The following is a 115,343-nucleotide window of genomic DNA, read 5'->3' on the forward strand; positions in this document are numbered from 1 at the left end:
CTTTCTTTACACCTATTTATTTGTTCTTATGGTGATCCCATTAACTTTTTGACTTCAACCATGTCTTGATTTTATCTCTCTTCGATTCAAGTTTTATCTCCAAGCTATCGATTTTTTCTTTCGAGATCCCTACAACCTCGTATATTTCTCTAGCTCTTCCATATTCACTTTTATTTATTAAATTATTAGAACAATTATTTAATATTGTTTCGTAAATTATGAGTCTCCCTTGAGATGCAGACTCTACAAATTTTACATATTGCTCAGCGGTCATTGACTCACAAAACTTTATATTTAAGTCTAGAATGAAACTTATATCTATTCTGTCTAGGCCTTTCATTTTTCTCAAAAAAAAGTCAAACCCCTCTACATAATATGAATTTAGGATACTATTTTTTATATCCGTTCCTAATGATTTGTAGAGAAAATTTTTTTTATTCTTTTCAAAAAAACTTCTTGGAGTAGATCTTTCAACAAATGTTTTAAATTCAGTTATTGCTGTAATTTCATTTTCCAATAACTTTGTTAAATAACTTTTCATTTGCCGATTACTGTAAGGTAATAAAAGCTGAAATAAATGAGTATCTATATAAGCAACAGCCCACTCAAAGCAATCTAAGGAGTCAACTCTATCGAACTCTAATATATAACCTTTACTAAGTAATATTGTAATTTTTTTGTAAGCTTGAAGCTGACATAAACCTTGTGCATATGGTGTAGGCGTATTGTAATTTCCTTTAAGTTCATCATAAAGATCCAATACCTTGTTATTAAGCTCATTAGTATAAAGAAAATAATGGGCAATCAACGGTAAATTATCTATATAAAGCTCCGTAGCTTTCACCTTATCTTCTTTCGCTTGGGTTAATAAATCAATATAAATGATATCTTGAGCAGCCCCAAAAGTAGCATTACAATAAACCAACAAATTAATAAAAAGTACAAACTTTATCCTCCGCATCCAACAACCACCTTTTTACTAATTGAGCATGCCGCCGCCGCTCGGTAATACGTAAATGAAGCACTTACTATGGATGGCGCAAATCCATTTGATAGATACCAACCTGTTCCTTGTAACTTCATAGTTGGAAAATCTATTACAGTCATTTCATTTTTCAGAGTAAATCTAGGTTTTGGGCTAGATATACCAATTGGTGTCCACACTTTCTTAGCTGCTTCATCTAAACAAATTTGCATTGCTGAGCAATTTACTTTTTTCGCAGAATCTTCCCCCCAAAAGCTTATATCTGCTTGCCCACCTGAACTAGGATATCTAGTGTTTATATACCATCAGAATCCTTATCAGCGATTTGGCGACCTAAGTCTTCCATGATTTGTTTTTTAGGGTCTCACTAATAATTTTTTAATTCATTCGCTACAAATTTAATAGCACTTGTTACGGCTCCGTTAACAAATTTACCACCTGTTATTTTTGAGACAGTCCCTCCAGCAAGAGCTTGAAGAAAGACACGGCTCGGCGAATTATTAGTATTTACTTTTCCTTTCATTATACCAGCAGTAACAAACCCATGACCGAAATTACTATCTTGAACATCAGATATGATCCCACCAGCGGCTGCATGAACTGTCATTTGAGTACCTGTATTCTCAATACCATACTCTTTAAAGCTGCCGCCTATTGCGCCAAAAGCAGCCCCAGAAAAAACACCTGACAAAGCGCCTTTTAATGTACCAGATGCAATTGCACCAGCCATAGTAACGGAAGTAGTCATTCCTGCACTAATAACCCAGCTCGTTGCTCATCCGCTGGCAAGACCTGCGGAAAATAGGTTGTGGCAACGGCAATTATAGCCTTCCAATATTTCTTAACAAACTTTCCTAAAACTTTGGAAAATACCCGCTCGCCAGCAGGGTTAGGTCTTGCACCTTGCCTTCTACTATGAAAGTCAAAAAGAGAGACCTGACTCTACTATCTTCTTAACCAATTAAATAATGATTACCGTGAGTGCTTGTGGCTTGGATAAAAATGTGGGGTTCCCTCAGGATCTGATCCTATTTATTCCTTGGTTTAATCATCAGGTAAGGTAAGTAAATCATCAACTATTCCTAACTTACTAAGCAATGAAATGAATCTTGACTTTTTTTTATCTATCACATATTGCGCATCCATAACTACCGAAAAAACAACGTACTCAATCCCTTTTTCAAAATTCAATCTATCTCTTTTTATTAGCGTAGTGTAAGTTTTGACTTCAAGAGGTTTAAATATTACATCTTCCTCAAGTGGCGAAAACTCTACATTTTTAAACGATAATGGGTTGTCAAACGGGTTATTCGTTAAATACACATCTTTTGCTCTATAAAACTTAAAAGCATGCTCAGTAAAATGAGTTTCATCAAAATAATTTGAAATTACTTTAATTTCAAATGCCGTATTATTTCTTAAAACAACACTCGTATTGCAATATACCAAATCGCAAATAGTATATACTACGGCTTCAATAGCTTTAGGTGGTTTTTCAATCGTATTTGAAAAGCATAGCTGTGAATTAACCATTAAACATAATAGAGCTAAAAATCTATATTTTGACATTCTATTTCCTTATGACTGCAAAGTGACCATTCAAGCTTATACATGGATATAAAGCAACCTAGTTCATTAGCTGCAATAAGTGTTTTATAGTGTATGCGTTTAGTTGAAAGGCTTTATAGACAAACTACATTTAATCACTGCTAAGCAAACTAACTGATAATGAAATACCATGACTAACTTTAAATAAATTAGTTAGCAATTTATTTTTTACACTAGTTGATTAATAATCATGCTATCCCAATATCCATTGTTATTAAAAAGCAATCCTTCAAGGATCCCTATGAAAAACTTAAAAATTGATATCGTCTCAGATGTAATGTGCCCGTGGTGTATTATTGGGTATAAAAACTTAGAAACCGCATTGGCAGAATTAAAAGACGAAATGAGTGCGGATATTACATGGCAACCTTTTGAGCTTAATCCAGATATGCCACTTGAAGGACAAGACTTAAACGAGCACTTGCAGCAAAAATACAGTTTAACTGAAGAAGAAAGCGCGCGAAATCGTCAAAACATGGCGGATGCGGGTGAACAAGCTGGGTTTACCTTTAATTTTGACGGTAAACGCATCATGATCAACAGCTTTGATCTACACCGCTTGCTAATGTGGGCGCGTGAAGAAGGCAAACAAACTGAGCTGAAATTGGCGTTTTTTGAAGCACACTTCACCGATTTAAAATATTTAAATCAAGAAGATGCGTTACTGGATGTGGTAAAAAAAGTCGGCCTTAACAAAGACACAGCCAGAGAAATTTTACACTCAGATAAATACGTACAAGCGGTACGCCAAGAGCAAAATAACTTTAAACAAATGGGAATAACCTCAGTACCTACTTTCATTATAAATGATAAGTACGCGCTTACCGGTGGGCAACCGAGTGAATCGTTTATTCAAGCACTTAAGCAAATAAGTGAAGAAGAAGCCAAGCAGGAGCAATAATTTTTCGGGTTAGGCTACATTTTGCGGCCTAACCTTATTAATTTTTTAAGTTAAACACCCGTCTGTTATTTAAATTAAGCCCGTCCTCAACATCACGATAATAGTGCTCATAAAGCGCATTTAACTCGCCGCTATCTGCTAACTTTGTTAAGCCTTGCTCTAATAACTCAATGATTGCTTTGTTATTTTCGTTTGCGTAAAAATAATAGTAATTATCGTATTGCAGCATAATATGAGGCTCAATAACAAAGTTATACTGAGGATGTTTACATATTTCGGCTTTTATAGCAGTTACTGAACGCGGAAAATAATCGCCAAGTCCTTCATCTAACGCTTTTAACATGCTTTCATAACTCAAATCACCATTAACTGTTAAGCCATTGTTCTTTACTACATAATAATCAGACCAACTTTGCTTTTGTAAGGCTATGAACGGCTTTAGTTGTTCAAGGGTTTTTATATCTGAAAATTCGCCCAACCGGCTTTGTTTAACCATGAGCAAGCGCTTTGAATGCAGCCCATTATAAATAGGATAACTTGTGCGGATTAAATGTCTTTGCTCTGCAAGGGAGTTTGGCAAAGTTAACCAAGCTAAATTAACATCATCGTTACGTGTGAGCTCTTCTAAAATTCTTTTAGTATTCATTGGCTCAAGACTATAAGCAATATTGAGCTTTACATTAACCTTTGCAAAGCTCTTTTCTAATAATGTTAAAATATAGTGGTTTTTTGGTATGTCTTGGGTGCTTGGTTTGCCAAGCTTAAGGGCGATCGTTTGCTCAGTGCTACTGGCAAAAAATGACACTGCCATTAAAATTAAACTGCAGCATAAAATAATAAGCTTCATAGTTATTCCAAGTTGCTTTAGCAATGTAACAAACTAAACAAATGATAAGTATAGCGGCAACTTAAAATTGCGTTAGTTTATGTACGATAAAGCACCTTAATCACATGCCAACCAAATTTCGTTTTTACTAAATGCGGTTCTAAAATTGCACCACTAAAGGCCACCTTATCAAACTGTGGAACCATTTGGCCTCGTCTAAACTCACCTAAATCACCGCCTTTTTTACCCGATGGGCATGACGAATACTTTTTAGCTAAAGTTTGAAACTTTGCGCCTTTGCCTAATTGCTTGATGATGTCTTCTGCAATCTCTTTATGTTTTACTAAAATATGCAGTGCGTGCGCCGTATTTGCCATGTAAGTGCCTTTTTAATGCTTAAATTTAAACGCCGCGATTTTAGCACAGCCAATACATTCAGGCATCTATTAAAGCACTTATAAATAGTGGGCTTGGTCTTGCTTTGAAGGGATCCTGCAATAGTGATATTTACCAAATAAGGTATATCGATTTGATGCAATTTTATCATAAAGCCAATTGTTAAAACGATTTGGCAACACACTAAATATACCACTAAGTTTCCACGGATAGCCTAGCTGTTTAATCACCTCAAAAAATGCATGGCTTTGTATAAATGCTTGAGCGTTTTCAATGTAAACCATAGAGGCAAAATCAGTTGTCGAATAGCCAAAGTGCATTAATATTTGTTGTCCTTTTGGCGATTGTACACTGCACAGTTTAAACATGGCCTGAGGATCGTGAGCAATAATAAAATTACACCACGCACTACAAAGCTTGCACTGGGCGTCGAACAGTATAATTTTTTGGCTTTTTATTAGCGCGGCGGTATGAGTCATTAATTGCTTGCTCAAGTGAGGGCTTATTGCTGCACAGGTTTTTTTTGTAGCTTGCGCTGCAAAGTGCGTCTATGCATATTAAGCTGCCTTGCAGTCATTGATACATTACCGTTGTTACTGTGTAATACATGTTGAATATGCTCCCACTCTAAACGCTCGGGTGACATAACCTCTTCAGGAATTTCGGTTACTGTCGATACCGGCTCTACTTTTAGCGCTTTTAATAAGCTTGCCATATCGACAGGCTTAGTTAAATAGTCATTAGCGCCCAAGCGCATCGCCTCTACGGCTGTAGCTATACTTGCAAAGCCGGTAAGCAATACAATATGAGCATGTGTGAGTAAATGGCGCAGCGGTGCAATAAGCGCCAGCCCATTTTCATCTGCTAACTTCATATCTAATAAAATACAATCAGGTTGCTGCTGGCGAGCCCTAAGTAAAGCCTCTGTTTGGTTATGTGCAACCTCACAGTTAAAGCTGTGTTTTGTTAAGCGCCTTGCCAAAGTGGTAGCAAGGTTAATGTCATCTTCAATAATTAGCAGCTTCATAGCGCCGACTCGGTTATTAATAGTGGCATTTGTATCTTGGCCACCGCCCCACCATCGGGGTGATTATAAACAGTTAACGAACCATTTAAACGCTCAAACGTGACATTTGATAGCATAACCGCTATTCCCATGCCTTGCTCGCTGGGCATGAGCTGCCCGCCTAACTCCGCTAACTCTGAGGATAAAAAACCAGCGCCAAAATCCCGAATAATTAACGCAATACTTTGCGCATCTGGCTGTTGCCAACTCAACTCTAATTGCATTTGGCCTTTTTTTTCGTTAGCAAGCGCTGCATTTTGTAATAAGTTTAAAATAGCAGGTAGCAGCATGGCATCACTTTTTAATGTGGCTTTAGGCGCCTCATTAAGCCAGTTTATTTGTTGATTAGGGTATTGTAATAGCAACGTATCATGAATTTGATTTTGCAGCTGCTCTGCTTTTATAGATGTTTGCGTGTTTTTATCTCGTAGCTGCATAGAGAGCTTTCTAAAATCATTAAGCTGAGTGCGGCATTGCAGCAAGGGTGATTGCATTTGCTGAATAATTTCATTGTTGGGATACTCTTCTACAAGCTCTTCAAACAATAATTGTAAATTAGCAATAGGCGTTGCTAATTGATGAGTAATTTGCGCCGCTGCGCCATCGAGAGTAACCAGTTGTTCACTACGCAACTGTTTCTCTCTAACTTTGGCAATAGTGCGCTCACGTTGTTGTAAAGCACGGTTCATTGCACCAATAACCAACGCAATCACGCAGGCACTGATAACAAAATTAACCCACATGCCAATAAAGTGGCCACTCATGTTCATTTGGTGCATGCTATGCTCTGGCATTTTAATCAGTAGCATGCTGTAGGCAGCGATAGCCAGCACAGCAATATAGGCAAGCCCACGAGCGCTCAATGTAATTGCCGCTATCATAATAGGTAACAATAATAACGACACAAATGCGTTAGTTGCACCGCCACTTAAAGACAACAAAATAGTTAAAAAAAGTACGTCAGCGGTCAGTTGCATCAGCATGCCAACAGGCTTTGCTTGGCTAACATTTCTATAAGCAAAGATACTTGCTAACTGAAAAACCGCCTCAAGCGTAATAACGGCTAGCAACGGCATGAGCGCAATTTGATGCTCTAATAAAAAATAAACGCTTAACACCGCAATAAGCTGCACAGCAATGGCGCCACTGCGTAGCATTAATAACCGGCTAATAGCAGGATCGGTTTTAATTAACACAATAAGATTCACCTGACTGAATATACATTGCTTTGTTATCCATTATAAATAATGCTTTTTAAGTAATGATTTCATAATATGCGCCTCATATTAGCTGCTCACTCAGCCGCACTCAAGCATATATGGTCAACAAAGTATTCGTATTCTATTAAGCTTAGAAAGCCTATGAGCTATCGTGTAAAACACGCACAATCATTAAAAGCATTTAATTAACACAATAAAAACAAGCCACTTACCTTTAAACAAAAATGCAGCAAATAGTCCGTAAAATAGCAGTAATTACTAAGCAAACCATGCTATAAACTAGTGTTAACAGCTAATTTTTGATATAACGTCCTCATTAGACGAACACGTCAGACCACTTTTAAGAGAACACACTATGCCTTACGCACATATCACTGGTTGGGGTAAATGCATTCCACCAGCAAGCATCAGCAACGACGAAATAAGTGAAATTGTAGATACAACCGATGAGTGGATCACCACACGCACAGGTATCAAGGCACGAAGAGTTAGCCATGTAAGTACTGCTGAACTTGCTAGTGTGGCTGCAAAACATGCCATTGCTTGTGCTGGCGTAGATGCAAAAGATATCGATTTAGTTATTTTAGCAACGTGCACCCCCTCAACAGTAGTTGCAAACACCGCCTCATTAGTACAAAAAAATATTGGTGCCACAGGCGCTGCAGCCATGGACACCAACGCGGCATGTTCTGGTTTCTTATATGCTTTACAAGCTGCGACAGCTCAAATTCAAGCTGGCATGATCAAAAAAGCTGTCGTTATCGCGGCTGAGCGCATGACGTGGTATGTAAACTGGGCACGACGCGACAGCGCAGTATTATTTGGTGATGGTGCCGGTGCCGTTGTGCTTGAAGCAGCAGAAACACCTGCAGGCTTATTAGGGACTAAAACCGGTTGTGACAGCGAAGATCGTGATATTTTACACATTACTAATTTTGGCAGTGATTTAAATAAATATGAGCCAATTGGTCCATCAGACCTTTTATTTGAAGGCCGTGAAATATTTAAACGTGCCGTTAAAGGCATGAGTGAAGCCTGTGACGACGTGCTTGAACAAGCCAATCTTAAGTTAGACGATATCGATGTACTAGTTCCGCATCAAGCCAATCTACGCATTATTCAAGCTATTCAAAATCGCTTAAAAGTGGATGACGAAAAAGTAATGGTCAATATTGGTGAATATGGCAACACCTCTGCTGCCACCATTGCAATTGCATTGTGTGAAGCCGTTGAGCAAGGCTTAATTAAACCGCATGCAAACATTATGTCGGCGGCATTTGGGGCTGGCCTTACTTGGGCGGCAAGCTATATAAAATGGGGCGAGCGAGTAACGCCTATTGCTGTTAGTGATGCTGAGCTTCCACCGTGTGATAAAACGGGTTTAGAGCTTGTTGCACCGGCTGTAAAAGCGTGTAAAGACGCAGAGCCTAGCTAAAAGCTAATATATAAACATGCACATGTATTGATAAACAGCGCACTGCTTTTAGTGCGCTTTTTGCTTTTTAAGGAAAATATATGCAACTACTAGGCATTCATCATGTAGCCATCATTTGTAGCAACTACCCACGCTCTAAACATTTTTATAGTGAAATATTAAAACTCACGATTATTAATGAGCATTATCGTGCACAGCGTCAGTCTTACAAACTCGATTTAGCTTTACCTGATGGTAGTCAGTTAGAATTATTTTCGTTTAATGATGCGCCAAGTAGACCAAGCTACCCCGAAGCACAAGGACTTAGACATTTAGCATTTAAAGTTGGGTGTATTAATACTGCTAAACATTATTTAGAGTCACACAATGTCATCGTCGAAAATATTAGAGAAGATGAAATAACCGGCAAAAAATTCACCTTTTTTGCCGATCCAGATGGCTTACCCCTTGAGTTATATGCACTTTAACATCAAATAACTCAAGGTAAACCTTAATCCAAGTTCAGGTTAGTTAAATCGATTTTGTAGGTAAGTAAATACTGCACGAATACCCAGTGCTTCACCACCAGCTGGACGCCCGGGTAATGCACGTAAATTCCATGCCATTACGTCAAAGTGAACCCATGGTGTATTTGGCTCTATAAACTCTTTCAAATAAAGCGCAGCGGTTATTGCGCCACCAAATGGCGTACTTGCACAGTTAGCCATATCAGCCACATCGCTTTTCAAAAATGGTTTGTATTGTTCGAATAACGGCAATTGCCAAACAGGGTCGTTAACTTGCATTCCCGAGTCCATAATGGCATTTGCTACAGCGCGATCCGTTGAGAAAAACCCCGGTAACTCCGTACCTAACGCAATACGGCACGCACCAGTTAGTGTAGCAAAATCAATGATTAATTCAGGATCATCGTTTTGTGCTTCGCTTAGTGCATCACACAGCACTAGTCGCCCTTCTGCATCGGTATTGTCTATTTCGACCATAATACCTTTACGGGTTTTTACTACATCGCCAGGGCGAAATGCATTACGCGAAACAGCATTTTCAACCGCAGGCACTAAAACACGAAGGCGTATTGGTAAGTTAGCGGCCATAATTAGCTGAGCCAGGGCAATAACATGCGCGGCCCCACCCATGTCTTTTTTCATGTTGCGCATGCCTGAACTAGGTTTTAAATCCAGTCCACCGGAATCAAAACACACGCCTTTACCGACTAACGTAATTTGTGGCGCATCGACTGCCCCCCATTTCAAGTCAAGTAATCGTGGTTTATTTTCACTCGCGCGCCCTACCATGTGAATAGTTGGGTAATTTTGCTCTAATAACTCATCACCTATCCACTGCGAAAATTCACCGTCGAATGTATCTGCTAGGTCACTCATTACCTGCGATAAATGCTGCGGCATCATATCAGCAGCTGGGGTATTAACTAAATCGCGTGCTAAATTAATGGCGTCCGCTTGTTGTTTTACTTGTTCATATAATGTTTTATCAGCAATGCCAAGCTGAGCTTTTGCTGTGGCTTTTTGCTTGTACTCACTAAACTCATAACCACCTAACACAAAGCCTAAAGCAAGTTGAGCAACTAAAGACTCATCACCTTGAATTTGATAACAACCCGCAGGTAATTTACTGGCAAGCTCGCCAGCAGCCCAAAAATCATCAGTGCTTTGCATTACACAAAATACCTGACTTAGTTCACCCGTTTCTGGGTTTGGTACTAGTGCGAGTCCTGATTTTTCAAAATCTGTGTTTGCTAGCCAGCGCTGTACAAAACTCGGTTGCTGCGTAAGCCAATCGGTTAGTTCGTTTTTAACGATAAAAGATAGAGGAATTCCTGAAGAGGTATGACGAAGTAAAGCACTCATTAAATGACTCACATAATAGAAAATGATGCCTTAGCATAACAATAAGCACTATTAAAAGGTATAGCTAATTATGTTCTGCTAGCTTACTTCTTCTTTGAGGGCGTTGAGTCTTGCTCTTGGTTTTGTTGAGCAATTTCTTTATCAATTTCTTTAATCGGCTTATTCATACTAAAAGAACTCGGTAATACATCAACACCTACTAACTGCCCTAGTTTAACAACCAGTGGAATAGTTAATGGTGCAAACGGTAATAACGCAAAAACGCCTAGCCCTAGTCCTTTTAATATATCAACAAACTGCTCGTTGGCGCGTTTTAGTTCTGCTTTATTTGTTTGCCCTTGGGTATAACGCCTATAAATTATTAGCATTTCTTTGGTTTCTTGCCTTTCTTGGGCAAGCGCAATTTTAAGCGCGACCATAGCACGACGAAAGCGTAGTTGTTGCCGCTTTTTACTTATTTTAGCAACCCGCCAGGGTGCACGATGGATAACTTTATATAATCGCATAGCCTGTATTCTCACACAGCGCTTTCAGTTCACAAAGAATAATTTACACGCTTTATTCAATCATTTATTCTTAAAGTTCATTTTCCTCAGTTTTAATTAAAAACATGCAAAAAAACATACCCAACACTAAACCCGAAAGGCCAAAATCTGATGAGTGCTGCGGCGGCGGTAGTTGCTGTCCATGTGTATGGGATGAGTACAAAGAAAAACTTGCACAGTGGAAAAAACATCATGGTGAAAATATCAATAGCAAGTCAGTTTAATTCAATAATAGAAAGTAGCTAAAATAGCTTATTTAATTAATAACTATGTATCAATGCCTGCTTTTACCCCTTTTCCCTGCCCTACTTATGATTAACTCTGCGTTATTTTTAGATAAATCATTTGTTTCAACTTGTTAAATAGTGGTTAATTGCCCATTGCCCTCTTTAGTTTTTTTATCTATAGTCTATTTCGAGGACTCACAGGAGGTGCGCTTAGTTTATTAAGCTTTTAGGAGTGAGTTAGCAATATCTGCTCCCCATTGAATGTGAACCGTCCACAATAAAGTCATTAAATAGACTATACAAATCAATTCTAACTGGGGATATTTAGAATGAAATTAAAAAGCAATGCGCTTCAACAGGCCATCAAATTTGCTCTAGCAACAACAGCCGCAGGCTTATTTGTTTCTGGTTCAGCAATTGCTCAAGAAGAGCAAACCGAAGTTAAAGTTAACAAAAATGTAGAAAAAATTGCCGTAGTAGGTACGCGCTCTGCGCCTCGTTCTATTGGTGACTCTCCTGTACCTATCGATATTATTGGTGGTGAAGAGCTAAGTAAATCAGGTAACACTGATATGCTAGAGCTATTAAAAGGGGCTATTCCTTCTTTAAACGTACACTCAATGCCAATCAGTGATGCTGCTTCATTAGTGCGCCCTGCAAACTTACGCGGACTACCTTCAGATAGCACACTAATTTTACTTAACGGTAAACGTCGTCACCGTGCTTCAGTTATCGCCTTTTTAGGTGGTGGTATTAACGATGGTGCGCAAGGTGCTGATATTTCAGTAATTCCAAGTATTGCACTGAAACAAGTAGAAGTACTTCGTGATGGTGCCGCTGCACAATATGGTTCTGATGCGATTGCTGGGGTTTTAAACTTCCAACTTAAAGATGCCTCTGAAGGCGGATCTTTCGAAGTTCGCAAAGGCGAATATTATGAGGGCGACGGTGATACAACTCAAATTTCAGGTAATGTGGGCTTACCATTTACCGATAGCGGTTTTGCTAATTTAAGCTTTCAGTACAAAACAGCCGACGCAACCAGCCGCTCAGTACAAAGAGCTGATGCTACCGCACTTGATGCCGCTGGCGTACCAAACATTGCCCCGATCACCCAAGTATGGGGTGCACCTGAGGTCGATGACGACATCTCTATCTTTGGTAATGTTGGTTTAGAACTTACTAACGACTCACAATTTTACATGTTTGGTAACTACTCAGAGCGTGATGTACGCGGTGGTTTTTATTACCGTAACCCACATACTCGCCCTGGTGCATACTCAAATGATGGTGGCGAAACACTGCTTGTTGGTGATTTAACCGGTGATATGAGCGGTAACTGTCCAACAATCATGATCGATGACAACGTTCTTGATAACCCTGACTACATTAATGGTGTAGCAAATAAACCTGATTGTTTCGCATTTAACGAAATGCTTCCGGGCGGTTTTACACCAAACTTTGGTGGTAATATTACAGATACGTCACTTACTATCGGTACTAAAGGTGAGTTTACTGGCGGCTTTTTAGAAGGCGCTTATTATGATCTAAGTGGTACGGTAGGGTATAACGAATCTCGCTACTTTATATACGACACAATCAATGCTTCACTGGGTCCAGATAGCCCGCGTGATTTTAGCCCAGGTAAATATGAACAATTAGAGAAAAACTTTAATTTTGATATTTCAAAAGGGTTTGACTTTGATTTAGCTTACGATGTAAACATTGCCGGTGGTTTAGAATGGCATGAAGAAACCTTTACCGTAGTGGCAGGTGATGAGGCTTCGTTTATTGCAGGTCCATTAACTGATCAAGGTTTTGGTATAGGTTCTAACGGTTTCCCTGGATTTAAACCATCAGATGCAGGCGAATATGACCGTCGTAACTATGCAGCTTACATTGATATTGAAGCGCCATTTACTGAAGAGTTCTTAATGGGCTTAGCGCTTCGCTACGAAGATTACGATACCTTTGGTTCAACCACTAACTATAAGTTAATGGGTCAATACCACTTGACTGAAGATCTAAATATTCGTGGCTCTATCAGCACCGGTTTCCGTGCGCCTACCGTTGGCCAAGCGAATGTTAGTAACGTACAAACTAACTTAAGCAGTGGTGTACTAGTAGATTCGGCTTTGTTACCACCTACAAACCCAATTGCTATTCAACTAGGTGGTACTGAACTTGAGCCTGAAGAATCACAAAGCTACACCTTTGGTGCGGTGTATACTATTGGCGATTTATTCTTAACGGTTGATTACTACAACATCCAAGTAGATGACCGTATTAGCCAATCAGATAAAATTGAACTTAGCCAAGCAGATAAAGACACGCTTGAAGCTGCGGGCGTACCTAACGTACAAAACCTTGCGCAAGTTAGTTTCTTTACTAATGACTTTGACACCACTACACAAGGTGTTGATTTAGTTGCTAACTACTCAGCTGAATTGTTCAGTGGTAGCTCTACATTTAGCTTAGCGTACAACTGGAATGAAACAGAAGTAACCCGCTCAAGTGATATAACTGGTGCATTTAAAGTAAGCCGTCTTGAAAATGACTTACCTAATCACCGTGCAACACTGAGCTGGGCACAACAATGGGAAAGCTTTTCAGCATTTTCTCGCCTTAACTACTTTGGCGAATACCAAGGCGTTCATGTAGATTATGATGAAACAGCTAAAATGGCTGACGCAGCTGTGACGTTAGATGTTGAAGTCACTTACTTCATGAATGACTCAATTAGCTTCTCATTGGGTGCACAAAACTTACTGGATCAAGAAGCAGAAAAACTTGATTTCACAGTGGCACCAAATAACAACTGGGGTGGTAAGTACTACGAAACATCTCCATACGGAATTAATGGTGGCTTTTACTACGCTAAAGCAACCTATACTTTCTAACATGTGTTAATAATAATCAAAGGCGAAATGTGTAATGCATTTCGCCTTTTTATTGCCCTTTATAAACCCATTTAAAATGACTTTTACACTCGCATTTTTTGTGGCTTTGGGGTTATAGTAAATAAAAAGAATATTAGTTGTATTATGCTAGTAAAAAAAGCGGACCAGTTATTATCACAAAACAAGCTTAGAGAAGCTGAGTTTCATTACAAAATGCTATTACAAGCAGAGCCTGATAATGGTGACGCCCTGTTTGGCTTAGGTAAAGTAGCACTGCGTTTAGAACAATTTGATGCCGCTGTTTATATACTACAACGAGCGTGTCAGCATCTCCCTTATGCATTAGAACCTTTGTATGCACTAAGTGATGCATTTAATGCGGTCAACTCTCCTGAAGATGCGCAAAAAGTACTCGAATACGCAACAAGTATTGCCGCAGACAACCCAGACACTCATTATTATTTAGCCCAGCACTATTTAACCTTTGGCGAGCTTGATAAAGCGCATGCCACGTTTGAGGAAGCATTAAAGCTTGGAATAGCACCAGTTACGGCTTATGTTTTATTTGAATTGGTACAATTAGGGCGCTTTAATAAAGCAAATAATTACATCGATCAGTTACATCACTTTTTAACGCAAACAAATAACCTACGCTTAAAAATGGTCTGCTACTATGCTTTAGCTAAAAGTTACGACAAGTTAGACGATACTGATCAAGCATTTAACTATTTTGTGATTGCCAATCATCAGCAACACAAACTCAGTGAATTTAATACTGAAGATTTAATTGAGTTTTATGATCAACTTATTGAATATAACAATGAAAGTGTGCTCAATTTAGCAAACCTAAATAAGCAGTATCCTGTTACGCCCGTGTTTATTATTGGTATGCCACGAAGCGGCTCAACCTTACTGGAGCAAATGTTAGCAGGACACAGTCAATGGGCAACGCTTGGAGAAGACACCAGTATTAGTAATAAGGTAGTCGCTTTTTTAGAACATAAAACAGGGTTACGCTACCCTCAATGCTTAACTAAGCTAACAACGCCTTTAATTAACCAAGCCAGAGCTGTATATTTAGATACCTTAAGTTCTTCTGGGAGCAATTGCGCATTTGTGATCAATAAACTGCCTAGCAATTACCAAAACTTAGGGTTAATTTATATTCTATTCCCAGACGCTAAGTTTATTAACCTGACCCGCAACTTTAACGCAACCGCATTTTCAGTGTTTACTAATTACTTTGCTGAAAACGAACCCTATTTTTGTGATTTGAATGAATTTACTTTGTACCATCAGCTTTATGAAAAACTGATGAGCCATTGGCAGCAATTTAACCGCTTAGCTATTTATAATTTAAGTTATGAGCAGTTAATTGAAAACCCTAAAGATCAATTAACCGCACTATTGAGTTTTACTGGCTGTGAATTTGAACAGACTTGTTTAGACTTTTACAAAAATAAAAGCGCCGTTACAACGCTCAGTAAACATGCCATCAGGCAGCCTGTAAATAACAAAAGCCTTGATAAATGGCAGCGTTATGAAGCCCCTTTACTTAGTTTGCTTTCGCCGCCTCAAACCAATTAAGTACATCTATAAATTGTTCTTGGCGTGCCTGTGGGTGAGTAAGCATATTAATATGGTCGTAATCTACTTTGTGCCCAAAGCGGCGGCCATATATTTGCATTTTTTGCACCCCAGTACCTGACTCATCAATAAACTTTTGAATATCGATAGGCTGTGCCAATGCTTTATCTTTTACTGCCGCAATATGTAACGTCGGAGGAAGCGTGAGATTTGCTAATGTTTTAGCGTAATCAAAGCCGTCATCACTGTCTATCCATGGCTTTTGCTTAGCCCACTGCATACTTTGATAATGGGACTTTTGAGTTTCATCATCACTGCCCCACTTTAAGCGTTTTGCTGGTAAATAACCGTGTTTTTTCGCTAATATTGGCGCCATAAAATACCAAATTAAATTGGCCTGAAATAACTTTTTAGGGTGGTTATTAAATAGCGAACGCTTTGAACCAAAATAGGCACACGCTTTTATATCGTTAATCAGCTCAGGGAAGCGAGCAAACACGCTATTAAGCAACACCCCACCCCAAGAATGAGCAACTAAAAAGTCAGGTTTTTTACTCTCTAACTGTTCAATTTTCTCAATAAATGCCGGAATATCTTCAACAATCGCCTCAGTTTGTCCATACCGTGCTTGCTTACAAATAGCAGGTTTACTTTCACCACGCCCGCGTAAATCAGCGACATAACAACAATACCCGTGTTCAGCTAAAAAAGGCGCTAACCCTTTATTGCTATGAGTGTAAAATATTTTGCCATTTTCTACCGCACCATGAATTAATAACACCACAGGGCCGCTCGGCTGTTGATTGGCGATACGGCGCAAATGCAGTGTTTGATGGTCACCTAATTTAATAAAAACAGACTCTTGAGTAACTGCCAAAGCGAATTCCTTATAATTGCTAACAACTCATCCTACCAGTAATACCTGGTAAGCCAAAGGGAAAATTATGCACTTTTTCTGTCTGTATTTGTTACTATTGGCTTTTATTCCTGTTGTTAAAAAAGCCTCATGAAAGCAAAATCAACTCGTTCTAAATTACATCCGCGCAATAAACATAAAAATGGTTACGATTTTAATTTGCTTACCTCGCAAACCCCTTCGTTAACTGCTTTTTTAATTACGACTCCAGCAGGCAATCAAAGTATTGATTTTAGTAATAACTTAGCTGTAAAAACCTTGAATCAGGCGCTATTAAAAAGTCATTACAATATTAACTTTTGGGACATTCCTGAGCACAACTTATGCCCACCTATTCCAGGTAGAGTTGACTATATTCATTACTTAGCTGACTTACTCAGCGAAGATAATCAGCAAGTTATTCCCACTGGCCGACAAATTAAAGTGCTTGATATAGGCACTGGCGCTAACTTAGTTTACCCGCTAACGGGCAATAGCGAATACCAATGGCACTTTACTGGCAGCGACATCGATTTAGCAGCAATAAAAATAGCCAAGCAGCTCGCTCAGTTTAATGATTTAAAAATAACCCTTAAACAACAAAAAAATCCCGAGCATATTTATAAAGGGGTGGTTAATGCGAAAGATTTATATCACCTAACGATGTGCAACCCGCCATTTCATGCCAGCGCAGAAGAAGCCAATAAAGGCAGTGAGCGTAAATGGAAAAACTTAGGTAAAGCCCCCAGTAACGCCCTCAACTTTGGTGGCCAAAGTAATGAGTTATGGTGTGAAGGCGGCGAGCTGACCTTTATTTCTAACATGATCAAAGAAAGCGCTCAGTTCAGTGAGCAAGTGATCTGGTTCACCTCGTTGGTTTCTAAAAAAGAGACCCTTGCTGCTTTACAAACACAGCTAAAACAGCTCCCTATTTGCGACTATAAAATCGTTGAAATGGCACAAGGGCAAAAAGTCAGTCGCTTTATTGCGTGGAGTTATTTTGATAAAACGACCCGTGAACAAATTTGTGAAGAATTCATATAACAACCATAAGGACTACTCATGATAGATTTTCGCTCAGACACAGTGACCAAGCCTTGCAATAAAATGCGAGATATTATGTATCATGCCCCGGTTGGCGATGATGTATACGGCGATGATGAAAGCGTTAACCAATTGGAAGCCTATGCTAGATTGCGCTTTAATGTGCAAGATGCACTTTTTTGTAGCTCAGGCACGCAAACAAACTTATTGGCATTAATGGCGCATTGTGAGCGAGGTGATGAGTATATTTGTGGGCAAAGTGCTCATAACTACAAGTTTGAAGGCGGTGGCGCTGCCGTTTTAGGCTCTATTCAACCACAACCTATTGAAAATGAAGCCGATGGTAGCCTATGTTTTACTAAAATTGCTGCTGCAATAAAACCCGATGATAGCCACTTTGCGAAAACGCGATTACTGAGCCTTGAAAACACCATAGGTGGCAAAGTACTGGGTATTGATTATTTAATTAAAGCACGTGAATTTGTTGATCAACATAACTTAGCACTGCATTTAGATGGCGCGCGAGCATTTAATGCCGCAGCCGAGCTTAACCTTGATATTAAAGAAATCACCAAACATTTTGATTCAGTCTCTATTTGTTTATCGAAAGGGTTAGGTGCACCTGTTGGTTCATTATTATTAGGTTCTGAGCAGTTAATCGCTAAAGCAAGACGCTGGCGAAAAGTGCTTGGCGGCGGTATGCGCCAAGCCGGTATATTAGCTGCTGCGGGGCAATATGCGTTAGAAAATAACACGCAACGTTTAGTCGATGATCACGCTAATGCGCGTTATTTAGCACAGCAGTTATGTGAAATTTCAGGCTTTGAAGTAAATATGAGTAATACCACAAATATGGTTTACGCTACGTTTGATAACAGCATAAACATCACAAAGCTAGCAGCCGATTTAAAAGCACATGACATTGTGTTTAGCCCAAGTAAGCAACTTAGGCTAGTAACCCATTTAGGTATTACTAAAGCGGATATAGATACCTTTATTAAAGCCTTAACGGCCCATATTTAACGCCGCTTTGTAATGCTTGCGGCACACCGATTCATAACGGTCGTTGCCGCCAATTTCAACTTGATTACCATCGGCAATAGCCTCGCCATTTTCATCGGTACGTAATACGTGATTTGCTTTGCGCCCACAATGACACACCGTTTTAAGCTCAATTAGCTTATCAGCCCAAGCAAGTAAATACTGTGACCCTATAAACAGCTCCCCTCTAAAGTCGTTGCGCAATCCGTAACACAATACGGGTATTCCTAACTCATCAACCACATCGGTTAACTGCATAACTTGGTCTTTTGATAAAAACTGACATTCATCTACCAGCACACAATGGCGTTTTTTATCTGCATTAAGAGCTTGAATAAGCGCAAAAACATCTATATCTGCATCATAAATATGCGCATCTGCTTGCAAGCCAATACGTGAGGATACTTTACCTACTCCGGCTCTATCATCGATAGCCGCCGTGAGGATCACCGGCTCCATACCACGTTCTTTATAATTGAATGCAGATTGTAGTAAGGTAGTTGATTTACCTGCATTCATTGCAGAGTAGTAAAAGTATAATTGCGCCATTGTCGTGCCTTCAAATAAAAAGTGCGCTTATGCTACCTTAAAGTGCTCAGAATACAAATTTGGATACGTTATTTAGCTATTTATTTTGCTTCATGCTCTAGTAACCATTGCTTGCGCTCTAAACCACCTGCATAACCAGTTAGTTTTTTATTTGCACCAATAATACGATGACACGGCACAATAATACTGATTGGGTTTTTACCATTTGCAGCCCCTACCGCTCTCACAGCTTTAGGGTTGTTTAACTGCTCGGCAATATCTTTATAAGTCGCCACTTTTCCATAGAGTACGCTACACAATGCCTGCCATACGCTTTGCTGAAATGGCGTGCCGCCAGTATCAAGCTCTAAATCAAACTCAGTACGCGTATGAGCAAAGTACTCATTAAGCTGCGCCACACAAGATAAAACATGCGAATTATTTATCTCGTTTAAAGGCGTACTGATATAACTGGCCGGTGGATAAAACCCCACATAACTAATACCTTTTTCAGTTGCCTGAATAATAATGTCATCAATCGGGCTGGGTAAACTGGTTTGCACTATCATAATTGCTGCCAAAGTTGAAAAGTTAAGTAAGATCGAAATGGTGCACAGTTCGCAGATTCAAAAGAGCTTGCTGCCGCTTGTGCCTTTTTAACGCCTAAATCGCCATCGAGTAAAATATCGGGCTGGCTTTGGCCGCGTAACTTTGCATAATTAACCGTCCATGGGCCAATCCCTTTTAAACTAAGCCATTGGTCTAAATCATCACAATCGGGATTCACGGCACAAAATTCAGCGAGGTTATGCAGTGCATTTTTACGCGCCTGTGGCATTTTAAAGAATGCAAAATCACTGTGTGCTAACACTTCAGGCTCAGGAAAATAGACCTGTTGGTGTTGCTTTTCACCAAGCTGTGTTACTAAATTAGTCACTAGGTTGTGCGCCGCCGCTACACTGACTTGTTGCCCAAGTATAGCCCTAACTCCCGCCTCAAAACTTGACCAAATACCCGGTAACCTTAAGCCTTTAGTAAGTGGAAATGCATTATTAATGTGTTCGCTTAAATGCGCCTCAATTAAATAAGTATCTGCATCTAAATCAAGTACACGGCGAATGTTGTTAATAACTGGCTGTAAATATTGCGTATTATCTATATCAATTTGCACCCGAAAATGATGTTTATCTGCAACAAACTCAGCATCAAAACGCCCTCTACACGATTTATAAGTAAAAGTACGCCCATAACTGGTTGGCGTTAACCACTCTATTGGCTGAATTAATCGTTTTGCTAAAAACCCATGCAATGCCTGCCAGTTATACGGCGGACGAAAAGGCAAAATTAAGGTGAGCCCAATATCAGCTGGGTGCTTGGCGGTTCTGAGCGCTGAGGGCGCAATATTAAGTTGTTTTAAAAAAGCATCATTAAAACGCCTAACACTTTTAAAGCCTGAGGCAAACGCTATCTCGGTAAGCGGTAAGCTAGTTTCTTGAATCAATTTTTTTGCAAAATGACATTGGTTAAACAATCGATATTGCGTGATAGAAATGCCAAAATATTGAGAAAATAATCGCCTTAAATAACGGCTGCTTATTCCTAAACGCGTGGCGAGCTTTTCGCAGTCGTGCTGATTATCCTGATCAATTAATTGCTTGGCTCGTAGAGCCGTTGTTTTTGTTCCCTGCCAAGCCGCACTTCCTGGTGCACTATCGGGCCGACAACGAATACAAGGCCTGAAACCAGCCTGCGCGGCAGAGTGTGCAAACTGATAGTAGACTACATTTTTTTCGTGAGCTGTGGGCGCAGGGCAAATTGGCCTGCAATAAATACCGGTACTTTTAACGGCTACATAAAAAAGCCCATCGAAACGCGCATCACGACTTTGACGTGCTTTTTGCCAGTGCTGATCACCCATAAAATGCTCTTGTAAATTAGGTAGCGCTTAGCTTAGCAAAAACTAAGCGTATTACTGGCCATATTCGGCACTAATCTTTATTTGCAAAATCAATTAATGCCTGACCCGTTAAACGATATATAATCCATTCATTTTGTGGCTCAGCGCCCATACTATTATAAAAATCAATCGCGGGTTTATTCCAATCAAGTACCACCCATTCAAAGCGGCCACAGTCTTTATTGATTGCTCTGTTTGCTAGTTCTTTCATAATGGCTTTACCAGCCCCATTTCCGCGGCTATCAGGGCTCACGTATAAATCTTCTAGGTAAAGACCATTTTTACCTAACCAAGTCGAGTAATTGTAAAAATACACGGCAAAACCAATTGGCTCATCATCTTGTAAACATATTAAACTGTGCGCCGTTGCGCCTTCACAAAACAGGGTGTTTAAAATGGCTTGCTCATCGGTTTTAACTGCATCAGGTTCTTTTTCGTAAATAGCAAGCTCATTGATAAAGTGTAGAATTGTTTTTGCATCACTTGGCTTTGCATCGCGAATTTCTATTGCTGTGTTCATTGTTATTGACCCTTAAAAAACTACTTTTATGCCTGGTAAGCATCTAATTTAATATAAAAAGTGCTTAACTAATTATGATAATTTAAGCCATTAATACATTTATTTATACCCTAGCATATCGTTTTATATTCAATAAGTAACGTTCATGAGCTTATTTCAATTTATTCATTAGGGCATTAAAAAAACAAATTAAAACAACGCTTTTATATATGGCAAAAAGTTGTCATTATGAGTACACAGTAAAGCAATGAGGAAGTTTAACTAAAATGGGTCATGGTCATTCACACAGTCACGTTGATGATAACCAAAGTGATAAACAGCTCACTCTTGCCGTATTTATAAATGTTTTACTGACTGCAGTGCAAGTTGTTGGCGGCGTATTTTCCGGCAGTCTTTCATTAATTGCCGATGCATTACATAACCTAAGTGATGCGGCCTCAATTTTTATTGCCCTCGTTGCTCGAAAAATTGGCAATAAGCAAGCTGATACAACCCACCATTTTGGCTACAAACGTGCAGAAATTCTAGCAACTCTTTTTAATAGCACCACGTTAATAGTCATCGGTGGTTATTTAATTTTTGAGGCCATAAGTAGTTATTTAAACCCTCAACCTATCAATGGCTGGATCATTGTGTGGGTTGCTGCAGTAGCGCTATTCATTGATTTAGTCACTGCATTATTAACCTTTAAAGCCGGCGCTAAAAACAACATGAATATAAAGGCGGCGTTTATTCATAATGTGTCTGATGCCATGGCCTCTATTGTGGTTATTATTGCCGGTACTTTAATTATTTTATACCAGTGGTATGTAGTTGATTTAATAGCGACGATATTGATATCACTGTATGTTATTTATCACGGCGTATTATTACTTAAAGCCAGCTGCAGCATTTTAATGCAGGCAGCCCCCATTGGTTTTGACCAGCAACTTATCAGTAAAAAGTTACTGCAACAGTTTGCCATTACTCAAATAAAATCAATAAAAGCATGGCAACTCGACGATAACACCACACACTGTGAAATTGTGATGCAAACAGATACCCTTATTGAGCTTAACGCCATTAAACATTATTTACATGATGAATTTGCAATTGAGCACTGTGTAATCGAGTGTTACTAATCACTGTTTTCAATAACCAAAATGATTACATTAAAGCTCTAAGTAGGTTTACTTATATTAGATAGACTTCTCAGCGGTTTTTATTTAAACCGCTACAAAAATACGATAGATAAGTATTATCACAAATTAATTAAATTAAAGAGTACTGATAGTTGCTGCTGCAAGAGGCAGCATTAAGTTTTCAGCTTTATCTGCTTTTTTCACGGATATTTGTGTAAACAATAAATGTCCACTTCCCTGCTCCTTAGCCTTTCTTACTTCATTAATTACAGAGCCGTGAGCTGGGTGCAAAGACATCACCCCGCTACAATAGCAATAATTAGATTACGAGAGTGGCTACAAAATAAATTGAGTGAAAAAACTCAGTTGTGTAAATATTTCAGTTTTACTGTATTCATCCCAGAATTCGAAGTAATAAAGCGTAAAAGAACAACCTCAACACTTAGAATAGCTGCAATACTTTACTTAATAACCTTAGTAAGTATGCCTTTTTATGTTATAAAAAATGTAACTTGCTGATCTAAAATACAAATAACAACTTGTCCATTTGTCAGCCAGCAATGCAAACTTAAACAAGAATCAAACTCAATATTAACCATATGATTTATAAGTAAATTACTTGCAATTCTGTGCCTATATACTAGACTAGCCACAATTAGAATTTTTAGGATAAGCGCTATGAAAGGTAATCAAAAAGTAATCGACGCCTTCAATACATTGTTAGCTAACGAATTAGCTGCTATTGACCAGTATTTTATTCATTCTCGTATGTACGATGATTGGGGCTTAAACAAACTTTATGAGCGTCTTAACCATGAAATGGAAGAAGAAAAAGACCACGCTGACTGGCTAATCAAGCGTATTCTTTTTTTAGAAGGCGTACCAAACATGACCAAACGTCGTGATCTGTTAATTGGTGACGATGTAAAAAGCATGATGCAAAACGACTTAACCTTAGAACTTGAAGTGGTTGAGTGTGTTAAAGAAGTTATTGCCATCTGTGAACAACAGCAAGATTATCAATCACGTGAAATTCTAGAAAAGCTATTATTTGATACCGAAGAAGATCACGTCTACTGGTTAGAGCAACAATTGGGTCTGATTGACAAAATTGGCACTCAAAACTATCACCAAGCTCAAATGGGCGAATAAGGACTTATATTATGAAAGGCGATAAAGACGTTATTGCAGCACTAAATAAAGTACTTGCTAATGAGCTTGTGGGTATTAACCAATACTTTTTACATGCACGTATGTTTAAAGATTTTGGTTTTAGTAAACTAGACAAAGCTGATTACAAAGTATCGATACAAAAAATGAAAAACGCCGACCGTTTAATTGAGCGTATTTTATTTTTAGAAGGCTTACCTAATCTTCAAGATTTAGGACGTTTACGTATAGGCGAAAACAGCGAAGAAATGATTGCCGCTAACATGAGCTTTGAGCTTGATACCGTAGACGAACTGCGTACTGCCATTAAACTAGCTGAAAGTAAAAAAGATTACATTAGCCGTGAAGCGCTCGATAACATTTTAAATGAGCAAGAAGAGCAAATTGATTGGCTCGAAACACAGCAACTGCTGATCAAAAACACTGGGCTTGAAAACTACTTACAATCACAACTGTAAGTTAAAGTTATAAACATAAAAAAAGCAGCTAAGGCTGCTTTTTTTATGTTTAATTTTTAAGTGTTAAACCAATTCGTTTAGATAGGGACTATTATATAGACTACTATTAGGCCACTTGATCGGTTATATCTGCTATTTGAATCAGTTTACGATTGAGGATCTTTTTAGTACAGCCACAACACTTACCGCATTGGCTGCCCACTTTAAGCTCTTTAGTTAGCTCGCGCATGGTAGTAGCACCATCGTCGATGGTTTGCTCAATTTTTTTATCGGTCACACCGTGACAAAGACAAACATACATGAATACAAACAACTCTCAATTTCATTTAGTGGGTTTATATTAATCTAAACGAAAATAGTTATCAATTGGTTTTTTATAAAATTTGAATTTTTTGCATTTTTTTTGGTCAGCGCCACTTAAATTGAGAATTCGCGGCAGGTTGAGAATTGTTTGAATTTCATTCGAAGTGTGGCACTTAAATTGAGATTTATTAACTAAAGCCTCACCTTGAATTTAAATAGGTTTAGATTTAGGTAAATAGTTGAATGATTGAAATGAATTACATTAAGTCTGAAGAAACCTTAATGTATAAATATAGAATTAGTGCGTGGGCTATTTCCGGTTTGTGCCATGAGCGGTCATTCATGATTAACTCGTTTCTGTTTCTGCCCCAAAGTAAGTTAGCGGGTACCGTCTAGCAAACTATGGGAAGTCCAATTGGGTGTTTGCGAACGACTCGCCATAGCATGTGGTATCACCAGTAAAGGCCCTTGTAGAAGCTCAAAAACAAAGGGAATTAACATTGCGCTAGGCAATTACTACTTAGCGTCACAAGGTTTGGTGTCATTGAAAGATATTTGGATCAATATTCATTACGGGAGATGAACCGCCCATTGCGGGCCCGCATGATGGGTGGTGTGAGGGCTGGGGGTTAGAGATCTCCGGCTACCCGATTATACCTTTGATTTTATTAGCTCAGCAATTTCTAAAGCAATCTCTTCAATTGTATGAGTGGCTGTACTGCGAGCGACTTTGTCTGCAATTGAGGGACTAAAATCTACTACTTGCTGTTTTGTAATGTTGTGCCAAATGGGGAGAAGAACTTGTTCACCCGAAACAGTTCTCGTAACGATTCCATCAAGCTCATAGTTCGTCCAGCCTTTCTTTATAAACGAAGGTGATAGAACAACCAGCCCTACTTTACTATTGGCAAGTCCTTTGTCTATTTTTTGTCTCAGGCTATCACCAATTCTAAGCGTCATTTCGTCGTACCAAACATTCAGCCCTTGAGCTATAAGCGCATCTGCTAGAGGACGAACAAAATCATCTTTATCTTCGGACGCGTGTGAAATGAAAACGTCATAAGTATCTCCGCCAGATTCTGTCGAAGGTGGGATATTGTCACGAACTAAGCTTGGAACTTCCGCCAGTGGACGATCTTGAATTGCGGGAAGTGCACCCGGCAGTATTCGTACAGATGCTTTAGCACTCCCCCTCAACCCTTGCATATCAACAGCAACATGCCAGTGACCAGAATTAGGAATCTGAAGTCTTAAAGGCGATTTCTTTGCCAAGCCACCGATATAGCGGTGTCGCCTTCCGCTCTTATAATTATTGAAGTCAGAACTGTTCATTAGACGAACATTAGCGCCTCTGGTTAAAGTAACCTCAACAATCTCGCCCGCCTTCCTTTGACCTAAATCATTATGAATGAATTGCAAACCTGCTTACTCCTGATAGGGCATAACGCCTTGCTAAGCGGCGTGAAACAGTTGGCTAAACTTGCGAGGTACGAGCGTGAGCCAACTGTTATCACGTCCGTTTAAGCAACTTGTTAAGCTATTATTTTGCAATGAAGCTAAATGTAGTCGTAGGCACAACACCATCTTGTAAAATACTATCCTCCTTGACTATATATTTTACCTGTGTTTTTTCATCTCTTTCTAATGCAGTAACAGTAACAACCCCATTTTTAAAATTAATGTCTTTTATGCCACCGCAAGCATTTAAGGAAGGGCTAAAACTAACTTCATTTTTGTTAACTTTGACTATCGATATAACCTTTAGGCAGCCACTGCCACCAGTATAACCACTCACAGAAATATAATTAGTATTGTTATAATTTCCAAGTAACTTACCCTCAACACCTAGCCAAGAGCTTTTACCAACCACTTTGCCCTCTAATTTATAGGTTTGCTCTTTTTCATAGTAGTCATTTTCTTTTTCAGTGATTGAAAATATCCCTGAGCTTGTAGGTATATTTTCAGCGGAGTTTGCAAAAGAGGTTAAAAGTAGAGTAGATATCAGAATGCTTTTTCTAAACATTTTTATTTCCATATAGGTTGATTAATTATACAGGCTAGAAAAATAGCCTAACAACTTAATCAGAGGACGCTTTCTTTTTTTAGCGCGAAAACGTCCTTATTTTGTAAACTTACATTAATAGCAAATAGTTTAAGTCATTGCCAGCTATAAATATTATGCTTTGTGTTATTTATATAAGCATGTAAAAAAGAGGAAAGTGTCCTCTTATTTTTATTAAGTTAATAACAACTAACCTCAGTGACGGCTCATCGCTCCAAGCCGAACTTCGTCAATGTGCCAAAAGCGGTCGTTGGTAATACCTCAATAATAAGTTGTTAGTAAAGGTTGGCTAGAATGAGTTACGCCTTGCCAACCACAACTTATTTCTTTGCTATTTTTTTTCGCATACACCACACTTAATACAGTAGCCATGAGGGTCTTCATTTATATAATCAGCAGGATTTGGGATATTAAGGATGTATGAATTAACACAACTAGACTTTTTAAATGCCTTGATGCCAGACTTTTCAAGTAGAGAAGAAAACTCTAGCATCTTACGTGAAATATTAATTTCGTAAGATTCACCAGAAGTACAATCTAAAACCTGTTTATCACCACTAATCTCTATTTTCAAAGAGGCATCAGGCAACTTAAAAAGCTGAGCTTTAATTATTTCGTCAACGAATAGATCACCAACCACACAATGCTCTACGCCAAATTTATTAAAAACCTTAATAAAACTATTAATCTCAAGATCAGTAATACCTGATAAGAATGGTTTGACCATTACATTTGTTGATACTCCGTTATCTCTTAATTTTTTTATACTCTTGAGCCTTAATTCAGGCTTATCAGCATAAGGCTCAATTTCCCTGCTTCTACTAAGAGTGCTAACAGACGTTGAATAAAGTATTTGCCCAGCATAAGAATTACATTTCACAATACCCTCGACAACATCATCACTCAGCTCATATCGACTCATTATTTGTATTGGATTTTTTAGCTTTGCTAGCTCGCTTAGCCATTGCAACGTATGACTACACGAATGTTTACTATAACGAGGGAAAGGATCTCCCCATGCTCCAATCGATATGATTGAACCATTAACTCCTGTTTTAAACTTTTCATGAGAATGTAAGAAAATAATTGTCTCTTCTATACCAAATTCATTTCTGGAAACTTTAGTCTTATACCCTTTTGAATAAATATAACAAAATGAACACCTAGCATTGCACCCTAAGATAGGACTTATGAAAAAGCGCCCATTTTCATAATCCGGTTTTCTTAGCATTTACGAATTCCACTGAGTATTAAAGTAATTTACCCAGTACTTATAGCCCTCACCTAGTGTAAATTCATAAGAAATGGTTTGTTGACTAGATATTCCCTTAAGATAAGGACCAACATATACATGATCATCAATTCTGAAGTAAAAATCTAGCGGTAAACAATCATAAAATTTTATTTCAATACAAGGTTTTTTTATGGCTTTGTTTAAGTCTTCACACCACTTTACCAAATCTTGTATAGTTTTTTTTGTAGCACCTTTGAGTTGTCCTTCACGCTCATCAACTAATCCTAAGTTTTTTGATTCAGGGTTCAATGTTAAAATTTTAATTGTTACTTTTTTATTAATCAGCCTTTTAATTTCTTCCGTTTGTGTTTCACGAAATCCTTTTAAACCGAATGCAATAATTTCAATTTCATCCTTGCACTTTGACAATGCAACATTGGTCGATGAATTCATTTCAGCCCTAGTTTTATAAATAGCCTCAACACCCCACTTATCGATAATATCAGTTCGCCTTTTACTTCTTAGCATAAATTCAGATGTTAAATACATAATTAAATTACTGGCTAATATTGAACATGCCACACTAATTTGAATGTTCTTCCAATCATCATATTCTGCTGGAAAAAACATTGAACTGACTATCAAAACAACTGATACAAGAAATGTAATAGTCATTATTGTTTTGGTATTCCAACGTTCACGCGTTGTAGGACTGATCATGGGTATATTCCAATAAAATATTACGCCCAGATAATCGGCGTAAAATGTTGACTAAAATTAGTGGGGAATGAAACTTAGCTATTATTTGCACCACTTGAGTAGGTTGTATACCTAAACTACGCCGAATAAAACAGCGACCCAACTCGCACCAGCTAACAGTATAATAATGTATAACCAAAACTCAGATAAGTAGCGAAGGAAGAAAACTGGGCGATACCAAAATGGTGGTTGGTAATATTGAGACATATCTAGTTTAGTTCTCATAAAATCGACTTTGGTATGATTTTCATAACGACGAAGAATTTCATCGTATTCTTTATTTATATCTTTATATTCAGCATCTTCTGACGTTGAAGTTATTTTAGGATAAATACGTCTGGCTAACCCGTTAAGTTCCATTCCGCAGTTATGAATTCTTTCACCACGAACAGCAAAATTTGCAGTACTTAATATAATCGAAACAGCTAAAATAACGACCGTAAGAAGAATTTGAACAAAATCAATTAAAGTTTCATCTTGAGTGAGAGTCAGTCCAAAACCTTGCGCTAGAGGAGTTATTAACAAAAAAATTGAGGATAAAGTTATAGTCCACAAAACAGCTTTATTATGGTGTTCCAATCTTCTTTGAGCAGCAAATCTATTTTTTGTTGTTTTATTCACTCGATCGTAGAGCTCTAGATAAGGCTTACTTTCCGTCATAAAAACTTCCATTTAAATTATTATAATTAAAAACGAGCAACAGATTCGTTTTTTCTAACTCAAATCGTTTCCTCGTTCATAGTACACTTTTATCATTTATCTTAACTAATTGCTATTACTGTACATTACGTCAATTTAAAGAGTTTATCTTAAAAAAGCGAGAGCGAATCGCTCCAATAGCGAGAAGCTAGTAAATAGTTAGCTTAAACTCAACTTAGTGGGGCGTCCACTCATCGCTCTATGCCGAATTTGGGCTCAGTGCCATAAGCAGACATTGATAACGACAGCTCTGACTATCTTTGTTAAGCATGCCCAGATATAGAGGATAGATAGGATATTCCATTTTCTACCCTTGTTTTAATTGCCATTAGTTTATCGATACCAAATCGCCCTGACGAACCGTGGGTTCCATCATTGAATACTCGAAAAAGACTCAATACGTTTTTAACATCTTCGTCAACAAAATCCACTGCTACACCACTTATTATTCCAGATTTCTCTAAAAGAAACTTAACCTTCTCTCGCCTTGTAGGCAGTCCTTTATCCGTTTTATCACAGTCTGGACTTCGAGATAAAACAGACTCGTCAGGAGCATTTATATCTAGAATTTGAACAAATACTTCCCTTGCACTTGTGCAAAAGTGCCTAGCCGCGTCAGTAAGCCAATGGGGTCAAATCTTGACTTCAGACATTAAAATTCTTAACTGATCGCTTTTCGCTCTAAGCGGCAGGTAGAATATCAACAGAATTTGCTTGGCGTCTTGCAAACAATGGCAAACTTACCTACCCCCCTATCTGCAGTAACAATAATAAAGATTGATTGGATTATGCGAGTAAAAGCTTTTTGAAATGAGACTTGAGTTATTAACTTAAAGCGCAAGAATTATAAACCCTGAATAATTTTCATATAAAAATTCAGTAAAATTTTTTATCCATATTATACTTTTTTATTATTGCTGTAATTTTGGATAACTATGTTAAACAATTATTCTGTGCGTACCCGTTTAGCCGTGCTTGCATTGCTACCAATTATGATTTTTTTAATTACATCGTTTTTTTCAATAAACACAATGGGAAGGTTAGTAGCAGAAATTGATAGTTTATACGACGACCGTGTCGTACCACTGAAGCAAATTAAACATGTGTCTGATAATTACGCTGTAAATATTGTTGACTTACTTCACAAGTATCGTGCTGAGTCTATTACCAAATCAGCGCTTTTGGCGAATATTAATGATGCTAGAAATACGGCTGATAATGAATGGAAAGCCTACCTGAGCACACAGCTAACAGCTGAAGAAAAGCGCTTAGTAGATAACGTTGAAAGCAAACTAAAGCCCGTGCTTACGCACTTAAATAATTTGATTTTAAGCATTAATAGTGGTGAATTTTTATCACTACCACAAAAGCAATTTGTTTATGAGCTTTACCAACTCTTTGATCCGCTGAGTGCCAGCTACCAAGCTTTAATTGATTTACAACTTAAAGAAGCAAGTGATTTTAAAGTTAAAGCTGATGAGAATTATCAATTTATAAAATTGATAATGAGTGTGACAATCGCGATATTGATTTTACTGTTACTGATTGTTGCTTACTTTATTTATTCTTCGATACAAAATCCATTAATGTCATTACGCGATACCATAACGCACATTGCGACCAATGCTGATTTAACAGCTCGTGCTGAGGTTCAAGGTAAGGATGAGATTGCAGATACCGCATCTAACTTTAATGATATGCTACTTCGGATCCAAGGTTTAGTAAAAGATATGGCAGGCGCAACGCTGACACTTGCCTCTGCAGCTGAAGAAATGAACTCTATTAGTATTCAGGTTGCCAGTACAGCAACGCAGCAAGAGCAACAATCGGCTATGATTGCAACTGCAATTACTCAAATGAGCAGTGCAATAGAACAAGTTGCTCAAAACGCGCAAACAACCTCCGACAAGGCAACAAGTGCCGACATTAAGGCAGGCCAAGGGCAACAAGCTGTTGCTGATAATATAGAGTCAATAAATACGCTTTCAACTTTAGTTAATACTAATACGCAGCTCATTACAGATCTAAATACACAAACCAATGATATAAACCAAGTTGTTATGATGATTCAAAGCGTTGCTGAGCAAACTAACTTGTTAGCTCTAAATGCAGCTATTGAAGCAGCAAGAGCTGGCGATTCTGGTCGTGGTTTTGCCGTTGTAGCCGATGAGGTAAGGCAACTTGCCCACAATACTCAAAAGGCAACCGCTAGCATTAATGAAATGATCACTAAACTACAAGGCATGGCTCAGCAAGCTGTTAATGCCATGGGTAACGCTGAAAGCAGCGCTAAAGAGAGTGTTGAGCATGCTAATTATTCTTCGCAGGTGCTCAGCGAAATTAACCGTGAAGTTACTGAAATTGCAGATATGAATACTCAAATATCAACCGCAACTCAGGAGCAAAAAATGGTCGCAAATGAGCTAAGCAGTAATATTAATGAGTTTAGCGCGAGTATCACGTCGGTTAGCGAAAGCTCACAGCAAAATGCACAGGCATCGCAAGAACTCGCACAGCTTGCGGCAATGCTACAAGGGCAAGTTAATGTATTTAAAGTTTAGGTACTTTCATTTTGCCGCATGTTAGGAGTTATACCTTAAATGAAAGCCTTATTTGCCATCAATTAAAATTATTAATTGATGGCATGCTTGTTACTTTAAGCACTCGTTTGATTTGACAATATATTTATCCAATCACTGGGGTTTGAGAGTATAAACTGATACGAGCTGCCATCTTGCGTGAAAACCTCTATCGCATCAGCTGTTATTGGAACAAGGCCTGCGCCTTTGCCTTTACATTCAACCACTTTTAAAATTGTATCACGGGCAATTGTATATGGTTCTAACCCTAATTTTTCATTAAAAGGTTCAAAATTTAAGTCGGTTTGCGTAATCCAAAACTTTCCGTCCGCTTTCATAACTCCATTTTGAATGGTTGCCATTGTTGATTTAACGACAGTTGATTGCATATTTAAATTCCTTTACACGTGAATATAATTTCAAATTGTTCAACTTCCTTCTGTTTATTATTACAGCTAACTTGATAGCCAAAAGCAAGTTTATTTGTGCACTAACGACACAAAGCCACCTTTTAAATTTAAAAGTTACCCGTATATATTTACCTACTTTAAACTTTGTGGAATAATCGCTGCTCTCTTAGGGGAGTAGCCCGCTCAGTAATGAGTAAACTTATCAACATAATTGCACCTCATGTGCATGGTAAGTTTGTAATGTTGTAGCAAGCGTTATCGGCGAGACCTAGGTAGACACTATCCTCATGGCGGGAGATAGCTGTTTGCCTTGGTTTAGTCTTCCCGCCTGAAGATTATATTAATGGATATTTTTTTAACCTCTACCGTCACTGTTGCCCTTGCTGAAATAGGCGATAAAACCCAGCTTTTATCTTTACTATTAGCTGCTCGCTTTCATAATAAAATTGCACTTATTTTAGGCATTCTCGCTGCTACTATTATTAATCATGGTTTATCTGCATGGTTTGGTGATTGGCTAAGCGGAAACTTTGCCGTCGAATACTTACCTTGGATAGTCAATATAAGCTTTATTGTGGTAGGGCTGTGGCTACTTATTCCAGATAAAGATGAAGAAGTGAGCCATAAATACGACCGCTATGGTGCATTTTTAGTGGCCTTAATCTTATTTTTTATTGCTGAAATTGGGGACAAAACACAAATTGCAACCGTGTTGCTCGGTGCACAATATCAATCAGTACTTTGGGTTACGGTGGGTACTACAGTAGGCATGTTAATTGCCAATGTCCCTGTTATTTATGCCGGTAAGGCGTTACTAAAAAGAATTCCATTAAATACCGTAAGAGCGATAGCAGCCAGTGTTTTTGTACTGTTGGGTATTTATGGTTTAGTGACTATATAATGATTAAATAACGTTTAAATCACTCTTTAATCGTTAAACAATAAAAAGCGCTTACCTACTTTTATACAAGTTAGTTGTAAGCGCTTTTTATATAAGGGTATATGATTTAGGCGTTATTTACACAATAGCAGCCTTTTGTATCCGCTATTAATAATGATGAGTTAAATCCGGCCTGTAAATTACTAATAACGGTTTCCACAAAGCCACTACCTTGAGAGCATGCCAGCCCTTCAGATAAAGGCCCTGCATAAACAAACTCACCATTTTTATCAATTAAAACGGCGGCAGGTGTGGCAGGGATCACTGACTTTAACTCATTATTTAATACAAAATTTTGCACTTCAACCCCTTGGTTTGTAGCAAAGCGTTGCAGGGCTGATAAATGAGGCTGTGCTTGAATTGTACAGCCGCAATTTTCTTGCGTAATAATCACAAGTTGAGCACTGTCTTTGTTTTGCCACAGTACTTGGTTTTTAAATTGCGAAAACCAGTTTTGCTGTTTAAGCATATTACCCTCATCAAAGGGCTTTAGCTGCCCTAGCTGAAAGTAAACAAGTGCCGACACAACAAAAGCAAGCCATATACAAATTAAGCTAATGGTGAAATAACGAGACTTACTTAAATTTTGCAATACTTTGCTCTAATACATCAATACTTACGTCTATCAGCTGCACTTTAGCCGTTAACTGCTCAACTATTTTAGTCTCTTGATACTGATTTTGGCGCATTTGATCTGTACTCATTGCTATTTGCTCTGTATTTCCAGCCTGTTCGGCAACCACTTGAGCTACTGAGTTAGTGCTGGCAGATACCGCTTGAATTTGATCACTCATTGACGAAATATTCTCTTTCATCGTTGCGCTTATTTTTGTTAAATCAACCACAAATTCTACACATTGATTCATCGACTGAGTTGACGTGCGACTATTATTTACCAGATCTGTAAGCGTAGACGCTATTTTGGTTGTTGTTGCTTGGCTGCTATTTGCAAGCGAGCGTACTTCATCGGCAACAACAGCAAACCCTCGGCCATGCTCACCCGCTCGTGCGGCCTCTATTGCAGCATTAAGGGCTAATAAATTAGTTTGGTCGGCTATGCCTGAAATTTCATTGAGTAAACTAGTAATAACATCCCCAGCGGCCACTAAATGGCTTAACTGCTCTTCAGTGTTTGTTAACAAGGTGAGTAGCTCGGTGCTTTTTCTGTCGGTTTGTAATACTTCCTCCAGCGCAACATTGGCTGATTCAGTAATGCTATTAACTTGTTGTTTTAAAGTATCGCTTTCTTGTTCAACTAACTTAAAACCATGCGCAACTTGTGCGCCTGAATTAGCAATATCATCTGTTTGCGCGTTTCGTTGCTGCGCGCTATTGGCTAACTCATCATGAACATGAATAAGCTCTTTAGAGTTATTTTTTAAAGAGTCTGACTGAACTTGAACTTGCTTAATCACATCTGATAAGTACTCAAGCAAAGTATTAAAACCAACTACCGCTTTGCTTGTTGTGTCATCTGCTCGCATAGAAAGCTTAACTTGATTTGGATCTTGCATTATTTGCTCTGTGGCATAACTTAACGATAGACCCGCACGGCGTTCGCGATTTAATGTTACGGCAATAAAACCAGCTACAAGCGCTTCCACAATGGCATACGCTGCGTGAATAAGCACTGTTGAAAAGGCAAGTCGGTCTGGATCAAATACGTAAAAACCAGTATTTTGTGTTTGCAAATAGTAAAAAGATAAATGGTGTATAGCTACAAACACAATAGCGGTAATAAACACTCGCCACTCTATGAACATTATTAGCATGGCTAAGAAAATGAATATTTCGAAATGCACTTCGATAAGGCCATAGGCTTGTTGAATATGTAAAAATGAAAACATCATAATTGCAGCCGCAACAACATGCGGTGTCATTTTGCTATCGGGTTGGGTTTTTAAAAGCCAAATGGGGAGCAAACATAACGGTAAGCCGACAAGAAATGCTTCTGTCAGGGTGCCAAAATAAAGACCAATACCTATAGACTCAATAAACAAAAGACTAAAAATAATTGTGAATAACCGACTTACACTAGACATAAAAACCTTAAATTAATTGTGTTCTAATTTAAACACGTTCAGCTGATATTTAAACTCAAAACAGCTAGCTATTTATTATTTCAAATCAAACAAAGTACAAATTATTTGATTTAAAACCGTTTTTAATGCGCTACTTAACAATTGGTAGTATTTGTTTAAAGGTAGACGTCCCTGCTTTTGTTGTCCATTGAAATATGATGGTCTCTACACAAGAGACTATAGCACCGGCTTGACGAAGCTGTTCTAGTGCAATAGCTTTGTGCTCTGTGTTTCTTGATGCTACTGCATCAGCTGCCACAGTGACCGCATAACCCTGCTGTAATAAATCTAAGCATGTTTGTAACACACAAACGTGCGCTTCAGTGCCAATTACAACTATATGTGGGCGATTTAATTGCGCAAGAATATCTAAAAACCCCTCTTGTGCACAGGCACTAAAGTTAATTTTTTCAAAATAGCGTGTATTAGGTAACACAGATTTTATTTTCTCATCACTTTCACCTAGTCCTTTTTTATAATGTTCTGTAATTATTGAAGGAATTTGATGAATAGCACTTGCTTTTGCTAACTGCAGAGCACAATCTAGCGTGTCATTAAACGAAGCAATCGCTGGTGCTAACTTACTTTGTAAGTCGATAACTAAAAGTATACTGTGCTCTGCTTTAATATTTCCTGCGTAATTCATACTATGTCCTTACGTTATAACTAGATTAACCTTGTAACAAACAACAAAAACACAACAAACAGTTTACATTTAATGCTTTTTGTAATTTTTGAATTAAACTCATGTTATATTACGCCAATATTTAATACCAACCTTGTTCGTTGTAAGGGTAAGTGCTTTTGAGTAAGTTTTTCTTTATTGTTTATATGTTTTTATTTGTTTGCTCGCAGCATAGCTTTGCTTCACAAACTTATTCAGAACAATTACAACGTATCACTAACAACGAACAATTGTCGCAAAGCTTTATAGTGAAATCACTCCAAGATGACATGGGCTATGTATGGATTGCTACAACTGAAGGTTTATACCGATTCGACGGATACCAAGTCACGCCTTACGAGAGCGAATTGGGTTTAAAAAATAACTACATTAATAGTATTTATAAAGCAATTGACGGCCAAATTCTGGTTAATACTCAACTTGCAGGAAGTTATTTGATTAACCCTAATACCTTGCAAGCAGAGCTAATATATTCAGGGCACTTAAACCAAAATCAAGAAAAGTTCTCTCCTGTTCAGGCCGTTGCTGAACAACCGGCGCATTTTTATTTTTCTATTGATTCGCACATCTACCGATATGGTAAAACATCAAAAGACCTAACACTCATCTCATCTTTGCCCGATGAAAATATGTTTATTAGAGCATTATCATTATACCAAAACACATTGTATATTGGTGCCGATCAGGGGCTATATGTTTATAACTTTGCCAATAACGACCTACAACAAATAACACTTAACGACATTCAAGAAGTTACAAACGATAGCAACAATGTTAAATTTTTATCCATAGATGATGAGCTTGGTTTGCTAGTTGGTACGGTTGAAGGAATGTATCGGATTGCTTTTGATGAAATTAAAAATATAAACCCTTCAGCATTAACAACTTTGATAAGTGACTATAATATTTGGGATTATATAAACACACCGTATGGTGAGTTTATTGCCACAGAAAGTGGGTTATTTGAATTCGATAGAAAAAACACAAGTATTAGCCCTATTTTAAACTTCAAAGATAGTAACTACAACGTAACAGAGAACACGATAAACGATATTATGTTTGATGAGTCGGGCTTACTCTGGTTAGGCTCTAGAACACATGGAATATTTACTTGGGCAGCACAAACAAAAAAGTTTAAAAAAATAACCTTACCTGAAAATAATATTGTAAACACTATTTACCAAGATAATAGTAAATTACTGTGGATAGGCACTGACGATGGGCTTGTTCAGTATAACTTAGAAACCCAAAAGAGTGACTTATATCTACAATCTAAAGATAGCAAAGCGGTCTATGGCCTATCGGCTATAGGTGATATTTTCCCTGCATATGGCAAAGGCGATAACTACCTATGGCTAGCAACTTTTTCCGGGCTCGATCTCTTTAATAAAGAAACAACAACATTTGAAAAAAACAAATACATTACTCAGTACAAGTTAAATACCGACTATACGTTCGGCATTGCACAAGTTGCACCCGATACTTTTGCTTATATAAACAATGATAACTTTTATATATTTAATGGTAACACAGGCGAAAACCGAGTTATTAATGGACTAAAAGAGCAGGTATCGCCCATGCTTGCATATACGTTTCATACCCCCTCTGAGGCTTTCCCTGGCGAATTACTGTTAAGTACCTCTGACACGCTTTATCGATACAACGAAGAAACAGCGACTTTAATTACTATTTTTGAATCTAAAACAGCAAAAAAAAATCTTTACCATACAGTAGAGAATTATTATTACGATGCTAAGCGAGAGCTGCTGTGGTTAGCCACCACCCAAGAAGGCTTAATTGCAGTAAACGCTAAAACATATCAGCAAGTGCATGTATTTGATAAACACAACTCATTAAATACTAACTCTATTTTTAAACTTATTGCAGATAATAAAGACTTTTTATGGATAAGTACTGATAACGGTCTTTATCAACTTAATTTAGATACGCTTAACATCACCACGTACACAATAAAAGATGGCTTAAGTAACAATCACTTTACAGCTCTAGCAGCATTAAGATTACACAACAACGAGTTAGCGTTTGGTAACCGTAGCGGCGTGCTAATGTTTGACCCAGAGCAATTTGATAATGAACAGCGAAAAATCAATAATAACTTAGCAATTACTAATATTAGTTTGTTTTCACAAGCCCTTAATTACTCCCCTTCAAAATACAGCACTGATCCATTAATGCTTAAGCACGACGATATGGGCTTAACGGTTCGGTTTTCAAATTTTGATTATAAAAATATTAATAAAACCTACTATAAAGTTGAGCTTACAGGCCCTTCGTCTTTGAGCTACAACGATTTAAAATCTAACCAGGTGTTTTTTACTAAATTACAACCTGGTGATTATATTTTGTCTGTGTCTACTCAACAGCGAAATGGAGTGATCACAAGTGACCCCATACAGTTAAAATTTAGTGTAGCTTACGCCCCTTGGCAGTCTCCTATTGCATATACTTTATATTTTATTGCTATTGCTGTTATTTTGTTTTTATTTTTCTGGCAATACCGAAGCCGTAAAATTGCAATTGAACAAGCTCACCGCGCCGCTGTGCACTCTAAAACACAAACTGAGCTGGCACTAAAAAGTAATAAAAGCGGTGTATGGAACTATAGCTTTGCAGATAACTCAGTAAATACAGATAGAGGCGCAGAGCTTGGCTACGAGAATTTACCTGAACGCATCGATATAAGTAGTTTTTTTAATATTATGCATCCTGATGAGCGTCGCAGGCTACAAAGTAAATGGAATACTTTTACAAACCAAACTAAGCAAAAACATTGGCAAGCTACTTATCGTTTACGGCACAAAGATGGGCACTGGTTATGGTTTCATGATTTGGGGCAAACTATTTATAATGAAGACACTAAAGAGCCTCTTTATGTGTCGGGTATTTTTACTAATATTACCGAGCAGCTGGCAAACGAACAACAAGCCAAGATATTAGGCGAAGCATTTAGTCAAATAAATGACTTTTTACTTATTTTAGATGAAGACCTCGTGCCATTTTCAGCCAATAACAGCTTTATGGATGTGTTTTCTGATGAAGGCAGAGAGGGGATTGTTACCTCAAAATTATTTATTAATGCCATTGGTCAAGCTAAGTGTAGAGAGTTTGCAACAATTTTAAAAGCACTTAAACCAAAAGAAAACTGGCGAACAAATGCTTATGTAAAGACCACAAAAGCTGAAAAACACCCTATTCATTTAAGTGCCACAGCCGTTGCTAATGAAAAAGATAAAGTCAGTTATTATGTTATTGTTATTACCGATTTAACAGAGCAAAAACGCGCTGAAAATGAGTTACGCTACCTTGCTAATTACGATGCGTTAACGGGCTTACCTAATCGTAGTTTAATGAATCAAAAAATCGAAAATGCCATTACAAGCGCCGCTAAAGACGATTCGCAATGCGCTGTAATATTTATAGATTTAGATAAATTTAAACCCGTCAATGACTCCTTTGGCCATGCTGTGGGTGACAAACTATTGTGCAATATTACCGAGCGAGTGAGCCAATACTTAGGTGATGACGCTACATTTGGCCGCCAAAGTGGTGATGAATTTTTAGTGTTAGTTGAAAACGTTACCTCAATGGCTTCTTTACAACACACCCTCAACGAAATGAGCAAAGAGCTGGCTAACAAGGTTATTATTGAAGACTTCGCTATTAATATATCAGCCAGTATTGGTATTGCATTGTACCCATACGATGCAACATCGACCGATGCCCTCATACGTAACGCAGATATTGCCATGATGCATGCTAAACAAGCAGGCAGAAATGGATTTCAGTTTTTTAATGAAAAAATGAATGAGCAAATTAAACAAAAGCTTATTCTTGAAAACGACTTAAAAGATGCTGCTAGGGACAATCTGTTTTTTAATCACTATCAACCTATTGTTAATACACTAGATAAAACAATAAGTGGGGTTGAATTACTCATGCGCTGGGAAAACCAAGGCAAACCGGTTTCTCCCGCTTTATTTATACCTGTTGCTGAAGAGACTGGCTTAATTGATATGTTAACTGAGCAAGCATTACAGCGTGCAATTACTGAGCTTGCTCCACTTTTGAACATTAACCCGTTGTTTTACATATCGTTAAATTTGTCTCCAAAACATATTTTAAAGGCCAACATAACGCAGCAGCTCAGCTCCATACTAGAAAAAGCACAGATAAAACCACAACAACTTCGTTTAGAAATTACAGAAAACACGCTATTAGAAGATAAATACAAAGCGGCTAAGCAACTAAAAAGCTTACAGGCTGCTGGTTTCAAACTGTATCTTGATGATTTTGGCACTGGCTATTCATCGTTAACTTATTTGAGTCAATTTCCAATTAATGTGATAAAAATAGATCAAAGCTTTGTTAATAGTATTGGCATTGATAAAGGGGATGAATCTATTATTAAAACGATTTACTCACTCGCTGAAAACTTAGAGTTATATTGTATTGCCGAGGGTGTAGAAACGCGTGAGCAGCTAGACTTCTTGCGTAATATAGGCTGTTATCAGTTACAAGGGTATTACCTTGCTCGCCCTATGAGTGCTAACGATTTAATGAGCCCGGAGTGCTTCGAAAAAATTATTGATTTGATATGAAACTAAAAGCGACTTAGTTAAGTCGCTTTTAGGTTTAACGCATTAGTGTATGTGCTTGCATTCGTAGCTTTCTATTTGTAATACGCTGTTGCGCACATTAAATTTATCTGCAAGCAGTTTAATTACCTTTAAGCGGCACTCTTCATCATGTTTTTCTATAGTACAGTGTTGTTTTAGCACAACATGAGCACCAACAATAACCTTTTTGTTTTTACGAACAACAGTGACATTGTGCACATTTGCAACATGTTCCATGGTGGTTATTTCTGTTTCAATATCGGCCACTTTAGGTAACTTAGCTTTATTTGAACGCAACCCCTTGAGACAGCTAATAATGACCTTAATACCGGTAAACAAGACAAAAGACGCAATTAACATGCTCGATAAAATATCAATTACATTCCAGCCTGTTATGTATATAAGTACACCAGCAGCAAAAGTAGAAACCGTTGATATTAAATCAAAAAACGAGTGTAAAAACACGGCATACACATTAATGCTCGCCTTACGGCCTTTATAAAGCACCCATGCCGCTGCGCCATGAAATAAAAAACCAATAGCAGCAATTACCGACATTAAGTAACTATTAATAACCAGCTCATGTCCCCCTTTATGATGCATAAAGCGCTCAGTGCCCTCATATAAAATAAGTGAACTAATGGCTAGGTATAAAACGCCGTTGATCAACCCCCCTATTAGCTCTGCTTTTTGATGGCCATCGTTATAGGTTTTAGCTAAATGAATAGCAAAGCTAGACGCAATGAGAGCAATGAACAAAGAGCTATTATGAACAAACAAATGCCCTGCATCAGCAAGTACTGCAAGTGAGTTTGCGTAATACGCACCCACTAATTGAATCACCATAAATGAGCAGGTAATTGCAAGTGCAATTAACAAACGGCGACGAGAAGCGTGATGTGTGGTTATTTCTGTCATGAAATATAATAGACCTTCACTAAAAATAAAGTAAGCTTATGAAATAAAGCAAATTGGGAAATACGTAATGATATACAGTCACAATTATAATACGTAGGCCAAATAAACGCACTAAAAACTTAGTAAAATACAAAAAACTGTACTAAAAATAACTAAGCGGATACAAAAATAATAATTAATTCATAAATATGGGTAGTTTTCATATTTTAATGCGGAGAAACCAGTGAGCCATGACTCAAACAATACAATTTGGCAGATTTTTAATCTAATTAATTTAGCCGTGATTGCTTATGATAATAAAACGCATCACTACACGTTAAACCAACATGCTAAAACACTACTTAATATAAATAGTGATGACGCTGTTAGTAACGATGTTTTTAAGAGTATTACTCTTCGCGACTTTAATGATGATACGGTGATAACCATTGAGCAATTATTTTCATCAAATATCACAGCTGTTTTATTAGAGTGTGAATTTTCGCCGCAGCTTTTAAATGTTAATTATTCAATAGTTAATGACTCTGTATCTATGATCACTTTAGAGCAAGATCGTACAATTACAGAACAATATAACTTTGATCAAATTATCTCTAAAATTTCTACCAAACTTATTGATATACAAAATGACAATATAGACCAGCAAATTAACTTTGCCCTTAAAGCCATTGGCACTGTACTGAAGGCAGACCGCAGTTATTTATTTGAATTCAACACCGACAACGAAACTATCACCAATACTCACGAATGGGTCAATACGGGTATTATCGCTTGCAAAGACAGACTGCAAAATGTACCCAAAGTTGAACTACCCTACTTTTTTGAAATAATGAATGAGAGTCATCTATTTCAAGTGAATGATATTGAACAATTACCAGCAAAAGCCGACGCTGAAAAAGTTGAATTTAAAGAGCAAAATATTCAATCTGTTTTGTGCATAGGCCTACGTTTTGATGAAGAGCTAGTAGGCTTTATTGGTTGTGATTGTGTTAAAACAAAACGCCACTGGAGCAAAATAGATTTAATTAGAATAAAGCTCGTAGGCGAAATCATTAATAATGCACTTAAAAATATTAACTATAAAAAAAAGCTACAGTTAACCCAAGAACAATTAATTAACGCTAATACAAAATTAAATAAGTTAGCAAACACCGATGCACTTACTGATATTGCCAACCGCCGATTTTTTGATACTTCCCTAAAGAGCGAAATTAAACGCTCTGCAAGACAACACCAACCAATTAGTTTAATTATGTGTGATATCGACTTTTTTAAGCCCTATAACGACAATTATGGCCACCACAAAGGCGATGAAACGTTAAAACACGTTGCTCGTGCATTAAAAAATTTATGTAAACGTGAGGGTGACATAGCAGCTCGCTATGGCGGTGAAGAATTCGCAATCATTTTACCTGCTACGAATATAGAGCAATGCCATAAATTTGCTTTGTTAATTGAGCAAAAAATAAAAGCACTTAATATTACGCATGAGTTCTCTCCTATTGCCCCTTACATAACACTTAGCTTTGGTTGCTTTTGTAGTTATCCAAATGCAGATAGAATTGCTAATCAATCTGGGTTTTCATCGAGTGTTAGCTTTCGACAACAGTTTTTAGCCGCTTTCTCTATTTCACCTTCCGCTTACAGAAAGCAATTTAAAAGTAGCGAGCCGCAATAAAAAGTTACTCGCACATACGCAAATCACTTGTTAGCATGAGGTATTATCAAAGGATGGAAATGAGCATGACGAACAATAATCATACGTTAGTCGTTGAAGGTGGTGCAATGCGCGGTATTTTTGCTGCAGGTGTACTTGATGAGTTTTTAGAGCAAGGATATCAACCCTTTAATCGGTATTTTGGAGTATCAGCTGGTGCTACAAATGTGGCAGCCTATTTATGTAAGCAGCCAACACGCAACTACAAAGTGATCACCGATTACTCCTGCAGGCCAGAATTTATTAATCTCGCACGTTTTATCAAAGGCGGCCATCTATTTGATTTAGATTGGCTGTGGCAAGAGACAGTTCGTGAAATCCCCTTGAATACCGACGAATTCTCGCAATCTCCTTACGATTTTTATATTGTTGCAACGGCAATAGATTCAGGTAAAGCTCACTATTTGCAAGCAACGGGCAATGAAATGGTTGAGCAATTAAAAGCCTCTTGCGCCATCCCAATCGCTTATCGGGATTACCCAACAATAAACGGGATCGCAATGACCGATGGTGGCGTTGCCGATTCTATTCCGGTAAAAAAAGCCTATGAAATGGGTGCATCAGAAATAACAGTTATCCTTTCCCAACCTTTAGGCTATCGTAAAAAAGACAACAAAGTACCGTGGTTAACTAAACAACTCTATAAACAGAGCCCTGCGCTTGCAGAGGCCGCCATACAGCGTTCTAAAAATTATAATGACAGTATTGATTTTTTGCACAATGCTCCGTCAGATTGCAAAATAAATATTATTGCACCACCAACAGGGTTTAAAGTCGGCCGCACCACTAAAAATCGAGCTATACTCAATTCAGGCTATCAAATGGGCATAAGTGAAGCTAAAAGTTACTTGGATAACCCTAGATTTGGTAGCAATGGTTATGAGCGATAAAACCATTTCAAACAGATTGCCCGAAGTCAAAATTGCATTTACTCATACACCCAAAGCTATTGAAATTATAAAATATGTTTATGGTGAACGTTACTCAACGTGCTTGAGCATACACAGGTAATACAAGAAGGGTTATTAATAAACAGTATGGACTCAGAAGAAATATATAGTGATATAACCCTGAATTTACATCTAATTCAAGCTATTAATTTTTAAACCCGCGAGTTAATGTAGTAAGGAATTATGTGTTAATGGCTTATTGTCAAAAAATAGATTATGTTTAGGCATAGTGCTTGCTTGTGTTCTTGTGTACGTACTAAATAAATTAAGGTTTTTTGTGAATTTTCTTCGATGCTTTCATAATATAGTCTCTGATCAACAGCTTAGCTTTGATCAAAAAATTGCAGACTTACTTGCTTTTGGGCTCGATGTTTTTCAGCTCGATTTGGCTATTATCAGCCGCGTAAAAAATAATTCTTACACTGTTTTACATGCTATTACCCCTGACAATTCTCTTGCTATTGGTACTGAGTTTGAGTTAAACGGCACCTACTGTACACATACTTTGTTGGCCAACTCTGCACTGGCATTTCATAATGCGTCGCAAAGTAGTATTGCAAATCATCCTTGCTATATTAATTTCCAATTGGAGGCGTATATTGGAGCGCCTATACGAATAGGTACAGACGTATTTGGAACTGTTAACTTTTCATCAGCTCAGGAATGCGCCCCTTTTAGCGACGAAGCTTATGATTATATTGAATTATTGGCTCAGTGGTTGGGCTCAGAATTTGCGCGCAATCAGGATAAAGTTAATCTCACTAAAAATAGTGACACCTTATTGAAACTTGAAAGCGTTGCAAATATAGGCACATGGGAAGTCGACCTAATAGACAATAGCATTTTTTGGAGCCAGCAAACTCGACGTATTCATCAAGCCGAAGAAGGCTATACTCCAAACATGGAAACAGCCATTGAATTTTATAAAGCGGGTAAAAGTCGAGATAGCATTAATAAAGCGGTAGAAAATGCGGTATCTAAGGGTGAAAAATGGCATTTAGAGCTGGAAATAGTTACCGCAAAGCAGCAAAATATTTGGGTGTCGACTTTTGGAGAGGCCGAGTTTAACAACGGCAAATGTGTGCGATTATTTGGTACTTTTCAAGATATAACTGAAGCCGTTAAGTTACGCGAAGAGTTAAAACAAAAAAAAGCACTTGCAGAACAACTCCTCCAAGACCGTAGTATGCTGTTTGCCAAAATTAGTCATGAGCTTAGAACCCCGCTTAATGGTATTACGGGAATGTTAGCGACTCTCATTGATGAACACGATTATGACAAGCGGGCAGAAAAAATTAAAGTCGCCCTTCGAAGTGCTGACATTTTATTAAGTATTATTAATGAAGTACTCGATTTTTCAAAAATAAATCATGGTGAGTTAAAACTGGAGCCTCACCACTCTCTACTTAAAACGGTATTTACCGATTTGGTTTCTTTATATTCGGTATTGTTTAGTAATAAACACATTGAACTGCTAGCCACTAATCTCATTCCTAATGATGTTTGGGTATACTGCGACACCTCTCGATTAAGCCAAATTGTCTCTAATTTACTAAGTAACGCGTTAAAATTTACAGAGCATGGATCTGTTTCTCTCTATTCGCAATTAGCATTAGACACAAAACACCCTTTACTTACCATTAAAATAACCGACACGGGTCGCGGCATGAGTAAAGCGTATTTAAACTCATTATTTAAGCCTTTTACCCAAGAGGTTGATGCTAACAACAATAAAGGCGGCACCGGATTAGGTTTAGCAATTGTTAAAGAACTCGTTGGTTTTATGAATGGCAAAATTGAAGTAACGAGTGAGGTTAATGTGGGTACGTGTTTTACCTTAACTATCCCGATTGAACTTGGCAAACAACAAATACAGACACCGAGTCTTAAATTGATTAATAATCATGGTGCCAAATTATCAGTACTGGTGGTTGATGATAACGAAATAAACCGCCTTGTATTAGAAGCTGCGCTGGATAAGTTTAATATAAAATCAGACTTTGCCATAGACGGCCAAGACGCAATTTTAAAGTGCAAACAAAAGCATTACGATCTTATTTTTATGGATTGTATTATGCCAATACTTGATGGTTTTGAAGCTACCAAACAATTAAGATCTAATAACATTTGTAGCCCCAAAAGCACATATATCGTCGCTCTGACGGCTAATGCTTCTTCCCAAGATAAACTAAGCTGTAAACAAGCGGGCATGGATATGTTTATAGCCAAACCATTTAAGCTTCCAGCAATAGAAGAAGCAATTACAAATACATTAAAAAGGCTGAGCGTAGCCACATTATAATAACGAGTGTCGCTCAGATTAACTTGCACTAGAAAACAAAGGATCATTATGACAAATAAAATTATTGGTATTGTACTTATTGTTATTGGTATCGCACTGGCAATATGGGGCTATGACGTTTATGACTCAGCAGCCTCTCAGGTTACCCGCGCATTAAACGGCGAAACACCTATGGAAGCCTGGCTTGGCTTTATTGGTGGCGCAGTCTGTATTTTAGTGGGTATTACCCGACTTAAATAGCGCTCAAAAAAGCCGCCTTTGGAGAGGGCGGCTTGGGTGAACAAACAGCTATGGGTGAGAGCTGTTATATCAAGAGACTTTAAGCTAAAACACTATTAAGCAGCGCTTTGCTCTGCATCGGGCGTTTGACGAATTAAATAGTCAAACGCACCTAGGCTTGCTGTTGCGCCCGCCCCCATCGCAATAATAATTTGCTTAAATGGCGTAGTGGTTGCATCACCTGCAGCATAAACGCCTTGTAACGATGTTGCGCCTTTGGCATCAATGAGTATTTCACCAAATTGGCTCAGTTCAAGGTCGCTGTCTTTCAACCATTCGGTATTAGGTATTAAACCAATTTGTACAAATATACCGGCTAAGTTCAACTGTTTACTCTCGCCGCTAAGGCGGTCGGTATAACTTAACCCCGTTACTTTTTTGCCATCACCAAGTACTTCCGTGGTTTGGGCGTTTTTAATAATAGTGATGTTTTTTAAGCTATTAGCTTTACGAATAAGTACCTCATCGGCGCGTAACGTATCAGCAAATTCAAGCACAGTAACGTGTTCAACTATATTGGCTAAATCAATTGCCGCCTCAATACCTGAATTACCACCACCAATAACCGCAACCGGTTTACCTTTAAATAGAGGCCCATCACAGTGCGGGCAGTATGCAACGCCATGGCCTTTATACTGTTGCTCACCGGGTACATTCATTTCGCGCCAGCGTGCACCGGTTGCTAGTACGAGTGATTTTGCTTTTAATACAGCGCCATTTTCTAAAGTAATATCATACCCATTACTGCCTTTTTGCAGGTTTGCCGCGCGTTGGTTGTGCATAACATCAACATCGTATTCTTTAACGTGTTCTTCCAACTGAGCCACCATTTTTGGCCCTTGCGTTGCTTTAATTGAAATAAAATTTTCAATCGCTAATGTGTCAGCTACCTGGCCACCAAATCGTTCGGCAACCACCCCCGTATTTAGCCCTTTACGTGCAGAATAAATAGCTGCCGAAGCACCAGCTGGCCCACCACCAACGACAAGTACATCAAACACCGACTTTTCATTGAGTGATGCTGCTTGGCGCTGTGCACCTTTGCTATCCACTTTATTTAAAATATCAGTGAGGCTCATGGCCCCTTGGCTAAAAGGTTCACCATTTAAATAAACAGCAGGTACAGCCAGTATGTTTCTTTGCTCAACTTCCTCTTGAAATAATGCCCCATCAATCATGGTGGCTTTAATATTACTATTTGTTGCTGCCATAGTATTAAGTGCCTGCACAACTTGCGGGCAGGTTTGGCAACTCAAGCTAATATACACTTCAAAATTGAGTGTTTGCTCAAGTGTTTGTATTTGTTCAATGTCATCTTTACTTGCTTTACTAGGGTGACCACCCGTATGTAATAGCGCTAAAACTAAACTAGTAAATTCGTGCCCCATAGGTACACCTGCAAAGGTAATATGGGTGTTTTTTTCTGGTGAATGCACCACCATAGAAGGCCTGCGGGCGCTAGTATCGGGATTATTTATTACACTAAACTTATCGCTTAGTGACGCTAAATCGTTTGCAAGACTTTCTACTTCTGTTGATTTTTTGCTGTCGTCCAAGGCGATAAGCAGCTCAACAGGCTGAGTCAGCGATTCAAAATGGCTTTTTAGTTGGTTCTTTATGTTGTTATCTAACATGGCTTAGCCCCTTAAGGAAAATTAAAACAGCAAGGTTCCCATGCCATCAGTGCATGTGCGAAATTTTAGAAACGTGTGATGGCGTGGGAAAGTGCCCAGTGAACCTATACAGGCTCACTGGTATTAGAGTCATGTTCTACTCTAAATTTTTAGTTAGTGGTAAGGTTTAAATCTTACCAACTAGGTCTAGTGAAGGTGCTAATGTGTCTTCACCTGGCTGCCAAGATGCAGGACAAACTTCGCCATCATGTGTTGCAATGTATTGCGCTGCTTGTACTTTACGAACTAACTCTTTAGCACTACGACCAATGCCTAAATCATGTGTTTCAACAACTTTAATTTCGCCTTCAGGGTTCATTACAAATGTACCGCGAAGTGCTAAACCATCATCTTCAATCATGACACCAAAGTTACGTGTAATGCGTCCTGTTGGGTCACCAATCATTGGGTAAGTAATTTTACCGATGGTGTCTGACGTGTCATGCCATGCTTTGTGCGTAAAGTGTGTATCAGTTGATACTGAATAAACTTCAACGCCCATTTCTTGTAACTGTGCGTAATGATCTGCAAGGTCACCTAATTCAGTTGGGCATACAAATGTGAAATCTGCAGGGTAAAAGAAAAAGATAGACCACTTACCTAATACGTCTTTTTCAGTGAGTTCTACAAAGTCACCATTGTGGTAAGCTGTTGCATTGAAAGGTTGTAATTTTGTGTTAATCAATGAAGTGCTCATAGTATTCCTCATTTATGTTTAGTGTATTTAAAAAGTTAACGCCTTGTGCGTTGGCTTGATTAATACAATAAGGCCATTGAGAAATTAAATAAAATTGATTGTTTAGATTGAAACAATCGATTTTTAAGATTGAAAATCCAAGGAGTGATCTACTGCTTACTTTTAAGCGTTAAAGCAGTTATAACTCAACTACCACTCATAGTCAGTTGCGCTATATAGATTTTAATAAGATTACACTGCACATCCTTGCTACAATAACGTGGTTTACATTACACAACCTTCAAAGGCATTTCATTTATGGAAAAATTCGTCAATCACATTCAACTTGGCTATTTGGGCTTATTGCCATTTTTAGGCTGTGTGGGCTGGCCACTCATGGTTGGCAGTAACAGTGTAAATTTAGAGTTTTTTAGTTTTTACAGCATTGCTATTTTAGCGTTTATGGCGGGTAATTTATGGCATGCAGGCCAACAAAGCTTTGCCGATGCGATTAAAGCAGTGCTACCGGTCATTCCTATTCCGTTTTTATCATTCTTACCGATTGAGTGGATGCTTGCGTGGTTAGGCGCGAGTTTTTGGTTAGTACTGATTTTTGAAAAGGCCACAATACAGTGGCAGGGTCATCATAAAGATTATCAAAAAATGCGTTTTGTGCTCACATCAGTGGTATTTGTGTGTCATATCTTAATTATTGGTATGAGTATTTACCCTAAATAACACGCCATGGCTTAACCATTGGTCTGTAATAGGGTAACATCCGCGCACTGTATTGAGAGGACACACCATGATAGACCAATTACGCCAACAGCTTACTGACCTTGGTGAGAATTTTGTAGAAAAAAACGCGGCTTTTAAAATTAAAGTTATCCCGTTTTTTTGCGCTATTAGCATAAAAAAAGATCATAAAAGTGAGGGGCGTCTTTCTTTTTATTCAAATCAGCTCATTGAAATATTTATGGTGGTGTTGTTTGTTTTATTTGGCTTAGCCATTTACGACCCTCAAGCCGGTTTTACTCATGGCCCTATTCATATTGTGTTTGCTATTTTGATTACCTTTAACTTAATTCTTAAACAAGTTGCCATTGAAGGGTTAAAAACGCGTTTAGCTATGTATAGGTTGCATCAACAGCTGATTAATACACCGCATCCTGACACATCGCCTGTTACTAATAAAAACATATAATTTAATATGTATTTAAACCCAAATTGGAACATACTCACGGTAGGTGATGGCGACTTATCGTTTTCAAACGCGCTTTACAACCACATTAAACCGCAAAAGTTAGTTGCCTCAACCTATGATGCAGCTGCAACTCTTACAGAAAAATACCCCGATAACGCGCTTGCCTCACTTAAAGCACATAAAATTGATGTGCTTAATGAATTTGATGTCACCAACACACAATGTTGGCAACAACTAGCCGAGCACCTAAACAGCTTTGATGTAGTGATTTTTCAATTTCCACTTATTCCTGCGTTTATTGGTCGCGACGCATTTGAGAAAAATACACGTAATAACAGCATGAACGTGCTTAACCGTGCGTTACTGCATCAATTTATAAAATATGCCAATGAGTTTGCCTTGAACCCACAAGGCCCTGGGTTATGCTATATAACCTCAAAAGATGTTAAACCGTATCGTGAGTGGAATATTGAGGGGAGTTTAAATACCCATTTAAACGCACAATATCAAGGACAAATGCCATTCGATATCAGTCGCTTTGATGGCTATAAAATTCGCAATGTCGACCGTGACAAACACGTCAAAGATACCAGCGGTATTACCTATGTATTTAGTGAAAATACACCACCCGAATTAAGTGCTATGTTAGCAACTCCTAACTATCTAACTGATAATTATTGCCCGCTTTGTCGTGTGGGGCCGTTTTTAGCGGATGAAGATAAAAACAAACATTTTGCCGCTAAAAAACACCAGCAAATGGTCAAACTAGAGCAAGACTGGCAGCAATGGTTAACGGCGTTTTATAAGTCAAGTTAATCGTGCAGAGTGCTTAGGGTCTGTTGACCTTTCGGATTAAAATTTGTTCAAACTAGGGGCGATTAAATCGCGGCGCGAGGTTTGTAACCTAGTGGGCTAAGTAAAAACCGAGCAACAAAGAGTAAATCGCCCCTAGGCAGAACCCTTCGGGCAGCGCTTGTTTGGCATTGATGCTGCGTTATCGCCAATTTATGGGGAATAACCACACGACATAGGCTCTGCCTTGCCTAAATACCAAAAAGACTGCTGCAAATTCAACCTTGAAGGTCAACAGACCCTAATTAAGTCAGCTGCTTTTTCTGCAATTGCTATTACCCCAGCATTGGTATTTCCGGTAATAATACTGGGCATAATAGAGGCGTCTACCACCCGTAAATTTTGCACACCGTGAACACGTAATTCGCTATCAACCACAGCCATATCATCTTGGCCCATTTTGCAGGTTCCTACGGGGTGATATTCTGTATCGGCTGTTTGCCTAATAAACTCAATAAGCTGCGCATCATCATTAATATCAAGCGGATACACCATATCTGCACGAATAATATCAAACGCTTTGCTTTGCATTATGCTTAATGTTTTTTTAAGCCCAAGTAGCATAACCTGTAAATCATCGGGGTGGCTTAAATAATTAGGATCAATGAGTGGCGCATTTACAGGGTTGGCATCCGCTAAACGAATAGTGCCGCGGCTTTTAGGGTGCATTATGCTGCTATGAATACTGTATCCATGGCCATAATGCAGTTTACGGCTGTGATCGTCCACCAGCCCAATAACAAATTCAAGTTGCACATCGGGCACAATAGAATCTGTAAATAAGTTTACAAACGCATGCGACTCGGCAAAGTTACTGGTTAGCTTTCCTTCGCGTTTGGCAAACCAATCAACGCATCCTTTTGCAATATTAAACGCACCGCTGGCACTTATTCCAAATGTGCCTTGCGAATATTTTGCTTTGTATAATGGCACAACGGTTAAGTGATCGTGCAAATTACTGCCTACACCTTCTAATGGCGTTACAAGCTCAATGTTATGCTGCTTTAAATGATCTGCAGGCCCCACTCCCGATAACATTAAAAGTTGGGGGGAGTTAATCGCACCGGCACTTAAAATAACTTCTTTATGGGCATTTAGCACATAGCTTTTATTATTAACTGCAACTGTTACACCAGTTGCAGATTTCCCGCAAAAATTAATTTTATGCACCTGCGCATCAGTGAGCACGGTTAAGTTTTTACGAGCTAAATTAGGTGTTAAGTACGCTTTTGCCGCACTGCAACGCTCCCCTTTATGTTGAGTGACCTGCGATAACCGCGCACCTAGCTGTTGCTGCGCATTAATATCGTCATTAAGGGCTACGCCTTGCTCTTGGCATGCTTTTAAAAACAGCTGATTAACTGGGCTTGGTAAACTTAGCTCTTGCACATGTAAGGGGCCATTTACACCATGATATGGGCTGTTGATAAAGGTTTTGTTGTTTTCAGCTTTGATAAAATAAGGCAGCAAACTGGTATAATCCCAGCCGGTATTTCCCATAGCGGCCCAGTTGTCGTAGTCTTTTTTATTCCCTCTTATGTAAACCATGGCATTGATTGAACTTGAACCACCAAGCACTTTACCTCTGGGCATAAACCCACAGCGGTTATTAAGCTCTTTTTGTGGCACCGTATTGTAATGCCAGCTATTAATGCCATAAGGCACACTAGCTGCAACTCCCGCAGGCATTTGCACCATAGCACTTTGGTCACAGCCGCCGGCTTCAATTAAACACACACTCACATTTTTATTTTCAGATAATCGCGAGGCAACAACACAGCCAGCACTGCCTGCGCCAATCACAATGTAATCAAATGAGGTGGTATGCATAAAATATCTCCCATTAAAAAAACTACTTTGCATGGATTATCTACTAAAAACTTGATATTTTTAGACACCTCTTCACTAATGCAACTGTTATGAGCAGCCTAATTAAAGCCACTTCTTTACAGGGAATTGATACATTAATTACCGAACTAGGTGGTGATACAGCAAGCATTATGCGCCATTGCGCCATTGAGGTAACGTTAAACTCCCTTGAAACCCAAAGCTTAACATATCGCCATTATGCCGAACTTTTAGAATACTGCGCTCATAGCTTAAACTGCCCAAGTTTTGGTCTTAAACTCGCTAGCAAACAAAGTTTTGATATTTTAGGGCATATCGCTATCGCCGCTAAAAGTGGAACTGATTTAGGTGAAGCGCTTACATGGGTAATTAAATACCTGCACTTACATACACCCGCACTTAATTTAACCACGCATACACTTGAAGATGACCAAAATATATTTTTATCATTCGAAATAAAACTCAAGCCTTTACCTGTTATAAATCAAGTTATTGAATTAACAATTGCACTGGCGCTCGCTACCTTAAAAAAAGTGAGCCAAAATCAATGTAAACCCATTAAGGTATTTTTACCGCAAAAGCTTGATGCAAATCTGCGCGCTTACCATCAGCACTTTGGCTGTAACGTTATTGAACACAGAAATAGCGCCGGTATTTTAATCGCCAAAAACGATTTATTATTGCCACTTAATGTTTCTGATCAACACAAAGTACAAGCCGCATTAAACTTTTTAGCCGCTAATAATGCGCATACTCAGTCGTTACCTTCGCAAGTAAGTGCACTTATTCGACCCATGCTGCCCCTTTTTCAATGCTCAAATCAAACGATAGCAACGGCACTTAATCTGCATCCTCGCACCTTGCATCGTGAACTTAAAAAACATAACACCAGCTTTGTAAAACTAAAAGATGCCACTCGCCGCGTATTATGTGAACACTATTTAATGCAAAACCAATTTTCTATTTCACATATTTCCGAGCTGTTAGGTTATCAAGAACAAGCCACATTAAGTGCCAGTGTAAAACGCTGGTTTAACTGCTCTGCCCGCGCATTTAGAGCAAAATATTGTTAAACTGCAAAGCTGTGTAAAATACATAAAAAGGCTAAACATGAATTTTGTAATTGTAGGTACCAATTTTATTAGCGACACCCTACTTGATGCGGCAAGTACTCTGAGTAATTTTAATTTATACGGTGTGTGTTCTCGGGCAGAAAGTAGCGCTGAGCGATTTTTAGCTAATCACCCCACTCATTCTCAAGCAAAAATATTTACCTCCATTGACGCTGTTTGCCAAGACGAGCTTGTAGAGGCAGTATATATTGCCGCACCAAATAGCCTGCATAAAGACTATGCTGTGCAATGTTTAGCTGCGGGCAAACACGTACTTGGCGAAAAACCCTCAGCAGCAAATAGTCATGAGCTTACTGCTATTTTAACGGCTGCTCAAAAACATCAACGTTTGTACATGGAAGCGATGATGACAACGCATTTACCTAACTTTGCTGTTTTAAAAAACGCATTAAAAAGAATCGGTACACCGCGTAAATTTATTGGCCAATTTAGCCAATACTCGTCTCGTTACGATAAGCTCAAAAACGGCGAGCGCCCTAATACCTTTTTACCTGAATTTGCAAATGGCGCATTAGTAGACTTGGGTATTTACCCACTTTATTTACTTATAGCACTGTGGGGCGCACCAAACAGTGTGCACGCCAGTGGCGTATTACTAGAAACCGGTGTTGATGGTGCCGGCGATGTACTTTTAAATTATGCAGATAAACAAGCGGTAATTAGTTATTCAAAAATATCGCAAGGCGAGAACATCACCGAAATACAAGGTGAGTTAGGCCGTATTCGTATTGAAGCTGTATCGCAACTTAAAAAAGTGGAATTCATCGCTAATAATGGCCAAAAAGAAACAATAAGTGCAGATTTTGATGAGCATTTTATGAAGTATGAAGTGGCGCACTTTATTGAAATGATTGAGCAAAATGCATTAGAGTCACATATTAACAACCACCAGCTTTCACGCGATGTGATGACGGTACTCGATACCGCCCGCGCACAATTAGGCGTTATATACCCTGCAGATAGTAAAGCTAAACTATAAATTTTTACTCAATCAGTCAGCCCTCATTACCTGCCACCTCAATCTTAAAAAAGAGTAACGCTTATTTTTTATTTAGCCCAGTGATAGCCTCTCATCACTGGGGACTCCATGTAAAACGTTAATTTACATTTACCTGCGTAGGCAAAAGCAGGTAATATGCGCCGCAATTAAATGGCAATATTTAAGGACGACCATGCAAAAATCAACCAAAGAGCTATTACTGGCTATTTTATGCATATTGCTTGCAATGATCACTATTCAGTCTGGGGCTTCACTGGCTAAGCAGCTTTTCCCTATTGTTGGCCCTGAGGGCACAACGGCCTTACGTTTAGGTTTTTCTGCCGCTATTCTTTGTTTAATTTTTAAACCTTGGAGACACTTTCCGGTTGCAAGCCAGCGTTTACCCATCTTAATTTATGGTTTGAGCCTAGGCGGCATGAACATTCTATTTTATTACGCCATTGAACGTATTCCACTGGGTATTGGTGTTGCGCTTGAATTTACCGGGCCACTTGCCGTTGCGTTATTTTCATCAAGACGAAAGCGTGATTTATTTTGGGTTGCTTGCGCAATTACCGGAATATTATTACTGTTACCCGATATGAAAGGCCAAGAAAGTTTAGATCCAATTGGCGTGATTTTAGCGCTTGCAGCGGGTGCGTGTTGGGCAGGTTATATTTTATTTGGTAAAAAAACCGGCAGCCAAAGCTCTGGTGGCGCAACGGTAGCGATGGGCATGACCATTTCAGCTATTGTGCTTGTACCTTATGGTGGCATATCACAAAGTGCCGCATTTACTTGGGATATTATTCCGTTAGGTATTGCCATTGCGGTACTTTCAAGTGCCCTACCTTACACTTTAGAAATGATCACATTGCGGAATATGTCGCCGCAAGGGTTTAGCATTATGATGAGCCTTGAACCCGCTATTGCAGCACTCGCTGGCTTAGTTATTTTAGGTGAACTACTTAGCATTTGGCAGTGGCTCGCTATTTTATTAGTTATTATTGCCTCGGTTGGCAGCTCAACGTCAAACAGTAAAAAGCAGCCAGTTCCTGCTTAATATTTAATTAAATATTAAACTACCGAGACACACAAAACCCACGCTATTTGCTAGGGTTTTGTAGTTAAGTCATTCACTATTTTATAGGGGATGGCTGGCCATGTGGGCTTGAGCGCAAATATTGCTTTGGTGCTTGTACTTGCGCGCCCAACTCGGCCGCAGCATGCCAAGGCCAATGTGGGTTATATAAAATACCCCGCGCTAAAGCGACACCATCAGCACGTTCATCACTAATAATACTTTCAGCTTGCTGCGCCTCGGTAATTAAACCCACTGCTATCACTGGCATATTCACAACCTGTTTAATGGCGGTTGCAAACGGCACCTGAAAATTCTTAGCAACAGGTATATTTTGCTCAGGGCTTAAACCCGCAGTGCTTACATGAATAAAGTCACACCCTAACGCGTCAAGCGCTTTTGCCAGTTCAATTGATTGCGGTAAATCCCAACCATCATCAACCCAATCGGTTGCTGAAATACGTACACCCACCGCTTTATTGCTTGGAAATGCCGTTCTTACAGCTTTAAATACGTCGAGTAATAATCGCATTCTATTTTCTAGGCTACCACCGTATTGATCATCACGTTTGTTTGCCAGCGGCGATAAAAACTGGTGTAGCAAATAACCGTGCGCGCCATGTATTTCAATTAAATCAAGGCCCAACTCGTCAGCGCGCTTTGCCGCATTAACAAAGTCACTTATGAGCGAATCTATATCATCTTGGTTCATCGCTTTGGGAGTGGGGCTGTTTTCATCATAGGCAATGGCTGATGGCGCAACCGTTTGCCAACCATTGAGGTGATCGGGCATAAGTACCCCACCGCCATCCCATGGTTTATCGGTTGACGCTTTACGACCTGCATGGGCTAATTGAATACCAATAGGCATTGGGCTGTATTGTCTTACGGCCGTTAAACTTTTTGCTAATGCAGCTTGGGTTGTATCATCCCATAATCCTAAATCGGCGTAACTAATTCGCCCTTCGGGATTAACGGCCGTCGCTTCTAAAATAAGTAAACCCGCTCCACTTAAACTCAATTGCCCTAAATGAATGGTATGCCAGTCACTTGCAGCGCCATTGTTGGCCGAGTACTGGCACATGGGTGCAATAATAATTCTATTCTCTAGGCTTAATTTACCAAGTGACAATGGTGAAAACAGCTTTGACATTATAAATCCTCATATAACTGACTCACAGCCACAGCTAAACTGTGCTGTTGTTGTTATCAATAATTAAACATGTATTTATAAAGGTTATGGGGGGGAATATTCATTTTTATAGTGTTTATAAAAATATAAGTAATGACGTTTTAAACTATTCGTTATCCAGTTTTTATCTCTATTAAGCACAATTATTATTTTGGTTGATTTTAAAGCAACGCCTTTGTTTATTTAATATACAGCGCGAAACACCCAAACTCACTTTTATATTTTTATTCTAAAAAAGTGAATTAAAATTCATATTTTTATTTCCATCACTAAAACACCCTGATACTATTAGCGCTCATTTATAAACACATTTTATTGAACTAGGATCACTTTTTATGTTTAAACCAAGCCTGTTAACCTTGGCTGTATCAAGCGCACTGAGCGGTGTATTATTTAGCAGTAATGCAGTGGCTCAAGAGCAAGTTATTGAAAAGAACAAATCGCTTGAAGTTATTGAGGTTACAGCAACGCGCCGAAGTGGCTCAATTCAAGCTGCGCCTCTTAACATTACCGCGCTCGATGCTGATGTAATGAAAGATCAAAACATCAGTGAGCTGGCCGATGTAGCACGTTGGGTACCGGGCTTAACAATTACAGATCAAGGTGGCCGTGCCGGTTCACCTATTATAGTCCGTGGTTTAAATACTAATTCATCAGGGCCTTCATCAGATGGTGGCACTGTTGCCACTTATATTAATGAAATTCCAGTATCGGTAGATATGCGTCTTGTTGATGTAGAGCGAGTAGAAGTACTTATTGGGCCACAAGGCACATTGTATGGCGCAGGCACACTAGGCGGTGCTATTCGCTATATGCTTAAAGAGCCAGAGCTTGATTTCATATCAGGTGAAGTATTTGGTGATGTTTTTCAAACTCAAGAAAGTGATTCGGTCGGTGGTGAAGCGGGCTTTATCTTCAATTTACCTTTAATTGAAGACAAACTGGCGGTACGTAGCAGCTTAAATATTTATGAAGATCCTGGGTTTATTGACTACGCTTACACCGTTCGTGAACCTGGTGTGTCGATTACCGACCCTGATTGGACAAACCTTGATGCAGTCAACAGCAATCTTAAAAATGTAAAAGACGCCAACGGTGAAACCACCACAACTGGCCGTATTTCATTGCGTTACAAAGCAACTGAGTCATTCGAAGGCACATTAAACTACTTCTATCAAAAGCAAGATACTGAGGGTCGTTCCATTGTTCATCACAACAGCCTTAATGCTAACAATGGCTTAAATGATCGCATTGGCAAATACGAGTCAGCGTACCGTTATGAAGAGCCACGGATAAAAGAAGACCAATTACTAAGCCTTGAACTTAAAGCCGACTTAGGTTTTGCTGAGCTAGTATCAGCTACCGGTATTTCACACTTTGACGCCGATGGGCAACGCGACCAAACTGATCTTTTAATTCGCTTAGACTATGGCTACGAAGAGTTTCCTTCGTTTTCAGCCTTTACTCGTGAAATTGACGAAAAAGACACGTTTACCCAAGAACTGCGTTTAGTCTCACAAAGCGATAGCGATTTAAGCTGGATTGTTGGTGGTTTTTACAACAAAACTGACACCGATGCATCAAGCAGAGAGTACACACCAGGGTTTGATCAATTCGCAGTTGATAATTTTGGTGGCGCACAACTTAGACCAGACTCTTTAGAGTATTTAGAAATTACTGGCAGCAAAGTCACTGAATCAGCGCTTTTTGGTGAAGTGGGTTACCAAGTAACCGATAAACTCGACATTACCATTGGCGCGCGTTTTTACGAATACGATGTTGAATCAAAAGCGGCTTTTGACTTCCCATTAGCAAATACCTTGTATGAAGGTGCTGCACCTGATGCAATCTCAATTAATTTTGAAGAAAACAAAGCGGGTGACAACGGTAATCTATTTAAATTTAATGCTAAGTATCAGTTTACTGATACTGTAATGGGATACGCCACTGTTAGCGAAGGCTTTAGAATTGGCGGCTCAAATGGCCTAGTGCCTTGTCCTGTGCCCTTACCTGAGGATCAACAAACAGGCTGCGGTACACCTGATGAAATGCTGTATGAAGCAGATACCACAACTAACTATGAACTAGGCTTTAAAAGTACCTGGATGAGAAGCCAACTACACTTTAACGCCGCGCTATTCAATGTTGATTGGGATAACGCACAAATTGCAGGGGCAACCACCGTTGGCCAATTACCGTACCTGTCAAATGCAGGTAGCGCTAATGCTAAAGGGATTGAGGTTGCCACACGTGCAATCTTATCAGACTCGTTTACTGCCTATGCAACTTATGCCTATACAAAAGCAGAACTAACCTCAGACGCTCCGTATTTATTTAATGCCGATGGCACTGATGGCGCAAAAGATGGCGACCGTTTACCAGGCTCGCCAGAGCATCAGTTTTCCATGGGGATTAATTATCAAACAGACGTGTTAAATGATAAAACCTTAGATATTAACTACGGTTTAACTGCACAAAGTGATGTAATTTCAAAAGTAGGCCTACGTGATAATGGTGAAGCACTCCCAGGTTATAGCTTAAGTAATCTTTCAGCTAAATTAACCGCCGATGCATGGTCGACTACTTTATATGTAGATAACCTATTTAATAAATATGCGGTTACCTCTGTTCGTCGCTCAGATGCGGATATTACAACAGCGAATGGCGCAGACATACAACGTAACTATGGTTACTATATTAATCGCCCGCTTACTGTTGGCATTAAATTTAACTATAAGTTTGAAATATAACTAAGCGACAAGTTTGAAATATAATTAAACGATAAGTTTAAGTACAATAAAAAGGCTCAAATTAATTTTGAGCCTTTTTATTTGTAAGTACATTATTTATAAGAGTATTCATGCAGCCAAACTTAAAGCAACTACACCAAAGCGCTATAAACAACTTAAACCAAGGCAACATTCAGCAAGCGCATAAAGCACTGGTTGAGCTAGTGACACAGCAGCCTGACTTTGCTGATGGCTACTTTTTACTCGCCATGGTTAATTTACAGGTTGGCCAAATTTATAAAGCAATAAAGCTAATTGAAAAAGCATTAAGCTTTACTAAGTCTATTGAATATACAGCGCAACTTGCCAAGTGTTACGCCCTTACTGGCGATTTACAAAAAGCGAAAAGCACCGCACTCAGCGTTAAGCTTGAACATATTAGTAAAGCACTTGATGCCGATACATTAGGCGTCGCAATAACCCAAGCGGGTTTACATCAGCATGCTGCTGACTATTTTAAATACGCGTTAAGTTTGGCTGAAGCGAGTAATACTCGTCAGCCGCAGTTTTATTATAACTATGGGGTATGTGCTAAATTTTTAGGCCAGTTTGAAAAGGCGCAGCACGCGTTTGAAAATGCCATTGCACTGAATCCGCTTCATCATCAAAGTCATTTTGCTTTAGCTGATTTAACTAAAGTCACTGAGCAAAACAACCACATAGCGCGATTAAAAAACGTATTTACACAGGTCAATCATCCCGACGCTAAACTGCATATAGGTCATGCGCTCGCAAAAGAATATCAAGACCTAGGAGAGTTTTCAGCGGCCTTTAATGCATTACAACAAGGTAAAAAAGCAAAACACGCTAATAAGGCGTTTGATAATCAAGCGTCTGAGGCTTTATTTTCACATATAAAACAGCTCAGTGATAAATACAAAAACCAACAAACAGCTGGCAACCAAAGCAGTGAGCCAATTTTTGTATTAGGCATGCCGCGCTCTGGCACCACCTTAGTTGAGCGCATTTTATCAAGCCACAGCGACGTACAATCAGCGGGCGAGCTGCAAGACTTTGGCCTAAGTGTAAAAAAACTTAGCCAAACACCCACGCCTCAAGTACTCGACACAGATACCTTAAGCCAAGCTTACCAGCTTGATTTTGCAAAACTTGGCAGTACTTACCTTGAGGCGACCCGTGTAGTTACCGGTAGCCATAAACACTTTATTGATAAATTACCGTTTAACTTTTTTTATATTGATTTAATTACCAAAGCCCTGCCAAACGCCAAAATAATTTGCCTACTTCGCGACCCCATGGACACCTGTATTGGTAACTATCGTCAGCTATTTACTATTAATAACCCCTACTACGCGTACTCCTTAGACTTACTCGACACCGCTAAATTTTACAGCCGCTTTTATAAACTGATGCAGCACTTCAGCGCCCTGCACAGCAATATTAAACTAGTAAAATACGAAGAGCTCATCGCCGCACCGGAGCAAAAAATAAAAGAATTGGTGAGCTATTGCGACTTAGACTGGCAACCACAGTGCCTTGATTTTCATTTAAACACCGCACCGGTATCAACCGCTAGCAAAATGCAAGTGCGCCAACCGCTTAACAATAAAGCCATAGGCCGCTGGAAAAAGTTTAAACCCCATACAGATGAAGCGCAGGCTTATTTAGTTAATGAAGGAGTTATAGGTTTAATGAAATAACAACAAATGTTACGTGGACGGGTAGTTCATTGTGATTAATTTTAAAGTTACCGGATGGATTCACGAACTCTGATCAAGCGGGTTGATATAATAATTAACACACCACAAACTATACCCAAACCAATGGACTTACTTAATCCCAGTGATCCTAAAACAGGTTTTATCATAAAATAATTAAAAATAACCATAGGTAAAAGCGCAACGAAAAACACTTTTACATTAAAGGTTACTGCAAATGGTTTTTTGCATTGTGGGCACTCTCTTATCTTGCTCCAACTTTGTAGCGCTTTAGAAAAAAATCCAATTTTTTCTTCACAATGAGGACATTTATAAAATTGTTCATTCGCCTCAAAACCATCCTCTACTTCATGACTCGTTGTTGGATTTTCAAGGCGATTATTTAACTCTTTCTTTAGTTCATTTGTTCTTTCAGGATACGCTTCTTGATCGATGGCACGTAATGACTCTTCTAGCTCTGAAATTGAATATTCTGAGTAATTTGGTTCCATACCTGTGTTCTCCTTGTTTAATAAAGCCCACTGAGAAATAGTTTCGTTAAAGTATCCTCAAGAGGCGCTAGTCGACTGTTTATTATGAAATAAAATAAATGAAAAGTCGCTATAAAGGGTGCAATAATAATATATATAAAAATAAACTCTTGTGGTTTCATCGTACTAAATTCAGCCGTTGTTAAAACAACAGGACAAAAACTACAACCTAATAACAATCCAAGTTTCACAATGATAGGATGCTTTAATACCGTTAAATTTTTCATCGTTTTTATTAATGAATGTAGTGACCATAAACCATATGCACCACCCAGCAAAAAATAGCCCAAAATAGGGTTTAATGTAAGTGAAAATACAACCCAACCAAATATACTATAAATCAAATAAAGCAATAACGTAGGTATAAAAACAAAAGCAGTATAAAGAGATATTATTTTTTGTAATTGAGAATTACTCATACGTCTTATAAACATCCAAAACTGTATTAAATAACAGATAATAGCTGGCTAAAGCATCGTGCGATTGCAATATGTCGCTTTTTCAAAATCACTAATATTCATTGCAATGTTAGAAATTTCAGGAAATAAAGCAACAAGCTTACTAACAATTGCTCGTGAGAGGTTCGCTTTTTGCTCTGTTGTTCTTCCTTGCATTATATGGGCAAACACATGAATAAAGTCTTCACGCTTATTCCCCACAGAGAAAGTATTAAATGGATTTATTCTGACTTTTATATCACCTTCGTCGAATAAACCTGTAGCGTGAGCTACAAAATGAATTTGTTCAATAATGTATTCCTCATCATGTTCCCCAAAAACACTTTCAGAACAGTCCATTATAAAATGAGGCATATACTCTCCTTGATATTAATCGCTAATGTAAATAGTTTGACCGCATCTTACTTGTGAATGAGGTTCATATTGGTATTTATCTTAAATACATTTTTTCAATACAGCTTATATAAACATTTCGTGAGGATTTAAAAAAAACATTCTTTTCCAACCCTGAGTCTGTGTTGTAGCTAACCAAGGAATTGGAATTATTGATAAGATTGAATAATGAATATGCGGTTGTTTTCCCTGGGCATTACCTGAATCCCCCAAAACACCAATAACTGAGCCAGCCTTAACAACAGTACCCGTTGTAACAGAGTAACTGTCCATATGCGCGTAATAGTGAATACGCCATTTAGGCCCTAATACTGCCACTACATTCCCGCCTTTACGTACTGTGCCCGTATAAATGACTAAGCCTTTGCTAGAAGAACGTGTGGTAGTCCCTTTTTTACCAAATATATCAATCCCTTTATGGACCACAGAGCTTCCCCATGGCTCATACCAAAAAGTATTATGGTTCCAATCATTGGGTGTTGCACCCTCAACAGGAATAACAATGTCATCTGGTATGATCATACCTATAAGGAAAACTGCTGTAAGTAGAACGAGTATAAATCTTAATTTTTTCAATGAGCTTTCCTTGGCACATATTAACCGAAGTACTACCAGTTTGGGTGTCAGCGTGGGAACTATTCATACAATGGGCTTTAGTTTATAAAGGGAAGGTTTTAATGCCCTAATTAGGCCACGTTAATAAAATGCGCTGCCCTAAGTCGTCCCTGCATTACTAAGCATATTTATTGCCTGATATTAAACCGAATTAAGCACGTTAAATCAACACTCTAATTTCGACTATAAGTTAAGTTGAAGATGAGCGCCTCAATTAATACAAGGATAGCGTTGCATTCACCAGTTGAACTCACAGCCATGAGCGGACTGTCGTAACCTTAGACTCTTGTTAAGTGCCCTATTGATCAACATATTTAAAGGTATCAGCACCATCGAAAAACCTAACATTAACAGACTTAAATAGCTCAGGAGTAGCCATTCTGGTGTTGATTGCGACCCTATTTGTACCGTCATCTCTTTTTTGTGTGTAGTGAGTCGTGCAACCACAAAAAGTGCAAGAATGATATGAGCGAACTTTGCTACCCCACAAATGAACAGTAGCCTCTGATTTTACTTTAATATCAACTTGATCGACTGTGTAATAAGCCCAAAGAGCACCCAGCCGGTAACACATTGAACAATTACAACTGGTAATAGATTCTAGTAGCATGTCTGCTGTTATAACGATATTACCGCAATGACAAGTAGCTTTGACCATGTTTCCCCCTTGAACACTTAACGCCTCAATCAGCCGACGCGTTAGCGGTCTGCTGGATTGATTTGTTAGCATTTTCCTCGGTTAGTAAACATATACCCAACCAAATAAACCAAACAATTTGTGATACGCCAAATATTTCAGTAAATAGTTTGTCAGGATAAACCGTTGCAATGCCCGCTATGCCTACAAAATATCCGAGATAGTTAAGTGACCGGGGTAATCTGCCCTCTTGTATTGCTGCTACGCTAATCAATAGAACCCAAAGTCCGCCAACTAATTCATTTCCACCACCTATACTTTCTGTTATCACTGAAACGATTATCCACATATCAAGGGCTTTTTCTGGATTTGCATCCATCAGATCGATTGCATGATCAAGCCCGATATTCGAAATCATTCCACTTGCGATCACCAGACCGACCCAAATGCCCCCGAATAGAGATCCAATAGTAATTAAGGGATTAACTTTATATTTAAGCCTCTTATACATACCAATAACGAGTATGGCCAGAAAAATGCCAAACACCACGTACATCAGAAAATAGATCATTGAAAATAGAAGTTGATTTTCTGCCATGTAAGTCATTTTTTCGACTGGACTACCATCAACCGGATATGACCAAAAAGCCCCAAAATACACAAAGGCTGCTATGTAAATAAGCCCTTGGAAAATTGCTGCGATACCAGCTAGTTTTTGTAGACCCTTCATTTGGCGAAACCCCGTTTGTTGTATTGCTAACGCCCCACTAAGAGGCAAATGACAGTTGGTTAAAATAAGCGAGGCACGAGCAAAAACCAACTGTTATTTGTCCTGCTTGAGTGGCTTGTTATGCAACTCTTCAGCTTTGCTAGTTTTTTTATTTAAAGTTTCAACATTGTCTGGTTCATTTCTAACTGAACTATGTATTTCTGACTGTATGCTTTTCCTTAACATTTCAGCTTCACGGAATAGTTTTGTGTTCTCTGACTTAGTCACTGTACTCATGCTACTCTCCAATTAGCTTCGAAATTACAAAATTTATTGAAAAACTCATGCTTCAAATATTGATATTCATATAATAACTTAAAAGTATAAATACTCTCTTCCATAAAATCTTGCATTGATTCCTCATCAGAGAAAACAGAATTATTATGAAATTCGATATTTAAGAAGCCTACAACTTCACCATTAGTTTCAAGCTTACATCCTAGATAGTGCTGTATTGTTTTATACCTTTTTGAACTCCCTTTGGAATATGATTTATTATTATGAACATAGCTTGTATTTTTACCCTCTGTAAAACATTTAACACTTTCATAACTTGCAAACTTAGGATCGTTTATATCAATCTCTTTAGATTTAACTAAATCCCTTTTGTGATCATAATGAAGTTCATAGATCAATTTCTCATCCGATTTGTCATAACGGTAAACAGATAAAAACAAGTCCTTTCTTTTGATATTAATTGAGTCAATTGACTTTCTTATGTGCTCAGCAAGAGCTTCTGTAATTACGCGCATATTGACTTCAAAAGCATGCTGTTCATTTAAGCGAGTGACATCTACAGGTTCGACACAACACTTTTTAATATGACCGAGTATTTCTTTATTCATTACAGAGATACAATCTGATATTTCTTCTGGTTCAACTGTGGAATGTTTCGCAGGAGGGAATTGTTCAAATAGCATTGATAATAACTTTAAAATAAAAGAAATTATTAATACTGTGGCTGAAATCGTTATATAAACATTAACGCCATTTTGATGTAATACGTTGTTTAATAACCAGCCTGAAATAGAGAAATCAAATGCTTTTTTTAGCATTAAATAACCAGTAGCAACTAACAAAAAACCATCAGAAAAAAGTCTAATATATTTGTTTAAACAAAATTCAGATAATTTGGAGTACAACTTTTTCAAAAATTTAATTCCTTTTTGTGATATTAACACCCAAGTTTATAGGTTGCATAACAATTTAATAGTGCGCTCATCGCGCATATTTCTGCCGATATAACGCTCATTTACCTACTTTATGTAGTTTTAACAAATTCCCTAGGGTATTACTATCACATTGCTTTCTATTATCTTAAAGCAAAGTTAAATGAACCAATATGCGCGCAGCGCTCATTTTCATGAATATATACGCAAAGAGCTGTTTAACCAATCAATTAACGACGATATTTAGCCAATCTCAATGGCTGCTTTTCGCTCTTTACCAAATTTTACTTAAGCGAAGAAGACGTTGTAATCTTGCTAGTTATTTGTGATGACAAACTCGTGGTAGCCTTCTGTTTCAGGAGGATCAACATTATCAACACGCGCAACGTTTAATTTAGCAAACAAACTATTCCAAAATTTCAACGCTGAACTATCGTTTAAATGAACTGCTACATGCCACTGATTTGTTTCAACAGGCATCAAGTTTTGAATAACAAATTTGGCAATGCCTTGTTTTCGATATTTGGGTAGAATAAAAATATCAGCCAACTCAGGTATTTCTTTGCCAACGATCTCAGTTGGTTCTACGGTAGCAAAACCTGCAATTTGGTTAGAAACGAGTACAAGATAAATAATGCAGTCTTCCTCACCACGCACTACACATTCTAAATATTCTTCATCAATATCATAGCAACCATCTGAACCAACATCTTCTAAGTCAAATATACTCTGATGATATTGGTAAAACTGCCACAGCATTTTTATTGCAGCGATATCGGTTGATTCAGCTTTTCGTATTGTAGTGTCCATTTTATACCTATTTCCTTATGTGTGGTCCGACATTAGCTTTCACTAAAGAGGTGAAGATTCGCTAATAGTTATCTTTAAAAAACATCATGTTATTAAACGATAACTACTCAAAAATAACAACAAAAAAACTTTTAAGAATAGATTGAAAAAACCGCCAACAAGCTGATAGTCAAGCGAGCAAAACTTCACGTCACACAGAAAAACTCTGACTAACAGCTTCTCGCTCTTTGTCTAACTTCGCAAAAGTGTCAACTTTAGTTATTCAGGACTCTCTCGTTTATGCTTAAAAAGTTGTCGAAAATACGACAAGGTGGGCTTTGTACGATACCATAATAACCTGGTCAAAAAGATTGGCAGGTAAACGCAAGGGAATGGGCGAAGTGCATATTTTTTTCAGGCGCTTAAATGTAGAAATACCATTGTTAATTTAATAAGATAGGCCACAAATTTGGAGCCTTAGTTTCTGTTAGCTTAAATTATTGAGTCGACCGTCACTCTTACCTCTGCGATCGAAGATGATATTTAAATTTACCAAAAACTGGCTCTCTCCAAATTTTGTTATGGTTGTTTTGTTCTCAATAATATCCATGATCTCTACCTATTACTTACATGACTCTGAGTCTGTAAAAATAAAGGCTGCTTTGTTTGTTTCTCCTTTTTTCTATTTAACAGGGCCCTATTACTTTTTGCATTTATTAACAACTCCCAATGAAATTACTTTAGGCAACAACAGTATCGAAATTGATGGGAAAGTTTATTCGTTAGGCTTAAATACTAAGTGTAGTGTTTTATTTAATAAAGCATCACAGGCTGAATTCGAAATAACCATAAATAATAAAAAGACCGTCACAACGTCTTTTTTTATAAATGTGATTTTAATGAGGAAGAATTTATCAACTATTACACTGATAATGAAAATGTGTTTGCAGACTCAATGGCATTTAATTAATGGATAGTATCAAGCTGCTTTTAGTTAAATGCACACCTGTCGGTTCCCGTTGATAGTAATGACAGAACTAACTTAGATTTTGCAGTGACGAGCTAAACTCATCCCTTATGGCTCATACCTACATGCTAAGTTTTGATCTAATAGTTAAAACTATATAAAACTCAGCACGTAAATTAAGGATTATTGCTCGTCGGCGTCGCGGATGCGTTCTTTACGTTCTTGCTCTTCATCAAAAGCGGCTTGAATTTCGTCAAGTACTGAGTCTACATCTGCCGCTTCGCTGTCATCCTCAAATTCACCACTTAGCACTGAGTGCGGGGTTAAGTTAGCATCTGCAAACAGTGCCCACATTTCTTTGGCGTATTGCGTGTGTAATAACGCCGGTGCAAATTGGCCATAATAACGGCGCATATTATTAACGTCGCGGGCAAACATGGCTTCGGCGCTATTATTAGCAGAGGCATTAACCGCTTGGGGTAAATCAATAATTACTGGGCCGTTGCTATCAACAAGTACATTAAACTCCGATAAATCACCATGAATAATCCCAGCGCACAGCATTAATTTGATGTAATGCATCATTAATGTATGTTGCTCAATGGCTTGTTGTTCGGTTAAATCAACTGCACCAAGCTGAGGTGCAACATCGCCTTCATCATCACTTACAAGTTCCATTAACAAAACACCGTCAATGCAGCCGTAAGTTTGCGGTACCCGAACACCCGCTGAAGATAAACGCGACAGCGCGTCAACCTCGGCATTTTGCCAAATTTCTTCTTCTAATTGGCGGCCGTAGCTTGAACGTTTACCCATAGCACGGGCTTGGCGGCCACCACGTACTTTTCGCCCTTCTTGGTACTGTGCTGCCTTTTTAAAACTGCGCTTACTGGCCTCTTTGTATACTTTAGCGCAGCGAATGTCATCGCCACAGGCCACCACAAATACATCGGCCTCTTTACCGCTCATTAACCGGCTGATCACTTCATCAATAAAACCATCATCAACTAATGGCTGTAAGCGTTTAGGTATTTTCAAACGACACCTACTAAAAATACAGGGTTGGCTTTTTGTTTTGCTATGTGGTTCAAACGAGGCATACCTTTGGGGATTGAAGAAAGTTATAAATTATTAGTAAACTTTAAAGTTACATTTAATGACTAAATTACGCAGCTAGAATAAGCGACTACAGCTAAAAAGCCAACCGCCTTTTTTGCTTTTTAAACATTATTGAACAAGAGCCTAGGGTCTGTTGACTTTTCAAGGTTAAATTTGCAGCAGTCTGTTTGGTATTTAGGTAAGGCAGAGCCTATGTGGTGTGGTTATTCCCCATAAATAGGTGATAACGCAGCATCAATGCCAAACAGGCGCTGCCCTTTGGGTTCTGTCTAGGGGCGATTTACTCTTTGTTGCCTACATGGATGTAGGTAAGGGGCGTGAGCAGGACGCGGAAGCTTTGCTCGGTTTTTACTTAGTCCACTAGGTTACAAACCTCGCGCCGTGATTAAACCGCCCCTAGTTTGAACAAATTTTAATCCGCAAAGGTCAACAGACCCTGGATAAAACCAAAAAACGAGCACGGTTTAGCGTACTCGTATACTTTATATTATTAAAAAGTGTTTAGAACTGCCAAACCAAAGACGCCCAATAGCGACGGCCATCTTCAACATAACCGTACTCTTGCTCTGTGATCTCTTTATCAAGCAAGTTGTAAATTCCAGCACCAAGTTTAACGCTGTCACTTAGCTGATAATTAGCACCTAAATTGGCAATGGTATAATCAGGAGCAATTAAACTGCTTTGTGAAGGCCCTGTGGTAGGCTGGCTTTCTTCTCCACGATATTGCACACGTAACCATCCGCCTAACTTATCTGTTGGACGCCAATTTAAAGATGTTTGTAAACTATGTTTTGGTAGCTGATTAAGTGGGCTCCCCTTATATTCACCGGTTTTTTGCTCTGAATCGGTGTAGGTATAACTGGCACTCACATCAATCTCAGTTGAAATATCGTAATCTACTGATAGCTCAACACCTTGGGTTATTGCTTCATCCACATTAATGTACGTAGTTGGCATGGAGCCGAACTGATTTGGGCCATCTGTGCACTGCGTTAAAGGGCATGCTATACGGGTTATTTTGTCATCAAATTCATTATAAAAAACGGTTGTCGATATGCTCAAATCGCGTCCAGAATCATAGTAAACACCCATTTCATAGTTAACTGATTGCTCAGGCTTTAAGTCAGGGTTACCATAAATATTACCGCCACGACTCACTTGTCCCCATTGGGCGGTAGATTGGCGAATATTTGGCGCACGGAAACCGGTTGATATGCCGCCTTTAATAGTGATCGCTTTAGATGCGCTATAAACACCATACAAACGTGGGCTCCAGTGACCTGCAAAATTGCCATCATGATCGTAACGTAGGCCTGCGGTGAGCTTAAAGTCATCCGTTGCTACCCATTCGTTTTCACCAAAAACAGACCATTGCTCGTTTTCTACATGGGTTAAGTCGCTAATTTTATTGCTTGTATAATCATCCAATGACTCTTTTAAATAGGTCGCACCAAACGTAGAGTTATGATTGCTATAAAGCGGTAAACTCCATGTCGTTTGAATGTCGGTATTTTCGACAAACATTTCACGTGAGTTATTATCAAACTTATCGTATTTAATGTAACTACGCGACGAGCCAAAGTCATAAAAACCATTGTGTGACATAGAGTATGTTTGTTGCTCATACTCAGTAGTTGCTGATTTAGGGCAGCCACGTCGACCACAGCTTTCTCCTGGGGCAAGTTCGGCAACTGTTTTACCAAGTGTTTCATCTAATGTTTGTTTTGCCGAGCCAAGTTCAAACATTAATTCGTGACTATCATTAGGTGTTAATGTGAACTTAGCTTTTACATTACTTTGTTCTTTGCCTCGAAATCCAGCTGTAAAATCATCTTCATTTCGCTTTGAAAATTGACCGTATAACTGCACGCCCAATAGATCTGGAATAATGCCTCCAGAAGTGAAAAAGTTGGCTTGGTTTATATCACCTGACTGACTTTGCTCTTGAATGGTGCTGTCTAAACGCAGTTCTCCATACCACTGCTCTGGCGCTTTACGGGTAATAATGTTGATCACACCACCAATTGCATCAGAGCCATACAATGAAGACATCGGCCCTCGTATTACTTCAATACGCTCAATCGCAGAAATTGGCGGCGTCCAAGCACCTTCTACGCCCGGGCCATCACTATTTGGCCGTGTTTCTCTTGAACTTTGGCGTTGTCCATCGATAAGAATGAGCGTGTATTGGCTTGCCATACCACGCAAGCTAATATCTTTTCTGTCACCTCCGCCGGTCACTATTACACCCGGAATATCAGCCATTGCGTCGGTTAAGTCACGATAAAAGCGTTTTTCTAGCTGCGCTCTGTCGATAACGCTAATACTTGCAGGTGCCTCTTTGAGCATTTGTTCGTAACCAGAAGCAGTGACAACCATTACTTCCATATCTTGTTTTTTTTCATCAGCAAAAGCAGGGTTAGCAATTGCAAAAGTACTTAAAATAAATGCAGTTACCGGCCTTAACTTACAACTTACCGTGTTCATGATATTTCTCCGTGACATTTAGCATGTAAATGATAATAATTAGCGTTTGCGATAATAGTGAGAAGTTCCCTTTCTCACAACGCTATTTTTATTAAAGCTAATTTAAGTAAGGCTTAACGGTATGAGTGATAAGTTAACTAAAACCCTGAATATATTTGTTCGCACTGTGCAAACGGGAAGTATGAGTAAAGCTGCCGCAGACCTTTTAATGACAACCTCTGCAATTAGCCAGCAAATAAAACAAATAGAGCAAGATGTAGGTTTGAGTTTATTTAATCGCAGCCCTCGAGAATTAACGCTTACCGAGGCGGGTGAACTTTATTATCAAAGTTGTTTACAAATGCTTGCCGTTGCAACAGCTACATCAGAACAATTACAGCATTTACAAAATTGCCCGAGTGGGCAATTAAAACTAGCAGCCCCTGTTGGTTTTGGAGGTGGGTTACTAAGTGAGCCTGTAAAGCATTTAATTAGCCAATTTAATGATATAGATGTGCACTTAACGCTTTCTGACGAGCCCATTGATATGATCAGAACAGGTATAGATTTAGTGCTGGCGATTGGCCCTCTCGAAGACTCAAACTTAATTGCACGCCAGCTCGCTAGTTGGCCATTAATACTGTGTGTTCATAAAAATCATGCACTAGCACAGCAGCCAAAAATCACACTGGATGACCTAAAAGCGCATAACCGCATTGCGCATATAGCTGTTGATCCGACGCTTACGCACCTTACTCGCGGCGTAAGTACAACACTACCAAAAGCGCGTATTACCATTAATAATATGCAAACTGTGATTCAATTTGTTCTCGACGAGTTAGGCTATGCTATTTTGCCTGAGCCTGAAGTACGCAATTTCTTAGCTACAGGAGAACTTTTAGAAATATGCACTGATTGGCAACTTCCCCATTACGATGTATTTGCTCTAACGCCTGCACGCGACACGTTAGCAGCAAAAACAAAAGCTGCAATTAAAGCACTTAACGCATCATTTTCAGCTATTTAAATAACCTAAGTTCAGGTTAAGGCTTGTTTATAGTTAACTAATTGCAAGCCAAACTCCTACTAGCACCATTAAACTCCCCGCAATTCGGTTCAGTCATTTAATATTGTTGCCTTTGGTTAGAATTTATACTTGCAGTTTTTCTGTTATGTAAACGCAAAACAAGCATATAGCTAAGCGCTCATTCAGTAAGACTGCATTATTATTAATACTTTACAGAACATTAATAAACACAGGATTATTACACAGGAGTATACATTACATGGCAACCACACCTAAAAAGTCACATGAGGTTAATAAGATACAATCGGCTTTATTAAACCCAGAGCACAGCATTCAAGTAAGAGGCGCACGTGTTCATAACTTAAAAGATGTGGATGTAAACCTGCCCCGTAATTCACTTGTGGTGTTTACCGGTATATCGGGCTCGGGTAAATCATCGCTTGCCTTTGGAACATTATTTGCCGAATCGCAACATCGTTATCTTGACTCGGTTTCACCTTATGCACGCAGATTAATTGATCAGGTAGACGAGCCTGATGTAGATTCGATCGAAGGCCTGCCACCAGCGGTCGCACTGCAGCAGCAGCGTGGTGCACCCTCGGTACGTTCATCGGTGGGTAGTGTAACCACTATATCTAACGCGCTGCGAATGCTCTACTCACGCGCAGGCGAATACCCCAAAGGGCAAGGCATACTTTACGCCGATGCGTTTTCGCCCAATACGCCACAAGGCGCCTGCCCAGAGTGCCATGGTATTGGCCGCGTTTTTAACGTCACCGAAAAGCTACTAGTGCCCGATCCCACTAAATCAATTAAAGAGCGCGCCATTGCAGCATGGCCGCCTGCTTGGCAAGGTAAAAACCTAAGCCGTATTCTTACCTCTTTAGGCTACGATATTAATAAACCGTGGAATACCCTGCCTAAAAAAGCCCGTGATTGGATTTTATTTACAGACGAAACACCTACAGTGCCCGTGTTTCCTGAGTACACACTTGAGCAAACACAAGCGGCAATTAAAAATGAAGAAAGCCCTAGCTACATGGGTACATTTACAAGTGCTAAACGTTTTGTTTTACAGTCGTTTGCGAGCACTCAAAGCCCACGTACTAAAAAGCGCGTATCGCAGTATATGCAAATATCACAGTGCCCGCAGTGCGAAGGAAAAAAACTCAAAAAAGAGTCGTTATCGGTTAAAGTAGCTGGTCTTGATATAGGCGAAATTTCGCAGCTAACACTCAATGAGCTGGCAGATAAGCTAAGGTTTGCTGCTAATAATCCCGCTAAAAGTAACGCTGCAAACCCCGAAAAAGCCATAGTTGCAAAGCGTATAGCGGGCGACATTCTTAAACGCGTTGAAGCACTTACCAAACTTGGTTTAGGGTATTTATCGCTTGAACGCACCACCCCATCGTTATCGCCAGGTGAATTACAACGCTTAAGGCTTGCAACACAAATTCGCTCAAAATTATTTGGTGTAGTGTATGTGCTAGACGAACCCTCTGCAGGCTTACACCCTGCCGATACACAAGCCTTGTTAGCGGCATTAGATGAGCTAATAGCCGCTGGTAACTCAGTGTTTGTGGTTGAGCACGACGTAAGTGTTATTCGCCATGCTGATTGGGTGGTCGATGTAGGGCCAAATGCGGGCTCCCATGGCGGTAATATTGTTTATAGCGGCCCAGTTGAAGGCTTAAAGCAAATTAGCAGCTCACACACGAGCCAGTATTTATTTAAAAATATCGAAGCGCAACAAACTCACATACAACGTAAACAACGCCCAGCAAAAGCATGGCTAACGCTTAAAAATGTTGAGCGTAATAACTTACAAAAACTTAATGTAGAATTTCCGCTTGGGGTTATTACAAGTGTTACAGGGGTATCAGGCTCAGGTAAATCAAGCTTAGTAAGCCAAGCACTTGTTGAATTGGTTTACGATGCACTAGGGCAAAAATCGCAGCCACAAGTACCTACCGATGAAGCCGAGCTACTCGAGCAAGAGATTGATATAACAACCGGCGGGCAAATAACTCACGGCAGTGAACACATAAAGCGCCTGGTAACGGTTGATCAAAAAGCCATTGGCCGCACACCTCGTTCAAACCTTGCAACTTACACGGGCTTATTCGATCACGTACGTAAACTGTTTGCCAATACCAAAGAGGCAAAAGCGCGTAAGTACGATGCCGGTCGTTTTTCGTTTAATGTTAAAAAAGGTCGCTGTGAAAATTGCGAAGGCGTAGGCTTTGTAAGCGTGGAGCTGTTATTTTTGCCTAGCGTGTATTCGCCCTGCCCTGTGTGTAACGCCAAGCGCTACAACCAAAAAACACTCGAAATTACCTATAAAGATAAAACCATTGCCGATGTACTTAATTTAACTGTTGAGTCTGCGCATACCTTTTTTGCCGATGAACCCGCCATTTTACGTGCGCTAAATGCGCTGCTACAAGTGGGCCTTGGCTATTTACGTTTAGGCCAACCTGCTACTGAGCTTTCGGGCGGTGAAGCCCAGCGCATTAAACTTGCCACCGAGTTACAGCGTACACAGCGTGGCGATACGCTTTATATTTTAGATGAGCCAACCACTGGCCTGCACCCTAAAGATGTAGCAATGCTAATGGCGCAGTTAAATGGCTTAGTTGATGCGGGCAACACCGTCATTATGGTTGAGCACGATATGCAAGTAGCCAGTAACAGTGATTGGGTTATTGATATTGGCCCAGGAGCCGGCGACGAAGGCGGGGTAATAGTTGCACAAGGTAAACCTGAAGAGGTTGCGCAATCTACTAAAAGCCGTACTGCGCCGTTTTTGAATAGCGCTGTAAAGTCACGCATACTCAGATTAAAAGGTTAGCAGTTTTGTATGCTCAAAATAAAAAAGAGCCTCGGGCTCTTTTTTAATCCAAAGCTAACCAAACTCCTACTAGCACCATTAAACTCCCCGCAATTCGGTTCATCCACTTGATGTTATTGCCTTTAGTTAAAAATAACCGCAGGCTTTTACCACCTGTTGCGTAAATCATCATACAGATAAACTCTGAGAGCAAAATAATGGCCACCAGCACCGCTAATTGCGGCGCAACACTGTATTGCACGTTAATAAAAGGAGGTAATAAGGAAATCATAAACGCCCATCCCTTTGGATTGGCAATGGCGGTTACAAACCCCTGTGAAAATAATGAATATCGGCTCACGGCTGTTGTGTTATGCGTATCAACCGACATTTTTCCTTTTGCACGCCACATATTAATGCCAATGTAGACTAAATAAGCGCCACCTAGCCATTTTAAAATATCAAATGCACTGGGGTAATTAAGCATAACACTGGCTACACCAAGCACCGCGGCTACCGCAACTGTTGCTACACCGAGTAGTTCACCTATCATCATCCATAAAGTTCGTCGCACGCCAATACTCATGCCTAAGGTCATGGCCAGTGTCATACACATACCGGGTGTAATTGATACAAAAAAGAAGGTAGGAATAAATACCGCAAGTGCAGCTACATCAATCATTTAAAGCTCGCAATAGATTAAAAAATAGTGTTAATTATGAATGAAAGGGTAAAGGAAAAAAGCCAAAGGTGAAAGATAAAACAACTATCAGTAAGGTAGAAATAACGGCTTCGAGGATAGGGTTAAGAGCACCGAGCTTAGCCTGAGGTTCTAAGCCCGATACTCGAAGCTCGAAGCCTATAACTCGGCGCAAAGTGCCGTGAGATTGAGAGGGGATATTCTTAATCTCACGGCATAATACACTATTGAATGGGTTGTTCGTCCATATCAACTGGTTCAACATTATCCTTTAACAAGTACTTATCAAGCCATTGCTCTTGCTCCCACAGTACATGTAATAAGCTTTTACGGGCACGGTAGCCATGAGCTTCGTAAGGAAGCATCACTAAACGCGCTTCTTTACCCAAGCCTTTAAGTGCAGCATACATACGCTCACTTTGCATTGGGAAAGTGCCCGAATTAGGGTCCTCTTGACCGTGGATCATTAACATAGGTTCGTTAATTTTTTCAGCATGGAAAAACGGCGACATGTTTGCGTACACACTTTGTGCTTGCCAAAAATCACGTTCTTCACCCTGAAAACCAAACGGCGTTAATGTGCGGTTATACGCACCACTGCGGGCAATACCTGCCTTAAATAAATCGCTATGTGCTAATAAATTAGCCACCATAAACGCACCATACGAATGCCCTGCAATAGCAATGTTATCTTTATCGGCAATGCCCTTTTCAACCAGTACATCAACCGCTGCTTTAGCGCTAGAAACCAGCTGTTTTCTAAAGTGATCATTTGGCTCACTGCCATCAACGCCTACAATCGGCATTTTAGGATCGTCAAACACCGCAATCCCTTTCGCAAGATAAGGCATAGGGCCCCAGTAACCTATGTAGGTAAATTCGTATTCTGATTCACGCACTTGTGATGCAACTGCTTTATCTTTATATTCAAGTGGATATGCCCACATCAATACTGGTAATGGCCCTTGTGTTTTGTCATACCCTGGTGGTAAATAAAGCGTACCTGAAAGCTCAACACCGTCATCACGGGTATAACGTAGTTGCTCTTTGGTTACGCCTTTAAATGCAGGGTAAGGATGCTCAAACTGAGTAAGCTGTGTTAGCGAGCCTTTATCTAAATCGCGAATAAAAAAGTTTGGCTGCTGCGATTTAGACTCACGAATAGTAATGAATTTTGTGCCTTCATCATCTAACAATGCACGCACACGCTCGTAATAAGGCGCTGCTGATTGCCATAAACGTTTGGTGCTATTCGTTTTAACATCGTACTGATCTAAAAAAGGAATGTTTCCTTGCTCAGATGCGCCATCGCCACGTAAGTAGATGTAACGTCCGCCAACAACTTTTATTACGCTAACACCTAAATCGTTACGCTCGTAAATTGCACTCCCTGGATCTTTATAGGCATCGTTATAACTGCGCTCTGAAAATAACACGCGGTTACTATCGGCATTACGTGGTTGAATTACATAAGTGCGCACTTGTCGGTCACTAAAACGCCAATCACTTAGCATGGCAATGTTGTCATCGCCCCATTGTATACCCGCAAAACGACGCTCTACTTTGGCAAATAATTTAGGGTCGCGTTTAAATGGCGCTCGTAAACTGTAAAGGTAGTCATGATATTCAACCTCAGTTTTCATATCACCGCCATCTTGTGCCTCGGCCCATATGACTTCAGCACCTTGATCTGCTCGCCATTCAAAATCACGACGACCGGTGCGTACACTGTCGTAGCCTTGTGGAATGTTGTCGGCAAGGGGTTGCTTTGCCAGCTCTACTAATGCATAGCCACGCATTCCCCATATTTGCCATGTAGTTGCAAAACGACTGTAAGGGACTTGATACGAAAATGGCTCGTCGATGGTCGCGACTAAAATATTGGTTGAGTCAGGCGAAATTGAAAACGATTTAAATAAACCGGCACGGCCAATCGGCTGTGCTTTACCATCAAGCGTGATATACGCTAATTGACCTTGACCATAAAATTTAAATTGTGCTTCATCAAACGGGCTGGTCAATAAGTTTTGATAAGTCCTTGCTGGGGCTTTTTCGCCAGTACTTTGTTGAATAACCGGCACTGTGCTTTGAGTATCATTAGTTAATCTTGGTTTGTCTAAGTTTACCGCTAAATTAGCCACAATCGCCGTGCTATCGGGTAACCACTGATAAGGTGTAGCGGTTAATACTGAATTAAGTGCAAGCTCACTTAACTGCTTAGCTTGTTTGGTTTTAACGTTATAAATCCAAAGCCGTGCGTTATCCGGTTGTTCAACAATAAACGCTAAATGTTCGCTATTTGCTGACCAACGCGGCGAGCGAATAATCCCCTGAGGCAAATTATTAACGTTTATTACTGTTCCACTTTGAACATGCTTAAGCTCTAACGCGCTGTACTTTGCACTTACCCGTGAGCGTGAAAAGTTAGCAGGATTAAGCTTAATTCCCGCAAGCTTAAATTCTTCTTTGGCCAGCTCATCAAGCGACACAACACGCTTGCGTTCAAACAGAGCAAGCCATTGACCATCATTTGATAAAGAGCTAGTTGGTGCTAACTTAGCATCGACTAATGCCGCAAGCGCCGGTGAAGGGGTTTGATATCCTTGCTCTGCATAACTTGCAGGCAATAAAACAATGCAGCCTACCAAGGCAATAAATAGCCTAAAAGCATTCATGTTTTCATCCTTTTTTATTGTTAAATATTACCCGCTATATAAACACGTTTTACCTTGTTCATAAAGTGTTAAGCAAGGATAAAATCAGCTAAATGATGCTTAAGTAAGGCGAATAAGTTAAACTACGCGACTATTTACTTATCGTTACTGTGTTGTCGTTATGTGCTTTGGCTTAATAAAACGCAGCGTATTTACACTGCTGAAAAAGCACGCAAATAAACTAGGGTCTATTGACCTTTGCGGATTATAATTTGTTCAAACTAGGGGCGGTTTAATCGCGGCGCGAGGTTTGTAACCTAGTGGGTTAAGTAAAAATCGAGCAACAAAGAGTAAATCGCCCCTAGGCAGAACCCTTCGGGCAGCGCCTGTTTGGTATTGATGCTGCGTTATCGCCTATTTGTGGGGAACAACCACACCACATAGGCTCTGCCTTGCCTAAATACCAAACAGACTGCTGCAAATTTAACCTTGAAAGGTCAACAGACCCTAATAATAAGAGATCTAGCCAATGAAAAAAGTGCTGGTAATTGGCTATGTATGGCCAGAGCCCAATTCGTCTGCTGCGGGTACGCACATGATGTCGTTACTTAATGCGTTTAAATCGCAAAACTGGGATGTTGAATTTACTACGCCTGCACAACCAACCGAGCACATGGTAAATCTGAACGATTACGGCATAACCAGTCAAAGCATCGCACTTAACTGCGATAGTTTTGATGATTACGTTAAAGCCTACAACCCAGATATTGTTATGTTCGACCGTTTTATGATGGAAGAACAATTTGGCTGGCGCGTAGATAAGCATTGCCCAAATGCACTTAAAATTTTAGACACCGAAGATTTACAATGCCTGCGCAATGCCCGCCATGAAGCCCATAAAGGCGAGCGTGAATTCAACCATAGCGATTTACTATCAGACATAGCTAAACGTGAAATAGCCGCTATTTTACGCTGTGACTTAAGCTTAATTATCTCAAGCTATGAGATGGAACTACTCAATGAAGTGTTTAAAGTTGAGCCTAGTGTGTTACATCATTTACCATTTATGGTTGATTTAAGCGCCTTACCTGAGCAAACTAAATCGTATGAGCAGCGCCAACACTTTATGACTATTGGTAATTTTAGGCATGCCCCAAACTGGGATGCGGTACTGTATTTACAAAAAATTTGGCCGCTTATCCGCAAACAACTACCACAGGCAGAGCTGCACATTTATGGCTCATACCCACCACCTAAAGCCACCGCACTCAATAACCCTAAAACCGGTTTTTTAATTAAAGGCTGGGCAGATGATGCTTATGAAGTAATGCAAAGCGCGCGCATTTGTTTAGCCCCGCTTCGTTTTGGTGCTGGCATAAAAGGCAAACTTTTAGAGGCCATGATCATGCAAACCCCAAGCGTCACCACGCCAATAGGTAGCGAAGGTATGCATAGCCATTTACCATGGCCTGGGGCTATCACTCAAAATGCAGAAGAATTTGCAAACGCTGCTGTCTCAATTTATACCAATCAGGCTGAGTTTATAGCTGCACAAAAAGCTGGTAATGAGTTACTTCATACACTTTATGATAAAGCGCAGTTGAGCCACAATTTAATCGAAAAAATTCAATTAGTAAGCCAAAATTTATTGGCGCATAGAATGAAAAATTTCACCGGTCAAATGCTAAAACATCACACCATGCGCAGCACACAATACATGTCGCAATGGATAGCAGAAAAAAATAAAAAATAACGGTGAGAAATGACTAGACAGACGGCGATTTGTGTTTAAAATCGCCGCAAATAAACTTGGGCAATTTTAGCATTATTGCCTATATTTTTAGCTTAGTTATTTAATAGTTGGTTCAAAACAAATTTGAAAACCGCAACGTTTACAGAAAAACGCAAATTTATCGTTAAATTGGGCAAAATGCTTCATAAGTACGGTACACCGGCATATCGCCTAGAAGCCCATTTAATGGAAGTGGCGACTTACCTCGGTCTTAAATCATCGTTTGTCATGTCGCCAACATCGGTTACCTTTGTTATTTGGACTGATGGCCACGAAGATGAATACACCCATGTTGCTCGCGTAGACCCTGGCGATCATGACTTAGGCTCACTTGCAGATACCGATGATCTCGTTAATAAAATGCTTAATGGTGAATTAACGTTGCAAGAAGTTGATCAGCAACTTGATATCATTTTTGATGCCCCAAACCCTTACAATAGAGTGATTACAGGTATTGCCTTTGCTACCTCTGGCGGCGCATTTGCAATGCTTATGGGCACCAGTTGGAATGACGTGCTGTGGTCTGGTTTATTAACCTTTGTTGTTTATTTATTTGTGCTGTGGTCGGCACGTTCCAAGCGCGTTGCCCACATGTTAGAACCCTTAGTGGCCATTGTTTCAGCGGTACTGGCGTGTGCCATTAGCGTTCATTTAGATGCGCATATTAATATTCGTTTAATTGTTCTGTCGGCCATTATTGTGTTTATTCCAGGCCTAGCACTGGCACTTGGTTTAGCTGAACTCGCAGCGCGGCATTTAGTATCTGGCACAGCACGCGTTATGGACTCGTTTATGTTGCTGTTTAAACTTTATTTTGGTGCATTTATTGGTATTGCTATTGGCTTTGCTATTTTTGGCCAAGCTGATTTTGTACAGCCAGAGCCACTGCCTAAATGGACAGCTTGGTTAGCTATATTTTTACTATGTAGCAGCTTAATTGTGATATTTAGAACTAAGTTTAAACATGCTGCTTGGTCTATTGCTTCAGGATTTATAGCCTACGGCACCAGTATTGGCTCCGCCATGTATTTAGATTACACGCTAGGTACGTTTGTTGGCGCATTTTCTGTCGGTGTATTTAGTAACTTATTTAATCGAGTTGCTAATGCCCCTGCTTCCATTGTAGCTATGCAAGGCTTAATTGTGTTAGTGCCGGGGAGCAAAACGTACATAGGTTTAAACTCACTCATTGAAGGCCAAGACTTTGTTTACGCTGAGCATATTGGACAGCAAACGTTTTTAATATTTATGTCGCTCGTGGCAGGACTTATTTTTGCAAACGTGGCGCTCCCTCCTAAAAAGAGTCTATAAATGTATGCGCGGTATTGCACAAGAATCACTTCACTTAACGTCCTCTTTTGAGGATTAATCGCATTTTTTAGTATATTGGTTACACATTGTTATAATGAGGTAAATCTTATAAAGCAAAGGAAATAACAATGCTAAAAACTAGCTTAGCGCTGGCAATTGGGCTTTCAAGCTCAGTTGCATTTGCGCAATCGGCCATCACTGTTGAAGACATTCCAAAAATTAAATCTGTGATCCAAACCAGTGTTAGCCCAGATGGCGACAACGTTGCGTTTACACGATCGTTACCGCGTACATTATATGTTGATGAGAACGGCAGTAATTACAGTGAACTTTATGTTGTTGATGATAAAGGCGTTGAACGTCCTTTTATTACCGGCTCGGTTAACATTAAAAGCATAGAATGGTCAAACGACAGTAAAACAATTTACTTTTTAGCGAAATTAAAAGACGATAAATTTACCTCGCTTTACCAAATACCTGTTGATGGCGGCCAAGCACAACCTGTTCTTGCTTTAAAAGACACATCAATTTCAAGCTACAAATTAAGCCCAGACAACAAACAGGTGGCTATTTTAGCGATGCCTGCAGCAGACAAGTCAGAAAAAGAACTTAAAAAACTTGGCTTTAAAGCTGAAGTATATGAAATGGGCTTAAATAACAAGCAGCTTTTTATTGTTGACTTAGCTAAAGCGGATAAACCACTTACCCCCACCGCACTCAACGTTGATAATTACGTGAGTGATGTTAACTGGGCTGCTAATGGTGAAAAGCTACTGGTTAAAACTCAACCTACCGCATTGATTGATGATAAATACACAAAATCTATGTGGCATTTGTTTGATATTGCTAGCAATAAAGTAACCTTATCGTTTAAAACTGAAGGCAAGCTAGGTGATGCAGAACTGTCGCATGATGGTAAATACATTGCTATTTTAGGTGCAGAAGATAAGCACGACCCTGCAACAGGCCGCTTATTTATTGCTGACACTAAAACCGCTGAAATCACTGAATGGTTACCTGACTTTATGGGGCACGTTGTTGATTTTGAATGGTCGCATAAGCGTAATACACTTAACTTTATTGCCAATGTAGGCACGCAAAGTTTTGTAGCGAGCATTAAAACGGGCTCTAATAAATACAAAAAATTAGTCAAAGAAGGTGAATTTATTGCCTCACAATTGAGTGTTTCAGATTCAGATAAAACACTCGCACTTCGTGGTAATACCGCAAAACACCCTAACGAAGTGTTTATTGTGCGCAGCAATAAAGCAACACGTTTAACCGATTCAAATAGCTGGTTAAATGATAAACGCTTTGCCAAGCAAGAAACCATTACCCTTAAAGCACGCGACGGCGTTGAGCTTGATGGTGTGCTTGTTTACCCATTAAATTATGAAAAAGGCACACGCTACCCACTGATTATGTCGGTACACGGTGGCCCTGAAAGCCATGATAAAGACGGCTGGGTAACTAACTACTCGCGACCAGGTCAAATGGGTGCAGCACGTGGCTATGCGGTGTTTTATCCTAACTACCGTGGCTCTACAGGAAAAGGGGTAGATTACTCAAAATTAGGCCAAAACGATTACGCAGGTAAAGAGTTTGACGATTTAGTTGATTTTAAAAATCACCTTGTTGATATGGGTTTAGTAGACACTAAACGTGTTGGTATTACTGGGGGATCTTACGGTGGTTATGCATCGGCGTGGGGCGCAACAAAACTAACCGAACACTTTGCTGCAAGCGTTATGTTTGTGGGTGTCACTAACCAACTGTCTAAATTTGGTACTACTGATATTTCTAACGAAATGAACCTAGTTCATGCGCGTTCATACCCATGGGATAAATGGCAGTGGTACTTAGAGCGCAGCCCTATTTACTGGGCAGGCCAATCTGAAACACCTCTGCTTATTATGCATGGTAAAGACGACCCTCGCGTTCACCCTGCACAATCTATGGAGCTTTACCGCTACATGAAAGTGCAAGGTAAGGATGTACGTCTTGTTTATTACCCAGGTGAAGGTCATGGTAACCGTAAAGTGGCAGCGCAATACGACTACAGCTTGCGTTTAATGCGCTGGATGGACAACTATTTAATGGAAGGCAAAAAAGAGATGCCAGCGTTTGAAATTGACCATGCTGCTAAGTTAAAAGAAGTCAAAGACGCAAATAAATAAGCACTTATAAACGCGTTTAATTTTAAAAGGCCAACATAAAAATGTTGGCCTTTTTTATAGGTCTAAATTGGCGAGCACGCATCCTTAGTGACATAGCACAGCTTATGTTAAACTCTTGGCAATTATTTTGTTAACTGCTAATTTTACTGCCATGTCAAACCCTGCTAGCTGCTTTACCGTTTTTGATGAAAACGTCGATTCCCTTGCTCTGCCTGAGCAGTTTACATTTCCATTTTATTATAAACCGCACCCTTTGGCCGTTGTCGCTGCACAGCAATTACAACAGCAATTAAAAAAGCTAGATAAGGCTATTTTAGATACGGATGATATTGATGCGGGTAAAATGTTTGGTGTGCTAGTCGTTCAAAATCAGGCGCAACAACTGGGGTTTATTAGCGCCTATTCGGGGCAAATAGCGGGCATAGATGAGCAACTGAATTTTGCACCTAATGTGGCACTTAAACACATAGACGATGCTGTATTTAGTCAGCAAAGCCAAATCATTAACGCCATTAATGCGCAAATTACGGCATTAGAAAACAGTGAAGATTATCAAGCCATTGAGCAGCAATTAGCTACAGCACGTAAAAATTATGAACAGCAACTTGTAGCCAAACAACAAGCCATGCAAGTGACCCGCAAACAGCGAAAAGAGCAACGCCAAACTGGCCAAGAGCAACTCAATGCCGATGACTTTGAACAACTTAAAACAACCTTAGCTGGGCAGAGTATTGTTGAGAAAAAACAACTGCAGGCATTAAAGCAAGACTGGCAAACGCAAATTACAGCGCTTGAGCAAACCCAAGCAGCTATGCTGGGTGAAATTAACGGATTAAAAAAGCGCCGCAAAACACTCTCAAAAAACCTACAAAAGAAATTATTTGCTCAATACCAATTTTTAAATGCACACGGTGAAGTGACCGATCTGAATGCTATTTTTGCCAAACTTCCTGAGCACACTCCACCTTCGGGAGCGGGGGATTGCGCCGCCCCTAAATTATTACAATATGCATACAAGCACCATTTAAAACCAGTGGCTATGGCCGAATTTTGGTGGGGTGCACCGCCTAAATCAGCAATTAGGCATCACTTACATTATTACCCATCGTGTTATAGCAAATGCCAACCCATTTTAGGTCATATGCTAAAAGGCTTAAATGTTGAAGAAAATCCATTACTAACAAACCCTGCAAAAGGAAAAGACTTAACTATTGTTTATCAAGACGATGATTTACTGGTAATAAACAAACCCGCGGAGTTTTTATCGGTGCCAGGGATTAATATTGATGATTCAGTGTACATGCGTATAAAAACTCAGTTCCCCGCGGCTTCTGGCCCACTTATTGTGCATCGGTTAGATATGTCGACCTCAGGGCTGTTAATTATTGCGCTTAATAAGCGCGCGCATAAAGCGCTGCAAAAACAGTTTATTGAACGCACAATTGAAAAGCGTTACGTTGCTTTAGTGGCGGGCAATATTACTGAGAATAGCGGAGTGATTAATTTACCTCTTGTGCTCGACTTTGATGATAAACCACGCCAAATGGTGTGTTATAAAACCGGTAAACCGTCGTTAACAACATGGCATGTACTGGAGCGCAAAAACAACACCACCCGACTGCAGTTATACCCTAAAACAGGGCGTACACATCAGTTACGGGTACATTGCGCTCATCAATTAGGTTTAAATACCCCGATAGTTGGCGATACTCATTATGGTGAAGAGGCAGAGCGCTTACATTTACATGCCGAGTATTTAGCCTTCACCCACCCTATTTCTCATCAACGTTTAGAATTTGAAGTAGCCGCTGATTTTTAAATCAGCGATACTAAAACTCCCCTCTGTTTTAAAAAGCCTTGCCATTTTTTTATATTGCAAAGTCGGTAACCTTTACCGTTGCAATATAGAAAAATTTACCTGCATTATGCAAAGCCTCTACTTATAAATAATAAATAGCTATATATTTCAATACATTAAAAGTTGGCATTAGCTTTGCTTTTATAAAAATAAGTATTTATTACAGTCCACTTTATTTGATTAAAAGCGCCAATAAGCGCTTTTGATGACACACAGTAAATGGGTAACTAACCGTTTACTGCGTACAACAGAACTTCCTACACTCCCTGTGTACTTTATTGGTTATAGGCTAACGCTTATAACCATTTTTTTTGCCTTTATTATTTAATCGTAAATTTTACGTCTTGATCGCGTAATAAATAAAGCGCAAAACACGCAGCCCACATAGGCCACGCCGCAAAAAACAGTAAATTATTAAAGCCATCAATGTATTGATTATATGAAGAAAGCGTAGATAAACCATGCATTATAAAAATAGCACCGTAAGTAATACGTTTTTTAATACCGACCAAAAATGCTATTACTAGCAATAATTGCAGTGCACCTAAAATATAAGCAATAGTATCGGTAGAGCCACTGATCCCATAAAAATGTTCAAAAATACGGGCGCTATGCCCCGGATTTACAAATTTATCTAGCGTCCACATTACCATCACTATAAACACCCCACACCGAAGCGATAATAAAGACCACTGCAAACGATTTTGTACATCAGTATTCATTGAACCTGTCATAAAATTTCCTTAAAAAAGATATAAATAAACTAATAAGCAATAAAGACCGTACAAACTCCCTTTTATTTCATAATAATTGTAAATAGCTGTTAAGCTTGTTTAATAAATCGATTAACAAAGCAGCTATTTTTAATAAATAACAATATTGTTAAATTGCTGAAAGTTATTTTTAAGCCTTTCGGTCTTTTATAACCATCAACATACAATTACAGAGAGAAAACGTTTGAAATATTCATCCTTGGCCGTATCTATAGCCGCTTTATTAAATACACCCGCTATTGCTTTTGCTACAACAAAGCCTGTAACAGAAAATGCCATAGAGCGTATTGAAGTAGCGGGCCAAAGTTTAAATTCTCAAGGACTTTCTGTTAAAGATGCAACCATAAATGGCCCCTTTGGCGATAATTTAGCACTGCAAGATATAGCACGTTCAGTCACGCCTATTTCAAAAGAGCTAATAGAACAACTTAACATTACCACCTTGCAAGATGTACTTGCTGTGAGCCCTAATACGTATGCCGCCAGTGGCTTTGGTGCACCAAGCTTACCCACTATTCGTGGCCAATTAGGTGAGCTTTTTCAAGATGGAACTCGTCGCCAAGCAGGTAATAACGGCTTTGGTGTGCCGTTATCATTTAACGCGGTAGAACAAATAGATGTAGTTAAAGGCGCTCCTCCAGTATTGTTTGGTTCAAGCCAGCGCAATGGTGGTTTTGTAAATTTACACTCTAAGCAAGCCTCCACTGAAGAACACAAAGGTAAAGCGAAGCTCTCTGCGGGTCGTTGGGATCAATACACCGCTCAGCTTGATTACACCGCACCGATTGTAAAAGACAAAATTGGTTTTCGTGTGAGTTATGAACACCTTGATCATGGAAGCTACTACGATTACTCAGGGACTAAAAGTGACTGTCTTTTTGCAGCACTGCGAGTATTGCCTGATGATAAAAGCAGCTGGGATATTAACTTTGAGCTATATCAGGTTGAGTTTACCGACAACGCCGGTATTAACCGCCCTACTCAAGCACTCATCGACCATGGTCTTTACATTACCGGCCAAGGCGTTCAAGCAAACGGCAGCACAGTACCCGCAGCGGGTTCAATTGTATCTCCTACAGGGTTAGTTAACATTGATCGCAGCACCGTACTTACCGACCCTGATAACCAAAACGAAGCCACTACTTACCTACTACACAGTATTTATAAGCGCGAGCTTTCAGATAAAGCGTCGCTTAAAAATATTAGTTATTTTCAGCACTTAAAACGTGATGAAGTGGCTCAAAACAGTTTTGTTGAAATTATAGATGGTGCCGATACCGCACAAAACCGCACTGAACTAACGTATCAATGGAATAATGAACAGCAGACTATCTTAGCCTTTGATGTGCGCTACAACAAAGTACTTGGATACAGCCAATTTACCACCGAGGCCGACACGCCAATTGATTTAACGGGTCCACTTTCAAACCGTCGTATTCCATTAACCGATGCGCAAAAAGCACGCTTAGTTGAGCTGCGCCCCGGTGTATTTGTATCTCCAGGTGGTCAATACGATATAAACGGTGATGGCAGTGGTGATTTTAACTTATCAGACACCACCGACTCGCGTTCTTGGCAAACTGGCTTTGCTATACAACAAGACTCACAGTGGACAAATAAACTGCGTACCAGTGTGGGTTACCGCCTTGATTATTATGATGTAGAAGCACACGATCCCATAGCGCCACAAGGACAAACAGCAGCCAGTGATAGCATTAACGACACGCTGCAATCTGGCCAAATCAGTTTTAATTACAAGCTCAATACTGATTTTACAAGTTACGGCGCAGCAAGTTACAACGAAGCGACTTCAAATAGTATGGCCGGTGGTAACACCTTAGGTGGTGACAACACGATTAGTGCGCAAAACTTTGCAACCGAAAACACGCTGGTAGAATTTGGCTTAAAATATGCGCCTACCAACAGCGATTGGTATGCTGATGGCGCCCTATTTAGCCAGCGCCGTAGTTTACGCAACCGCGATGGCAGCAATACCGGTATTCGTACCTCAGGTTTTGAAGGCCAAGTATTTTACGACGCTTACCCATATTGGTTAAGTGCAGGTTATAGCTATATTGACGCACGCTACGATAACTCTGCGAATAGCCAAGACTCGGCGCAAATTGCTGATGCGTTTGATAACTCACGCCCAGATATTATTGCCGGTAATGGTATAGGCGCGCCAAGTTATACAGCGTTTGCCCCTTCAAATAGCCAAGTACAAGGTATTCCTGAGCAATCGTTAAGCGTTAATGGTAGTTATTCAATTAATGAGAAATGGCAGGCAGGTTTTTCAGCTTTATATACAAAGAGTTACCCGCTAGATTTTTTACAAACAGTGAAAATTCGTGACCAATACACGTTAAACGTCAATACCAGCTACGCGTTTACGCCTAGCACTAAGTTGCGATTAGATGTGAACAACGTCACAAATCAAGATAACTGGCGTCCAGTGTTTGAAGGCGGCTATTTTGGCGCAACATTAGCATTCCCTGAATTACCAATAAACGCCAAGCTTACCCTAACGCATAACTTTTAAGCCCAAGAGATAATATGATTAAAAAACTATTGTTATTATTGATTGCAGCAGCCGGTATTGGCATGTTCTTTCATTTTAATTTGCACCAGTTACTTACACTCGAAGGCTTAAAAGGGTCGATGGATCAGTTTAACCAATACAAAGCGCAATCGCCGTTGTTAGTTATTGGCGGGTTCTTTTTACTCTATGTGGTAGTAACGGCTCTCTCTTTACCCGGCGCAGCTATTTTAACATTGGCCGCAGGCGCATTATTTGGCTTAGTAGAAGGCTTACTGGTGGCGTCGTTTGCCTCAACGATTGGTGCTACCCTTGCCTTTTTAGTGTCACGCTATTTATTACGCGACACCATTAAAAAACGGTTTCCTGAGCGTTTAGCTGCTATAGATAAAGGCGTAGATAAAGAAGGCGCTTTTTACCTTTTTACTTTGCGTTTAGTACCGGTATTTCCGTTCTTTTTAATTAACCTATTAATGGGCTTAACCGCTATTAAGTCGTGGACTTTTTATTGGGTGAGCCAAATTGGTATGTTGGCAGGCACCTTTGTTTTTGTGAATGCCGGTACTCAACTTGCACAAATTGAGCGTTTATCGGGCATTTTGTCACTAGATTTAATTCTGTCATTTGCTCTATTAGGTGTATTCCCACTGATTGCGAAAGCGATTTTAAATGTATTTAAAAAACAACGGGTTTATAAAAACTACACTAAGCCCAAAAAATTCGACCGTAACATGATTGTTATTGGCGCGGGTGCAGGCGGCTTAGTTACCAGCTATATTGCCGCCGCAGTAAAAGCCAAAGTCACCTTAATTGAAGCCGGCGAAATGGGTGGTGACTGCTTAAACACTGGCTGTGTGCCTAGTAAAGCGATTATTAAAAGTGCAAAAATAGCACAGCAAATGCGCCATGGCGAAAACTATGGCCTTGAAAACACTACACCGCAGTTTTCCTTTAAAAAAGTAATGGCACGTGTACATCAAGTCATTGCTGATATAGCCCCGCACGACAGCATAGAGCGCTACACAAATTTAGGTGTGGAGGTTTTAAAAGGCTATGGAAAATTGATTGACCCGTGGACAGTGGAAATTAAACTTAACGATGGCAGCACGCAAACTCTTACCGCTCGCACACTTGTTATTGCCACCGGTGCACGCCCGTTTATACCGCCACTGCCAGGTATTGAAGAAACCGGTTACGTTACCAGCGATACTTTATGGAGCAAATTTGCCGAGCTCGACGAAGCGCCCAAAAAACTGGTTGTTTTAGGTGGGGGCCCGATTGGTTGTGAGCTTGCACAAAGCTTTGCTCGTTTAGGCTCAAGTGTGACGCAAGTTGAAATGACTCAGCGCGTTATGATCAAAGAAGATGTTGAAGTGTCAGCTTTTGCACACCAATCATTGGCCGATAGTGGCGTTAATATTTTAACCTCACACCAAGCGCTGCGCTGTGAAGCACGCGAGGGTAAAAAGTACCTCGTGGTGAAGCACAACGACACCGAAATTGATATTGAATATGATGAGCTACTGTGTGCCGTTGGCCGAAGCGCACGCCTCAAAGGCTATGGCCTTGAAGAGCTTGGTATAGAAACTAATCGAACCATAGTAACTAACGACTACTTAGAAACACTCTACCCTAATATTTTTGCCGCAGGCGATATTGTAGGCCCGTACCAGTTTACTCACGTTGCGGCTCATCAGGGGTGGTACGCGGCGGTTAATGGCTTATTTGGCCACTTTAAAAAGTTTAAAGTAGATTACCGTGTTATTCCATGGACCACCTTCATTGATCCAGAAGTCGCGCGCGTAGGCCTAAACGAGCAAGAAGCGATTGATAAAGGCATAGACTATGAAATCACCCGCTTTGAGTTTGAAGAGTTAGACCGCGCCATTACTGAGAGCGCCAATAATGGCTTTATTAAGGTGATCACCCCTAAAGGAAAAGACAAAATACTCGGAGTTACTGTGGTTTCTGAGCATGCAGGCGATTTAATTGCTGAATTTGTTTTAGCCATGAAACACGGCCTTGGCCTTAATAAAATTCTAGGCACAATTCACAGCTACCCAACATGGGCAGAAGGCAACAAATATGCCGCTGGTGAATGGAAACGTAACCATGCTCCACAAACTGTTTTAAACATGCTTGAAAAATACCATGCATGGCGCCGAGGTTAAGCCTTTGTATACGTTATTGAAGTTTTTAGTTTTAAGTGCACTACTGGTCACGGCGTTTAAAAGTAGTGCACAAAACCTGCACGATAGTTGGAACACGCTATTAACTAAACATGTTGTCGCTATTAATCATGGGCACAGCACTGAGGTTGATTACGCTGCAATTAAACACGAGCATACCCAATTAAAAGCATATTTAAATACGTTAACAGCCATCACACCAGGTGAATTTAACACGTGGGGTAAAAACAAACAGTTGGCGTTTTTAATTAATGCCTATAATGCCTTTACCGTTGAACTAATATTAACGCAGTACCCTAATATTGAATCACTCAAAGAGTTAGGTAGCTTTTTTAGTTCACCGTGGAGCAAAGAGTTTATTTCGCTGCTAGGTAAAACACGCAGCCTTGATGATATAGAGCATGAGTTAATTCGTGGTAGTGGTAAATACAACGACCCGCGTATTCACTTTGCAGTAAACTGCGCCAGTATTGGTTGCCCTGCACTTCGTGAAGAAGCCTACTCGGCCGATAAACTAGAAGAGCAATTACACCAGCAAACTGTTCGTTTTTTGTCAGACAACACCCGCAACATGGCAACAGGCAATACTTTAAATGTATCGTCTATTTTTAAATGGTACGGCGGTGATTTTGAACAAGGCTTTAAAGGAGCAAACACATTACACCCGTTTTTAGCACAATACGCTGATGCATTAAAACTGCTACCCGCTCAACAAAAAGCGCTGCAAAATAATGACATGAAAATTAAATTTTTAGATTACAACTGGAATTTAAATGCACGTCGTTAAGCCAATACAAATACTCAGCCGATATTGTTTTTTGAGTATTGCTTTGTGCATTGTTTTAATTGTTAACTTTAAAGCCCTTGCAACCTCTTTTTCTGATACTCGCTGGCAAACTATCCAAAGCCAAGGTAAAAACCAACCCGTTTATTTTTATGCATGGGGCGGCGATCCGCAAATAAATGCCTACATTCAATGGGTGGCTGAGCAGGTCAAAGCGCAATATGATATTGAATTAGTGCATGTAAAATTAAGCGATACCAGCGAAGCAGTAAGCCGGGTATTAGCAGAAAAATCAGCCAATAATCACGCTCAAGGCAGTGTCGATTTAATTTGGATCAATGGCGCTAACTTTGCCGCTATGAGTAAGCATGACTTGCTGCTTAAAGACTGGGCCCAGACGCTGCAAAATTTTGCATTAACCGATCCTAATAATAACCCCGCGGTAAACTTTGATTTTGGTTTGCCTACAAACGGGATGGAAGCGCCTTGGGGGCAAGCGTCGCTCACTTTTTATTACGACAGCCTAGCAATAGATGGCAGCACAACGAATCAATTACCCACCACCCTACACCAGTTATTAACTTGGAGCGCGCAAAATCCTGGGCGTTTTAGTTACCCAAAGCCACCTGATTTTTTAGGCATGAGCTTTTTAAAATATGCCTTAGTGGTACTACATAATAACAGCGATGATGAATTAAAAGCACAGCTAAACCAGCCAGCTACAGATAAAAACACCACTGAGGTGCTCAACCCTTTGTGGGTATTTTTAAATAAATTACACCCTACGCTTTGGCGCAGCAGCAAACATTTTATGCAAAGTGGCGCACAAATGCGCCGTTTAATTGACGATACTGAGCTTAGTATCGGGTTTACCTTTTCAGCGCCAGAAGTGCCCGCTGCAGTACAACGCTTTGATTTACCCACCAGCACCCGCAGTTATGCTATGCATGATGGCAGCTTAAGTAACACCCATTTTGTAGCAATACCGTATAATGCAAGCCATGCACAAGGCGCACAGTTAGTCGCTAATTTTTTATTAAGCCCTCAAGCGCAAGCTCATAAACAAAAGCCCACTATTTGGGGCGATAAAACAGTGTTGATCCAATCAATGCTAAATACCCAGCAACAAGCCTTATTTAAAACCACACAACCGCACCCAAGTGCGCTGCCTTTTAATAGCATAAAACGCACACTCAGTGAGCCTCACCCAAGTTGGGTTAATGCCATAATGCAAGGTTGGCAAACGCGCTATGGGGTTAGCCAATGAATAAAGTACCCGCTTCAAATAGCCTATTTACCTTTTTGGTCAAACTAAGTCCTTACTGTTTGGTTGCATTGCTTACTTTACCCGTTTTAGGGGGGGTAATCGGCGTGCTTTTACCTGCCTTTGGTTGGGCGCCAGCACTCAATGAAACAAATATTGGCTTAGCAGGATTTAACGCATTATGGCAAACGCCTGGATTGACACACATGGTAGAGCTGAGCATACGAACAGGGCTTATTAGTACCTTAATCGCGTTTATGCTGATGATCATTATGCTTGGCGCGTTTTTTAATAGTGTGTGGCTTAAACGCATTGAATATATTTTAAGTCCAATATTGGTTATTCCGCATGCCGCTGCGGCGATTGCGGTGAGTTTTTTAATTGCGCCATCGGGGTTATTTACTCGTTTAGTTTCTCCATGGTTAACTGGCTGGCAATTAGCGCCAGAAGGCGCGTTACCTTACGACGCTTTTGGCTGGAGCATTATTATTGGGCTTGTGCTTAAAGAGTTACCTTTTTTACTACTGATTGCATTGGGTGTTTTGGCGCAACCCGAGCTTGGTAAAAAGCTACGCAAGCAGCATCAAATTGCGGTTAATTTAGGTTATTACCCTATGGTGGCGTTTTTTAAAGTGGTGCTACCCAGTTTATACCCACTGTTACGTTTACCTATTTTTGCAGTACTTGCTTATGCCAGCGCCAGCGTTGAAATGCCACTCATTCTTGGCCCAAATACTCCTCCCACTTTAGCCGTTGCTATAATGCACTGGTTTAACGATGTAGATTTAAACCTGCGAATAAAAGCCTCGGCGGGTGCCCTGTTACAATTAGCGGTCACTGTTGGACTACTCTTAACGTGGCTATTGCTTGAAAAAATCATTGCTCTAGTTTTTAAGCAATCACTTATTAATGGCCGCCGCCAGTATGCACATCAATTGATCTGCACATTTACTCATGTTTTCACGAGTCTAATTTTAATTTTTATTGTTGCTGCGCTAATTGGATTAGTGATATGGTCAATAGCGGGCTATTGGCGTTTTCCGGATACCGTGCCCTCAAGCGTGGTATTTCTGCATTTTCAACATGCATTTACACAAATACATACTCCCTTGTTTAATACCTTAATAATAGGGGTAATAAGTACGCTGTTTGCTATCACTATGGTATTGCTGTGCTTAGAAGCCGAGCAGTTAAACGCGAAACCCATGTCGAAATGGACACAGTTAATTATTTATCTTCCTTTATTAGTGCCCAGTATTGCGTTTTTATTTGGTATTGTGTGGTTACAACAACTGCTCAATAGCCAGCATGCCTTTTTTAATGTGATATTTGTGCACGTTTTATTTGTTTTACCGTATGTTTTTTTATCTATTGCCGATAGTTACAGGCGTTTAGACCCTCGATTAGCGCGCGTTGCCGCAAGCTTGGGGGCAAGTCCCTGCAAGGTGTTTTTACAGGTTAAATTGCCACAACTATTCGCCCCTATTTTAATCGCGATAGCGCTTGGGCTGGCGATTAGTTTTGGCCAGTATTTATCTACACTTTTAGCCAGTGGCGGGCGTATAAGTACCATTACCACCGAAGCCGTAACCCTTGCTAATGGCGCAAGCAGACGCACCAGTGCAGTTTACGCCATTTTACAAATGGCATTACCGCTAATTGGTTTTGGTGTGGCATGGGTGTTACCTAAATATTTTTTTAAAGCGCGCGCTTAACTATAAAACCATTAAGGCTATTTAATGCAGTCATCATTACACATCAAAGATTGTCAGCTTTACCGTCAAGGCGAGCTGTTACTAAGCTTAAACGAGCAAGTAAATGGCGGCGAAATACTCACCATCATGGGGCCATCGGGCAGTGGCAAGTCAAGCTTATTAAATTGGCTTACAGGCTGTTTGCCCAAAGACTTTAAGGCACAAGGCGAAGTATGGCTAAATGAGCAAAATATAGATAACACCCCCCCGCATTTACGCCATATTGGGGTGCTCTACCAAGACGCTTTATTGTTTTCGCATTTAACAGTGGCAGGAAATATTGCCTTTGCTATGCCCAAAGGCAATAAAAAGCAGCGTCTTGAAAAAATAGACCACGCCCTAGAACAAGTTGGCTTAAAAGGATTGGCAGCCCGTCATCCCGACAGCCTATCTGGTGGGCAGCAAGCGCGTGTTGCACTGCTACGCATGTTGCTCAGCGAACCAAAAGCTATTTTACTCGACGAGCCTTTTAGTAAACTCGACACCCAATTGCGTGTTGATACCCGCGAACTGGTGTTTAGTCAAATACGCGAGCATAAATTGCCTGCCATTATGGTTACACACGACCACAGTGACGCCGTGGCAACAGCTGGCAAAGTGATTACTCTAGGCATTGATGCTTAAAACCTGACTCATATTCAAGGCAATACGTATGTTAGATAAATTTGTTACCCCCATTATAAAGCCACTACTAACACCGGTTGTTATGCTCATTAATAAAAGCGGCATTACAGCTAATCAACTCACTGTTTTTGGTTTTTTAGTGGGTATGTTTGCCGTGCCTTTACTTGCCTTTGAAATGTGGTATGGCGCATTAATCGCCATTGCGTTGAATAGAATTTTAGATGGACTGGATGGCGCATTAGCCCGCTATGCTAATCAAAGTTCTAGCGCGGGTGGGTTTTTAGATATTACTCTCGACTTTTTATTTTACGCAGCGATTCCACTGGGCTTTATTTTGGCTAATCCAGCACAAAATGCCATTGCAGGTGCTATTTTACTGGCTACTTTTATAGGTACCGGTTCCAGCTTTTTGGCCTTTGCAATTGCCGCTGAAAAATTTAAACTCGACAAACCACAATTTAAATATAAAAGTTTTTACTACTTAAATGGCTTAACCGAAGGCACAGAAACCATTGCCTTATTTGTTGCCTTTTGTATTTGGCCGCAGCACTTTGCCATAATGGCCAGCTTATTTGCTGCATCTTGCGCCATAACGATTTTCACCCGTATTTATGGCGGTTATCACACATTAAAACAACAAGAAACTAATATCAGTAAAACGGAGGCTACCAATGGATAACGAATTATGGTGGCGGCTTGGATGTTTTGTAAGTATTTTAGTCATAATGATGCTGCTTGAGTGGCAAACCCCTGCACGGCAATCGCCCATAAAAGCCACTAAACGTTGGGTTGCGAATTTTGGTCTTGTATTTACCTCTTCAGTGATTGCTCGGTTAGCGGTTCCTTTAGGGTTAACCGCCGCCGCGCTTTATAACCAAGAACATAGTATCGGTTTGTTTAATCAACTAACTATGCCTCTTTCAGTAGCAATTATACTTAGCCTGCTGTTACTAGATGTACTGATTTATTGGCAACACAGATTGTTTCATAAAATTCCAGTTTTATGGCGTTTACACCGTGTTCACCATGCTGATGCGCACGTAGATACAAGCACTGGGCTGCGCTTTCACCCTATTGAAATAGGTCTTAGCATATTGATAAAGCTTGCCGCCATAACTGCTCTTGGCGTGCCCGCCATTGCAGTACTTATATTTGAAATAACACTCAATGGGTTAGCACTGTTTAACCACGCAAATATTCGCTTGCCAAACGCAATAGAAAAACCACTGCGCCTCATCCTTATTACCCAAGCGCTGCACCGCATACATCACAGCCAAAACCCCGAAGAAACAAACAGTAACTTTGGGTTTAGTGTTACTTGGTGGGATAGACTTTTTGGCAGCTATAAATCACAGGCAAACCAGCCTGATAAACGTATTGCACTTGGTTTGAGCCAATACCCAAACCCCGAACAAAATTCATCCTTGTGGCAATTGTTAATAATGCCATTTAAAAAATAGCAATACGACTAATGAAAACGCCCATGTACACCTTTTAAACCTTTATTTATAACATTACTTGGGCGTTTAACCGTTCCTGTTAACAAAAACACCCTGTTAAAAGTAAATCAATTGTAAATTATTTAAACAAATTCTTGACCCAGTTAAAAATCCCCCATATTATTTGTAAGCGCTTACATTTATCACACACAAAAATGTAAGCGCTTACAAAAATGAAAAAATCAACAAATACACTATATTCTGACAATAATCAGTTGAACGGGGTTCAGTTATGAACATTGAAACAACACGCATTACTCGCCTTTTGGCTGCTATTTCATTAGCATCTCTGGCGGGTTGTGGTGGTGACGCAGCAACCACTACTACAGATATTGAAAAAGTAAACCCTACTGAACCAGTCTCTGACTGGCGTATGGTATGGAACGATGAGTTTGACAGCACTAGTATTGATACTAACAAGTGGAACTTTGAATTAAACTGCGCTGGCGGTGGTAACAACGAGAAACAATGTTACACCGACAGTGAAGAAAACGCCTTTATTAAAGACGGTGTGCTAAACATAGTCGCCTTACCTGCAGAAGAAGGCGCAGAAAAACCATACACATCAGCCCGTTTAAACACCCGTTACAACGCAGACTTTACTTATGGCCGCTTTGAAATGCGTGCAAAGTTGCCTTCGGGTCAAGGTAGCTGGCCAGCTTTTTGGATGATGCCAACCGATGAAGAATATGGTACTTGGCCGCGCTCTGGCGAAATTGATATTTTAGAAGCGGTAAATTTAAAAACAGTTGCTGAAGATGGCACCGTTGAAGCTAATATTCATGGCACACTTCACTATGGCCGTGAATGGCCAAATAACTCAAGCTCAGGTAAAGCGTATACATTCCCTGAAGGGATGAATCCTGCAGACGATTTTCATACTTACGCAATTGAATGGCAAGAAGGCGAAATTCGCTGGTACGTAGATGGCTATTTATACGCCACTCAACGTCGCTCTGAAGTTCGTTACAATTCAAAAGACGAACCCGTTGGCTTAAAGCACAAAGGCTGGTTTGCTGAATACTTTGAACAAGGTAGCGGCGAGCTAACAACGCATTGGGATAATGCCCCATTTGATAAAGACTTTTATCTTATATTAAACAATGCTGTTGGTGGTGATTGGCCTGAAAACGTAAATAACTTAGGCGTTGACGCTGCAGCATTTGCAGAAGGTCAAAGTTTTGAAATTGATTACGTGCGTGTTTACGAATGTGCCTCTAACCCAACCACAGGTAAAGGCTGTGAAACAGTACGCCCAGGTTACGATAGCCTAGAAGATGCACTTGTTGAAGGTAAAGCCCCTGTACCTACCCCGCCAAGTGATGGTGTTGCAAAGAATCTTGATATTTTTGATGGCAGCTTAAATGCCAACTGGATCGCATGGGATTGTTGCGGTGGAACAACACCAGAAACCATTACCGATGCTGACAAAGGCGACGTAATTAAGTTTAACATTAACGATAATAACGGGACTGTGCTTGGGTTTTCTACCCGCGGTGGTCACTTCCCAGATGATTTTACTGGCACTTCATCTCCATTTGATGCATCACCTCTACTTGATTTAAATGGTCGACTCACCTTTGATATGAAAGTAGTAACCCCGCCAACATCTTCAACTACTTGGTTATTAAAAGCCGAAGCGGGTGATGGTGGTCCTAATACCGGCGATGTAGCCCTTAGCGATAGTAATGAAGGTGTTACTCCTGTTACTGGCCAATGGCAAACCTATACATTCCCACTTTCTTTACTACAAGAAAGAGGCTTAGATTTAAGTGCCATTGATGTATTAATGGTATTCCCAGCATGGCAAACAGGTGCAGGCGCTGAATATTTAATTACCAATGTTGCGATTGAAGGTGATTTACCTGGAAGCCCAGAAGTTGACCTATTTACAGACGGACAAAATCTAGATTGGCCAATGTGGGATTGTTGTGGCGGTTCAACACCAATTGAGGTAGTAGATGATGAAGAACACGGTTTAACCGCAGAGTTTAGCATTGGCGAAGCACCCACTGTAATGGGCTTTAATACTCGCACCTCAGCCGGTGGTAGTGGTAAACCATTTGATGCAACAAGTATTTTAGAAAATGGTGTACTACAGTTTGATGTAAAAGTAATGTCAAATCCAAATGATCCAGCAGCTGTTTGGACAATGAAGATTGAATCTAATGAAGGCGATACAGCGGTAGAGCTTCCATTAACCGATGCTGGCGATGCACCCGTTGCTGGTGAGTGGAAAACTTATACCTTTACATTCGCTGACTTAGCGGGCGCAGGTTTAGATGTTAGTGCCATTGATGTAGTGATGATATTCCCAGCATGGGGCACAGGTGAAGGTGCGGTTTACCGTGTTGATAACGCTAAAATGTACGATCCGAGTGCATCAGCAGGCGATGAAATCACTATTTTCCAAGATACAGCCGCAGATATGTGGAGTATTTGGGACTGTTGTGGTGGCTCTACACCGACTGAAGAAACTGACGATGCTGAACACGGCACAGTGGCTGAGTTTGTTATTGGTGCTACACCAACAGTAATGGGCTTTTTAGCTGACGAAGGTGTTTCTTTTGATGCATCAGCAATATTAGCAAATGGTGTTGTGCAATTTGAAATGAAAATGGTGACACCACCAAATGATCCTGACTCAGTGTGGACATTTAAAATAGAGTCAACAGGTGCAGCAACGGCGGTAGAGCTTCCTCTTGCGCAAAGCGTTGAAGGTGAAGTACCCGTTATTGGGCAATGGCAAACATACACGTTTACAGTGCAATCATTATTTGATGCAGGTTTAGACATTAGCGATATCAATGTACTGATGGTTTTCCCAGCGTGGGGAACAGGTGAAGGTGCAGTTTATCGTATCGACAATGTGGTTATCGCTAACCCATAAACCCTAATTCAGTGGTAGGTACTAAATTAAAAGTACCTACTTACCGTAATAAATTAAGTAAAAGCAGAGCAATTATGAACACAAATAAGTTTAAAAAAAGCCCACTAGCGGCTTCTGTGTCACTTATCATCGCTGCAAGCACATTTAACTTCGCTTATGCTGCGCAAGAAAATACTGCCGAACCTGAACTAGAAGTTATTGAAGTAAAAGGTATTCGTGGCTCTCTCATTCGTTCAATGGACGTAAAACGCGATGCATCAGGCGTGGTAGATGCCATTTCTGCTGAAGAAATGGGTAAATTTCCAGATACTAACTTAGCTGAATCGCTACAACGTATTACGGGTGTATCGGTAAGTCGCTCAAACGGTGAAGGTAGCCAAATTACCGTACGTGGTTTTGGCCCATCATTTAACCTTGTAACACTTAACGGCCGTCAAATGGCAGGCACCGGTTTTACGCGTTCATTTAACTTTGAGAACTTATCATCTGAAGGCGTTAGTTCACTTGAAGTTATGAAAACAGCGCGTGCGGATACACCAACAGGTGGCCTTGGTGCAACTGTAAATATTGTTACCGCTAAACCTCTACAAAAGCCGGGTCAGCGCTTTTCATTGATGGCTAAAGGCATTCACGATACATCGGTAGAAGAAGGTGATGAAGTAACACCTGAAATTGCAGGTATTTACAGCAATACTTTTGCTGACGAAATGTTTGGTTTTTCAGCTAACTTTTCATACCACCGTCGTGATTTTCAGCGCCAAGCAGCCAATGTACGCTCTTGGTTAGTCAACCCTAACCTATCGGTTGATGCTGAAAACATAATTGATAACCGTCCAATGGATGCAGATGGTAATCCAGCTAAGCAGTTTTTCGATCCAAATGCTGGGGATAATGGTGAATTTGTATCTGCCGCTTTCTTCCCACAAGAAGTGAGCTTTTCAAAAGATGATATTCAGCGTGAACGTTTAAATGCGCAAGCCACATTTCAGTTTGCACCAACAGATAACTTAACGTTTACACTAGATCATACAATTTCAAATGCAACAACGGGTAATAACTCACTATCGTGGGGTATTTGGAACGGTTCGTTTGGTGGTAATGGTAATGCCTATGAGCTAGATGAAAATGGCACCGCTATTTACTATAACTCAGCCGGTGATGATGCCTCATTCACGGCATTTCGTGAAACTGCCGAGGTAGACTCAAAAGCAACCGGTATTAATGTTGAATGGTTAGCAACAGAAAACCTTAGTTTTAACTTTGATGCCCATACTTCAAAAACCACAACAGATAATGGCAAAGATCCTGGCTTAAACTCCAATGCCCGTATTATTTTGGGCTCAGCAGAGTTATCTACTAAAGAATACTTTTTCCGCGAAGGCGATGTACCGGGTTTTAATATTAATTGGAACAACGGCACACAAGAAGTAAGTCCAAATCAAATTGGTTCTAACTTCAGTATTTTTACCAGAACACCAGGTGAGTCAGAAGTTTCTCAAGTACAATTAGACGGTAAATTATTTACTTATACCGATATTGGTCTTGAAACCGTTAAATTTGGTGCGGCTTACACTAAGCAAACACTCAGTGGTTGGGGCGGCTCTAATAACGCCAATGCACCTGGCTTTAACAACGGTACATTCGCTGAAATTTTCCCAGATGCGATGTTCGAAAGGGTTGATTTAAGCGGATTCCTTGATGAATTTTCATTTGGTCCTAACGGCGTAGCGCCAGGTTATGCTTACACTTATGACCTTGATGAAGCATTTGCTCGTCAAAGTGCTTATTTGACCGAAGACGTAATTGGTAGTGATTATTACCGAATTGGTAGCTTTGATAACTTCCCAACTAACGAAGTAGAAGAAGAAACCATTAGTGTTTACCTTTCTAGCAACTGGGTATTTAACGTTAGCGACTACGACGTATTTGTAAACTTAGGTCTTCGTTATGAAGAAACTGATATTGTAAGCCCAGCAAAAAGTCGTGTAGCGGAACAAGTTTACTGGGCAGGCGGTTCAGAGTGGTTAACTCAATTTGCCGCTGGTGGCGAATTAGTTGAAGTTGACTATGAAGGACAATACGACTTACTACTTCCTATGATTGATATTAAAGTCGATCTTACGGATGACATAGTAACCCGCGCATCATGGGGACAAACAATCACCAGACCAACTCTTGGCGATATGTTAGGTAACTTGGCTTTAACACCATCACCTAAATTAAATTCAAGAAGTGGTAGCCGTGGTAATCCAAACTTAGAGCCATTTAAATCAACTAATCTAGATTTAAGCCTTGAGTATTATTACAGCGAAGGCAGTTACGCTGCTGTTGGTCTATTTTGGAAAGACGTAGATAATTGGATTGATAACACCCAGGTAAAAACTACCTTTGAAGGTTTACATGATGTGTATTTAGGTGAGCGTTGGAACAATGCAGTGGCCGCCATTGAAGGTCGTGGAGATCAAGCAACTGACACTGCAATTTACAATGAAATTGTAGCTAATGGCGTAGGCATTGGTGAAAACAACCGTATATTACCAGATCCAGCGACTGATCCGCTGATTGAATGGACCATCAATTCACCTGAAAACGTTGGTTCACGTAAAGTAAACGGTTTTGAATTTGCTGTTCAGCACTTGTTTGGCGACTCAGGCTTTGGTGCAGGCTTTAATGCCACCGTTGTTGATGGTGATGTAGAGTACGATAACTACTACCTTGCCTCTCAAGCAGTATTAGCTGGTTTAAGTGATTCTGCAAACATACAAGGCTTTTACGAAAAAGATGGCTTATCGGTGAAAATTACCGGTGCATGGCGTGATGAGTACTTAATTGCGCAAGGTTTACCTGACTCAGGTGCTACGGCTCCTCCACAATACGCAGAAGAGTACTTACAGTGGGATATTAGTGTGAACTACGAAGTTAACGAAAGCACAACGGTATTCTTTGAAGGTGTGAACTTAACCAACGAAACCGAGCGTTCATTCAGTCGCTTCGAAAGTCAGTTCTTAAGCGCGGCTCAATACGGCCCTCGTTATGCCTTTGGCGTTAGATACTCTATGGGCAATTAATACATTGCCCAAATACAGTTTTTGATTACCCCTTATAGTTGAAAAGTCAAAGCCGCTCATTGAGCGGCTTTTTTTATAACTGTTTAATTTTTTCTAATAGCTTATCGGTTGTCCAATCAATATCGTTATAGGCAATATCGGGTTTATAATAATCGCCCTTTCCTCTTGCTCTATTCACATACACTTTATTAGGCACTATCACTTTACCTAAACCTGAGGGTAACTCAGCTAATCGAACATCCATATACAGTGAGTCAGCACTGCTTGGCGCGCCAAATAACTGAGTGTTTGAAAACTGCTTAAATACATCAATGGCATCAAGACACGCACTTGCACACTGTGGCGGCACAATAACAAAAACCTGTGTTTTAAAGTCACTCTCTGGCACCGTGCTACCGCTTTGGTTTGGTTTACTTTGCGGCTCTTCGATGTAAAATAGCTTATTATTTTCAAGTGACTGCGCCATACCTGCAGCTATTTCTTTAAACTCTTTTTGTGCTTTAGGTTGATCTTTCAACACTTCAATTAATGATTTAACATGGCTAGTATTATCTTTTGACGCTCTCCACCAAACTCGGCTATTTTTTGAGTAGTTATCCATTTTTTGTTCAACAACTTGCTCACCCCACAACTCTTTTGCAAGCTTTAAGCTCCAATACGACGAGCCACCTTGGTTATGACGAAGATCTAAAACCACCGTTTTTGCACTGAGTAACTTAGAACGTTGATCAGTCACTTTTTTATACAAGTTATTGTAATCATGAGTTTGCTTATCGTTATTTGCAAAACTGGGCATAGCAATCCACGCTATGTTTTGCGCAGGCCAAGTTAAATCGGTTGTAAGCTCATCCCCATTATAGGCATGTGTTAAATGCTTACTTACACTCTTTGGCCGAACAGACCAATCAAGGGTTTTACTGTAAGCTTGCCCATTGGCTTTAACAAATTGACATTCTTTTAGAGGTGTTAAAAATGGGTTGCCCTCATCAATTAGTAACCGCCAACCTTGCTGCCACCAATGCCCAGGTTGTGTAACCTGTCCATGAAATTTAAACACTCTTTGTCGCATTAACGTCTCGGTACTTTGCCCATCGCAACCACTTATCACATCACCTTTATTTATATTATCTGTTTCACTGTAATACACTTTTAATGCATCACCCCGCCAAACGGCACTAAAACCTGGCCAACGACGAGCAGGTCGTTCAACGCTTGAAAACACACCTGCATGACCATCTTGTAGCACAGTACTAAAACGCGCAATTGCCGCAACATGAACCTGCGGCCCACTCGCTTTGGCAGACAGTGCAAGTGCTTCTGCTTTTGCTTGCTTTAATAGCTCAGGAAAGACTGGGTTGTTAACATCAAACATACCGGGGTGGTTTTTTGCCGAAATACTGTAAGCAGCTTCAATATCACGTTCAGTAACACTGCGCCATTGCTCTGGTGTTTGAGGAGTAACTGCTAATTCTGCCATGCTCAAGGTAGGCGTAATTAATAAAGCACTCAATAAAGTACGGCTAACTATTTTTGTTTTTATGTTCATGAAAATCCATTTTAAATTAGGTTATATAATTACTGTAAACTCATTTGGTGGAACTAAAAATACCTTAAATCAAATAAGTATCAGCAAATTATTTTTATAGCAGTAACTTAACAACATTAAAAGCAGCTAACAACGAGTAAGATTTGAAATGAACTGGCTTTAAATTTAGAGCAACACCTTACTTAGACGTTTGTTCAATTTTGGTTTGCAGTAGTGTTATGCGGGCGTTGAGTTTTCTAAAGCTATACTGTGAATAGAAAAAGTTCAAAAAGAAAGCAGCAAAACCTGAACAAGCAAGCCCTATCAATGGGCTGAAATAAAACATTAACAACAAAACAATAACAGCCATCGCTATCGTAAGTCCCAAATTATGAGATGCACTAAATAACTTTCGGTTGTTTTTTTCAAGTTGAACTATGTGAGAATCTATATCCATTAAAATTTCCTTTTAACAAATCAACGTTAACTATCTTGAGCTTTAGATGGCCACATAAGCAGCATCTAAAGAAGTCCATTTACTCCACTGCGCTTTAGTTAATCGATATAACTGTACAGCACGACCATGAAATTCATGAGTGCTATAGTCTGTAAAACCAATTTTCTTTGCTACTTTCAGTGACGCAATATGCTCAGGTTCAATAATAACAACGACGGATTGATGAGTAGTTTGAGTAAACACATACTTTAAAACACCTTAAGCCGCTTCGCAGGCTAATCCTTTATTCCAAAAATCGCCCGCTAATCGATACCCTAAATTAGGCTCTTCGTTACCCGCGACACTTTGTGGAGAAACACCACAAAAACCTATAAGTAGGTTACTGTTTTTATCTATTAGTGCCCATGGGCCCAAACCGTATGAACCGTAGCATTGTAAACACCACTTTATAAATTCACGAGTTGCAGCTTCATCGCACACACCACGAATTGAGTATTTCATCACTTCATCGTCATTAAGAATTTCACTTAATGCCGGCACATCATCAATTGAAAATGGCCGAATAAGCAACCTTTGGGTTTCACAAATTTTCACTCAAACCTTCTTGTTATCAAAGCTAAAAAATTTCAACAAACCAAGTGATTAAGGTTGTTATCTCAGTTATTTCGCTCTTTTTTATATTTCGAATGCCATAAAAAGTATCCAAATAATATGCCTACTAAAGGAAATATTATTAAAGATGTAATGATTCCATCAAAAAAAATCTTGCTCACCTGTAAAGTACATAATTAATTGAAATAAAATAGCTGTAGGAATTCCCCAGCCTAGAACACCTTTTAGTAAAATAAAACGGAATTTAGCGTGGTTTATATTCATGAGCCTTCCTTGAGTTGTGGCGCCAAATAATAAGCTGAAATAAATCATAGTCGTTAGTGAGTTAAGTCTCTAAATTATTGAAGACGATTTAAATTAGTTTAAAATTACATTAACACTATTGAAAAAACACTTAACCAACTTAATTGGATACCATAAGAGATACGTTGATAGGTACCTGGATTACTTTGAAGCTTAACCGCTTTAGCCATAGCAAACAGATAATAAACAGTAGCGATAACAGAAACAATTGAAAAAACACGAAAGTATAAAGGAGTAATTTCTGTGGTTGGACTGATCGCTATTAATATTGGTGCTAAAACGAGCGAAAGCAACATAATGAAACCAGCCCAAGAGTGAACCTTGCAGCTAAAAGTTGGGTGTTTAGTAAATGGGTCAGCATCCATAGGAAAATAACCCGCAACCCAGGTACCAATACCATGCACTATAACTAACCAACCAACCAACCAACAATATTAACCAATATAGAAACATTAGCCAATTGCGCCAAATACCAGCCAAAAAAGCAAAATAGAAAACCTAAAGGATAATTATTAATTAGCGGTGACAGTTTTTCAGTTGGGCTTCCCGTTGCACCTAATTCACTACAAAATTGTTTAGAATGGCTGTAGCCTTCATAAAATAGACTTGCTACATAGACACCAATGAATATCCATAATGTGGCTATTAACCCTGAATAAATCGCAATCGTTTCAAACATCACCATAATCCTTTTTGTGATTAATTCATTAAAGCCTTTTTGAACATAGAGGAGAAAATGAGCCGGCTTCGAGTGACGAGCTGTGAGCTTGTACAAACAGCCTGAAACCTAGTCATAACAGCCCTGAGCTAGAACCTTTAATCTACTTTTTCAACCCAGCGCCTCATTATTAAGCCATTTCTTTATTGTTATAATTGGCCACTAATTTAATGCAATGGGTATTGGGTTTTAAAAAACAAAGCGCTACAAAAATGTAGCGCTTTCATTACTTATAGGTTGTTTGTTTAAACTAAAACGCGTTATTAAAAAAAGCCAAGCGGATCTTCGCTGTAACTTACTAGCAAGTTTTTAGTTTGTTGGTAATGATCAAGCGCGAGTTTGTGAGTTTCGCGGCCTATACCAGACTTTTTATAACCGCCAAACGCTGCATGTGCTGGGTACATATGGTAACAATTAGTCCATACACGACCTGCTTCTATTTTGCGACCAAAGTGATAAGCACGATTCATATTACGGCTCCATACCCCTGCGCCTAAACCAAATTCTGAGCTGTTAGCCAGTTCAAGTGCTTCGGCTTCGTCTTTAAAGGTCGACATTGAAATAACGGGGCCAAAAATTTCTTCTTGGAACACGCGCATGTCATTACGTCCTTTTAATAGTGTAGGTTGAATGTAATACCCGCCGTTTAGCTCGTCGCTTAATTGCTCAACATGCCCGCCAGTTAATACTTCAGCACCTTCTTCTTTACCAATTTCAATGTAGCTTAAAATTTTATCAAACTGCGCTTTAGAGGCTTGTGCGCCTACCATGGTTTCACTATCAAGCGGGTTGCCACGTTTAATTTGTTTAGTACGTTTTAAAATACGTTCTATAAATTGCTCATAAATATCTTCTTGAATGAACAAGCGTGATGGACAAGTACATACTTCACCTTGGTTAAAGTAGGCAAGAATGGCACCCTCAATTGCTTTATCTAAATATGAGTCGTCTTTTTCCATAACATCGCTAAAGAAGATATTAGGCGATTTCCCCCCAAGCTCGACCGTTGAAGGAATAATATTCTCGGCTGCACATTTTAAAATATGTGAGCCCACAGGAGTTGAGCCTGTAAAGGCAATTTTAGCAATGCGCGTACTAGTTGCCAGTGCTTCACCTGCTTCTTTACCAAAGCCGTTTACCACATTTAAAACACCTCCTGGCAGTAAATCGCCAATAATTTCCATTAACACTAAGATTGAGGCAGGTGTTTGCTCGGCGGGTTTTAATATTACACAGTTACCTGCTGCAAGTGCAGGCGCTAATTTCCATGCGGCCATTAATAATGGGAAGTTCCACGGAATAATTTGCCCTACAACGCCTAGTGGCTCATGAAAATGATACGCCACCGTGGTTTCGTCTATCTCGCCAATGCTGCCCTCTTGAGCACGCAAACAACCGGCAAAGTAACGAAAGTGATCGGCGGCCAGTGGAATATCAGCGGCGAGGGTTTCGCGAATCGCTTTGCCGTTATCCCATGTTTCGGCGACGGCAAGTAACTCTAAGTTTTGTTCAATGCGATCGGCAATTTTTAATAAAATATTGCTACGCTCGGCGACTGAGGTTGTGCCCCACTGGGTTTTTACAGCATGCGCTTTATCAAGTGCTAAATTAATATCGTCTTTATCAGAGCGAGGAATTTTACAAAATACTTCGCCATTAACTGGGCTTATATTATCAAAGTACTGGCCGTTAACTGGGGCAACCCACTCGCCGCCAATGTAATTACCATACTGCTGTTTAAATGTGACGAGTGCATCTGCTGAACCTGGGTTTGCGTAAATCATATATGTGTTCTCTTGTTGTTGTTAGCTAAAAGTCTAAGCCGAAATACCAGCAACTTGTTAGAGTAATGTAGCTAGTTGCTTTATATTTAATCGGTATTGATTGACATTAGACTATTAAGCGCTTAAAAACTTGCTTAGCTGTCCAAAAAAGTTGTCTGTGAGTCCATATTAAAAACGCTCTATAACGATTAAAAAAGGCTGAACATGCACACATCTCAGTTAAATAAAAAACGCCAACAACTTGATGTACTGATTGAAAACAAAGTGACCTTTGCTGCCGATAACTCCGAGCTAAGTATTTACGATACCTATAAAAGTGCGCAAAAAGTGGCGTTGCATTCTAACGAATTACTGTTTTGCGCTATGCTCAGTGGTAAAAAAATAATGCATGTTGAGAGCAGTCAATACCACAAAGCGTTTTTACCACATGAATCGTTTGTATTAGCACCCGAGCAAAGCGTGCTGATTGATTTCCCACAGGCAACTATCAACTCACCTACCACCTGTTTGGCGATTGAAATTAGCACCGATAAAATAACCAATGTGGCTAATGCGCTTAATATGCAGCAAAATTTTGCAAACGATGCCTTGTTTGAATACAGCCCTAATTTAGTGCATACCCAACATAATACTCAAACGCAGCAGTTATTAGAGCGCATGGTTCATTTATTTAGTGAGCAAGGCGCCGAGCGACACTACTTGATTGATTTATCGTTAAACGAATTGATCACCCGTTTATTACAACAACAGAGCCGTGATTTATTGCTGGCCAACTGTGACAAGCTGCGCCTAAAAAGTAACGTGAGTGATGCACTGCATTATATTGAAGAGCATTTAAACGAAAACCTCGACATAAACACCCTTTGTAAAATAACCTGTATGAGCCGTAGTAAGTTTTATCAGCAGTTTAAACTTGCTTTTGGTACAAGCCCTGCGCTTTGGCAACAACAACTTAGGCTTAAAAAGGCCCGTACGCTTTTATTAGAAGGCCACGCTATAAGCAAGGTGTGCTACGACCTGGGTTTTAATAGCGCCAGTCATTTTAGCCGTTTATTTAAGCAAACTTTTGGGATTGCACCAAAAGCGTGTCGCCACTAACCTAACACAACAGTTTTTGTTATATTAAACAGCCTAATATGCTAGATTGTTTGCAATGTTGTAAGTAGTAATGAGTCACCGATGAGTAAACCCACCCGCTGGACATTAAAGAGTATTGCCAAAGAATTAGGTGTGTCTAATGCTACGGTATCAAATGCGTTTAATCGCCCTGATCAACTCTCTGCTAAACGCCGCGAAGCCATACTTAAAGCGTGCAAAGAGCTGGGGTATTATGGCCCTAATAAAGCGGCGCAGTCTTTGCGAAGTGGCACCTTTAATATTGTTGCATTAGTCCTTCCCGATAGCGTGGAATACATGGTATCAGACCCTGTTGCGAGCAGTTTTATGCGGGGAGTAACCTCGGTACTTGAAAAAAACAATATTAATGTTTTATTGTTTTCAGGCAATAGTGACAACCTCAACAGCGTTGTTGATTTTGTCGATGGTTTTATTTGTTATGGTCGCCCGCGCAATAAAGCACTAGTAGAGCAACTAAAAACAGTCTCCAAACATGTGGTGACGGTTGATTTTGACATTGCCCGTAACGCCTCAATTAATGTTAATAACGAGCAAGCCAGTTATGAAATAGCCAAACATGTTTTGCATAATCAAGATGATAAAGTGGCTATATTAGGCTTAAGATTACTTGATGAAAATGTATTGTGCCGGGTATACGAACATCACGAATTTGAAACTGGCCAATCTATTTCGCATCAACGTTTGCGTGGTTATCAACGCGCCTTAAGTGAGGCTAATATAACGGTTGCCGACGACCGCATTTGGAATATTCCTGAAAGCAGTGAGCGCTTTGCAAATATTGCCGCAAAAGAGGTATTAACAGCCTCCCCTCGCCCTAACGTGATTATATGCATGAGCGATTTAATTGCCCTTGCCACCATGCGAGAAGCCATAAAACAAGGGATAAAAATAGGCAGTGAGCTGCGTATTGTGGGGTTTGATGGCATAGAAGAAGCCGCTCGTTTTGTACCTCGCCTTACTACAATTCATCAAAATAGCCAAGAAAAGGGCGTTATGGCTGCTAACTTATTTATTTCTAAAGAAGAAAAACAATATGAAGTAGGTTACGCACTCGATATTGGTGCAAGTAGCTAAGCACTGTTAATAAAGCAAATAAAAAAGCCAAGCAGAGGCTGCTTGGCTTTTGGTTTTCAACAAATAAAGCTATTTAAGCCAATAAACTTTGTAAGTTTAGAGTGCTTTCTTGAGTGCCATTAACCTGCGAAATAAGTGCAATACGGCTTGCAAAGTCAATCCTCAATGAAATTGATTGTTGTTCAAGCTTCCACATTAAACAACAAACACTTGCGCCGCCTTGAGCCGAAAATTCACCTTCAAATGCGGGATGTTCATTACGCATTTTAATTAGCTCTATGAGCCCTTTTACTACCGGTTTATTAAGTGCTTGCTCTATTTTAGCCGCGTTCAAATATGGGCGATTTATATCACGGCCAACATTGGTTTTTGCTAACAGTTCCATATCGTTTTCACAGGCAAATAAGCCGCCGTAATAAACTTGCGGTACACCTGGCGCAAAAAATTGAATTGCGCGCGACAGTAAATAGTCAAAATCATTAGCGCCTAATGCATTGTAATAAGTACAGTTCACTTGATATAAATCGACATTACTGGCAGCCGCGCCTGTTGCTTGGCGGCTTTGATTGTTACTATTTGCATGCATGGTTTCTACTAGGTTATCAATTTGCTCTGCATTTAATAAGCCTGGTTTTTCACCCATTGGGCCTGCATCAATAATGCCTATGCCATCATGAGTATCAAGTACCGTTAAACAGTTACGCGGCGATATTTTTAGCCATTTGAGTAATGCATCCGCATTGTTATTAAACAAGCTATGTAGAATAAGTGGTGGCAACGCAAAGTCATAAACCATATTTACGCGCTTAGCTACATCTACTTGTGTTTGATAATGGCTATGAATTTCTGCAATGGTTTCCATGCCTAAATCGTTGGCTTGCTTTGATAAGTTATCTAAGTAGCCAAACGTTTCATCTAGCATAAAACAATTAGTACCCGCCTGCTTAATGGCATAACCCGCTGCATCTAAACGAATAATATTAACGTTGTTAGCAGAGAACTTAGTAAGTACATTATTTAAATACGCAATTCCTGCCTCTACTTTTACGTTTATATCAATTTGATTGTCGGTAAAAGTGGTCCAAAAATCATACGTTTGACCATCACCGCATTTCATTGGCGTAAAACAACTGCCTGGGCGTGGACGGTAAATAGCTTGCTGCTCAGCCTCGCTCATACCATTGGGAAACACGTCTTCTTTGGTTAAAAATAAATCCCAAAATGCTGACGCTTTACCTTTAGCCAGTACATCTTGAAACTGAAAAGATTGCGCCGACACATGATTCACTATTAGATCAGCCATTAAATCATGGTCTTTACCGAGTGCCTTTATGTCGTCCCAAGTACCGATTCGAGAATCAACTTCACTATGATCAATCGGGTCAAAGCCTGCATCGCTGCCATCAATTGGGTTATAAAATGGCAATAAGTGCACACCACCAAAAACGCCCTCTAATGGGCCATGTAAAAGAGTGGTAAGTGCATTTATATCTTGGCCAGTAATTCGATCAGCGTATGTGATCAATTGAACTTTATTCTTCATCATTGTGTGATTACCATGTTGAAACTTAATCGATTAAGATATATCTTTAACTAGCACGTACGAATTTACAAGTTATTTTTATAAATTTTACATACAAATATCGTGGCGACATTAATACTATAATCAGTAACTGACTGACTTACTGAGTGTTAAGAACGCATTTAACGAGGAAAAGCACATGACAAAATCACACACACACGTAAGCAGCGATCCGTTGCAACAAATTCGCTGGCTCACATATATGATGTTTTTTATGTTTGCCATGACCTCCGATGCAGTCGGCATGATCATTCCCGAGCTCATAACTGAATTTGGTTTAAGCATGACCCAAGCCAGCGCATTCCACTATGCGCCTATGGCACTCATTGCCTTTAGCGGATTATTTTTAGGCTTTTTAGCCGATAGCCTCGGGCGTAAAAAAACGATTATGCTTGGGTTATTAATATTTTCTGCGAGTTGCTTTTTATTCGCCATTAGTAGCAGCTTTATATTTTTTGTTTTTTTGCTTTGCTGTATTGGTTTAGCTATTGGCTTATTTAAAACCGGCGCTTTGGCGTTATTAGGCGATATTTCTCATAGCAACGCAGAGCACACTAAAACCATGAACAAAGTAGAAGGCTTTTTTGGTATTGGTGCCATTGTTGGACCTGCACTTGTTGGTGTATTACTGGTACAAAATGTAAGTTGGACTTATTTATATATTATTGCCGGCATTATGTGCTTAATTTTAGCGTTTTTAGCGTGGCGTGCAGAGTATCCAAGCGTTGTTAAAAGCACTGAAAAGCCCGCTTCACTTGCTACCACCATGAAAATGATTAAAAACCCCTACGCGCTTGGCTTTTCGCTCGCCATTGCGCTTTATGTTGCAACCGAGGTTGCCATTTACGTATGGATGCCGACGCTGTTAAAAGACTACACAGGCTCTTGGCCCCTTTTGGCAACCTATGCACTCACCATATTTTTTATACTGCGTGCCGCAGGGCGTTTTATTGCGGTGTGGTTATTAAACCGCTATAGCTGGCAAGGTGTTATGGCTTACTTAAGTTTAGGTATCGCATTGTGTTATGTGGGTACTTTAGTCGGTGGCGTTGATTGGGCTGTTGGTTTATTGCCGCTTTCAGGGTTATTTATGTCGATGGTTTACCCGACCTTAAACTCCAAAGGAATATCGTGCTTCCCGGTACAACAACATGGCGCAGTTGCTGGGGTTATATTATTTTTCACTGCACTTTCAGCCGCATTAGCGCCTTTATTTATGGGTATGATCAGCGATTACTTTGGTCATGTACGCTATGGTTTTTACCTTGCAACCGGCTTTGCCATTATTTTATTTTTAGCGATGCTGTTTAACTATTTCCGTGACCCATCAGCCTGCGCTTTACAAGAGAGCAACCTAATAACTGAGTAAATCAACAAATTGGGGGCTAAAAAAACACTATATAAATCAATAGATGAGTAAAAAAACAGCAAATAAAGAATAAAATAATTTGCTTATTGTAAAAGATTTGTTATTTTTACTTAATCGATTAAGTAAAAATAACAAACCCCTTCGGGCTCACAAAACGAGGCGTTCACATGACAACACACAACACACCTTTATATTTAATGAGTGCTTTAGCGCTGGCTGTAAGCCAAGGCGTTTATGCACAACAAGAAGAGCAAAACACACAAGCGCAAGCTAACAAAGGTCTTGAGACTATCGTTGTAACCGGTGTACCACGTCGTACAACCATTATGGCATCAAGCTCATCAGTGAGCAGTTTATCGCTTGCTCAAGTTGAAGTATCTACACCGCGTTCAACTGCTGAAGCGTTTAGAATTATTCCGGGCGTACGCTCAGAATCAACCGGCGGTGAAGGTAACGCAAACATTGCTGTACGCGGCTTACCTGTGGCCTCTGGTGGTGCTAAGTTTTTACAATTACAAGAAGACGGTTTACCCGTTATGCAATACGGTGATATTGCTTTTGGTAACGCTGATATATTTATGCGCCTAGATAATACCGTACAAACTATCGAATCAATTCGTGGTGGTTCGGCCTCGACTGCAGCAAGTAATGCACCGGGCGGCATAATTAACTTTATATCTAAAAATGGTGAAAACGAATCAGGCAGTGTTTCTACAACACTGGGCCTTGATTACGACACTATTCGTACAGACTTTGAATACGGCACTTACCTTAGTGATAGCGTACGTTTTCATGTAGGTGGTTTTGTGCGCCAAGGTGAAGGCCCGCGTGAAACAGGTTACACATCAAATAAAGGTGGGCAAATTAAAGCCAACCTTACCAAAGACTTTGAAAACGGTTACGTGCGTCTTTATTACAAACATTTAGATGACAAAAGCGTGGGTTACTTACCAATGCCAATGTATGCAAATGGTGACTCAATCCCAGGGTTTGACGCACAATCAGATACCCCGCATTCAGCATTATTTACTAAAACAGTGCGTTTAAATGGCGAAAATCAAATTAGTAGCGGCGATATTCGCGATGGCATGAACCCGCAAGTTGACTCAGTGGGTTTTGAAGCTGTATTTGACTTAGATAACGATTGGCGTATTGAAAACCGTTTTCGTAAATCCTCTGTT

Annotated in this window: 97 protein-coding genes, 3 pseudogenes and 1 riboswitch (1 of these 101 running past the window's edge); of the genes and pseudogenes, 46 read left to right on the forward strand and 54 right to left on the reverse strand. The window is 39.6% G+C overall.

What is annotated here, in order from left to right; genetic code table 11:
* Window positions 1-40: 40 nt before the first annotated feature.
* The 3 genes from QL984_RS04240 to QL984_RS04250 all read right to left on the reverse strand — a co-directional run bounded on the left by QL984_RS04240 (window position 41) and on the right by QL984_RS04250 (window position 2,554).
* Window positions 41-961, reverse strand: a complete 921-nt coding sequence (locus QL984_RS04240) for a hypothetical protein (RefSeq protein WP_290172002.1) — start codon at window positions 959-961, stop codon at window positions 41-43.
* A 391-nt stretch (window positions 962-1,352) separates the two neighbouring features.
* The gene (locus QL984_RS04245; protein WP_090493259.1) at window positions 1,353-1,733 is read right to left on the reverse strand and encodes a hypothetical protein; all 381 of its coding nucleotides are present in this window, start codon (window positions 1,731-1,733) and stop codon (window positions 1,353-1,355) included.
* 296 nt (window positions 1,734-2,029) lie between these two features.
* Complete coding sequence (locus QL984_RS04250; protein WP_290172003.1) at window positions 2,030-2,554, reverse strand: hypothetical protein; 525 nt, start codon at window positions 2,552-2,554, stop codon at window positions 2,030-2,032.
* A 280-nt stretch (window positions 2,555-2,834) separates the two neighbouring features.
* Between QL984_RS04250 and QL984_RS04255 the strand changes: the two genes are divergently transcribed.
* Window positions 2,835-3,494, forward strand: a complete 660-nt coding sequence (locus tag QL984_RS04255; RefSeq protein ID WP_290172005.1) for a DsbA family oxidoreductase — start codon at window positions 2,835-2,837, stop codon at window positions 3,492-3,494.
* Window positions 3,495-3,531: 37 nt separating this feature from the next.
* Here the strand turns inward: QL984_RS04255 and QL984_RS04260 are convergent, their stop codons facing one another.
* The 5 genes from QL984_RS04260 to QL984_RS04280 all read right to left on the reverse strand — a co-directional run bounded on the left by QL984_RS04260 (window position 3,532) and on the right by QL984_RS04280 (window position 6,978).
* Entirely contained in the window at window positions 3,532-4,341 is an 810-nt protein-coding gene (locus tag QL984_RS04260) for a transporter substrate-binding domain-containing protein (RefSeq protein WP_290172006.1), read from the reverse strand.
* Between the two features lie 77 nt (window positions 4,342-4,418).
* Window positions 4,419-4,697 (reverse strand): peptidylprolyl isomerase PpiC, encoded by a 279-nt coding sequence (gene ppiC, locus QL984_RS04265; RefSeq protein ID WP_008464312.1) that lies wholly within the window; start codon window positions 4,695-4,697, stop codon window positions 4,419-4,421.
* A 78-nt stretch (window positions 4,698-4,775) separates the two neighbouring features.
* On the reverse strand, window positions 4,776-5,195 hold the full coding sequence (locus QL984_RS04270) for a DCC1-like thiol-disulfide oxidoreductase family protein (RefSeq protein ID WP_013463126.1): 420 nt from the start codon (window positions 5,193-5,195) through the stop codon (window positions 4,776-4,778).
* Window positions 5,196-5,218: 23 nt separating this feature from the next.
* The gene (locus tag QL984_RS04275) at window positions 5,219-5,743 is read right to left on the reverse strand and encodes a response regulator (RefSeq protein WP_013463125.1); all 525 of its coding nucleotides are present in this window, start codon (window positions 5,741-5,743) and stop codon (window positions 5,219-5,221) included.
* The gene (locus QL984_RS04280; RefSeq protein WP_290172007.1) at window positions 5,740-6,978 is read right to left on the reverse strand and encodes an ATP-binding protein; all 1,239 of its coding nucleotides are present in this window, start codon (window positions 6,976-6,978) and stop codon (window positions 5,740-5,742) included. The genes QL984_RS04275 and QL984_RS04280 overlap by 4 nt, the downstream gene beginning before the upstream one ends.
* Window positions 6,979-7,357: 379 nt before the next feature.
* Between QL984_RS04280 and QL984_RS04285 the strand changes: the two genes are divergently transcribed.
* Window positions 7,358-8,437: a ketoacyl-ACP synthase III gene (locus tag QL984_RS04285; protein WP_013463122.1), complete on the forward strand. Its 1,080-nt coding sequence runs from the start codon at window positions 7,358-7,360 to the stop codon at window positions 8,435-8,437.
* A gap of 80 nt (window positions 8,438-8,517) precedes the next feature.
* Window positions 8,518-8,904: a VOC family protein gene (locus tag QL984_RS04290; protein ID WP_008464296.1), complete on the forward strand. Its 387-nt coding sequence runs from the start codon at window positions 8,518-8,520 to the stop codon at window positions 8,902-8,904.
* Between the two features lie 39 nt (window positions 8,905-8,943).
* On the opposite strand, the gene QL984_RS04295 is transcribed toward QL984_RS04290, so the two are convergent.
* Both QL984_RS04295 and QL984_RS04300 read right to left on the reverse strand, forming a co-directional pair.
* A complete protein-coding gene (locus tag QL984_RS04295; RefSeq protein ID WP_013463121.1) occupies window positions 8,944-10,305 on the reverse strand; it encodes a leucyl aminopeptidase family protein in 1,362 nt (453 codons plus the stop codon).
* Window positions 10,306-10,388: 83 nt separating this feature from the next.
* The gene (locus QL984_RS04300) at window positions 10,389-10,811 is read right to left on the reverse strand and encodes a hypothetical protein (protein WP_016899164.1); all 423 of its coding nucleotides are present in this window, start codon (window positions 10,809-10,811) and stop codon (window positions 10,389-10,391) included.
* A 104-nt stretch (window positions 10,812-10,915) separates the two neighbouring features.
* On the opposite strand from QL984_RS04300, the gene QL984_RS04305 reads away from it, so the two are divergent.
* The 3 genes from QL984_RS04305 to QL984_RS04315 all read left to right on the forward strand — a co-directional run bounded on the left by QL984_RS04305 (window position 10,916) and on the right by QL984_RS04315 (window position 15,564).
* The gene (locus QL984_RS04305; protein ID WP_076921669.1) at window positions 10,916-11,074 is read left to right on the forward strand and encodes an oxidoreductase-like domain-containing protein; all 159 of its coding nucleotides are present in this window, start codon (window positions 10,916-10,918) and stop codon (window positions 11,072-11,074) included.
* Window positions 11,075-11,406: 332 nt separating this feature from the next.
* Window positions 11,407-13,977: a TonB-dependent receptor gene (locus QL984_RS04310; RefSeq protein ID WP_290172008.1), complete on the forward strand. Its 2,571-nt coding sequence runs from the start codon at window positions 11,407-11,409 to the stop codon at window positions 13,975-13,977.
* 144 nt (window positions 13,978-14,121) lie between these two features.
* Entirely contained in the window at window positions 14,122-15,564 is a 1,443-nt protein-coding gene (locus tag QL984_RS04315; protein WP_290172009.1) for a tetratricopeptide repeat-containing sulfotransferase family protein, read from the forward strand.
* Here the strand turns inward: QL984_RS04315 and QL984_RS04320 are convergent.
* Window positions 15,533-16,441, reverse strand: a complete 909-nt coding sequence (locus QL984_RS04320; protein ID WP_290172010.1) for an alpha/beta fold hydrolase — start codon at window positions 16,439-16,441, stop codon at window positions 15,533-15,535. The genes QL984_RS04315 and QL984_RS04320 overlap by 32 nt on opposite strands.
* Window positions 16,442-16,570: 129 nt before the next feature.
* Between QL984_RS04320 and rlmF the strand changes: the two genes are divergently transcribed.
* A complete protein-coding gene (gene rlmF, locus QL984_RS04325) occupies window positions 16,571-17,503 on the forward strand; it encodes a 23S rRNA (adenine(1618)-N(6))-methyltransferase RlmF (protein WP_290172011.1) in 933 nt (310 codons plus the stop codon).
* An 18-nt stretch (window positions 17,504-17,521) separates the two neighbouring features.
* Window positions 17,522-18,526 (forward strand): low-specificity L-threonine aldolase, encoded by a 1,005-nt coding sequence (ltaE, locus tag QL984_RS04330; protein ID WP_290172012.1) that lies wholly within the window; start codon window positions 17,522-17,524, stop codon window positions 18,524-18,526.
* Here the strand turns inward: ltaE and QL984_RS04335 are convergent.
* From QL984_RS04335 to QL984_RS04350, 4 genes are all read right to left on the reverse strand, one after another.
* Entirely contained in the window at window positions 18,509-19,093 is a 585-nt protein-coding gene (locus QL984_RS04335; protein ID WP_016899171.1) for a thymidine kinase, read from the reverse strand. The genes ltaE and QL984_RS04335 overlap by 18 nt on opposite strands.
* Window positions 19,094-19,173: 80 nt before the next feature.
* The gene (locus tag QL984_RS04340) at window positions 19,174-19,641 is read right to left on the reverse strand and encodes a methylated-DNA--[protein]-cysteine S-methyltransferase (RefSeq protein ID WP_016899172.1); all 468 of its coding nucleotides are present in this window, start codon (window positions 19,639-19,641) and stop codon (window positions 19,174-19,176) included.
* The gene (locus QL984_RS04345) at window positions 19,638-20,990 is read right to left on the reverse strand and encodes an AlkA N-terminal domain-containing protein (protein WP_024602405.1); all 1,353 of its coding nucleotides are present in this window, start codon (window positions 20,988-20,990) and stop codon (window positions 19,638-19,640) included. The genes QL984_RS04340 and QL984_RS04345 overlap by 4 nt, the downstream gene beginning before the upstream one ends.
* Window positions 20,991-21,060: 70 nt before the next feature.
* Window positions 21,061-21,549 carry a GNAT family N-acetyltransferase gene (locus QL984_RS04350; RefSeq protein ID WP_016899173.1) on the reverse strand — a complete coding sequence of 163 codons (489 nt, stop codon included), beginning with the start codon at window positions 21,547-21,549 and terminating at the stop codon, window positions 21,061-21,063.
* Window positions 21,550-21,815: 266 nt separating this feature from the next.
* Here QL984_RS04350 and QL984_RS04355 point away from each other — a divergent pair, with 266 nt between their 5' ends.
* Complete coding sequence (locus QL984_RS04355; protein ID WP_013463109.1) at window positions 21,816-22,670, forward strand: cation diffusion facilitator family transporter; 855 nt, start codon at window positions 21,816-21,818, stop codon at window positions 22,668-22,670.
* 135 nt (window positions 22,671-22,805) lie between these two features.
* Here the strand turns inward: QL984_RS04355 and QL984_RS04360 are convergent, their stop codons facing one another.
* Window positions 22,806-22,967 (reverse strand): hypothetical protein, encoded by a 162-nt coding sequence (locus tag QL984_RS04360; protein WP_013463108.1) that lies wholly within the window; start codon window positions 22,965-22,967, stop codon window positions 22,806-22,808.
* Between the two features lie 381 nt (window positions 22,968-23,348).
* Between QL984_RS04360 and bfr (QL984_RS04365) the strand changes: the two genes are divergently transcribed.
* Both bfr (QL984_RS04365) and bfr (QL984_RS04370) read left to right on the forward strand, forming a co-directional pair.
* Entirely contained in the window at window positions 23,349-23,822 is a 474-nt protein-coding gene (gene bfr / locus QL984_RS04365) for a bacterioferritin (protein ID WP_013463107.1), read from the forward strand.
* An 11-nt stretch (window positions 23,823-23,833) separates the two neighbouring features.
* Complete coding sequence (gene bfr / locus QL984_RS04370; RefSeq protein ID WP_036955020.1) at window positions 23,834-24,298, forward strand: bacterioferritin; 465 nt, start codon at window positions 23,834-23,836, stop codon at window positions 24,296-24,298.
* A gap of 106 nt (window positions 24,299-24,404) precedes the next feature.
* Here the strand turns inward: bfr (QL984_RS04370) and QL984_RS04375 are convergent, their stop codons facing one another.
* From QL984_RS04375 to QL984_RS18465, 7 genes and pseudogenes are all read right to left on the reverse strand, one after another.
* Window positions 24,405-24,599: a (2Fe-2S)-binding protein gene (locus tag QL984_RS04375; RefSeq protein ID WP_036955022.1), complete on the reverse strand. Its 195-nt coding sequence runs from the start codon at window positions 24,597-24,599 to the stop codon at window positions 24,405-24,407.
* Window positions 24,600-25,252: 653 nt separating this feature from the next.
* Window positions 25,253-26,020, reverse strand: coding sequence for a DUF1883 domain-containing protein (locus QL984_RS04380; protein ID WP_290172013.1), 768 nt, complete (start codon window positions 26,018-26,020; stop codon window positions 25,253-25,255).
* Window positions 26,021-26,141: 121 nt separating this feature from the next.
* A complete protein-coding gene (locus QL984_RS04385; RefSeq protein WP_290172014.1) occupies window positions 26,142-26,624 on the reverse strand; it encodes a hypothetical protein in 483 nt (160 codons plus the stop codon).
* 370 nt (window positions 26,625-26,994) lie between these two features.
* Complete coding sequence (locus QL984_RS04390; protein WP_290172015.1) at window positions 26,995-27,894, reverse strand: radical SAM protein; 900 nt, start codon at window positions 27,892-27,894, stop codon at window positions 26,995-26,997.
* Entirely contained in the window at window positions 27,895-28,617 is a 723-nt protein-coding gene (locus QL984_RS04395) for a hypothetical protein (RefSeq protein WP_290172016.1), read from the reverse strand. It lies immediately after the preceding gene.
* Window positions 28,618-28,728: 111 nt separating this feature from the next.
* Window positions 28,729-29,316, reverse strand: coding sequence for an SLATT domain-containing protein (locus tag QL984_RS04400; protein ID WP_290172017.1), 588 nt, complete (start codon window positions 29,314-29,316; stop codon window positions 28,729-28,731).
* A 302-nt stretch (window positions 29,317-29,618) separates the two neighbouring features.
* A pseudogene (locus QL984_RS18465) lies at window positions 29,619-29,960 on the reverse strand (hypothetical protein); the annotation flags it as partial.
* Between the two features lie 330 nt (window positions 29,961-30,290).
* On the opposite strand from QL984_RS18465, the gene QL984_RS04405 reads away from it, so the two are divergent.
* Window positions 30,291-31,916 carry a methyl-accepting chemotaxis protein gene (locus QL984_RS04405; protein ID WP_290172018.1) on the forward strand — a complete coding sequence of 542 codons (1,626 nt, stop codon included), beginning with the start codon at window positions 30,291-30,293 and terminating at the stop codon, window positions 31,914-31,916.
* Between the two features lie 95 nt (window positions 31,917-32,011).
* Here QL984_RS04405 and QL984_RS04410 read toward each other — a convergent pair whose 3' ends face one another.
* Window positions 32,012-32,323, reverse strand: coding sequence for a hypothetical protein (locus QL984_RS04410; RefSeq protein WP_013463090.1), 312 nt, complete (start codon window positions 32,321-32,323; stop codon window positions 32,012-32,014).
* A 178-nt stretch (window positions 32,324-32,501) separates the two neighbouring features.
* Window positions 32,502-32,603: riboswitch (yybP-ykoY riboswitch) on the forward strand.
* Window positions 32,604-32,687: 84 nt separating this feature from the next.
* Between QL984_RS04410 and QL984_RS04415 the strand changes: the two genes are divergently transcribed.
* Window positions 32,688-33,245, forward strand: coding sequence for a TMEM165/GDT1 family protein (locus QL984_RS04415; protein WP_013463089.1), 558 nt, complete (start codon window positions 32,688-32,690; stop codon window positions 33,243-33,245).
* Between the two features lie 106 nt (window positions 33,246-33,351).
* On the opposite strand, the gene QL984_RS04420 is transcribed toward QL984_RS04415, so the two are convergent.
* From QL984_RS04420 to QL984_RS04430, 3 genes are all read right to left on the reverse strand, one after another.
* On the reverse strand, window positions 33,352-33,876 hold the full coding sequence (locus QL984_RS04420) for a DUF6436 domain-containing protein (RefSeq protein WP_013463088.1): 525 nt from the start codon (window positions 33,874-33,876) through the stop codon (window positions 33,352-33,354).
* Window positions 33,860-35,326, reverse strand: coding sequence for a methyl-accepting chemotaxis protein (locus QL984_RS04425; protein ID WP_024601071.1), 1,467 nt, complete (start codon window positions 35,324-35,326; stop codon window positions 33,860-33,862). The genes QL984_RS04420 and QL984_RS04425 overlap by 17 nt, the downstream gene beginning before the upstream one ends.
* Before the next feature lie 130 nt (window positions 35,327-35,456).
* The gene (locus QL984_RS04430; RefSeq protein ID WP_013463086.1) at window positions 35,457-36,011 is read right to left on the reverse strand and encodes an isochorismatase family protein; all 555 of its coding nucleotides are present in this window, start codon (window positions 36,009-36,011) and stop codon (window positions 35,457-35,459) included.
* Between the two features lie 158 nt (window positions 36,012-36,169).
* Here QL984_RS04430 and QL984_RS04435 point away from each other — a divergent pair, with 158 nt between their 5' ends.
* Entirely contained in the window at window positions 36,170-40,669 is a 4,500-nt protein-coding gene (locus tag QL984_RS04435; RefSeq protein ID WP_024601072.1) for an EAL domain-containing protein, read from the forward strand.
* Between the two features lie 42 nt (window positions 40,670-40,711).
* On the opposite strand, the gene QL984_RS04440 is transcribed toward QL984_RS04435, so the two are convergent.
* Entirely contained in the window at window positions 40,712-41,605 is an 894-nt protein-coding gene (locus QL984_RS04440; protein ID WP_013463085.1) for a cation diffusion facilitator family transporter, read from the reverse strand.
* Between the two features lie 223 nt (window positions 41,606-41,828).
* Here QL984_RS04440 and QL984_RS04445 point away from each other — a divergent pair, with 223 nt between their 5' ends.
* The 4 genes from QL984_RS04445 (at window position 41,829) to QL984_RS04460 (ending at window position 46,814) form a co-directional block, all read left to right on the forward strand.
* Window positions 41,829-43,283 (forward strand): diguanylate cyclase, encoded by a 1,455-nt coding sequence (locus tag QL984_RS04445; protein ID WP_290172020.1) that lies wholly within the window; start codon window positions 41,829-41,831, stop codon window positions 43,281-43,283.
* 59 nt (window positions 43,284-43,342) lie between these two features.
* Window positions 43,343-44,212, forward strand: coding sequence for a patatin family protein (locus tag QL984_RS04450; RefSeq protein WP_083494679.1), 870 nt, complete (start codon window positions 43,343-43,345; stop codon window positions 44,210-44,212).
* A gap of 337 nt (window positions 44,213-44,549) precedes the next feature.
* Window positions 44,550-46,574, forward strand: coding sequence for an ATP-binding protein (locus QL984_RS04455; RefSeq protein ID WP_138764181.1), 2,025 nt, complete (start codon window positions 44,550-44,552; stop codon window positions 46,572-46,574).
* Window positions 46,575-46,622: 48 nt separating this feature from the next.
* Window positions 46,623-46,814, forward strand: coding sequence for a DUF3185 family protein (locus QL984_RS04460; protein WP_013463077.1), 192 nt, complete (start codon window positions 46,623-46,625; stop codon window positions 46,812-46,814).
* Between the two features lie 95 nt (window positions 46,815-46,909).
* Here the strand turns inward: QL984_RS04460 and ahpF are convergent, their stop codons facing one another.
* Entirely contained in the window at window positions 46,910-48,487 is a 1,578-nt protein-coding gene (ahpF, locus tag QL984_RS04465; RefSeq protein WP_138764180.1) for an alkyl hydroperoxide reductase subunit F, read from the reverse strand.
* Between the two features lie 166 nt (window positions 48,488-48,653).
* The gene (gene ahpC, locus QL984_RS04470) at window positions 48,654-49,223 is read right to left on the reverse strand and encodes an alkyl hydroperoxide reductase subunit C (protein WP_008115650.1); all 570 of its coding nucleotides are present in this window, start codon (window positions 49,221-49,223) and stop codon (window positions 48,654-48,656) included.
* A gap of 297 nt (window positions 49,224-49,520) precedes the next feature.
* On the opposite strand from ahpC, the gene QL984_RS04475 reads away from it, so the two are divergent.
* From QL984_RS04475 to QL984_RS04485, 3 genes are all read left to right on the forward strand, one after another.
* The gene (locus QL984_RS04475) at window positions 49,521-49,940 is read left to right on the forward strand and encodes a DUF3429 domain-containing protein (RefSeq protein ID WP_138764179.1); all 420 of its coding nucleotides are present in this window, start codon (window positions 49,521-49,523) and stop codon (window positions 49,938-49,940) included.
* A 67-nt stretch (window positions 49,941-50,007) separates the two neighbouring features.
* Window positions 50,008-50,406 carry a hypothetical protein gene (locus QL984_RS04480; RefSeq protein ID WP_028834167.1) on the forward strand — a complete coding sequence of 133 codons (399 nt, stop codon included), beginning with the start codon at window positions 50,008-50,010 and terminating at the stop codon, window positions 50,404-50,406.
* A gap of 6 nt (window positions 50,407-50,412) precedes the next feature.
* Window positions 50,413-51,222 carry a class I SAM-dependent methyltransferase gene (locus QL984_RS04485; protein WP_138764178.1) on the forward strand — a complete coding sequence of 270 codons (810 nt, stop codon included), beginning with the start codon at window positions 50,413-50,415 and terminating at the stop codon, window positions 51,220-51,222.
* A 267-nt stretch (window positions 51,223-51,489) separates the two neighbouring features.
* Here the strand turns inward: QL984_RS04485 and QL984_RS04490 are convergent, their stop codons facing one another.
* A complete protein-coding gene (locus tag QL984_RS04490; protein WP_138764345.1) occupies window positions 51,490-53,088 on the reverse strand; it encodes a GMC family oxidoreductase N-terminal domain-containing protein in 1,599 nt (532 codons plus the stop codon).
* A gap of 89 nt (window positions 53,089-53,177) precedes the next feature.
* Here QL984_RS04490 and QL984_RS04495 point away from each other — a divergent pair, with 89 nt between their 5' ends.
* From QL984_RS04495 to QL984_RS04505, 3 genes are all read left to right on the forward strand, one after another.
* A complete protein-coding gene (locus tag QL984_RS04495) occupies window positions 53,178-54,179 on the forward strand; it encodes an AraC family transcriptional regulator ligand-binding domain-containing protein (protein ID WP_138764344.1) in 1,002 nt (333 codons plus the stop codon).
* Window positions 54,180-54,216: 37 nt separating this feature from the next.
* Window positions 54,217-55,218, forward strand: a complete 1,002-nt coding sequence (locus QL984_RS04500; RefSeq protein ID WP_028834171.1) for a Gfo/Idh/MocA family oxidoreductase — start codon at window positions 54,217-54,219, stop codon at window positions 55,216-55,218.
* Window positions 55,219-55,411: 193 nt separating this feature from the next.
* Window positions 55,412-56,281: a DMT family transporter gene (locus QL984_RS04505; protein ID WP_016899600.1), complete on the forward strand. Its 870-nt coding sequence runs from the start codon at window positions 55,412-55,414 to the stop codon at window positions 56,279-56,281.
* Between the two features lie 76 nt (window positions 56,282-56,357).
* Here the strand turns inward: QL984_RS04505 and QL984_RS04510 are convergent, their stop codons facing one another.
* Complete coding sequence (locus tag QL984_RS04510; RefSeq protein ID WP_016899599.1) at window positions 56,358-57,452, reverse strand: NADH:flavin oxidoreductase/NADH oxidase; 1,095 nt, start codon at window positions 57,450-57,452, stop codon at window positions 56,358-56,360.
* Window positions 57,453-57,826: 374 nt separating this feature from the next.
* Here QL984_RS04510 and QL984_RS04515 point away from each other — a divergent pair, with 374 nt between their 5' ends.
* Both QL984_RS04515 and QL984_RS04520 read left to right on the forward strand, forming a co-directional pair.
* Window positions 57,827-60,241 carry a TonB-dependent receptor gene (locus QL984_RS04515; RefSeq protein WP_290172024.1) on the forward strand — a complete coding sequence of 805 codons (2,415 nt, stop codon included), beginning with the start codon at window positions 57,827-57,829 and terminating at the stop codon, window positions 60,239-60,241.
* 110 nt (window positions 60,242-60,351) lie between these two features.
* Complete coding sequence (locus QL984_RS04520; RefSeq protein ID WP_290172025.1) at window positions 60,352-61,941, forward strand: tetratricopeptide repeat-containing sulfotransferase family protein; 1,590 nt, start codon at window positions 60,352-60,354, stop codon at window positions 61,939-61,941.
* 47 nt (window positions 61,942-61,988) lie between these two features.
* On the opposite strand, the gene QL984_RS04525 is transcribed toward QL984_RS04520, so the two are convergent.
* From QL984_RS04525 to QL984_RS04570, 10 genes are all read right to left on the reverse strand, one after another.
* A complete protein-coding gene (locus QL984_RS04525) occupies window positions 61,989-62,450 on the reverse strand; it encodes a hypothetical protein (RefSeq protein ID WP_138570164.1) in 462 nt (153 codons plus the stop codon).
* Window positions 62,451-62,467: 17 nt separating this feature from the next.
* Window positions 62,468-62,908, reverse strand: a complete 441-nt coding sequence (locus QL984_RS04530; protein WP_290172027.1) for a hypothetical protein — start codon at window positions 62,906-62,908, stop codon at window positions 62,468-62,470.
* Between the two features lie 48 nt (window positions 62,909-62,956).
* Window positions 62,957-63,301: a 5-carboxymethyl-2-hydroxymuconate Delta-isomerase gene (locus QL984_RS04535; protein ID WP_178957411.1), complete on the reverse strand. Its 345-nt coding sequence runs from the start codon at window positions 63,299-63,301 to the stop codon at window positions 62,957-62,959.
* 105 nt (window positions 63,302-63,406) lie between these two features.
* Complete coding sequence (locus QL984_RS04540) at window positions 63,407-63,862, reverse strand: M23 family metallopeptidase (protein ID WP_290172029.1); 456 nt, start codon at window positions 63,860-63,862, stop codon at window positions 63,407-63,409.
* A gap of 776 nt (window positions 63,863-64,638) precedes the next feature.
* Window positions 64,639-65,322, reverse strand: coding sequence for a DUF4386 family protein (locus QL984_RS04545; RefSeq protein WP_290171331.1), 684 nt, complete (start codon window positions 65,320-65,322; stop codon window positions 64,639-64,641).
* Between the two features lie 93 nt (window positions 65,323-65,415).
* Window positions 65,416-65,598 (reverse strand): hypothetical protein, encoded by a 183-nt coding sequence (locus QL984_RS04550; protein ID WP_290172030.1) that lies wholly within the window; start codon window positions 65,596-65,598, stop codon window positions 65,416-65,418.
* Window positions 65,595-66,512: a hypothetical protein gene (locus QL984_RS04555; RefSeq protein ID WP_290172031.1), complete on the reverse strand. Its 918-nt coding sequence runs from the start codon at window positions 66,510-66,512 to the stop codon at window positions 65,595-65,597. Before QL984_RS04555 ends, QL984_RS04550 begins: the two co-directional genes overlap by 4 nt.
* 333 nt (window positions 66,513-66,845) lie before the next feature.
* On the reverse strand, window positions 66,846-67,340 hold the full coding sequence (locus QL984_RS04560) for a GNAT family N-acetyltransferase (protein ID WP_290172032.1): 495 nt from the start codon (window positions 67,338-67,340) through the stop codon (window positions 66,846-66,848).
* Between the two features lie 1,129 nt (window positions 67,341-68,469).
* A complete protein-coding gene (locus QL984_RS04565) occupies window positions 68,470-69,324 on the reverse strand; it encodes a PA4780 family RIO1-like protein kinase (protein ID WP_198522764.1) in 855 nt (284 codons plus the stop codon).
* Window positions 69,325-69,906: 582 nt separating this feature from the next.
* Window positions 69,907-71,892, reverse strand: coding sequence for a ligand-gated channel protein (locus tag QL984_RS04570; RefSeq protein ID WP_290172033.1), 1,986 nt, complete (start codon window positions 71,890-71,892; stop codon window positions 69,907-69,909).
* A 121-nt stretch (window positions 71,893-72,013) separates the two neighbouring features.
* On the opposite strand from QL984_RS04570, the gene QL984_RS04575 reads away from it, so the two are divergent.
* Window positions 72,014-72,898, forward strand: coding sequence for a LysR family transcriptional regulator (locus QL984_RS04575; RefSeq protein WP_290172034.1), 885 nt, complete (start codon window positions 72,014-72,016; stop codon window positions 72,896-72,898).
* A 33-nt stretch (window positions 72,899-72,931) separates the two neighbouring features.
* On the opposite strand, the pseudogene QL984_RS04580 reads toward QL984_RS04575, so the two are convergent.
* Window positions 72,932-73,018 (reverse strand): annotated as a pseudogene (locus QL984_RS04580) (LysE family translocator); the annotation flags it as partial.
* Window positions 73,019-73,157: 139 nt separating this feature from the next.
* On the opposite strand from QL984_RS04580, the gene uvrA reads away from it, so the two are divergent.
* Window positions 73,158-75,749: an excinuclease ABC subunit UvrA gene (uvrA, locus tag QL984_RS04585; RefSeq protein WP_058155845.1), complete on the forward strand. Its 2,592-nt coding sequence runs from the start codon at window positions 73,158-73,160 to the stop codon at window positions 75,747-75,749.
* A 43-nt stretch (window positions 75,750-75,792) separates the two neighbouring features.
* Here uvrA and QL984_RS04590 read toward each other — a convergent pair whose 3' ends face one another.
* Window positions 75,793-76,410, reverse strand: coding sequence for a LysE family translocator (locus QL984_RS04590; RefSeq protein ID WP_290172035.1), 618 nt, complete (start codon window positions 76,408-76,410; stop codon window positions 75,793-75,795).
* Between the two features lie 242 nt (window positions 76,411-76,652).
* A complete protein-coding gene (locus tag QL984_RS04595) occupies window positions 76,653-79,103 on the reverse strand; it encodes a prolyl oligopeptidase family serine peptidase (RefSeq protein ID WP_290172036.1) in 2,451 nt (816 codons plus the stop codon).
* 508 nt (window positions 79,104-79,611) lie between these two features.
* Here QL984_RS04595 and QL984_RS04600 point away from each other — a divergent pair.
* From QL984_RS04600 to QL984_RS04615, 4 genes are all read left to right on the forward strand, one after another.
* On the forward strand, window positions 79,612-80,835 hold the full coding sequence (locus tag QL984_RS04600) for a glycosyltransferase (RefSeq protein WP_290172037.1): 1,224 nt from the start codon (window positions 79,612-79,614) through the stop codon (window positions 80,833-80,835).
* Window positions 80,836-80,958: 123 nt separating this feature from the next.
* Window positions 80,959-82,185 (forward strand): threonine/serine exporter family protein, encoded by a 1,227-nt coding sequence (locus QL984_RS04605; protein WP_083494678.1) that lies wholly within the window; start codon window positions 80,959-80,961, stop codon window positions 82,183-82,185.
* A 128-nt stretch (window positions 82,186-82,313) separates the two neighbouring features.
* Window positions 82,314-84,362, forward strand: a complete 2,049-nt coding sequence (locus tag QL984_RS04610) for a S9 family peptidase (protein WP_036955082.1) — start codon at window positions 82,314-82,316, stop codon at window positions 84,360-84,362.
* A 151-nt stretch (window positions 84,363-84,513) separates the two neighbouring features.
* Complete coding sequence (locus QL984_RS04615) at window positions 84,514-86,181, forward strand: pseudouridine synthase (RefSeq protein WP_290172046.1); 1,668 nt, start codon at window positions 84,514-84,516, stop codon at window positions 86,179-86,181.
* 359 nt (window positions 86,182-86,540) lie between these two features.
* Here QL984_RS04615 and QL984_RS04620 read toward each other — a convergent pair whose 3' ends face one another.
* Window positions 86,541-86,954, reverse strand: a complete 414-nt coding sequence (locus QL984_RS04620; RefSeq protein ID WP_013463037.1) for a hypothetical protein — start codon at window positions 86,952-86,954, stop codon at window positions 86,541-86,543.
* 223 nt (window positions 86,955-87,177) lie between these two features.
* On the opposite strand from QL984_RS04620, the gene QL984_RS04625 reads away from it, so the two are divergent.
* The 10 genes from QL984_RS04625 to QL984_RS04670 all read left to right on the forward strand — a co-directional run bounded on the left by QL984_RS04625 (window position 87,178) and on the right by QL984_RS04670 (window position 103,601).
* A complete protein-coding gene (locus QL984_RS04625; protein WP_138764292.1) occupies window positions 87,178-89,532 on the forward strand; it encodes a TonB-dependent receptor in 2,355 nt (784 codons plus the stop codon).
* Window positions 89,533-89,546: 14 nt separating this feature from the next.
* Window positions 89,547-91,700, forward strand: coding sequence for a bifunctional TVP38/TMEM64 family protein/FAD-dependent oxidoreductase (locus tag QL984_RS04630; RefSeq protein ID WP_138764293.1), 2,154 nt, complete (start codon window positions 89,547-89,549; stop codon window positions 91,698-91,700).
* Complete coding sequence (locus tag QL984_RS04635; RefSeq protein WP_138764294.1) at window positions 91,681-92,505, forward strand: DUF547 domain-containing protein; 825 nt, start codon at window positions 91,681-91,683, stop codon at window positions 92,503-92,505. Before QL984_RS04630 ends, QL984_RS04635 begins: the two co-directional genes overlap by 20 nt.
* Window positions 92,492-93,769, forward strand: coding sequence for an ABC transporter substrate-binding protein (locus QL984_RS04640; protein ID WP_290172039.1), 1,278 nt, complete (start codon window positions 92,492-92,494; stop codon window positions 93,767-93,769). Before QL984_RS04635 ends, QL984_RS04640 begins: the two co-directional genes overlap by 14 nt.
* The gene (locus QL984_RS04645; protein WP_138764296.1) at window positions 93,766-95,481 is read left to right on the forward strand and encodes an ABC transporter permease subunit; all 1,716 of its coding nucleotides are present in this window, start codon (window positions 93,766-93,768) and stop codon (window positions 95,479-95,481) included. The genes QL984_RS04640 and QL984_RS04645 overlap by 4 nt, the downstream gene beginning before the upstream one ends.
* 24 nt (window positions 95,482-95,505) lie before the next feature.
* On the forward strand, window positions 95,506-96,144 hold the full coding sequence (locus QL984_RS04650; protein ID WP_138764297.1) for an ATP-binding cassette domain-containing protein: 639 nt from the start codon (window positions 95,506-95,508) through the stop codon (window positions 96,142-96,144).
* Window positions 96,145-96,172: 28 nt separating this feature from the next.
* Window positions 96,173-96,823 (forward strand): CDP-alcohol phosphatidyltransferase family protein, encoded by a 651-nt coding sequence (locus QL984_RS04655; protein ID WP_138764298.1) that lies wholly within the window; start codon window positions 96,173-96,175, stop codon window positions 96,821-96,823.
* Entirely contained in the window at window positions 96,816-97,604 is a 789-nt protein-coding gene (locus tag QL984_RS04660; RefSeq protein ID WP_138764299.1) for a sterol desaturase family protein, read from the forward strand. Before QL984_RS04655 ends, QL984_RS04660 begins: the two co-directional genes overlap by 8 nt.
* A gap of 271 nt (window positions 97,605-97,875) precedes the next feature.
* On the forward strand, window positions 97,876-100,533 hold the full coding sequence (locus QL984_RS04665; protein WP_016900600.1) for a glycoside hydrolase family 16 protein: 2,658 nt from the start codon (window positions 97,876-97,878) through the stop codon (window positions 100,531-100,533).
* A 74-nt stretch (window positions 100,534-100,607) separates the two neighbouring features.
* Window positions 100,608-103,601 carry a TonB-dependent receptor gene (locus QL984_RS04670; protein WP_138764300.1) on the forward strand — a complete coding sequence of 998 codons (2,994 nt, stop codon included), beginning with the start codon at window positions 100,608-100,610 and terminating at the stop codon, window positions 103,599-103,601.
* 73 nt (window positions 103,602-103,674) lie between these two features.
* On the opposite strand, the gene QL984_RS04675 is transcribed toward QL984_RS04670, so the two are convergent.
* The 7 genes and pseudogenes from QL984_RS04675 to QL984_RS04705 form a co-directional block, all read right to left on the reverse strand.
* Window positions 103,675-105,147, reverse strand: coding sequence for a S41 family peptidase (locus tag QL984_RS04675; protein ID WP_058155834.1), 1,473 nt, complete (start codon window positions 105,145-105,147; stop codon window positions 103,675-103,677).
* Window positions 105,148-105,325: 178 nt separating this feature from the next.
* The gene (locus QL984_RS04680; protein WP_058155832.1) at window positions 105,326-105,583 is read right to left on the reverse strand and encodes a hypothetical protein; all 258 of its coding nucleotides are present in this window, start codon (window positions 105,581-105,583) and stop codon (window positions 105,326-105,328) included.
* Window positions 105,584-105,625: 42 nt separating this feature from the next.
* The gene (locus QL984_RS04685) at window positions 105,626-105,826 is read right to left on the reverse strand and encodes a GNAT family protein (protein WP_232311377.1); all 201 of its coding nucleotides are present in this window, start codon (window positions 105,824-105,826) and stop codon (window positions 105,626-105,628) included.
* A gap of 15 nt (window positions 105,827-105,841) precedes the next feature.
* Complete coding sequence (locus tag QL984_RS04690) at window positions 105,842-106,177, reverse strand: GNAT family N-acetyltransferase (RefSeq protein ID WP_232311376.1); 336 nt, start codon at window positions 106,175-106,177, stop codon at window positions 105,842-105,844.
* Window positions 106,178-106,336: 159 nt separating this feature from the next.
* Window positions 106,337-106,459: a hypothetical protein gene (locus QL984_RS04695; protein ID WP_257720508.1), complete on the reverse strand. Its 123-nt coding sequence runs from the start codon at window positions 106,457-106,459 to the stop codon at window positions 106,337-106,339.
* A gap of 104 nt (window positions 106,460-106,563) precedes the next feature.
* Window positions 106,564-107,177, reverse strand: a pseudogene (locus tag QL984_RS04700) (DUF998 domain-containing protein).
* Between the two features lie 302 nt (window positions 107,178-107,479).
* On the reverse strand, window positions 107,480-109,000 hold the full coding sequence (locus QL984_RS04705) for an aldehyde dehydrogenase family protein (protein ID WP_058155830.1): 1,521 nt from the start codon (window positions 108,998-109,000) through the stop codon (window positions 107,480-107,482).
* Window positions 109,001-109,204: 204 nt separating this feature from the next.
* On the opposite strand from QL984_RS04705, the gene QL984_RS04710 reads away from it, so the two are divergent.
* Window positions 109,205-110,098 (forward strand): AraC family transcriptional regulator, encoded by an 894-nt coding sequence (locus QL984_RS04710; RefSeq protein WP_058155828.1) that lies wholly within the window; start codon window positions 109,205-109,207, stop codon window positions 110,096-110,098.
* Window positions 110,099-110,179: 81 nt separating this feature from the next.
* Window positions 110,180-111,211, forward strand: a complete 1,032-nt coding sequence (locus tag QL984_RS04715; protein WP_016900594.1) for a LacI family DNA-binding transcriptional regulator — start codon at window positions 110,180-110,182, stop codon at window positions 111,209-111,211.
* A gap of 73 nt (window positions 111,212-111,284) precedes the next feature.
* Here QL984_RS04715 and gtfA read toward each other — a convergent pair whose 3' ends face one another.
* Entirely contained in the window at window positions 111,285-112,757 is a 1,473-nt protein-coding gene (gtfA, locus tag QL984_RS04720; RefSeq protein ID WP_138764301.1) for a sucrose phosphorylase, read from the reverse strand.
* 175 nt (window positions 112,758-112,932) lie between these two features.
* On the opposite strand from gtfA, the gene QL984_RS04725 reads away from it, so the two are divergent.
* Together QL984_RS04725 and QL984_RS04730 are read left to right on the forward strand one after the other, a co-directional pair.
* Entirely contained in the window at window positions 112,933-114,162 is a 1,230-nt protein-coding gene (locus QL984_RS04725; protein WP_024602703.1) for an MFS transporter, read from the forward strand.
* Between the two features lie 167 nt (window positions 114,163-114,329).
* A protein-coding gene (locus tag QL984_RS04730; RefSeq protein WP_138764302.1) for a TonB-dependent receptor crosses the window boundary here: on the forward strand, window positions 114,330-115,343 show its beginning. Its footprint extends 1,380 nt past the window's final position; only the first 1,014 of its 2,394 coding nucleotides appear in the window; the start codon lies at window positions 114,330-114,332; its stop codon lies beyond the right edge, outside the window.

Origin of the sequence: Pseudoalteromonas sp. APC 3495 (assembly GCF_030407645.1) — a bacterium.
GTDB classification, from domain to species: domain Bacteria; phylum Pseudomonadota; class Gammaproteobacteria; order Enterobacterales; family Alteromonadaceae; genus Pseudoalteromonas; species Pseudoalteromonas tetraodonis.

Excerpts from the sequence above, each read along its gene's own strand:
- QL984_RS04240 (WP_290172002.1), bottom strand. The coding sequence starts at position 961 with ATGCGGAGGATAAAGTTTGTACTTTTTATTAATTTGTTGGTTTATTGT.
- QL984_RS04245 (WP_090493259.1), bottom strand. The coding sequence starts at position 1,733 with ATGACTACTTCCGTTACTATGGCTGGTGCAATTGCATCTGGTACATTA.
- QL984_RS04250 (WP_290172003.1), bottom strand. The coding sequence starts at position 2,554 with ATGTCAAAATATAGATTTTTAGCTCTATTATGTTTAATGGTTAATTCA.
- QL984_RS04255 (WP_290172005.1), top strand. The coding sequence starts at position 2,835 with ATGAAAAACTTAAAAATTGATATCGTCTCAGATGTAATGTGCCCGTGG.
- QL984_RS04260 (WP_290172006.1), bottom strand. The coding sequence starts at position 4,341 with ATGAAGCTTATTATTTTATGCTGCAGTTTAATTTTAATGGCAGTGTCA.
- ppiC (WP_008464312.1), bottom strand. The coding sequence starts at position 4,697 with ATGGCAAATACGGCGCACGCACTGCATATTTTAGTAAAACATAAAGAG.
- QL984_RS04270 (WP_013463126.1), bottom strand. The coding sequence starts at position 5,195 with ATGACTCATACCGCCGCGCTAATAAAAAGCCAAAAAATTATACTGTTC.
- QL984_RS04275 (WP_013463125.1), bottom strand. The coding sequence starts at position 5,743 with ATGAAGCTGCTAATTATTGAAGATGACATTAACCTTGCTACCACTTTG.
- QL984_RS04285 (WP_013463122.1), top strand. The coding sequence starts at position 7,358 with ATGCCTTACGCACATATCACTGGTTGGGGTAAATGCATTCCACCAGCA.
- QL984_RS04290 (WP_008464296.1), top strand. The coding sequence starts at position 8,518 with ATGCAACTACTAGGCATTCATCATGTAGCCATCATTTGTAGCAACTAC.
- QL984_RS04295 (WP_013463121.1), bottom strand. The coding sequence starts at position 10,305 with ATGAGTGCTTTACTTCGTCATACCTCTTCAGGAATTCCTCTATCTTTT.
- QL984_RS04300 (WP_016899164.1), bottom strand. The coding sequence starts at position 10,811 with ATGCGATTATATAAAGTTATCCATCGTGCACCCTGGCGGGTTGCTAAA.
- QL984_RS04305 (WP_076921669.1), top strand. The coding sequence starts at position 10,916 with ATGCAAAAAAACATACCCAACACTAAACCCGAAAGGCCAAAATCTGAT.
- QL984_RS04310 (WP_290172008.1), top strand. The coding sequence starts at position 11,407 with ATGAAATTAAAAAGCAATGCGCTTCAACAGGCCATCAAATTTGCTCTA.
- QL984_RS04315 (WP_290172009.1), top strand. The coding sequence starts at position 14,122 with ATGCTAGTAAAAAAAGCGGACCAGTTATTATCACAAAACAAGCTTAGA.
- rlmF (WP_290172011.1), top strand. The coding sequence starts at position 16,571 with ATGAAAGCAAAATCAACTCGTTCTAAATTACATCCGCGCAATAAACAT.
- ltaE (WP_290172012.1), top strand. The coding sequence starts at position 17,522 with ATGATAGATTTTCGCTCAGACACAGTGACCAAGCCTTGCAATAAAATG.
- QL984_RS04335 (WP_016899171.1), bottom strand. The coding sequence starts at position 19,093 with ATGGCGCAATTATACTTTTACTACTCTGCAATGAATGCAGGTAAATCA.
- QL984_RS04340 (WP_016899172.1), bottom strand. The coding sequence starts at position 19,641 with ATGATAGTGCAAACCAGTTTACCCAGCCCGATTGATGACATTATTATT.
- QL984_RS04345 (WP_024602405.1), bottom strand. The coding sequence starts at position 20,990 with ATGGGTGATCAGCACTGGCAAAAAGCACGTCAAAGTCGTGATGCGCGT.
- QL984_RS04350 (WP_016899173.1), bottom strand. The coding sequence starts at position 21,549 with ATGAACACAGCAATAGAAATTCGCGATGCAAAGCCAAGTGATGCAAAA.
- QL984_RS04355 (WP_013463109.1), top strand. The coding sequence starts at position 21,816 with ATGGGTCATGGTCATTCACACAGTCACGTTGATGATAACCAAAGTGAT.
- QL984_RS04360 (WP_013463108.1), bottom strand. The coding sequence starts at position 22,967 with ATGTCTTTGCACCCAGCTCACGGCTCTGTAATTAATGAAGTAAGAAAG.
- bfr (WP_013463107.1), top strand. The coding sequence starts at position 23,349 with ATGAAAGGTAATCAAAAAGTAATCGACGCCTTCAATACATTGTTAGCT.
- bfr (WP_036955020.1), top strand. The coding sequence starts at position 23,834 with ATGAAAGGCGATAAAGACGTTATTGCAGCACTAAATAAAGTACTTGCT.
- QL984_RS04375 (WP_036955022.1), bottom strand. The coding sequence starts at position 24,599 with ATGTATGTTTGTCTTTGTCACGGTGTGACCGATAAAAAAATTGAGCAA.
- QL984_RS04385 (WP_290172014.1), bottom strand. The coding sequence starts at position 26,624 with ATGTTTAGAAAAAGCATTCTGATATCTACTCTACTTTTAACCTCTTTT.
- QL984_RS04390 (WP_290172015.1), bottom strand. The coding sequence starts at position 27,894 with ATGCTAAGAAAACCGGATTATGAAAATGGGCGCTTTTTCATAAGTCCT.
- QL984_RS04395 (WP_290172016.1), bottom strand. The coding sequence starts at position 28,617 with ATGATCAGTCCTACAACGCGTGAACGTTGGAATACCAAAACAATAATG.
- QL984_RS04400 (WP_290172017.1), bottom strand. The coding sequence starts at position 29,316 with ATGACGGAAAGTAAGCCTTATCTAGAGCTCTACGATCGAGTGAATAAA.
- QL984_RS04405 (WP_290172018.1), top strand. The coding sequence starts at position 30,291 with ATGTTAAACAATTATTCTGTGCGTACCCGTTTAGCCGTGCTTGCATTG.
- QL984_RS04410 (WP_013463090.1), bottom strand. The coding sequence starts at position 32,323 with ATGCAATCAACTGTCGTTAAATCAACAATGGCAACCATTCAAAATGGA.
- QL984_RS04415 (WP_013463089.1), top strand. The coding sequence starts at position 32,688 with ATGGATATTTTTTTAACCTCTACCGTCACTGTTGCCCTTGCTGAAATA.
- QL984_RS04425 (WP_024601071.1), bottom strand. The coding sequence starts at position 35,326 with ATGTCTAGTGTAAGTCGGTTATTCACAATTATTTTTAGTCTTTTGTTT.
- QL984_RS04430 (WP_013463086.1), bottom strand. The coding sequence starts at position 36,011 with ATGAATTACGCAGGAAATATTAAAGCAGAGCACAGTATACTTTTAGTT.
- QL984_RS04440 (WP_013463085.1), bottom strand. The coding sequence starts at position 41,605 with ATGACAGAAATAACCACACATCACGCTTCTCGTCGCCGTTTGTTAATT.
- QL984_RS04450 (WP_083494679.1), top strand. The coding sequence starts at position 43,343 with ATGAGCATGACGAACAATAATCATACGTTAGTCGTTGAAGGTGGTGCA.
- QL984_RS04460 (WP_013463077.1), top strand. The coding sequence starts at position 46,623 with ATGACAAATAAAATTATTGGTATTGTACTTATTGTTATTGGTATCGCA.
- ahpF (WP_138764180.1), bottom strand. The coding sequence starts at position 48,487 with ATGTTAGATAACAACATAAAGAACCAACTAAAAAGCCATTTTGAATCG.
- ahpC (WP_008115650.1), bottom strand. The coding sequence starts at position 49,223 with ATGAGCACTTCATTGATTAACACAAAATTACAACCTTTCAATGCAACA.
- QL984_RS04475 (WP_138764179.1), top strand. The coding sequence starts at position 49,521 with ATGGAAAAATTCGTCAATCACATTCAACTTGGCTATTTGGGCTTATTG.
- QL984_RS04480 (WP_028834167.1), top strand. The coding sequence starts at position 50,008 with ATGATAGACCAATTACGCCAACAGCTTACTGACCTTGGTGAGAATTTT.
- QL984_RS04485 (WP_138764178.1), top strand. The coding sequence starts at position 50,413 with ATGTATTTAAACCCAAATTGGAACATACTCACGGTAGGTGATGGCGAC.
- QL984_RS04490 (WP_138764345.1), bottom strand. The coding sequence starts at position 53,088 with ATGCATACCACCTCATTTGATTACATTGTGATTGGCGCAGGCAGTGCT.
- QL984_RS04495 (WP_138764344.1), top strand. The coding sequence starts at position 53,178 with ATGAGCAGCCTAATTAAAGCCACTTCTTTACAGGGAATTGATACATTA.
- QL984_RS04500 (WP_028834171.1), top strand. The coding sequence starts at position 54,217 with ATGAATTTTGTAATTGTAGGTACCAATTTTATTAGCGACACCCTACTT.
- QL984_RS04505 (WP_016899600.1), top strand. The coding sequence starts at position 55,412 with ATGCAAAAATCAACCAAAGAGCTATTACTGGCTATTTTATGCATATTG.
- QL984_RS04510 (WP_016899599.1), bottom strand. The coding sequence starts at position 57,452 with ATGTCAAAGCTGTTTTCACCATTGTCACTTGGTAAATTAAGCCTAGAG.
- QL984_RS04515 (WP_290172024.1), top strand. The coding sequence starts at position 57,827 with ATGTTTAAACCAAGCCTGTTAACCTTGGCTGTATCAAGCGCACTGAGC.
- QL984_RS04520 (WP_290172025.1), top strand. The coding sequence starts at position 60,352 with ATGCAGCCAAACTTAAAGCAACTACACCAAAGCGCTATAAACAACTTA.
- QL984_RS04525 (WP_138570164.1), bottom strand. The coding sequence starts at position 62,450 with ATGGAACCAAATTACTCAGAATATTCAATTTCAGAGCTAGAAGAGTCA.
- QL984_RS04530 (WP_290172027.1), bottom strand. The coding sequence starts at position 62,908 with ATGAGTAATTCTCAATTACAAAAAATAATATCTCTTTATACTGCTTTT.
- QL984_RS04535 (WP_178957411.1), bottom strand. The coding sequence starts at position 63,301 with ATGCCTCATTTTATAATGGACTGTTCTGAAAGTGTTTTTGGGGAACAT.
- QL984_RS04540 (WP_290172029.1), bottom strand. The coding sequence starts at position 63,862 with ATGATCATACCAGATGACATTGTTATTCCTGTTGAGGGTGCAACACCC.
- QL984_RS04545 (WP_290171331.1), bottom strand. The coding sequence starts at position 65,322 with ATGAAGGGTCTACAAAAACTAGCTGGTATCGCAGCAATTTTCCAAGGG.
- QL984_RS04550 (WP_290172030.1), bottom strand. The coding sequence starts at position 65,598 with ATGAGTACAGTGACTAAGTCAGAGAACACAAAACTATTCCGTGAAGCT.
- QL984_RS04560 (WP_290172032.1), bottom strand. The coding sequence starts at position 67,340 with ATGGACACTACAATACGAAAAGCTGAATCAACCGATATCGCTGCAATA.
- QL984_RS04570 (WP_290172033.1), bottom strand. The coding sequence starts at position 71,892 with ATGAACACGGTAAGTTGTAAGTTAAGGCCGGTAACTGCATTTATTTTA.
- QL984_RS04575 (WP_290172034.1), top strand. The coding sequence starts at position 72,014 with ATGAGTGATAAGTTAACTAAAACCCTGAATATATTTGTTCGCACTGTG.
- uvrA (WP_058155845.1), top strand. The coding sequence starts at position 73,158 with ATGGCAACCACACCTAAAAAGTCACATGAGGTTAATAAGATACAATCG.
- QL984_RS04590 (WP_290172035.1), bottom strand. The coding sequence starts at position 76,410 with ATGATTGATGTAGCTGCACTTGCGGTATTTATTCCTACCTTCTTTTTT.
- QL984_RS04595 (WP_290172036.1), bottom strand. The coding sequence starts at position 79,103 with ATGAATGCTTTTAGGCTATTTATTGCCTTGGTAGGCTGCATTGTTTTA.
- QL984_RS04600 (WP_290172037.1), top strand. The coding sequence starts at position 79,612 with ATGAAAAAAGTGCTGGTAATTGGCTATGTATGGCCAGAGCCCAATTCG.
- QL984_RS04610 (WP_036955082.1), top strand. The coding sequence starts at position 82,314 with ATGCTAAAAACTAGCTTAGCGCTGGCAATTGGGCTTTCAAGCTCAGTT.
- QL984_RS04615 (WP_290172046.1), top strand. The coding sequence starts at position 84,514 with ATGTCAAACCCTGCTAGCTGCTTTACCGTTTTTGATGAAAACGTCGAT.
- QL984_RS04620 (WP_013463037.1), bottom strand. The coding sequence starts at position 86,954 with ATGACAGGTTCAATGAATACTGATGTACAAAATCGTTTGCAGTGGTCT.
- QL984_RS04630 (WP_138764293.1), top strand. The coding sequence starts at position 89,547 with ATGATTAAAAAACTATTGTTATTATTGATTGCAGCAGCCGGTATTGGC.
- QL984_RS04635 (WP_138764294.1), top strand. The coding sequence starts at position 91,681 with ATGCATGGCGCCGAGGTTAAGCCTTTGTATACGTTATTGAAGTTTTTA.
- QL984_RS04640 (WP_290172039.1), top strand. The coding sequence starts at position 92,492 with ATGCACGTCGTTAAGCCAATACAAATACTCAGCCGATATTGTTTTTTG.
- QL984_RS04645 (WP_138764296.1), top strand. The coding sequence starts at position 93,766 with ATGAATAAAGTACCCGCTTCAAATAGCCTATTTACCTTTTTGGTCAAA.
- QL984_RS04650 (WP_138764297.1), top strand. The coding sequence starts at position 95,506 with ATGCAGTCATCATTACACATCAAAGATTGTCAGCTTTACCGTCAAGGC.
- QL984_RS04655 (WP_138764298.1), top strand. The coding sequence starts at position 96,173 with ATGTTAGATAAATTTGTTACCCCCATTATAAAGCCACTACTAACACCG.
- QL984_RS04660 (WP_138764299.1), top strand. The coding sequence starts at position 96,816 with ATGGATAACGAATTATGGTGGCGGCTTGGATGTTTTGTAAGTATTTTA.
- QL984_RS04665 (WP_016900600.1), top strand. The coding sequence starts at position 97,876 with ATGAACATTGAAACAACACGCATTACTCGCCTTTTGGCTGCTATTTCA.
- QL984_RS04670 (WP_138764300.1), top strand. The coding sequence starts at position 100,608 with ATGAACACAAATAAGTTTAAAAAAAGCCCACTAGCGGCTTCTGTGTCA.
- QL984_RS04675 (WP_058155834.1), bottom strand. The coding sequence starts at position 105,147 with ATGAACATAAAAACAAAAATAGTTAGCCGTACTTTATTGAGTGCTTTA.
- QL984_RS04680 (WP_058155832.1), bottom strand. The coding sequence starts at position 105,583 with ATGGATATAGATTCTCACATAGTTCAACTTGAAAAAAACAACCGAAAG.
- QL984_RS04695 (WP_257720508.1), bottom strand. The coding sequence starts at position 106,459 with ATGAATATAAACCACGCTAAATTCCGTTTTATTTTACTAAAAGGTGTT.
- QL984_RS04705 (WP_058155830.1), bottom strand. The coding sequence starts at position 109,000 with ATGATTTACGCAAACCCAGGTTCAGCAGATGCACTCGTCACATTTAAA.
- QL984_RS04710 (WP_058155828.1), top strand. The coding sequence starts at position 109,205 with ATGCACACATCTCAGTTAAATAAAAAACGCCAACAACTTGATGTACTG.
- QL984_RS04715 (WP_016900594.1), top strand. The coding sequence starts at position 110,180 with ATGAGTAAACCCACCCGCTGGACATTAAAGAGTATTGCCAAAGAATTA.
- gtfA (WP_138764301.1), bottom strand. The coding sequence starts at position 112,757 with ATGATGAAGAATAAAGTTCAATTGATCACATACGCTGATCGAATTACT.
- QL984_RS04725 (WP_024602703.1), top strand. The coding sequence starts at position 112,933 with ATGACAAAATCACACACACACGTAAGCAGCGATCCGTTGCAACAAATT.